The following is an 81,140-nucleotide window of genomic DNA, read 5'->3' as shown; positions in this document are numbered from 1 at the left end:
GTTTCGGGCCGCACGCCCAGCCCGATCAGGTGGTGCGCCAGCCGGTTCGCCCGGGCATTCAGTTCGGCGTAGCTGAGCGCCACGTCGCCGAACGCCAGCGCCTGCGTTTCCGGGTGCAGCGCCGCCTGCCGCTCGAACAGCCGCTGCACCGGCTCGGCGTCCGGGTAGCGCCGCTCGTTTACGCCCCATTGCTCAAGCCGGGCCTGCTCGGCCCCGTTCAGCAGCGCGACCTCGCCCACGGTTCGCCCGCCGCCCTCCAGCAGGGCGGCGAGGACCGCCAGGTAGTCGCCGGCCAGGCGCTCGATGCTGGCGGCTTCGAACAATTCCGCCGCATACGTGAAGCGCAGGTCGAGCTGTCCGTCGGCCTGCTCGGTCGAGTCCAGGGTCAATTCGAATTGCGCGGCCTGGTCCGGCAGCGGGTAATGCCGCACCTCCAGACCGGGCAATTGCGCGAGGGCGCGGTAATCCGCGCGCAGGTGGTTGAACATCACCTGGAACAGCGGACTGTGGCTGAGGCTGCGTTCGGGATGCAGCGCGTCGACCAGCTGCTCGAACGGCAAGTCCTGGTGCGACTGGGCGCCCAGCGCCGCCTCGCGCGCCTGCGCCAGCACCTGCGCCAACGGGGTGCGTCCGTTCATGTTGTTGCGCAAAACCTGGGTGTTGACGAAGAAGCCGATCAAGCCTTCGGTTTCGACCCGGTGGCGGTTGGCGACGGGAACGCCGACGCGGATGTCCTCCTGCCCGGTATAGCGGTGCAGCAGCACCTGGAAGCCGGCCAGCAGCAGCATGAAGAGCGTCGCGCCCTCGGCTTGCGCGCGCTGGCGCAAGCCCTCCAGCGCGTGCGCCGGCAACGCGACGCTGTGGCGCGCGGCCCGGTAGCCGGCCACGGCGTGGCGCGCATGGTCGGCCGGCAGCGCCAGCACCGGCTGCGCGCCGCCAAGCTGCTGCAGCCAGTAAGCTAGCTGCCGCGCGCGCTCGCCGCCGGCCAGCCAGCCCTGCTGCCACGCGGCGTAGTCGACGTACTGCACCGGCAGCCCGGCCAAGACCGGCGCCGCGCCCGCCAGGTGGGCGCGGTAGTGCGCACCCAGCTCTTCGAGCAAGACCTGCATCGACACGCCGTCGGAGACGATGTGGTGCATCACGACGACGAGGATGTTGTCCTCGTCGCCGAGGCGGATCAGGGCCACGCGCAGCAGCGGCGCCCGGCTCAGGTCGAACGGCTGGGCGTTGACGCTGTCGGCCAGCCGCGCCGCGCGGGCTTCGCGTTCGCCGGCCGGGACTGCGCGCAGGTCGCTCACCGACAAATCGAAGTGGCCGGCCGGCTCGATCAACTGCTCGGCCAGGCCGTCGGCGCCGGCCCGGAACACCGTGCGCAGGGATTCGTGGCGCGCCACCAGGCCATCGAAGCCGGCCCGCAGCGCGTCGATGTCCAAGGCCCCGGTATAGCGCAGCGCGCCACCGATGTGGTAGGCCGTGCCGGTCGGGTCGAGCTGCCACAGGAACCACTGGCGCTGCTGGGCGTGCGACAGCGCCAGCGGCAGGCGCCGCCGCGCCGGCTCCAGCGTCGCCATCGCCGATTTCGGCGCGCGCGCGCCGCTCGCCAGCAATTGCCCGATGGCCTCCGCCATCGCGGCCAGTTGCGGCTGCTCGAACACGGTGCGCACCGCGAAATCGACATCCCAGCGCTCGCGCACGCGGGCCGCCAGTTGCACCGCCGCCAGCGAGCTGCCGCCGCTGGCAAGGAAGTGGGCGTCGCGCGCAAACACGGCATCGGCGCCGCGCTTCAGCACCTCGCGCCAGAGGCCGGACAGGGCCAGCTGCGTCGCGTCGAGGGCGGGCGCGTCGGCCGCCTCGGCGGCGCCGCCGCGCACGAATTTGCCGTGTTCATAGACGGCGTAGGCGTCCAGCGTGTGTTCAAGCCAGCCCTTGCGGCAGGCCCCGCGCTGCAGTTTGCCGCTGGAAGTCTTGGGCAGCGCGCCCGGATTCAGCAACACCAGCACCGACGCCGGCTCGCGGCACACGGCCGCCACCACCAGGCTCAGGGCGTCCACCAGGGCCGCCACGGGCACCAGTTTTTGCAGGCCGCGCGACACCTCGACGGCCACGCCGACGCCCTCGCCGCCGTCGGGCATGGGCACCGCAAATGCGGCAACGCGGCCCTTGCGGGCGGCCGCCACCTCGGCCTCGATGGCACGCTCGATGTCTTGCGGATAAATATTCTGGCCGCGCAGGATGATCAAGTCCTTGATGCGGCCCGTGATGAACAGCTGCTCGTCCTGCATGAAGCCGAGGTCGCCGGTGCGCAACCAGCGCTGGCCGCGACGCGTGACGAAGGTGTCGGCGCTGTCCCGCTCGCGGCGCCAGTAACCATGCGCGATGCTGGCGCCGCTGGCCCAGATTTCGCCGACCCGGCCGGCGCCGGCCGCTTCCAGCGTGACGGGGTCAACAATCTCCACCCGGTGCTCCGCGACCGTGCTGCCGCAGGCGACCAGGACGGTGCCGCCGGCCGCCGGCTGCGGCCGCCCCTGCGCCAGGCTGTCGGCGGAAAACGCGCACGCGCTCAGGCCGGCCGTGCGGCGCCCGCCGGTGAGCAGCAGGGTGGCTTCGGCCAGCCCGTAGCAGGGATAGACGGCGGCGGCGGCGAAACCGGCCGGCCCGACATGCGCGATGAAGTCGCGCAAGGTGTCGTGCCGCACCGGCTCGGCGCCGGAGAACGCCAGCCGCCAGCTGGACAGATCCAGCCGCGCGAGCTGGTTCTCGCGGACCCGCTCCAGGCACAGGCGGAAGGCGAAGTCCGGGCCGCCGCTGACGCTGCCGCGCAAGCGCGAAATCGCCTCCAGCCAGCGCGCCGGCCGTTCGAGGAAGAACTTGGGCGTCATCAAACCCACCGGCACGCCGCGGTGGATGGGCTGCAACAGCCCGCCGATCAAGCCCATGTCGTGGTACAGCGGCAGCCAGGACACGAAGATGTCGGCCGCGCCCACGGACATGCTGCGCTCGATGGCGCGCTCGTTGGCCATCAGGTTGCCGTGCGTGACGATCACGCCCTTGGGGGTCGAGGTGGAACCCGAGGTGTATTGAAGAAAGGCGATATCGTCGGCCTGCGGCGCATGGCTGCGCCACGCCTGCGCGCCATCCGGGTCGACGGCGTCGGCGGCGATGGCGGTGACGCCGGCGAACGCGTCGATGCCGCAGCCGACCATGTCGAGGATGCTCGCGGTGGTCAGGATGCAACTGGCCTGGGCATCGGTGGCGATGCCGACCAGGCGGGCCAGATGCTGCTGCCGCGCCGATTCGGGCGGAAACACGGGCACCGCGACCAGGCCCGCGTACAGGCAGGCGAAGAAGCTGACGACGTAATGGTCGTCGTTGTCGAGCAGCAGCAGGACGCGCTCGCCGAGGCTGAACTGCGCCTGCAGGCGGGCGGCCAGGGCGCGGATGCGCCGCTCCAGCAGCGCATACGAGATCGCGGTGTCGACCACCGCGCCCTCGCGCTCGGCGACCACGATCAAGGCGGTATCGTCGGGGCGCTCAGCGGCGAGCTGGCGCAGGTGAACGACAAAATTATCGGGGAAGTTGCGCAAAGGCGGATTGCTAGTCATCGTGCGTCCTGGTGGATATCGGTCTGTTGCGGAACTTGCCGCGCGGCGGCGGCATAGGCGATGCCGCCCCCGGCTGCATCAACGCCGCGACGTTCTAATTCAGTACATTGGGGGCGCTGCCCGCCGGCGGCGTCAGGAGCGCGCGGCGGCGGCCTGCTCGTCCATCCAGGTGCGCAGGGACAGGGGACGCATATCGCCGCCCCACGCCTGCTCGACGTATTGCAGCACGGTTTTCTTGTCGCCCCTCACGCCGTCGACGGCGCGCCAGCCGCCGGGAACGGCCTTCCAGTGGGGCCAGATGGAATACTCTTCCTCATGATTGACGAGGACGATGAAGGTTTCGTCTTCGCGGTCAAAGCAGCTTGTGGACATGCGGTTTTCCTCATCAGATTGGATGGCGGCGCCGCGCGTCCCGACATGGGCCGCCGCCTGCGCCGCTCGCTATCTATGACGCATGAGCCGGAGATAAATTTAGCGGAAGCTCCGCCCGCGCCCGGCGGCGCCGCTGTTGCGAGGTCATCAACGTGTCATATTGAATTGTTACATTCTGGGTTTTTCTCACCAAGCCCGGACCACCCACATGACACGCAGACACCTTTCCGCCGCTGGCCTCAGCGTCGCACTCACCCTGATGCTGACCGCCTGCGGCAGCGACGCCAAGAAAGAAACCGAACCGGTGCTCGTCGAATCGCCGAAGAACGTCATCTTCTTCCTCGGCGACGGCATGGGGATGACGACGATGACGGCGGCGCGCATCTACGCCGTCGGCGAGGACGGTGAGCTGACCATGGACACGCTGCCGGAAACAGCCTTCGTCAAGACCTTCTCGAACGACGCCCAGGTGACCGACAGCGCGCCGTCGATGTCGGCCTATATGACGGGCGTCAAAATGAACAATGAAGTGCTGTCGATGTCCCAGGACACGCAGGCGATCGACCCGATCGCCGACGCCAATGGCAACAAGCTGGGCAACAACTGCGGCCCCAAGAACGGCACGCCCGCCACGACGCTGCTGGAAATGGCCAAGGCCAAGGGCCTCTCGGCCGGCGTCGTCACGACCACCCGCATCACCCACGCGACCCCGGCGGCGACCTACGCCCACATCTGCCACCGCGACCTGGAAAACGACATCGCCGCGGCGATGGTGCCGGACGGAAAAGGCTACAACAGCGCGCTGGGCGCGACCGGCCTGGACGTCGTGCTGGGCGGCGGCAAGCAATTCTTCACGCTGCCGAAAGACGGCGGCAAACGCGCCGACGGCCGCGACCTGATCGCCGAAATGAAAGCCAAGAACTACACCGTGGCCGGCAACGCCAGCGAATTCAACGCCGTCGACGCCAGCAAGACCGAGCGCCTGTTCGGCCTGTTCACGTCCAGCCACATGAGCTACGACCTGGACCGCGACCCGGCCAAGGAACCTAGCCTGGCCGACATGACGACCAAGGCCATGGACGTGCTGGCGAAGAACAAGAAGGGCTACTTCCTGATGGTCGAAGGCGGCCGCATCGACCACGCCCTGCATGAAACCACCGCCAAGAAGGCGCTGCACGACACCGTCGCCTTCGACAACGCCATCAAGGCCGCCATCGCCAAGGCCAAGCTCAGCGATCCGGACCTGAAAAACACGCTGATCGTGGTCACCGCCGACCACGACCACACCCTGGTGCTGAACGGCTACGCCAAGCGCACCGGCAAGACCACGGCCGCCAACCCCGGCGTGCTGGGCCTGGTGAAAAACTACGTCTCCGGCGCCACGGAAAAAGACCTCGACGGCGCGCCGTACTCGATCATCGGCTTCGGCAACGGCGAAAACCGCACCCAGGCCAGCCGCTCGACCATGGTCAGCCTGGACGAAACGACGACCAGCGCCAACACCTACCACCAGGAAGCCGCGATCCGCGTCTCGGCCGGCAATGAAACCCACGGCGGCACCGACGTCTTCCTCGGCGCCATCGGCAAGGGTTCCGACACCTTCCTCGGCACCATCGACAACACCAAAGTGTTCGGCCTGGTCAAGAACGCCGCCGGCCTGTAATTCTCAAGAACTGGATACCCACAGATGAAACCTACCCTGAAACAACCACTGCTGGCCCTCGCCCTGGCCGCGCTGTTTGCCAACACCGCCTCCGCCGCCGACGCCAAGAACATCATCTTCTTCCTCGGCGACGGCATGGGTCCGTCCACCGTGACGGCCGCGCGCATCTACAAGTACGGCGAAGACGGCAGCCTGGCCATGGACAGGCTGGAGCGCACCGCGCGCATCAAGACCTACTCGAACGACGCCCAGACCACCGACAGCGCACCGTCGATGGCCGCCTACATGACCGGCGTCAAGATGAACAATGAAGTCATCTCGATGTCGGCCAACACCGTCGCCACCGAACCGGGCAAGGACGCCAACGGCAACCTGGGCGTCAACAACTGCGCCGCCAACAACGGCACGGCCGCCCAGACCATCCTGGAACTGGCGAAAGCCAACGGCAAGGCGGTCGGCTCGATCACCACCACCGAACTGACCCACGCGACCCCGGCCGCGACCTTCTCGCACATCTGCAACCGCAACGCCCAATACGCGATCGCCGCGCAAACCGTGCCGGGCGGCGACAGCTACAACGCCGCGCTGAAGGACGGCGTCGACGTGCTGATGGGCGGCGGCCGCAACCACTTCACCCCTTACGTCGCCGTCACCAACAAGGCCGGCCGCGCCGACGGCCGCAACCTGCTGACCGAACTGGCCGCCAAAGGCTACACCGTCGCCGCCACCAAGGCGGAAATGGTCGCCGCGCCGAACAACAAGAAATTCATCGGCCTGTACAGCAGCAAGAGCCACCTGGAGTACGAACTGGACCGCACCGCCACGCCGCCGAAAGGCGAGGGCGCGAACCAGCCCAGCCTGGCCGAAATGACGGTCAAGGCCATGGACATCCTGGCGCAAAACGACAAGGGTTACTTCTTGATGGTCGAAGGCGGCCGCATCGACCATGCCCTGCACGGCACCAACGCCAAGCGCGCGCTGAGCGACACCATCGCCTTCGACGACGCCATCAAGGCCGCGCTGGACAAGGCCAGGCTGACCGACCCGACGCTGGCCAACACGCTGATCGTCGTCACCGCCGACCACGACCACACGCTGGCGTTCAACGGCTACGGCAAGCGCGGCAGCCCCATCCTCGACATCAACCGCAACTACAAGGACGGCAAGCCTAGCCTGGACGCCGACGGCAACACCTACACGACCCTGGTGTTCGGCAACGGCCCGAACCGCCCGAATCTGCGCACCAGCGTCGACAGCGCCACCGCGCTGGGCGACGCCTACCAGCAGGAAACCGGCGTGCGCCTGGCCAGCGAAACCCACGGCGGCGGCGACGTCAAGTTGCTCGCCACCGGCGCCGGCGCCAAGAACTTCAAAGGCACGCTGGACAACACCAAGGTATTCAGCCTGCTGAAATCGGCCTTCGGCTTCTAAGCAATAGCCGGAGTCGGGCCCGCGCGGCCCGGCTCCGGTTCGACCAGAGAGTAAGCATGAAATCCCCCATTCTGTTCCTCGCCGCCGGCCTGCTGTGCGCCCTCGCGCAAGCGGCCGCGCCGGCCCCCGACCTCGACCTCGGCATCCAGTACTACAGCCGCGTGCTGACGCCGGAAGGCGTGACGCGCGAAAGCCGCTACGAGGAAAAAATGCTGCGCCGCCCGGGCCACGTCTGGGTCGAGCGCGTGCTGCCGAAAACCGCGGCCGCGCCGGAGGCGCCGGCCAAGCACAAGGTTGCCTTCAAACCGGCCCAGCACGAACACAAGGAATTCAACCATGTCGTGATTCCCCGCCACCTCGTGCTGGAGCAAAACAAGCTGCGCGTCGAATACGTCGACGCCCACGCCAGGCAGGTCATCGCCATCCCCGCCACCGAATACGAGAACGTCAATTTCGACGGCTCCTGGGACAACAGCTTCTACCTGCTGAACCCCAAGCTGCTGGCCGCCATGCCGCTGTCTAAGCAAGTGTCCAGCGTGCCCGGCGCGCGCTGGCGCGAAGTCGAGAAGAACGGCGTGTTCCAGCGCGTGCTGTGGGACGAGCAAAAGCAGATCGCCCTGGTCATCGAGAGCGGCGACAAGGCCGGCACCTTCTACCGCCGCGTCGACGCCAAGCCGCAGGCCAGCCTGAGCCGCGAACTGCCGTGGCTGGGCCTGCGCGGCTACGGCCAGAAGGAATACGCCGACTTCCTCGACTAAGCCCCGCTTGACCCTGGCCGGCGCCGCCACTACCATGCAGTGACACTGACCAGGGGAGCGACGGCGATGGACCAGCAATTCGAAGAGGGCTTGCGCATGCGCAAGCAGGTGATGGGCGCAGACTTCGTCGACAAGGCCTTCGCCAACGTCGACGCGTTCACGGCGCCGCTGCAGGACTTCGTCACGCGCAACGCCTGGGGCACCGTCTGGTGCCGCGACGGCCTCGACCTGAAAACCCGCAGCCTGCTGACGCTGTCGATGCTGACCGCGCTCGGGCGCGCGCAGGAACTCCGCGGCCACGTGCGCGGCGCCGTCAACAACGGCGCCAGCATGCGCGAGATACAGGAAGTGCTGCTGCACGCCAGCGTCTATTGCGGCATGCCGCTGGCCATCGACGCCTTCCGCTCGGCGCAGGAAGTGCTGGCGGAGATGGGGATGATTGCGCCGGCATAGCCGCTGCGGGCGGGCGCGGAAATCCGCGCGGCATAAAAAAAACGGAGACGGCACCTTGATGCCGTCTCCGTTTTTTTTGGGGCCGCGCCGCGGCTTACTCCACTGCGGCCGCCTTCTTCGCCGGGGCTTTTTTCACGGCGGCTTTTTTTGCCGGCGCTTTCTTGGCCGGCGCCTTGGCCGGCGCCTTGGCGGCGGCTTTCTTCGCCGTCGCCTTCAGCGGCGCCGCCTCCGCGCCCTCCGCGTCGGCATCGGCGACCGCGGCGGCCTTGCCCTTGGCCGGCACCTTGGCCTTGCGCTCCTCGAACTCGAAGCTGATCTTGCCGTCCTTGCCCTTGACCAGGAAGGCCTTGAACGGGCGGCGCGTGCGCTGCGAGATGAAGCCGGGCAGCAGATCGGTCTTGCCGGCGACCAGCAGCTTGACCATTTGCTCAGGCAGTATTTCCTGCTGCAAGATGATGCGGCCGCTGCGGAAGTCGCAGGTCTTCGGCTTGGCGACGCTGTGCTCGCACACATAGGCCAGGCCCATTTCATAGACGCCGGCGGCGCATTTCGGGCACGGCCCCAGCGCCGTCTGGCCGCTGAAGTCGACGCCCTCGCCGTCCTCGCTCTCGTCGTTCTGGCCGAAATCGAACTCCAGCTTGAAGTTGCTGATGTCCTCGTCGCGCACGATGCGCAGGATGGCCGCGAACGGCCGCCCCATCTTCGAGCGGAAGCCTTGCAGCGGCCCGATGGTGCGCTGGATCAGCAATTCCTCGACCTCGGCGATTTCGAACTGGCGGCTGCCCGGCGTCTTGCTCATCGAGAATTCGCACTTGGTGCAGGCGAAGCGGCGGTAGTTTTCCTTGACCACGCTGCCGCAGTTCGGGCACGGCGCCGCCATCGTCGCGTAGTCGCCGGGGATCGTGTCGTTGTCGTATTCCTTGGCGCGCTTGACGATGATTTGCGTCATCTGGGCGATTTCGCGCATGAACTCGTCGCGCGAGATGCGGCCCTTTTCCATCTGCGACAGCTTGTATTCCCACTCGCCCGTCAATTCCGGCGCCGTCAATTCGTTGACGCCGAGGCCGCGCAGCAAAGTCATCAGTTGCGACGCCTTCGCCGTCGGCATCAATTCGCGGCCTTCGCGTATCAGGTAGCGCTCCGTCAGCAAGCCCTCGATGGTCGCCGCGCGCGTCGCCGGCGTGCCCAGGCCCTTGCCGGCCATGGCGTCGCGCAACTCGTCGTCGTCGATCAGCTTGCCGGCCCCCTCCATCGCCGACAGCAGCGTCGCCTCCGTGTAGCGCGCCGGCGGCTTCGTGACGAGGCCGTTGGCCGTGACTTTCTCGGTGTGGACTTTTTCGCCCTTGGCCACCGGCACCAGATTGCCGTTGCCGTTGTTTTCCTTGTCTTCGTCCGTCGACGCTTCCTTGCCGTAGATCGCCAGCCAGCCGGGATTCGTCATGACCTTGCCCTCGGTCTTGAACTGGTGGCCGGACACTTCCGTGTAGCGGGTCGTGACCTGGAACTCGGCCGGCGGGAAGAACACGGCCATGAAGCGGCGCGTCACCAGGTCGTACAGTTTCTGTTCCGGCTCGGACAGGTTCTTCGGCGCGATCGTCGTCGGAATGATGGCGAAGTGGTCGGAAATCTTCGTGTTGTCGAAGATGCGCTTGTTCGGCTTGACCCAGCCCTTGTCGAGAATCTGCTTGGCGAACTGGTGGTAGTTATTGCTCTGCATGACGGTGTCGAGCGCCTGCTTGACGGTCGGAATGTAGTCTTCCGGCAGGTGGCGCGAATCGGTACGCGGGTAGGTCAGCACCTTGTGCTTTTCATACAGGGCCTGGGCCAGGCCCAGCGTGTTCTTGGCCGAGAAGCCGAAGCGCGAGTTGGCCTCGCGCTGCAGGCTGGTCAGGTCGAACAGGGCCGGCGCCATCGAGGTCGTCGGTTTCGACTCCTCGGTGACATTGCCCTGGCGGCCGCGGCAGGCCGTCGCGATGGAGTCGGCGGCGGCGCGGCTCCACAGGCGCTCGGCGCGCTTCTCCGGGTCCGTCTCGTCCTTCTTGAAGCCCGTGTCGAGCCAGCGGCCCTCGTAGATGCCGGCCGCGCAGACGAACTCGGCGCGCACTTCCCAGAAGTCGCGCGGCACGAATTTCTTGATCTTGTCTTCGCGCTCGACGACGATGGACAGGGTCGGGGTCTGCACCCGGCCCACGGTGGTCAGGTAGAAGCCGCCCTCTTTCGAGTTGAAGGCCGTCATGGCCCGCGTGCCATTGATGCCGATCAACCAATCCGCTTCCGAGCGGCAGCGCGCGGCGTCGGCCAGCGGCAGCATCTCCTCGTCGCTGCGCAACTGCGTGAAGCCGTCGCGGATCGCGCCCGGCGTCATCGACTGCAGCCACAGGCGCTTGACCGGCTGCTTGGCTTTGGCGTTTTGCGCGATCAGGCGGAAAATCAGCTCGCCTTCGCGCCCGGCATCGCAGGCATTGATGAGAGTCGTCACATCTTTGCGCTTGATCAACTTGTTTAATACTTTGAGGCGCGCTTCGGTCTTGGCGATCGGGTTCAGGGCGAAGTACGGCGGGATCATCGGCAGGTGGGCGAAGCTCCATTTGCCGCGCTTGACGTCGTGCTCTTCCGGCACGGCGATCTCCAGCAGGTGGCCGACGGCCGACGACAGCACGTATTCGTCCGATTCAAAGTACTCATCGTGCTTGGTGAAGCCGCCAAGCGTCTTCGCGATGTCGTTCGCGACAGAAGGCTTCTCGGCGATGATGAGGGTTTTGGTCATATTTTTGGTCTCGAAAAATGCTCTAGGATTAGTTCAGCAAGCGCATCATACAGTGCATCGCGGGGCGGGATCGCTTTTGCACGCCCGACGCCGTCGTCTAATAGTCTTATCAAGCGGCTAATGATAAGCGGGTAGCCGCGAAATCCGCAAGCTCCAGGCCGGGCATAGCGGCCCGGACGGCGGCGGATGTTGCGGGAATCGTGACAGTTTGATGGCGTCCGTGCCGGTACGCCGGCGGGAACTAGTGCAGCAAACGGGGCACCTGCTCGTCGTCGCCGAACAGGTCGTCGAACATCAGCGCGTCCGGCTCCTTGCCCTGGCTCCACAGCAGCATCAGCACGATCACCTTCAGCTTGCCCTGCGACACGGGCGACTCGTCCAGCGCCAGCGCCCGCTCGACGACGATTTCGCGCTGCAGCGGGCTGAGCACCTTGGCGCTTTCGAGGAACTGGATGAAGCCGATGGCGGCCGTGCCCAGCGTCTCGCGCTCCTCGTCCACATAGAAGCGCGTGCCGGTCGACTCGGCCGTCAGCGTCTGCGGCGCGACGGCCATCGCCGCCAGGTCGTTGAGCCACACCAGCGCCTCGGAAATCTCCTCGTCGTCGAAACCGACGGCCGACAGCTTCTTCGCCAACGCGACCGGCTCGGGGCAGGCGTCGGGACGGTAATAAGTCTCGTAGAGATAAACAAGGATGTCGAACATGGCGCTACTCTATCAGCTAAGCTCCTTGCGGCACAAGAGCCGGCGCCGGCGGGTCCTGCGTCGGGCGCGCGAACCTGACCATGCACGACAACTTCTGCCGTATCCACAAATCTCTGCGCGTCACGCCTGCGATGGAAGCTGGGATCGCCGATCACGTATGGGAGCTGGAAGAGGTTTTGCAGATGGTTGAAGCGAACAGCAAAGCGCGACACTAGACCAAGTAATCAGTCCCAGGAAGGTAAAATGTGCCGTCGCTCTTATAGTGCGAATATATGTCCAAGAGGTCTATGTGATTGCCCCTGTTTTTCCATTGAAAATGCAAAACCCAATCGGATGTCTTAAATTTTGGATGATTGGAGACGTAAGTCGGCAAGCCGATATGGTAATGCCAAAGATCGTTTTGACGTGCAAAATTATAGGCTGCCGCATCGGCATTTCCAGCCCATGACGGAGATATCTTCCCGATGTACTTGGAGAAGTCAGAAAGTCCATGGGCCATAAAAGTGGCAGCAAAATCAAGAATCTTGTCTTGCTGCTCAATCGGAAAATTGACGAATTCTAGGGCAAATCGTTTCTTGAATGCATATGTGAACTGCGAATGCATATGTGAACTGCATTACGCTTTTGCATGCGCAATGATGAAGGCCCGCATCTCATCTTTCGTCAATCCACTTGGCATCTGAACACTTGGCGTCTCAAGTACATCCTGCATTCGCCTAACTTTGATCTTGGTGTGCACACTCCCACCCACTGACGAGGAATCCTTCGATTCGTACTTTTCGTCAACACCTTTGTCAACACCTTTAAATGTGTATGTCGTGTTGTCCATGACCGCTCCTTGACGTTTTGCGCATCTATTGGCAAAGGATAGCGCGCCTAAATTTTTCGTCCTTGACTTTACTATAGCAAGGAACGACGCCTGCCGCATATGTATTCCTTATCGGCAAGTCTGTGCGCATCCTTAGCGCCATTAAAAATATTGCACCCCTGACGCAGCCAAACTAAACCACTACCCGCCGGCGCCTAGCGGGTGACGCGTTGGAAGAGCCCGCCGGGCAGGCGCTCGACCAGGCCGGCCAGCTCCAACTCCAGCAACTGCCCGGCGACGGCGCCGACGGCCTGGCCGGCGCGCCCGGCCAGCGTGGCGACATCGGCCGGGTCGTGGCCCAGCGCCGCCAGCAGATCGGGGTGCGGCTGCGGGCCGGCCGGCGCACCCGCGCGCGGCGGCGGCGCCGGCAGTTGCAGCTCCTCCAGCACGTCGGCGGCCGTCTCCACCAGTTTCGCGCCCTGCTTGATGAGCTGATGGCAGCCCTTCGCCAGCGCCGAGTGGATCGAGCCGGGAATGGCGAACACGTCGCGCCCCTGCTCGCCCGCCAGCCGGGCCGTGATCAGCGAGCCGGAGCGGGCCGCCGCCTCGACCACCAGCACGCCGCGCGCCAGGCCGCTGATCAGGCGGTTGCGGCGCGGGAAATTCTCCGCCGCCGCGGCCAGGCCCAGCGGATATTCGCTGACGATGCAGCCGCGCGCGCCGATGCGCCGCGCCAGCGCCGCGTTGGCGGGCGGGTAGACCAGGTCGGCGCCGGTGCCGATGACGGCGACGGTCGAGCCCGCCCCGCGCAAGCCGCCCTCGTGGGCGGCCGTGTCGATGCCCAGCGCCAGCCCGGAAACGATGGTCACGCCCGCCTCGCTGAGCGCCTGGGCGAACCGGCCGGCGTTGGCCACGCCCTGGGCGCTGGCGCTGCGGCTGCCGACGACGGCCAGCGCCGGGCCCGCCAGCAACTCGCACCGCCCCTGCACATACAACAGCGGCGGCGGGTCGGCGATGGCCAGCAGCGTCTGCGGGTAGGCGGTGTCGGCCAGGGTCAGGATATGGTTGCCGGGCCGCTCCAGCCAGGCCAGCGTGGCATCGCGCTGCGCCGCCAGCGCGCCCGGCGGCGTCGCCAGCAAGGCGCCGGCGCGCAGCGCGCCGACCAGCGCTTTCAGCTCGGCATGCGCGGCGCGGAAGATATTGCCAGGCAAGCCGAAGTGCGCCAGCAGCGCGCGCACCGACACCGGCCCCACGCCGGGCGCCTGCAGCAGGCGCAGCCAGTGCAGCAAGTCGTCGTCGCCATCGGCGGGTTGCGGGTCCGTGGCCTGCACGGCGGGCTTACTCCGGGTTCGTGGCGACGTCGCCCACCTGCACCGGCTCCGTGACCTGCATGATCAAGCCATACGCAATATGCTTGAACACGCGGAAGATAAACAGGCTGCCATACTGTTCGTCGGGCAGCTTGACCTGCGGTTTACCGATGCCGAACCAGCCTTTCGCGGCCGTCGCGTCGGTCACCGTCCTGCCGTCATGGTACAGCTGCAGCACGGAACCGATGTCGAGCCCGTCAAGTGCGCCGCGATTCACGCTGACGATCTGGTTCTGCCCGGCGTAGCTGACGCCGCCGTAGATGGACATCACGCGCGCGTCAACCTGCCGCGACGGTGTGTGCGGCGCATAGCTGCGCATCGGCACGGGCGGCGCCGGCAGCAGGCGGTCGCCAACGCCCATTTCCTGTTTCGTGCTGGCAATGACGAAGGTGTGTATGTCGTTAGCCGCCCCGGCTTCCGCCTTGGCGTTCGCCTTGGCTTCCGCCTTGGCGGCGCTGCGCAGCGTCATCGTGCCTAGATAAAACGCCTCATGCCCGATGACGGCCTGGCTGAGCGGGTCTTTCAACGGTTTGCCGGGACGAAACACCTGGAAGGCGCTGCCGCCCTCCAGCTCGCCGCGCACATAGGCTTTGTCACCCTTGCCCAGAAACAGGTGGTTTTCCTGGGTGGCGACGATGCGCGGCGCCGTGGCCAGCTGGTCCGCCTCGACGATCAGGGGCTGGCTCAGGAAGGGTTCGATGGCGCCCGGCGGGATGGCCGGCAGCGCGTCCTTGTCGAGCGCTTCGATGCGCAGCCGCGGCGACAGGCGCGCGTCGGCGGCATCGCCGGCGCCGTCGGCCGCGCCGGGGCCGCCGCCCAGGCGCAAACGCCCGGCGGCGCGGTCCAGGTAGACGATCTGGCCCGGATAAATCCAGTGCGGGTCGCGGATCTCGTCGCGGTTCAAGCCCCAGACCTGGCCCCAGCACCACGGATGTTCGAGGAAGCGGCCGGCGATGCCCCACAGGGTGTCGCCCTTGACGACGGCGTGCTGGTCCGGCGCGTTCGGCAAAAATTCGCAAGTGGCCGCGGCCGCGCCGCCGGCCGTGCCGCCGGCAAACAGCGCGGCGCACACCAGGCGGACCCCGACTGTGCTAAAATTTTCCATTAATATGTCCGTAAAGTGCGGCATTGACGGAAAGCCGGAGCGTCTCCGGGCCGGGGCGGCATGCGGGCCGAAGGCCGCAGGCAGCCGTATGGCACGCTCCCCTATCGACGATAAGGCTTGCCGAACTGAATCAAATTCTGCCCATAAACGCTTGAACTAGCAAGAGAAACCGCGCTGCGGCCCCCTTCCCGGCTGTTGCGTTTTGGTCCGCAGAAGATGCCGCCGCCCGACGCCGCCGACCGCTCCCGCCAGCGTCCGCACTGTCCTATACTGCATTTGTGTAGCCACTAACCAGCCGAACTCGTATGTCCATACTCAATATTCTCCGCTATCCCGATCCGCGCCTGCACACGGTCGCCAAACCCGTCACCGTCTTCGACGCCCGCCTGGAGCGCCTGGTCGCCGACATGGCCGAAACCATGTACGACGCCCCCGGCGTCGGCCTGGCCGCGTCGCAGGTCGACGTGCACCAGCAACTGGTGATCATCGACGTCACCGACACCAAGGACGCGCTGCAAGTGTTCATCAACCCGGAAATCATCTGGGCCAGTCCCGAAATGCAAGTCTACGACGAAGGCTGCCTGTCCGTGCCCGGCATCTACGACGGCGTCGAACGCCACGCCGAAGTGAAGGTGCGCGCGCTCGACCTGAAGGGCCAGCCCTTCGAGGTCAGCGCCGACGGCTTGCTGGCCGTCTGCATCCAGCACGAGATGGACCATTTGCTGGGCAAGGTGTTTGTCGAGTACCTGTCGCCGCTCAAGCGCAACCGCATCAAAGCCAAGATGGTCAAGGAAATCCGCGGCCTGGAGCGCGAAGCCTCGCTGCGCGCCCAGGGCCGGCGTTTCTGAGCCGTTCGCACCACGTCATGTGGCGCCCGCGCGCCGCCAGCCAAGGAATACTATGAAAGTGATTTTCGCAGGCACGCCCGAATTCGCCGCCGTCGCCCTCCAGTCCCTGATCGAGGCCGGCTTCGACATTCCGCTGGTGCTGACCCAGCCCGACCGGCCGGCCGGGCGCGGCATGCAATTGCACGCCTCGGCCGTCAAGCAACTGGCCCAGCGCCACGGCATCGAGGTGCTGCAGCCGCTGTCGCTGCGCCAGGACAGCAAGGACCCGCAGCGCGCCGCCGAGGCCGGCGACGCCCACGCGCGCCTGCTGGCGACCGACTACGACGTCATGGTCGTGGCCGCCTACGGCCTGATCCTGCCGCGCGCCACGCTCGACATCCGCCCCTGCATCAACATCCACGGCTCGCTGCTGCCGCGCTGGCGCGGCGCCGCGCCCATCCACCGCGCCATCGAGGCGGGCGACGACGAAACCGGCATCACCATCATGCGCATGGAAGAGGGCCTCGACACGGGGCCGATGCTGGCCGTCGAGCGCCTCAACATCGCCGCCGGCGACAGCACCGGCACGCTGCACGACAAGCTGGCCGCGCTGGGCGGGCGCATGATCGTCGCCGCGCTGCGCAAGATGGAACAGGGCGCGCTGGAAGCCGTGCCGCAGCCGGAGGCCGGCGTCACCTACGCCGCCAAGATCAGCAAGGACGAGGCGGCGCTCGACTTCAGCCTGCCGGCGCTGGAGCTGGGCCTGAAGATCCGCGCCTTCAACCCCTTCCCCGGCGCCACCGCCCAGCTCGACGGCGCCACCGTCAAGCTGTGGGCGGCCGAGGCGCTGGAGGCCGACAGCGCCGCCGCGCCCGGCCAGGTGCTGGCGGCGGACGCCCAGCACGGCATCGTCGTCGCCTGCGGCGCCGGCGCGCTGCGTCTGATCGAATTGCAAAAGCCGGGCGGCAAGCGCCTGCCGGCGGCCGAGTTCATCAAGGGCTGCACCATCGACGGCGCCCGCTTCAGCTAAGCGCACGCACCAGCTCGCCGACGTTCAGCGTGCGCGAGGAACTGGCGCGCGGCGGGCGGGCGCCGGCGCTGCCCGGCTACGCGCGCGCTGTACACCAGGCCATCAAGCAAAAATTTGACCCGCCTCGCCCGAAGGGCTGCTGCCAGACCTGTAAATTCCCGTTTCAAAGAACAACTTCGGGGTCGTATCCAGCAGCAAACAGCCATCTTCGATATAGAGGACGCGATCAGCCGCCTCGATCGAACTCAATCTGTGCGCAACGACGATCCTGGTCAACTTCAAGGTGCGCAAGCCGGCATTGATTGCCGCCTCGGTATTGACATCAAGATTGCTGGTGGCCTCATCCAATATCAATATTTTCGGTTTTTTATACAGCGCGCGCGCCAGCAAAACACGCTGTTTTTGTCCAGCGGACAGCGCTGAACCCATGTCGCCGACCAAGGTGTTCAAGCCCATCTGGAATTTGCCTATGTCGTCCTTCAGCATTGCCATGTTGATGCAATAATCCAGATGGTCCTGGTCAATCTCATTGTCCCAAAAAGTGATATTGTCGGCCAGCGAGCCGGCAAACAAGACATCGTCTTGCATCACCGTGCCGGTCACGCCGCGTACAAGGTTGGGCCCGTTCATGCCGAGATCTTTATTTCCCAGTAAAATTTCGCCATGGGTAGGTTTAAGCGATCCCAGTATCAAATTCAGCAAGGTCGTCTTGCCGCTTCCAGTTTTCCCCACGATGGCAACGCATTCCCCGGGTTGTATCGCGCACGAAATCCGCTTGATGATCGCCGCCTCTCCCTGGGCGTATCGGAAGGTAAGGCCTTTCAACTCAAGACTGCCATCCAATTTCTCCAGCTCGCGCTCGTCCAACACGATGTTCTCGTCGGGACTGGTTTGAATGATGTCGCCGAGACGCTCCGCCTGCACCCGAAGCATCTTCATCGAGAAATAATTATCAATCAAGCTGCCGACCCGGCCATCGAAGCGGGATCGATACGAGTTGAACGCCATCAACATGCCGACAGTGAGCGCACTCTCCATGACCATATTTGCGCCAACCCATATGATGACAATGCCTTCGAGTGAGAACAGCAATCCATTCCATTGCTGATATAGCAATTGTAATTTCTGCGTCTTTAATCCAGCGTTAACTTGGTCAACCACGAGCGACTGCCAGGCGGAGACTCGGATGTTTTGTTTCCCGAAAAGCTGCAAGGCTTTTATTCCGCGTATGCTTTCAAGAAAATGCGACTGGGTTTTCGCGCCCCGGACAATTGTTTCGCTGGTCGATTCGCGCAAAGGGCGATACCACAGCAGCCGGCCAAGACCATAGAGCAGCATGGTTGAAACAGAGATCAAGCCCAGCTCCACGCTGTACAGGAACATCATGATCAGGGTGATGAACGTCATCACCCCATCAATCACCCCGCCCAAAAATGAGCTGGTCACGGTTTGAAGAATGGAGTCAACCGATCCGAAACGCGACACCACGTCGCCCAGCTGGCGCCGCTCGAAGTAGGAGATTGGCAGCGACATCAGGTGGCGGAAAACATTGCTGCGCCACTGCACGGACATCGACGTCCCGAAATACATCATAATCCATGAGCGAAACGCGCCTATACCTTGCTGCAACAAGATCAAAAATATGAAGCCGATCGCCAGCGTATTCAACAGGTTTTTGTCATTCGCAACAATTACGTTATCCAGAACCCATTGCATGAACAAGGGACTGAGCAGGGCGAAAACCTCCAAACTCAATGCCAGCCCGATGATCTGCGCAAAAGTGCCGTTAACACCATGAAATTTCCCGGTGAGCTCTCGTATTTTTATCGGCGCTTCCGGCGGCGTTTTTTTAAATTCAATGTCCGGCCAAACTTCAAGCGCAACGCCAGTGAAAGAATTCGATAATTCAGAAACCGCCACCTTTCTTTCGCCATGGCCCGGGTCGACGATTGTCACGGTTTTCCTGCCAACCGCCTTCAACACCACAAAATGATTGAACTCCCAATGCAAAATGCATGGCAACTTCAACTCACGGAGCTCCTCGACCTCCACCCGCACAGCCCGATTCGACATATGCAAGCGTCCACACACCTCGATAATCTGGCGCAACGTCATTCCCTTTAACGACAGGGGGAATTTTCTCCGCAAATCTGTTAAATTCTCATTTGCGCCATAGTATCCGGATATCATGGCGACGCATGACAAGCCACATTCCGTCAATTCCGTCTGCAGCACCACCGGCACATTTTTGGAGAAACCAAAATTTATGCCTTCGAAAAATTTACTATTCATATATCGCCCGACGTTTCAATACCGCTTGAAATTCTTTTACTTCAGGAATGAACTGAGGCGCCCGTTTGCACTGAGGATCGGATCGAACAGCCATTGATAGATTTTTTTTGTCTCCAAATCCAGCTCTGCAACGACAATAATTCCAGGCTTGAGCTCGTATGGCTTTCCGTACGCCTGAACTTGCTGGGAATTCAATGAAACCGTAACCCGGTAATACGATTCCGCCGGCATCTGGTTGTTTTTCCGCGGAATGCCACCCGACCCCACTCCCAGTTCTTGAGACGGAATGGCAACCTGCGATATGGAGATCACCTTGCCCTTGTGCAGTCCGAATTTTTGATACATATACGCTTCATACTGCATATTGACGACGGTGTCCTTTTGTATGAAACCAATCGCGCCACGCGGCACGTACAGCTCCGCGAGCAGTCTTCCATTGGCCGGAAGAATAGTTACAAGCGGGCGGCTGGGGTCTATGGACTGGCCGATCTCGATTTGCACGCCTGTAATCACCCCCTGCACCGGTGCCTTCAATATGAACTCGCGCTTCGAATCGAGTTCTATCGCCTCTTGCCGGGCCGTCAACAGACTGCGCTGGGCCTGTTCCTGTTGGCTCCTGAAGCGCATGGTCGCCGATGCAATTTCGCCGTCGGTGCCCGATATCTCGGTCAGGATAGACTCGCGCTCGCGCTCCAGCGAAGCCAGCCGGTTCTTTTGCTCGATGAGCGCGGACTCCTTGTCATTCAGGTGGTCCTTGGTTACATAGCCTTTTGCCAGCAAGCCGCCATAACGGCTGTAGAGATTTGTGGCGATTTCAATTTGCTTCTGTTGCATCTGTATTTGCCCATGGATCACGTCCAGCTGCCCTTGAAGAAATTTAATCTTCTTGTTTCTGGTCAGCCTCTCGTTTTTTTCCAGTTCGCGAATATTTGATATTTCATACTGCGATGAAGTGATACGCGATTGCGCGTGCTCAAGCAGCGTCCGCTCCACATCCGCGGTTTGCGCCGTGTGCCGATTTCCGACTATCGTATACAACACCTGCCCTTCGCGGACTATGTCCCCGTCGGAAAAGTGCTTATGCATGACCACGCCTGCCGTCTGGCTATACAGTTTCACTATGCCGCCTTCAGGAATCAGGCTGCCGCTGACAGTCGTTCGGTTGGTGAATTCGCCGAAAATTGCGCCAACGATGATCGCAAGAGAAACGCAAACCGCAAAAAAGGTAAAAATGGGAAGTGATATCGGCCTGATGAAGACAACACTTCCCTCAAGCTTCCCTTTTTTGTACTTAAGCGCCTCGTTACGAAAAATAGGGATAGGTTCCAAAGTTGCCTTCCTGAAAATTGGACCGGTTTTTAAAAAAATATTGTGATGTTACTTTTTTTCCGAGTGGGCGCGCCACTCTCTCTCCAGCAAATGCGTTTCCATACCAGCCAAAAAAACGAACAATCCGGCCTTATAAAGAAGATCCTTTTCCAGGAAAAACCCACATACAAACAATAGCAACCCAAGTGTTGTCACGATTTTCCAAAGTCTGTCGGTTTTCACTCCCAACGTCCGCAGCTGATAGGGAAAATTCTTCAGCAGCGCCCCGTGGACTATCCATGCGCTCATACCGAAGAATATAAACATAAACAACGTCTCTATTCCCAGGACGGTCATTCTATTTTGTGCCGGGATAAGCATCAGCCCCAGCAGAATAAAAATCAATCCAAGATAAAAAATTGCCCGGGCCTTGTAGATTTTCATGGTGTTTTTCCGGTTTGATATGGCATGTTTTGCAGCTTTTAATCGCCGTCCGCCGGATCGTTCCCGGTGGGCTGGCTATTGACCATGGCGGTACAGCCAAAACTGACCAAAGTGCTCGTCAGGCTTCCAATCATCGGATTGAGGGTAAATGAAGTCACCGCCAATCCAAATCCGGCGCCGATCACCGCACATGCCATCCACACCCCGCTATTCCAGCTGAATGTACGTCCGCCGTCGAACGTGAAGCGGATGGTGGTGCTGTTGTTCGCCTCCAGTTGCAGGGTAACCGACGCGCCCGCTGGTAGCGTATACGTATTGGTTTCATTCGCCCCGGAAACCAGGTCTATCTCGTGTTGCGCTAGTGGTCTCATTGTTAGCCTATCATTTAACAGGTTTTATGTTTTTGCATATATTATCAAAGTCGATTTTCTGCTTTAACAAACTCATTTTTTCCATTTTTGATTTGAAAGTTTTTATGTTTTCTTCATTCAACATCTCCTTTTTAAGTACTTCTACTACCTCTTCGGTTAAAAAACTGCCCGCACCAAGGCGGCCACATGTCGACCTGAACATGTCGATTTTCGGCAGGATTTCGGCGCAAATCCAGGACATGTAGTCGTGGATTTTCGACGTGTGTATGCCTGCGGCTATATGCAATGTTTCCTCGCCATCGATGGGCGTGACGTCATGCCACCAGCCGCGCGGTATATACAATATGTCGCCCGCCTGCAGGCAGATGTCGATCACCGGCTCGCCAAGGTTCTCTTTGTCCTCTTTTCCGCTTCCTTGAAAGATGAGCGGATTGCTGTGGGTCGGCGGGTAAACGCGCCAACGTTTCTTCCCCGCCAACTGCAGCGCAAACACACAATGGGTATCCCAGTGCCTGCCGAAGGAGCCATTGCCGCCGAAGGCAACATAGGCATTACCGAAGCATTGCTCGCCGAGATACTGGGAAAGCTCGAAGCAAAGTTTGTTAACAACGGGGATGTTTTGATCGATGCGATCGATGACCAGTGTCGCGCCTTCGGTCAGCATCGCATTCATTTTTTCGCTTCTAAAGCGCGACGAGACGGAATTTCCATCCTGATAGTTCTCTATGTATTCTGGCTTCGGCACAAGGCCGTCCTTGAATAGCCGGATCCTGTTACTGAAAAGGTCAATCGCAAACAATGTGTCCGCCAGCTCCGAAAACGGCAAGAGGTCCGGCCTGAACGCACCTGCCTGAAGGAAGGGTTTGATCTCGAAATAGTGTTCCCGGAACGACTGCTGGTTTAACTCGAAATCGATGAAAGGTAAGGAGGTGCTCATGTGTATGTCCGATAGATGAAAGAGCCACAACTGTTAAAGCTGTCCAGTGGCAGCGCGGGCGAAATTCTCCATCGCCCCCGATTACTTGTGAAAATTACACTATAACCGATCGATTATATATGTCTTTTTTACAATAATTCTCACGGAAAATCACTTGCCCCTTGGTTTCGTCCATGACAAGGACGTCGAGGAAGCAGCTGGTCTTGCCCGCGCTCCTCGACGTGTTTCTGTCCCCGCCCCCTCCTTTCGGCATATGTTCGTTGCGCCGTCGCGCCGCGATAATGAGACTGGCCAATTTTCGTCCCATTCATTCGTCATGCTCAAAGCACCAGAACTGCTCCTCCCCGCCGGCTCGCTGGCCAAAATGCACGCCGCCTTCGATTTCGGCGCCGACACCGTGTATGCGGGCCAGCCGCGCTACAGCCTGCGCGTGCGCAACAACGACTTCTCCACCCACGCGATGCTCGCGACGGGCATCGAGCAAGCCCACGCCCGCGGCAAGAAATTTTTCGTCGCCAGCAACATCTTCGCCCACAACGCCAAGCTCAAGACCTATATGGCCGACATGGCCCCCGTCATCGCCATGCGTCCGGACGCGCTGATCATGGCCGACCCCGGCCTGATCATGCTGGTGCGCGACAAATGGCCGGACATCCCCGTCCACCTGTCCGTGCAGGCCAACGCCGTCAACTGGGCCGACGTCAAGTTCTGGCACCGCATGGGCTTGACGCGGGTGATCCTGTCGCGCGAGCTGTCGCTCAATGAAATCGAGGAAATCCGCCAGCGCTGCCCGGAAATGGAGCTGGAAGTGTTCGTCCACGGCGCCCTGTGCATCGCCTACTCGGGGCGCTGCCTGCTGTCGGGCTACTTCAGCCACCGCGACTCGAACCAGGGCGCCTGCACCAATTCCTGCCGCTGGGACTACAAGGTGGAAAACGCCGCCGAGGACGCCAGCGGCGACCTGGCCCGCATCGCCCCCGAGTCGATCGGCTTCAACTATCGCCAAGCCATGGAACAGGCCGAGCAGCAGCCCTTCTCGGCGCTGGGCGACATGCCGCGCCACCCGCTGGCCGAGCGCCCCTACCTGATAGAGGAATCCGAGCGCCCCGGCCAGATGATGCCCATCCTCGAAGACGAGCACGGCACCTACATCATGAACTCGAAAGACTTGCGCGCCGTCGAACACGTCGAGCGCCTCGTCAAGATCGGCGTCGACTCGCTGAAGATCGAGGGCCGCACGAAGTCGCTGTACTACGCCGCGCGCACGGCCCAGGTGTACCGCCGCGCCATCGACGACGCCGTCGCCGGCCGCTCCTTCGACATCGAGCTGCTGGGCCAGCTGCACGGCCTGGCCAACCGCGGCTACACGGACGGCTTCTACCAGCGCCACCACACCCAGGACCACCAGAACTACATGCAGGGCGCCTCCGAGGCCCACCGCAGCCAGTACGTCGGCGATGTGCGCTCGATCGAGAACGGCTGGGCCACGGTCGAGGTGAAGAACCGCTTCAGCGTCGGCGACCGCCTGGAAATCATCCACCCGTCCGGCAACCGCGTCGTCGCGCTGGAACAGATGCGCGCGGCCGACGACGGCGCCGTGACGGTGGCGCCGGGCAGCGGCCACATCGTCCGCATCCCCCTCGACGCCGGCCTCGACGGCGCGCTGCTGGCGCGCTTCCTGTAAACGCAACAACGGCCAAGCGACGCAAGCCGCTTGGCCGTTGTTGACTTCAGTGGCCGGGTACGGCCTTATTTGTTCGGAAAGCTCACCAGACGCGCTTTCAAGTTAGTCGCCAGGCTGACGTCGAACTTGCCGCCGGCAGGCAAGGCCCGCACATCGAGCGACGCGGCGCCGCCCGTCAGCGCGGACGCCAACACGGTTTTCACGCCATTCGGGGCAATGTACAGCACCGACGCATAAGGTTCCGCACTGGCGTTCCATTGCAATTCCAGCTTGCCGTTCTTCAGCTTCCAGTCGACGCCGGTGCTGCTCGCGGTGGCCGCCGCGCTCGCCACGTTGGCGGCAACGCTGCGCTGCGCCAGCTGCGGCACGCTGCGCCCGCCCGCCAAGACCTCGACACTGGCGATTTCGCCGGGATTGGCCAGGCTGACGCGGAAGTGGCGGCTTCCCTCTTGCCCGTCGCCGATGGCGGCGGCATCGAACGGCAGGTCGAAGGTTTCGCCCGCGACGGTGTGCACGCGCAAGGTATGTTCATGGTAATTACCCGTCACTTCCGGGGTCAGGCGCGTGGCGGTCGCCAGCGCCGGACGCAGGCGCACGCCGTTTGCCGTGATCTGACCCGAAATCGTCAGATAGCCATCGGCCGCCGGCGCCACGCTCGCCGCACGCAGCGTCGCCACCGAGGTATTGCGCGATTCCGCAAATTGCTGCGCCCGTTTATAGCTGTAGTCAGAGAACCAGGCTCCCTTGCAATAGCTCATCACGTCTTTCATCGGCACTGCCACGTTGTTCTCGACATACGAAGGCGCGCTCAATTGGCCGATCGCCTCGTTCTCGCCCTGGTTATACAAAGGCTGCGGTCCCAGGTTGCCGTCCGTGTAAGGATAGTCGACGACAGCGCCGGCCACGTTACCGCACGGCACATGGCTCAGCGAGTGGTTGTGTCCCACTTCATGCACCAGCGTCGTCAACCAGGCCGGCCACTGCGTGTTAAACGGATCATACGATTCGGCGAAATTCAAGTTGGTGGCGATACCCATCGCCGTGAGATTCAGATTGCCGCGCCCGGTTTTGCCGATGTAGCCAAGACCGACGACAAAGCCAGGGCCGCCATTCGACGATCTGGCAGCCGTGGGGCTGAGGGCATAGTAATAGGCACTCGGGTCTTCTTGCAGGCGCAGCGCCTCGACCGCGTCCAGCGTCGTTTCCCACCACGAGTAATCCGAACTGGAACCGGTCAGTACCGGGAAAGCGAATTTACGCACTTCCACGGTAATATCCTTCGCCGCATAGGGGTAAGTACGCACCAGGGCGTCCTTGACCATCTTCACATCCGGCGCAACTGTAATCTGCCCGGCGGTAATCATGGGAACCAGGACAATCCTGATCTTGCCGGTGACGCTGAACAGGGGCTCGGCTTTCTGGTACAAGCCACCGGCGCCGGCCGTCACGAACACCTGCAGCTTCGGCTTCACCCAAGCGGCCGGCAACACGGCGTTAAACGTGGTGTTGATATCCTCGGCGGTATTGGCGACAGGAATGTTGGCTGGGCCTTGCATTTTCAGGCTGCCCAGATAACTGCCGTCGCCGGCATAGGCAACCAGCTTGACGTCCGGACTGGCGAGGCCAGGGGCGGCGGCCAGCACAGGGGCGCGCACCAGGACCGGCTTGCCGGGCGTCAGGGACATTGCCGCGGCGTTGTAGACCTGGGCCAGATCGATGGCGCCGACGGTGAAATTCTGCGCGCTGACAACGGCGCCGGCGGCCACCGCAGGCTCGTAAGCCGATGCCAGGACCACGCCGCCGCTGCTACCGGCAGGAACGGTGAGTTGCAGTTTGGTGTCGGACTGGCTGTCAATGGTCGCGCTCGCGGCGCCGACCTTGGCCGTCGTTACGGCGCCCAGGTCTTTGCCCAGCACCAATACGCTCAACTTTCCGCCCTCCTCCTTGCTCGTGACCGAGGCAATCGTCATCGGCTTGCCCACGGTATACACGGCGGTGGTGACGACCCGGTTGTTGGTGCCCGTGAAGCTCAGCGGGCCGCTCGCCGCGTCCGCAGGCACGAGGAAGGTCGCGCTCGTATCGGTGTGGGCCGGGTCCAACTGGGCCAGCGTGCCATTGCTGAAACGCACTTCCGTCACGGTTTTCAAACCAGTGCCAGTCACCGTTACCGTCGAGCCGGGAATGCCCGCGGCCGGCGCGAAACCGCTGATCGACAATTGCAAGACCGCACCGGTGGTTTTATGCTCATCGCCACCGCCGCCTCCGCCACCGCAGCCAGCCAGGCCAAACAACACGCAAACTAAGGCAATACTATTTTTCACTAGCAAACTCCTGTTTCAAGCGGCACAAGGCGACTCGACGAATGTTAAAAAATTCAATTAAGTCAATTTTCCTTATTGATCTATCTAACATTATTACGCAAATAATTCCACATGGCAATTTGTATTTTACTTAACTAACATACTGCGGATAATCGCCGCGCCAGTCCGTGCATATGCAAACAAACTGTTTGGGGAGATTTTGGAGAATGATGCGGGCGGATAGCTGGAATACGGCGGCAAAGGCGCCCCTGGCGCGGCCATCGAACGCCCGGCGCGCGGCCGCGGCCCCCGTTCCGGGGAGGCGCATGCAGGCGGCGGTAAATTAAAAATATATACGGCCTGAATATCGCCCTTAATTACCGGCGCCGCTATGTTTATTTAAAATAAGCATAAAGTCTGCCCCGCGCATTAAATAGGGCAAGCATCGTTTATATCGCGGCGCCGGCTCCGCACCGGGGCCGGCCGGCGCGCAAAAAGTGTCGCGGCGCCGCCCGCCGCCCGGAACCAGGCGGGCCCGATGCCGTATAATTTTAGACCCGGCTCAGCACGGCCCCGCCAGCGCCGCCGCCCCGCCCGCCCAGTCTATTGAAAGCATGAAATGAACGATACCGTGACCTCCGCCATGTCTCAGACCGAAACCCAGTTGCGCGACATCCTGTCGCGCCGGATCATGATCCTCGACGGCGCGATGGGCACGATCATCCAGCAGTACAAACTCGACGAGGTGGCCTACCGGGGCGGCCCGAACGGCCGCTTCATCGACTTCGCCGCGCCCGCCGACAGCGGCGCCCGCGAGCTCTTCGTCAAAGGCAACAACGAGTTGCTGACGCTGACCCAGCCGCACATCATCCAGGAAATCCACGAGCGCTACCTGGCGGCCGGCGCCGACCTGATCGAAACCAACACCTTCGGCGCCACCACCATCGCCCAGGACGACTATCACATGGCCCACCTGGCCTACGAGATGAACGTGGCCGCCGCCAAACTGGCGCGCGCCGCCTGCGACAAGTATTCCAGCGCCGACAAGCCGCGCTTCGTCGCCGGCGCGCTGGGGCCGACGCCGAAAACGGCCTCGATCTCGCCGGACGTCAACGACCCGGCCGCGCGCAACGTCACCTTCGACCAGCTCGTCGCCGCCTACCTGGAGCAGACCCGCGGCCTGGTCGAGGGCGGCGCCGACGTGCTGCTGGTGGAAACCATCTTCGACACGCTGAACTGCAAGGCGGCGCTGTTCGCCATCGACCTGTACTTCGACGCGCACCCGCAGCAGGTGCGCCTGCCGATCATGATCTCCGGCACCGTCACGGACGCCTCCGGCCGCATCCTCTCGGGCCAGACCGTGCCGGCCTTCTGGAACTCGGTGCGCCACGCCAAGCCGCTGACCATCGGCCTGAACTGCGCGCTGGGCGCGGCCCTGATGCGCCCCTACGCCGAGGAGCTGGCGAAGATCGCCGACACCTTCGTCTGCATCTACCCGAACGCCGGCCTGCCCAACCCGATGAGCGACACCGGCTTCGACGAGCTGCCGGCCGACACCTCGGCGCTGCTGCGCGAATTCGCCGACAGCGGCTTCATCAACATCGCCGGCGGCTGCTGCGGCACCACGCCCGACCACATCGCCGCCATCGCCGCCATGCTGGCGACGACGCCGCCGCGCGCCGTGCCGGCCGCCTCGCACGATCTGCGCCTGTCCGGCCTGGAGCCGTTCACCATCAACGACGACTCGCTGTTCGTCAACGTCGGCGAGCGCACCAACGTCACCGGCTCGAAAGCCTTCGCCCGCATGATCCTCAACGAGCAGTACGACGAGGCGCTCAGCGTGGCCCGCCAGCAGGTCGAGAACGGCGCCCAGGTCATCGACATCAATATGGACGAGGCCATGCTCGACTCGCTGGCGGCGATGACGCGCTTCCTCAACCTGATCGCCTCCGAGCCGGACATTTCGCGCGTGCCCATCATGATCGACTCGTCGAAATGGTCGGTCATCGAGGCCGGCCTGAAGTGCGTGCAGGGCAAGGCCGTGGTGAACTCAATCTCGATGAAGGAGGGCGAGGAGGAGTTCCTGCGCCAGGCCAAGCTGTGCCGCCGCTACGGCGCCGCCGTCATCGTCATGGCCTTCGACGAGCGGGGCCAGGCCGACACCTTCGAGCGCAAGACCGAAATCTGCGCGCGCGCCTACCAGCTGCTGACGCAAGCCATCGGCTTTCCGCCGGAAGACATCATCTTCGACCCGAACATCTTCGCCATCGCCACCGGCATCGAAGAACACAACAACTACGCGGTCGACTTCATCAACGCCACGCGCTGGATCAAGGAGCATCTGCCGCACGCGAAAATCTCCGGCGGCGTCTCCAACGTCAGCTTCAGCTTCCGCGGCAACGACCCGGCCCGCGAAGCCATCCACACGGTCTTCCTGTACCACGCGATCAAGGCCGGCATGACGATGGGCATCGTCAACGCCGGCATGATGGGCGTCTACGACGACCTCGACGCCGAGCTGCGCGAGCGCGTCGAGGACGTCGTGCTGAACCGCCGCGACGACGCCACTGAGCGCATGATCGAAATCGCCGGCACGCTGAAGGCCGGCGGCAAGGCCGAGACGGCCAACCTGGTCTGGCGCGAGGGCAGCGTGCAGCAGCGCCTGTCGCACGCGCTGGTGCACGGCATCACCCAGTGGATCGTCGAGGACACCGAGGAGGCCCGCCAGGAATTGCTGGGCAACGGCGGCCGCCCCATCCACGTCATCGAAGGCCCGCTGATGGACGGCATGAACGTCGTCGGCGACCTGTTCGGCCAGGGCAAGATGTTCCTGCCGCAAGTGGTCAAGTCGGCGCGCGTGATGAAGCAGGCCGTCGCCCACCTGATCCCCTACATCGAGGAAGAGAAGAAGCTGGAAGAGCAGCGCACCGGCATCGTCGCCAAACCGAAGGGCAAGATCGTCATCGCCACCGTCAAGGGCGACGTCCACGACATCGGCAAAAACATCGTCTCGGTGGTCTTGCAGTGCAATAACTTCGAGGTCGTCAACATGGGCGTCATGGTGCCCTGCTCGGAAATCCTGGCCCGCGCCAAGATCGAGAACGCCGACATCATCGGCCTGTCCGGCCTGATCACGCCCTCGCTGGAGGAAATGGCCCACGTCGCCAAGGAAATGCAGCGCGACCCGCACTTCCGCATGCTGAAGATCCCCCTGCTGATCGGCGGCGCCACCACCAGCCGCGCCCACACGGCCGTGAAGATCGCCCACAACTACGAGGGCCCGGTGGTGTACGTGCCGGACGCCTCGCGCTCGGTGTCGGTGGCGCAGTCGCTGCTGACGCCCGAGGCGCGCGACAAATACATCGAGGACATCGAGGTCGACTACGCGCGCATCCGCGAGCAGCACGCCAACAAGAAGGCGCTGCCGATGCTGTCGCTGGCGGCGGCGCGCGCCAACAAGATGCGCCTGACCTTCGACGGCGCGCACGCGCCCGTGAAGCCGAAGTTCATCGGCCGGCGCGTGTTCAAGAACGTCGATCTGGCGGCCATCGCCCAGTATATCGACTGGGGGCCGTTCTTCCAGACCTGGGACCTGGCCGGGCCGTATCCGGCCATCCTGACGGACGAGGTGGTGGGCGAGGCCGCCACCAAGGTGTTCGAGGAGGGCCAGGCGCTGCTGAAGAAGCTCATCGACGGACGCTGGCTGACGGCCAACGGCGTGATCGCCCTGCTGCCGGCGAATAGCGTCAACGACGACGACATCGAGGTCTACAGCGACGACAGCCGCAGCAGCGTCGCCTTCACCTATTACGGCCTGCGCCAGCAGGGCGTCAAGCCCATCATCGAAGACGCCGCCGGCAACAAGGTGCAGCGGCCGAACCAGTGCCTGGCCGACTTCATCGCGCCCAAGCTGAGCGGCGGCCAGCCGTCCGGCCTGAAGGATTACATCGGCATGTTCGCCGTCACCTCCGGCCTGGGCATCGAGAAGTACGAGAAGCGCTTCGAGGACGCCCACGACGACTATTCGTCGATCATGCTGAAGTCGCTGGCCGACCGCCTCGCCGAAGCCTTCGCCGAATACCTGCACGAGCGCGTGCGCAAGGACCTGTGGGGCTACGCGAGCGACGAGGCGCTCAGCAACGAGGCGATGATCGCCGAGTCCTACCGCGGCATCCGCCCGGCGCCCGGCTATCCGGCCTGCCCGGAGCACACGGTCAAGGCCGACATGTTCAAGGTCTTGCAGGCCGAGGAGATCGGCATGCAACTGACCGAATCGTTCGCCATGTTCCCCGGCGCGGCCGTGTCCGGCTTCTACTTCGCCCATCCGGAGTCGAAGTATTTCGTCGTCGGCAAAATCGGCGACGACCAGTTGGCCGACATGGTCAAGCGCCGCGGCGTCAGCAAGGAAGAGCTGGAAAGCTGGCTGGCGCCCAACCTGTCGTAAGTGCCGGCGGCGCAAGCGCGAGGCGCAAGCGCGGGACGCAAGCGCGGGAACGCAAGCGCCGCGTCCGCCCGCCGGCTTGCCGCGCAACACAATGAACTTTTACCCTCCCCCGCGCACTAAGTCTGTACGCAGGCGGCAGATGCGGCCGGCCTAGTCAGCTTGCCGCTCGCCGCGGGCACGTCCATTCTTGTGACAAGCAAAGGAGGTATTTATGGCAACCAATAACTCGGTAAGGCGCTGGCAAGACCAACTGATTCTGGTACTCGGCTTGTGGTTGATCGTCTCACCATGGGCGTTTGCTTATCCGCAAGGATCGGCGCAAATGATGAACGCCATCATTTCCGGCGTCATCATCGCCGCGCTGGCCGCCTTTGAACTGTACAAAACCTATTTCTGGGCCGTCGTCGTCAACCTGCTGGTCGGCGTATGGGTGGCCGTGTCGCCCTGGGTGTTGCGTGTGGCGGACAGGAACACGGTGATGTGGAACGAACTCATCGTCGGCATCGCCGTCGTTGTACTGGCGCTGTGGGAATGGCGCACCGATCCGGAGCTGCACAAGCACTGGCCGGGCGCCGGCGCGGCGACCTGATCGCCCGAGGGGCATCGCCCAAAACAAAACGGCGCCGCATGTCAGCGACGCCGTTGGCGTGTCCAGCGCGAAAAACGCCGCGCTTACAGGGCGTAGCGCACCACGTTGTCGCTCCACTCGAAGGCCGCCATTTCCAGCTCGACCAGATCGTCCGTCGACATGGCCAGTTCGCGCAGCGTCGGCACGATCTGGTCTTCCATGTCTTCGATGCGCTCTATGCATTCGGCCAGTTTCAGCAGGTCGCCATAGAAGCCGGTGCGGTGCAGCAGCGCCTCGCCCACTTCGTCGATGACGTGGATCTGCTTGAGGATCTCATCCATCGACACGCCGAACAGCGTGTCCATCAGCGACATGATGCCGACCGTGAAGGCGACGTCGGCCGCGTGGGCCTGGCTCGGGCGCAATTTGGTCGCCAGCAATTCCAGCAGACGGCCGCGCGTCGTCGCCAGCATCAGCAGCGGCGTCATGCTGTGGCCGCGCTTGCTTGGCTCCGCGTACAGCATGATTTGCAGCCAGCGCTGCAACTGGCGCCGGCCCAGCACGGACACGGCCTGGCTCAGCGAGTCGATGCGCTGGCGCGCGCCGACGGCCGGGGTGTTGACCAGACGCAGCAGGTTCAGGGCCAGCGACACGTCGCGCTTGATGGCGCGCTCGATTTCCATATTGTCGGCGTCGGAGGTGACCAGGGTCATCAGCTCCATCACGGCCAGTTGCGACGGCGACAGCTTCTTGCCCGTCATGATGGCCGGCTTGGCGAAATAATAGCCCTGGAAGTAGTCGAAACCCAGGTCCAGGCCCGTCTTGAATTCCTCGCGCGTCTCGACCTTTTCCGCCACCAGCTTCTTGTGCTCGCGCTTGAAGCGCGGCGCCAGCGTCGACAGCACGGCCAGGTCGACCGTGCTCATGTCCATCTTCACGTACTCGACCAGCGGAATCAATTGCTGCACCTGGCTGGAGTCGGCGACGACGTTTTCCAGCGCGAAGGTGAAGCCGTGGCCGACCAGCTCGGTGATGCGCTTGTGGATCTGCGGCGTCACCTGCATCGACTCGACGATTTCCAGCACCACTTTCTCGCGCGGCAGGAACACGAAGATGTCGCTCATGATCACGTCGGCGTCGACGTTGACGAAGCCGAGGGCGTCGCCGATCACTTTCTCCATGCCCAGTTGCGAAGCGTGGGCGATCACGGAAGCCGTCGCGGACAGGTCGCTGCTGATGTTCGCCGGCCCTACCGGGGCGTTCCGAAATAGCAACTCATAGCCGAACAGCGCCTGGTTCCGATCCAAGATCGGCTGGCGCCCCAGATAAAACTCGCGCACGCGCAGAGGTTTCGGGGCGATATCGGTGCTAGAAATGTCGATCATCAAATCTTTATCATTCACGTCGAGTGACACGCTGCGGCGGGGGTAGCGACTGCGCCGCGCATGTCGAGGTTCAATATTGACAATACTTTACCGTAATATGTATGCCATACGGGTATTTTGGCAGCAAAATTTACACTTGTCTTGGACAAATTACACCGATTCGCCCTCCACGGGCCATCCATCGACAAATAATTTCAATTCCCCCGGCGCAAACCCCGTCCAAGCCTCATTCGTCGTCAGCGGCTCGGTGACAATCACGGCCACCCGGTCCTGCGGCGTCGTCAGCGTCGAAAAATCCACGGTGACGTCGTCGTCGGACAGTTTAGCCGTTACAAAAGGATGCTGTCGCACAACATAAAACAAGTTCGTCGAGCAGTGGGCAAACAACTCCGTCCCGCTCGACAGCAGCATATTGAAGGTGCCGTGGGCGGCGACGCCGCGCACCAGTTCGGCCAGCGCGGCGCGCAGGGCCGGCAGCGCCGGCGCGACGGCGCCGAAGCGCTCGCGCAACTGTTGCAGCAGATAGCAGAAAGCCCGTTCGCTGTCGGTATTGCCGACGGGCCGGTACGGGCCGTCCAGCACAGGGTGGAAATCCTTCAGATCGCCATTGTGGGCGAACACCCAGTAGCGCCCCCACAATTCGCGCACGAAGGGGTGGCAATTCTCCAGCGCCACCTGGCCCTGGGTGGCCTTGCGGATGTGGGCGATGACGTTTTTCGACTTGATGGGATAGCGCTTGATCAGCTCGGCGACGGGCGAGGCGACGGCCGCCTGATGGTCGACGAAATGGCGCACACCGGCGCCCTCGAAAAAGGCGATGCCCCAGCCGTCGTGGTGGGTGTCGGTGTGGCCGCCGCGCATGGCGAAGCCGGTAAAGCTAAAGACAATGTCGGTGGGGACATTGCAGTTCATTCCGAGAAGTTGGCACATGGTTGGGTCGCGGCTCTGCTGTAAGAGGCAAACCTTACCACGGCTGGGCGCCGCGGCAGCGGCCGGACCCGGCTTTTCGGCAAATGATAGCGCGAGCGGCTAGTGCAACAGCACGGGCTGGCTCATCAGCGAGTCATAGCCGCCAAGAAACTCATCGATTTCCTCCACGCTGGGCGCGCGCGCGATCAGCAGGTTGACGTCGCGGCGGAACGACTGCGCCAACGCGCCGGCAATGAAAATCTCGCGCCGGCCCCCTTTGTCGACGATTTCATAGCCGCCGAAGCGCAGGGCCTCCAGGTCGCGGTCGGCGCCGAATTCGACGACGCTGTATTGCTCGCTGTTGTAGATCAAGTTCATAGGGCTTCCCTCGCTAGGTCGAAGTGGCGGTGCACACTTCCTTTTCCCCATCGAGGTGGGGTTGGCGCCAGGGTTTTCAAGCAAACGGTTTGTAACGGAATGTAGCACTACCGGCATGCCGGGCAGTTACGCCAGCGGAGGGTGCTAGCCTTGCGCGGCAAGGTCCAGGTTGATGTCGGCGCCCAGCGCCAGCAGCGCGTCATAGGGCGGGCCGGCCAGCCACAGGCGCAAGCGGCCGGCGTGGCTGGCGTCGGCCAGGCTGATGAACAACTGCGCGGGCGGACGCCGCAGCAGGCGGTTCAGTGTCACGCGCAACACCAGGTTGCCGGCGCAGCACAGGCAGCCGGGGGCGATGCGCAGCACCCGGGGCGCGTCCGGCCCCTCGCCGGCCAGCGTCGACATGCCGTCGGGCAATCCCTCCAGGATGGCGGCGCCGTCCGCCGAGGCGCCAGCCAAGGCGGCGGCGATGGCCGCCTCGCGCGCGCCGGCGCGGCCGCCGACCACCAGCACGGTGGCGGTCTTGCCGGCGCCGGCAACGCTCATACGCCTTTTTTGGCCAGCTTGCCGGGCTCGACGCCCAGTTGCTTGAGCTTGCGGTACAGATGGGTGCGTTCCAGCCCCGTCTTTTCCGCCACCCGCGTCATGCTGCCGCCCTCGCGGCCCAGGTGGTACTCGAAATACATGCGCTCGAAGGCGTCGCGCGCCTCGCGCAGCGGCAGGTCGAAGGACAGGCTGAAGGTGTGGCCGTCGGCGGCCGGCTGGGCCGCCGCGCCGGCCCGCGCCGCGTGCAGGGGCGCGGCCGCGCCGAACGGCGCCGCGGCGGCGCCGTCGTCGAGCAGGGGCTGCGGCTGCGGCCGCGGCGCCGGCGCCGGCGCGCGCACGCTTTCCTGCGCCCGCGTCAAGCCCTGCTGCACCGCCTTCAGCAGCTTTTGCAGGGCGATCGGCTTCTCCAGGAAGTTCATCGCGCCGATCCGCGTCGCCTCGACGGCCGTGTCGATCGTCGCGTGGCCCGACATCATGATCACCGGCATCGTCAACAGGCCGTCGCGCTGCCACTCCTTGAGCAGCGTGACGCCGTCCGTGTCCGGCATCCAAATGTCGAGCAGGACCAGGTCCGGCGCGCCGGCGGCGCGCGCTTCACGGGCTTGCTGGGCATTTTCGGCCAACTGGATTGCGTGTCCCTCGTCTCCAAGAATTTCCGAGAGCAGCTCGCGGATCCCCATTTCATCATCAACTACGAGAATGTTTGCCATCTATCCTTGCCTTCCTCATTTCGCCGGTTCATTGCGCATGCGATGCGCCTTCGTGACAGCTATGATTTTATTAGTGTTTTAAGCGTTAAGCCAGATTAACCGGAGCTAACTTTAACAGCAAAATGACGACTGACGCGCCGTTTCCGTCGACCCGGTTCTCGATATCGATCCTGCCACCATGTTCGTCGATGATTTTCTTGACCATGGCCAGTCCCAATCCAGTACCGCGCGCCTTCGAGGTGACATACGGCTCGAAGGCGCGCGCAAGAATTTTCGGCGCAAAACCGGGGCCATTGTCGCTGATCGCCAGGCGCACGGCGACGTTGACGCCGCCGTCGGCGCTGCGGTAGTGGATGGCCTCGGTGCGCACGTCGATGCGCGGGTGCGGCGCCCCCGGCGCCACCTCGCTCATCGCGTCCTGCGCGTTTTGCAGCAAGTTGTGGATCACCTGGCGCAGCTGGGTGGTGTCGCCCATCACCAGCGGCAGCGCCGGCGCCAGTTGCGGGTGGATGATGTCGCCGTCGTCGCCGCCCAGGTAGAGGTGCAGTATCTCTTCGATCAACTCGTTCAGGCTGAGCGGCGTCAGCACCGCCGGCGGCGTGCGCGCGTAGTCGCGGAAGTCGTCGACCATGCGCTTCATCGCCGCCACCTGGTTGACGATGGTCGTCGTGCTGCGGTTGAGCAGCTCGACGTCGGCCGGCGCCAGCTTCGCCTCCAGCTTCATCTGCAGGCGCTCGGCCGACAGCTGGATCGGCGTCAGGGGGTTCTTGATCTCGTGCGCCAGCCGGCGCGCCACCTCGCCCCAGGCGATCGAGCGCTGCGCCGAGATGACGTCGGAAATATCGTCGAAGACGACGATGTAGCCGCTGCCCGTCTCCAGCGGCAGGCGCGAGCCGCGCGCCAGCAGCGTGATGTCGTGCTCGTCGCCCTCGCGGCGCGGCAGCTCGATCTGCTGCTGCCAGTGCAGGCGCTGCAGATTGCGCCCGGCGGCCGACTGCGCGCTCTGCGCCGAGAACGCGGCGATGATGGCGCCGCCGAAATCCTGCATGCCGTCGATGCGCACCAGCGGCTGGCCGGCCATCGCCACGCCGGCGTGCTGCAGGATGCGCTCGGCCGAGGCGTTGCAGGTGACGAGGCGGAAATCGCCGTCGAGCACCATCACGCCGGCCGACATGTTCGCCAGCACCGACTCCAGGTGGGCCTTGGCGTTCTGCAGGGCGGCGCGGTTGCTCTCGACGGCGTTGCGCGCCTCGAACAACTGCCGCGTCATCGTGTTGAACGATTGCGTCAGCGTGCCCAGCTCGTCGTTGCTGGCGACGATGGGGCGCGGCGACAGGTCGCCGTCGGCGACGGCGCGGGTGCCCTCGGCCAGCACCAGCAGCGGCTGCGCCAGGTTGCCGGCGATCAGGAAGGCGCTGGCGATGGCGCCGAAAATGGCCAGCAGCAGCGTCAGGGTCAGCGTCTCGATGTACATCTTGCGCAAGCCGGAGCGGGCCACGAAGCGCCCGCTGTACTCGCTGAAGGCGGCCCGCAGCACCTCGCCGTTGGTGCCCAGGCTCACCGGCACCGACTGCAGCACCTGCAGGAAGCGCGGCGCCGCCCCGGCGATGGGCACCAGCACGCGCAGGCGCAGGCCGGTGCCGGCGTCCTGGGGGGCGCGCTGGGCGCCGTCCTTGTTGTCGCTGTGCAGCTCGATGCCGCCCTCGGGGGCGCCGTAGCCCTCCGGCGCCGCCGCCTGCAGCAGCATCGCCGGCGACGGCAGCTCGGCCTCCAGGCGCGTGCTCGGCACGGCGCTGGCGCTGCCGGCCAGGCGGCCGTCGGCGCGCACGATCAGGGCGTTCTGCATGCCGCGCTCGCGCAGCAGCTGCGCCAGCGTGGCGGCGTTGTCCTCGGCCGGCTCGCCGGCCAGCTGCTGGGCCGTGTGCCGCGCGCGCGCCTTCAGCTCGACCACGGCCTCGTCCAGGCTGGCCTGCGCCAGATTCACGCCGGCCTGCAGGCCGGCCTCGATCTTGACGTTGAACCAGGAGTCGATCGAATGCGAGACGAACTGCACCGACACGAGGAAGATGACGAGGCCGGGCAAGATGCCGATGCCGGCGAACAGCAGCACCAGGCGGGCCATCAGCTTCGAGCCGAACTTGCCGCTCTTGTAGCGCGCGTACAGGCGCGCCAGCGACACGCCGACCAGCAGCAGCAGCGACACGGCCGCCACCGCGTTCAGGCCCAGCAGCCAGGAATAGTAGCGGTCGAAGAAACCCGAGTTGTCGGACGCCGACGCCAGCAGGAACAGCAGAATGCTCACCACGCCGCCGCCCACCACCAAAGCATACCGCAAGGCCTGGGTCACCTACTCCGCCTTATAGAGGAAGGTTTTTTTGTTCGAGCTCAGGCGCCAGTCGCTATTGTTGAAGGCGTTCACCTGGATCGGCTTGGGCAGGAAATCGCGGTCCATGCCCATGCGCAGCGTGACGTTGTACGTCTCGCCCGGCTTGAGGGCGCCGCGCGGCGCCACCAGCCAGCGGCTCGGCCGGCGGATCAGGAACAGCGCGTCGTCCAGCGTGGAGAAGCTCTGCTGCACATTGCCCGTGACGGTCACGTGGTACTGGCGCGTCAGCACATTGTAGGAAATCCGGCTGGTCTGCTTGGCGACGATGGCCTTCTCGTCGAACCAGTACCAGCGCGGCCGGGTCAGCTCGATCTCCGTCGTGAAGAACAGCGGCACGCCGCTCTGGATCGCGTCCTCCAGGCCGTGGTTCAGCTCGAAGGCGTAGCTGGCGGCCAGCTTGTAGCCCTCGTCGACGGCCTCGATGTAGGTGCGGGTGATCTCCACGCCGTCGGCGGCGCGCGCCGGCGGCAGCGCGCACGCGAGCGCCAGCAGCAGCTGCCAGGCGAGGAGGCGGAAAAAGCGTGTTGTCACAAGTGGGCCGGTGCTCAATAATTCCGTCGGAAAGTAACAGGCGAAACGCTTACGCGGCATTTTTCTGGAACAACGCGTAAAACAAACCGTCGTGATCCTGTTCCGCCGCGCCGGTCGGCAGCAGCTGGCCCGGGGCTGGCAAGCGCGTCGCGTTGTGGCGCACCGCAAACGCCGCCGCCTGGGCTTCGGACTCTTGCGGCCACAAAGAACATGTCACGAACAGCAATTTACCATCGGGGCGCACCATCTGCCAAAGATTGTCGAGAATTTTGGCCGAAAGTGTTGCAAGTTGGAGCGCGTCGCCCTTGCGGCGCAGCCAGCGGATGTCCGGATGGCGCCGCACGATGCCCGAGGCCGTGCACGGCACGTCGGCCAGCACGCGGTCGAACTGGCGGCCGTCCCACCAGGCGGCCGACTGCGCGTCCTGGGCCTGCAGGGTGGCCGACAGGCCCAGCCGTTCGAGGTTCTCGGCGATGCGCGGCAGGCGCTTGGCGTCGGCGTCGATGGCCGTCAGCTCGACGTCGGCCAGCTCCAGGATGTGGCAAGTCTTGCCGCCCGGCGCGGCGCAGGCGTCCAGCACGCGCATGCCGTCGCGCACATCGAGCAAGCCCGCGGCCAGCTGGGCGCCGGCGTCCTGCACCGACACGACGCCGGCGGCGAAGCCGGGAATCGCCTGCACGCCGATCGGCTGGGCCAGGCGCACGGCGCTGGGGCCGACCTGGGCGGCGGCGATGCCGGCGCCGGCCAGCTGGGCCAGATAGTCCGCCACCGTGCTCTTGCGCGCGTTCACGCGCAGGGTCAGCGGCGGCGCCGCGTTGCCGGCGGTGAGGATGGCCTGCCAGTCGCGCGGATAGGCGGCGCGCGCGGCGTCTATCCACCACTGCGGATAATTCCACTGCGCCACCGGCTGCTGCAGCGCGCTCGCCAGCAGCGCCTTGCGCTCGCGCAGGAAGCGCCGCAGCACGGCGTTGACCATGCCCTTCGCGTGCGCCATGTCCGGGTGCGAGGTGGCCACCGTGACGGCCTGGTCGACGACGGTGAACTCCTCGTAAGGCTGCTCGCCCGGCTCGGCCGCCATCAGGGCCAGCGCGCAGCACAACAGCGCGGCCAGCATGGGCGGCTCCGGCGCCTTCGACGTCATCAAGCCGATCAGCGTCTCGCTGCGGCCCAGCTGGCGCATGGCGCGGTAGGAAATATCCTGGATCGCCCCGCGCGCCTGCGGCGCCGCGTGATTTTGCGCAAACACCCGCGTCAGCGCCTGCGGCAGCGCCGTGCCGGTGCGCACCTGGGCCACCGCGTTGGCGGCGCCGAGCAGGCAGAACGCCAGCGAATCGGCGCGCAAATCCGGCTGAAAGCCCGGCTGCAGCACCGGCTTCACATCCGGGTGATAGCTGGGGCGCAGCTTCGGCGCCTCGGCCGCCGTCGGGGCGGGCTTCGACACAATCTTCAATTTCAGCAAGGGGCGCTTATTCATCATCCATCCGGTCACAGTGTGCACACGCGGCGAACGCGGTCGCGCGCGATAAAGGGTCGATTGTAGCGGTAGTCGGCCCGCTTCGCCTAAGCGAATGCGGCGTGCGCGCCAAAAGCGTGGCAAAAACCGCCATAATTCACCGGCAACAACATGACGCCGTAACAACATTGGGGTCAGGTCTAGACATGGCGGTTTTCCAGGCGCAAGCGCGGGCGAAAACCGCCATGTCTAGACCTGACCCCATTCTTGGGTTCGGGAAAGCGGCGGCGCCCGCGCGGGCGTATTGCTGGCGCCGGCAAACCAGTATAATTAAGGCAGTTTGGCCGGCGCTGGCGCCGGCTTTTTGGCCTTTCGATGTCTATTTAGCGCGGCCCCGCCGCCACCACGCTCATGCTCGCTCAACAAAAACAAGAAGTCATTGCCCTGTTCCAGGCCGCTCTCGCCCCCATTCTGGCCGCCACGTCGCTGGTGCCGAATGTGGTGCTGGAGCGACCGCGCGATCCTTCGCACGGCGATGTCGCCTGCAATATCGCGATGCAGCTGGCCAAGCAATTGAAATTGAATCCGCGCGAGCTGGCCCAGAGCGTCGTGGCCGCGCTGCTGGCCGATCCGGCCAGCAAGCAGTTGCTGGCCTCGGCCGATATCGCCGGCCCCGGCTTCATCAATCTGCGCTTGACGGACGCCGCCAAGCAGGCCGTCGTCACGGCCGTGCTGGATCAGGGCGCCGCCTTCGGCCGCAGCGACGCCGGCGCCGGCAAGCGCGTCGTCATCGAGTTCGTCTCGGCCAACCCGACCGGCCCCCTGCACGTGGGCCACGGCCGCCAGGGCGCCCTGGGCGACGCGCTGGCCTCGCTGTTCGACGCGCAGGGCTATGCCGTCACGCGCGAGTATTACTATAACGACGCCGGCGTGCAGATCGAGACGCTGGCCAATTCCGTGCAGGCGCGCCTGCGCGGCTTCAAGCCGGGCGACGCCGCCTGGCCGGAGTCGGCCTACAACGGCGACTATATCGCCGAGATCGCCACCGATTTCCTGGCCGGCAAAACCGTCTCGGCCAGCGACGGCGCCCCCGTCACGGCCAGCGGCAATATCGACGACCTCGATTCGATCCGCGCCTTCGCCGTCGTGTATCTGCGCCACGAGCAGGACATCGACTTGCAAGCCTTCGGCGTGAAGTTCGACAATTACTTTCTGGAGTCCTCGCTGTACGGCGACGGCAAGGTCGACGCCGCCGTCGCCGCGCTGATCAAGGCCGGCAAAACCTACGAGCAGGAGGGCGCGCTGTGGCTGCGCACCACCGACTACGGCGACGACAAGGACCGCGTGATGCGCAAGAGCGACGGCACCTTCACGTATTTCGTGCCGGACGTCGCTTACCACATCGTCAAGTGGCAGCGCGGTTTCGACCAGGCCATCAACATCCAGGGCAGCGACCACCACGGCACCATCGCCCGCGTGCGCGGCGGCCTGCAGGCCGTCGACCTGGGCATCCCGCAGGGCTACCCGGACTATGTGCTGCACAAGATGGTCACCGTGATGAAGGGCGGCGAGGAGGTCAAGATCTCCAAGCGCGCCGGCTCCTATGTCACGGTGCGCGACCTGATCGAATGGTCGGGCGCCGGCGACACCGCCAAGGGCCGCGACGCCGTGCGCTTCTTCCTGATCTCGCGCAAGGCCGACACCGAGTTCGTCTTCGACGTCGACGTCGCGCTGAAGACCTCGGACGAGAATCCGGTGTATTACGTGCAGTACGCCCACGCCCGCATCTGCCGCATGCTGGAACAGTGGGGCGGCGACGCGGCCACGCTGGGCGGCGTCGACCTGGCGCCGCTGACGGCGCCGTCGGAGGCGACGCTGCTGGCCACGCTGGCCGCCTATCCGGAGGTGCTGGCGCGCGCCCAGGCCGAGCTGGGCCCGCACCAGATCGCCTTCTACCTGCGCGAGCTGGCCGCCAATCTGCACAGCTTCTATTTCGCCGAGCGCGTGCTGGTCGACGACGACGCGCTCAAGCTGGCGCGCCTGGCGCTGATGGTGGCGACCCGCCAGGTGCTGCGCAACGGCCTGGCCCTGATCGGCGTATCCGCGCCAAACAAAATGTAATTGCGAAGGTCTAATTGCCCATGAACGTAGCTTCCCGCCTTACCCTCCCGCGCCGCCAGCGGGGCAACACCCTGGTCGGCATCATCATCGGCCTGGTGATCGGCCTCGTCATCGCGGTGATCGTCGCGCTGGCGATCACCAAAGGCGCGACGCCGTTCACCGACAAGGGCAAGGCGGGCAAGGCGGCCGAGCCGACGGCCGGCCAGGCCGCCGATCCGAACAAGCCGATGTACGGCAACAAGGATGCGGCGAAAGAGGCGGCCAAGGATTTCGCCAAGGAGCCGAAGGACGCGGCGCCGGCGAAGGAGCCGCTGCCGCCGGTGGCGAAAGAGCCGACGCCGCCGAAGGAGCCGACGCCGGCGCCGGTGAAGGAGACCAAGCCGCAGGCCGCCGATCCGCTGCAGGCCGTCATCGCCGGCTTCAAGCCGGACGGGGCGCCGGCCGCCGACAAGGGCAAGCCGGCCGCGGCCGACGACAAGTGGGTGTATTACCTGCAGGTCGGCGCCTTCCGCGAAACGGCCGACGCCGAAAGCGCCCGCGCCAAGCTGGCGCTGCTGGGCTTCGAGGCCGCCATCACCGACCGCAGCACCGACACCGGCGTGCTGCACCGCGTGCGCATGGGGCCGTACAACCAGGTCGAGGCGATGAACCGGGTCCGCACCAAGCTGTCCGAAAGCGGCGTCGACGTCGCCGTCGTCCGCAACCAGAAATAATCGCCGAGGAGCCGTATGCGTCTGCTGAAAACCATCTTGCTTGCCGCCGCCCTGTGCGGCGCCACGGCGGCCGCGCTGGCCTCGCCTGCCGAGCCGAAGAACGGCGTCGAGTATCGGACGCTGCCGGAACCTCAGCCGGCCGCGCCGGGCAAAAAAGTCGAGGTGATCGAGTTCTTCGCGTATTACTGCCCGCACTGCAACGCGCTGGAGCCGGAACTGGCCGCCTGGGTGAAGAAACAGGGCGACAACATCGTCCTCAAGCGCATCCACGTGCCGCGCGACGAGAGCGTGGCGCCGCAGCAGCGCCTGTTCTTCACGCTGGAGGCGATGGGACTGGCCGAGCAATACCACAGCAAGGTCTTCCACGCCATGCACGTCGAGCGCAACCGCCTGAACCGCGACGAGGCCGTCTTCGACTTCATCGCCAAGCAGGGCATAGACCGCGCCAAGTTCATCGACACCTACCGCTCCTTCGGCGTGGCCGCGCGCGTGCGCCGCGCCGACAGCATGCTGGGCACCTACCGCATCGACTCCTGGCCGACCTTCGCCATCGACGGCCGTTTCGTCACCTCGCCGTCGATGGCCAACGAAGGCACGAAATCGGCGCAGAACGAGGCCCAGCTGAACGCCCAGGCGCTGACGGTGATGGACTTCCTCGTCGCGAAAGCGAAAGCGGAAAAGAAATAAGCATGCGCCTCCCGGCTTTGCGCGACCGCCGCGCCCGCGCCGCATGAAGCGGGTCTTCATCACCGGCGCCTCCAGCGGCCTGGGCGCCGCGCTGGCGCTGCGCTACGCCAGCCAGGGCGCCACACTCGGCCTGCTGGCGCGCCGCGGCGACGCCCTGGCAGCGCTGATTGCCACGCTGCCCAATCCGCATTTGCACCGCGCCTACCCGGCCGACGTCACCGACCACGCCGCGCTGCGGCGCGCGGCGGCCGACTTCATCGGCCACGCCGGCGGCGTCGACGCCGTCATCGCCAGCGCCGGCGTGTCCTTCGGCACGCTCACCGAGCACCCGGAAGACCTGGCCGCGTTCGAGGCCATCATGGCCATCAACGTCACCGCCACCGTGGCCACCTTCGCCCCCTTCATCGCGACGATGAAGGCGCAGGCGACGCCGGCGCGCCTGGTCGGCATCGGCAGCGTCGCCGGCATCCGCGGCCTGCCCGGCGCCGAAGCCTACAGCGCCTCGAAGGCGGCCGTGATGAGCTACTGCGAGTCGCTGCGGCTGGAGCTCAAGCCGCACGGCATCCGCGTCGTGACCATCACGCCCGGCTATATCGACACGCCGATGACGGCAAAGAACGCCTACCCGATGCCCTTCCTGATGCCGGCCGAAAAATTCGCCGCCAAGGCCGCCGCCGCCATCGCCGCCGGCGCCAGCTACCGCGTGATCCCCTGGCAGATGGGCGTCGTGGCGAAGCTGCTGCGCCTGCTGCCGAACCCGCTCTACGACCTGGCCTTCGCGAAGGCGCCGCACAAGGCGCGCCGCGTCCCATGAGCGCCGCCCTGAACAGCGCCGCCATCCTGGCCCGCTGCGCCGCCAGCGCCGCCCACGTGGCGATCGAGGTGGTCGCCGAAACCGGCTCGACCAACGCCGACCTGCTGGCGCGCGCCGCCACCCTGCCCGGCCCGCTGCTGCGCATCGCGCTGCAGCAGACGGCCGGGCGCGGCCGCGCCGGCCGGCCCTGGCTCAGCGCCTCCGGCGCCACGCTGATGTTTTCGCTGGCCTGGCCGTTCAAGGGGCCGTTGCAGCAACTGGTCGGCCTGCCGCTGGCCGTCGGCGTCGCGCTGGCCGAAACGCTGGCCGCGCTGAGCGTGCCCGTGCAATTGAAATGGCCGAACGACTTGATCAAGGACGGCAGCAAGCTGGCCGGCATCCTCGTCGAAACCCAGGCCGGCGCCGACGGCCGCATCTGGGCCGTGAGCGGCGTCGGGCTCAATCTGCTGATGCCGGACGCGCTGGAGCACGCCATCGGCCGCAGCGTCGCCGCCGTGCCGTGGCTGGCGCAGATGGACCGCAACGCGTTGATGGCGCAATTGCTGAGCCGCCTGGCGGCCGCGCTGGCCGAATTCGACGACACCGGCTTCGCCGCCTTCAGCGCGCGCTGGAACCGCCTGCACGCCCACCAGGGCCAGGAAGTCAATATACTCGACGCCGGCCAGGTCGTGCAGCGGGGCGTGGCCGCCGGCGTCGACGACAGCGGCCGCCTGCTGCTCGACACGGCCCGGGGCCGGGTCGAGATCCTCTCCGGCGACGTGTCGCTGCGCCCGGCGCAGGAATAAGGCCATGATGCTATTGATCGACGCTGGCAACAGCAGAATCAAGTGGGCGCTGGCCGCCCCCGGCGCCGCGCCGGGCGCGTGGCTGGCCTCGGGCGCCGTCGCCCACGCCGGGCTGGCCGGACTGGCGCAGGCGTGGCAACAGGCGCTGGCCGGGCGGCCGCTGCGCGGCGCCCTTGTCGCCAACGTCGCCGGCGCCGCGCTGGGCGCCGCGCTGGAGCAGGCGCTGGCGACGGCGCTGCCGCCGCCAGCGCTGCGCTGGTTCGCCTCGCTGCCGCAACTGGCCGGCCTGCGCAACGGCTACCGCAACCCGGCGCAATTGGGCTGCGACCGGTTCGCCGCCGCCATCGGCGCGCGCGCGCTGGCGCCGGGGCAGGCGCTGATCGTCGCCAACTGCGGCACCGCCACCACCGTCGACGCCATCACGGCCGACGGCCGCTTCATCGGCGGCATGATCCTGCCGGGGCTGGCCCTGATGGCCGGCGCGCTGGCGCGCAACACCGCGCAACTGCCGCACATCGGCCACGATGCCGCGCCGCCGCCCCTCTTCGCCGACAACACCGACGACGCCATCCTCAGCGGCTGCCTGGCGGCCCAGGCCGGCGCCATCGGGCGCGCCTGCGCCGCCCACGGCGCCGCGGCATGCATCGTCTCGGGCGGCGCCGCGCCCGCCATCGCGGCGGCGCTGCCGCTGCCGCACCGGCTCGTCGAGAATATCGTGCTGATCGGCCTGCAGGTGGCCGCCGGCGGGGAGGCGCCATGTTGAAACTGCTGTTTTGGCTGTTACTGGCGGTAAACGCGGCGCTGTTCGCGCTGGGACAGGGTTACCTCGGCTATTTCCAGGCCGACGCGCACGAGCCGCAGCGCCTGAAGAACCAGCTCAACAGCGAGAAGCTGCGCCTGATCTCGGCGGCGGACGCGGCCCGCGCCGTGCCGGCGCCGGCGCCGCCGGAACTGTTCGCCTGCACCGAAGTGGGCAATTTCCTCATGGCCGACGCGCGCCGTTTCGAGGCCGCCGTCGACGTGCTGGCGCTGGGCGAACGCCAGTCGCGCCGCAACGTGGCCGGCCAGGAAATCTCCAGTTACATCGTGTATATTCCGCCGCAGGGCAGCAAGGAGGGGGCCGACAAGAAAGCCGGCGAACTCAAGCAGCTAGGCGTGAGCAATTACTTCATCATGTCGGACAACACGCCGATGCGCTGGGCCATTTCGCTGGGCGTGTTCAAACTGGAGGCGGGCGCGCAAAACCTGCTGGCCAGCCTCAACAAACAAGGCGTGCACAGCGCCCGCGTCGCGCCGCGCTACAGCGGCAGCAAACAACTGGCCTTCCAGTTCCGCGACCTGGACCGCGCCGGCAAGACCCGCCTCGCACAGATCGCGGCCGGCTTCCCCGAGCAGGAGATGCACAGCTGTAAGTGAGCCGCGCCGCAGTCGACAGGCTGCTAGCGCTGCACGACGATAGGCTTCACGCCGAAGGCCCCCAGCAGCGATTCCGCCGCCTGGATCGCGTCCTGGCGGCTGGCGAAGGGGCCGCCGAACAGCCGATGTATGGTCCCCGCCTGCACCACTTCCAGCGTGCCCAGCGTGCCGGCGTAGGGTGCCAGCCTTTGCCGCGCCGCCTCGGCGTTTTCGGGCCGCGCAAACGCGCCCATCTGCAGATAGAAGCCATTTTTGGCGGCCGCCGCCGCGGGCGTCGCCGCCGGCGCCGATACCGGCAACAGCGACTGCGTCACCTCGGGCATGTCGACGGCGCCGGTCGTCACCTCCGCGGCCGCCGGTTCGGCGGCCAGCGGCGCCGCCGCCGTCGCTTGGCGCCCGGCCAGGCGGATGCGTTCGATCTCCGGCGGCAGCAGCAATTCGATATCGAGTTCGTGGCTGCCCTTGCCCAGCAAGCCCAGCTTCAGCGCCGCCGTGTAGGACACGTCGATGACGCGGTTGGCGTGGAAGGGGCCGCGGTCGTTGACGCGCACAATGACTTGCTTGCCGCTGACGATGCTGGTCAGGCGCACGAAGGAGGGAATCGGCAAGGTCGGATGCGCGGCCGTCATCTTGTACATATCGTACAACTCGCCCGAGGAGGTGCGCTGGCCGTGGAATTTCTTGCCGTACCAGCTGCCGATGCCGCGCTGGCTGAACGGCCGCTGGCCGCTGATCGGCGTGTAAGTCTTACCGAACACCACATACGGCCGGTTCGCGCGCGGCAGCGGCGCCTCGACGCGCACCTCGGCGTCGGGGACTTCCTCCAGATTGGGCGGCGGGTTCTCGCCCGGCCCGTCGTCCTTGTAGTAGGCGCCGCGGCCGGAGCCGGCCGCCGGCAACGCCGGCTGCTTCTGCTCCGTGCGCGCCGGCGTTTTCGCGCCGGCGGCGGGGGCCGGCGCCGTGCCGGACTGCTGCGGCAACGTGCCGCAGCCGGCCAGCGCCAGCATCAGCAGCGCCGCCAGGGCGGAAGCGGCGCGCGCCGGGGCCGGGCTGCGGCGCATCATGTCTGCACCAGTTTGCGGTGGCGTTGTATGCTCATTAATATCCCTGCATTAAGGCCCAGCGTCAACAAGGCGGTGCCGCCATAGCTCATGAACGGCAAGGGCACGCCGACCACCGGCAGGACGCCGCTGACCATGCCCATGTTGACGAAGGCGTAGGTGAAATACACCATGGTGATCGCGCCTGCCAGCAGGCGCGAGAAAACGTTCGCCGCGTTCGCCGCGATCATCAGGCCGCGGCCGATCAGCAGCAGATACAGCAGCAGCAGCACGAGGTTGCCGATCAGGCCGAACTCCTCGGAGAAGACGGCGAAAATGAAGTCGGTGGTGCGCTCCGGGATGAATTCCAGGTGCGCCTGGGTGCCGTTGCTCCAGCCCTTGCCGGCGATGCCGCCGGAACCGACGGCGATGGTCGACTGGATGATGTGAAAACCCTTGCCCAGCGGGTCTTGCAGCGGGTCGATGAAGGTCATCACGCGCTGGCGCTGGAAGTCGTGCAGCATCGGCCAGATCACCGGCAGGCTGGCCAGGAAGGTCACTGCCATGCCGAGCAACATTTTCCACGACAGGCCGGCCAGGAAGATCACGTAGAAGCCGGCGGCGCCGACCAGCATCGACGTGCCCAGGTCGGGCTGGCGGGCGATCAGGCCGATCGGCACCGCCAGCAGCACGCCGGCGACGAGGAAGGATTGCCAGCGCAGCGAGCCGGCGTTGTGCTGGAAATACCAGGCCAGCATCATCGGCATGGCGATCTTCATGAATTCGGAGGGCTGAATGTCTATGCCGACGTGCAACCAGCGGCGCGCGCCCAGCTTGACCGTGCCGAACAGCGCCACCGCCACCAGCAGCGTCACCGCCACCGCGTACACGGGCGCGGCCACGCGCATCATCATTTGCGGGCTGACGTTGGCGGCGATCCACATGACGAAGAAGGACATGCAGATGTTGCGCAGCTGGTCCTCCATCTTGCCGGGGATGCCGATGCTGGCCGACGCCAGCGTCACCAGGCCGGTGCCCATCAGCAGCAGCAGGATCAGCGTCAGCGACGGGTCGAACACCGCCAGGTAGGGACGCACGCGGCGCCACAGGGAGCGCCTCTCGTTTATACGCATCAGCGTTTCCTTATGGTTTGGTGGCGGGCGCGCGGCCCGGCGGGCCGGCCGGCAGCGGCGCGGCGGGCGCCGCCGGCGCCGGTCCGGGGTTGGGCTGCTGCGGCTGCGGCGCCGGCGGCGCCGGCCTCGGCCCGGCGGCGTTGACGGCCTGCTCCTCTTCGATCTCCTCCACGGCCTGCAGCGCCTCGGCGTCCTCTTTCGGCACCTTGGTGGTTTCCTTCTCGTTCGGCCGCTTGCCCAGCAGATAGAAATCGAGCGCCTTGCGCGCGATCGGCGCGGCGACGCCGGCGCCGAAGCCGCCGTTCTCGACGACGATGGCGAGGGCGATGCGCGGCTTGTCGGCCGGCGCGAACGCGGTGAACAGCGCGTTGTCGCGCAGGCGCTCGGCGATCAGCTTGGCGTTGTACTTCTCGTTTTTCTTGATCGCGATCACCTGCGCGGTGCCGGTCTTGCCGCCCACCGTATAGCCGACGCCGGCGAACACCTTGGCGGCCGTGCCGCCGGCCTCGCTGGTGACGCCGACCATGGCGCGTTTGATGATGTCGATGTTTTCCTGCTTCAGCGCGATGCGGTAACTCTCCTTCGGCACCGTCAGCGTGCGTCCCCGCGTCGCGCCGTCCTCGACGATCTTGACCAGGTGCGGCTTCATGACGACGCCGTCGTTGGCCAGGTTCGCCGTCGCGTGGGCGATCTGCAGCGGCGTGTAGGAGTTGTAGCCGGAACCGTTGCTGACGGAAATCGTGTCGCCACCCACCCACTTGCGCTGCTGCGCCGTCTTGAAGCGCTTGGTCTTCCACGCCGTCGACGGCAGCACGCCGACGCGCTCGTTTTCCAGGTCGATGCCGGTCAGCTGGCCGAAGCCGAAGGGCTTCATGAAGTCATGGATCATGTCGATGCCCATGTCGCGGCCCAGCTGGTAATAGTAGGTGTTGCAGGACACCACGATGGACTTGTGCAGGTCGACCATGCCATGCCCGCCGACCTTGTCGTCGCGGAATTTATGGTCGCCCAAAATCATGTAGCCGGGGTCCGAAATGGCCTGGCTGGGCGTGCGCTTGCCCAGCTCCAGCGCGGCCAGCGCCATGAAGGGTTTGAACGTCGAGCCGGGCGCATAGGTGCCCGACAGCGGCCGGTTCACCATCGGCCGGTCCAGCGAGGTGTTGAGTTCGGTCCAGCTCTGCTGGTCGATGCCGTCGACGAACAGGTTCGGGTCGTAGCCGGGCCGCGACACATAGGCGAGGATGTCGCCGCTGGCCGGCTCGATCGCCACCATCGCGCCGCGCCATTCGCCGAACGCCTCCTCGACGACCTTCTGCAGCTCGATGTCGATCGACAGGATCAGGTTGTTGCCGGGCACGGCCGCCTTGCGCGACAGCGTGCGCATGGCCCGCCCGCGCGCCGACACTTCGACCTCTTCATAGCCTGTGGTGCCGTGCAACTGTTTTTCGTAACTCTTTTCCAGCCCTTCCTTGCCGATGTAATCGGTGCCGCGGTAGTTCGCCGCGTCGTCGGACTCGTCCATCGCCTTCGACTCGCTGCGGTTGATGCGGCCGATGAAACCGATCACGTGCGAAGCCACCTCGCCCATCGGATACTGGCGGAACAGGCGCGCCTGCACCTCGACGCCGGGGAAGCGGAAGCGCTGTGCCGTGAAGCGCGCCACTTCCTCGTCGCTGAGGCGGCTGCGCAGCGGCACGCTGGCGAAGTTCTTCGACTCCTCCAGCAGCTTCTTGAAACGGCGCCGGTCCTTGATCTCGATGGCGACCAGCTTGGCCAGCTCGTCGACCACCTCGTCGAGCGGCGCCGTCAGCTTCGACGGCGTGATTTCCAGCGTATAGGCCGAGTAATTGCGCGCCAGCACGACGCCGTTGCGGTCCAGGATCAGGCCGCGGTTCGGCACGATGGGCACCAGCGCGATGCGGTTGTCCTCGGCCTGGGCCGCGAAATCGTTGTGCTTGACCACCTGCAGCCAGATGAAGCGCGCCAGCAAGCCGGCAAAGCAGAGGAACACCAGCGCCACCAGCGCCGTCAGGCGCAGGCGGAAGAAATGCAACTCGCGTTCGGTGTTCTTGATCTCGGTCATCGGTTCGGGTCGTGTGCGGTTCGGAGCGGAGGCGGCTGGCGCCTCAGATCGGACGGGTGTGGTCGCGGTCCACCGCGCGGCGCTGCGGCGCCAGCAGCATCCACGTCACGCACGGCCACAGCGCCACCGAGACGGGGCTTTCAATGAAATACGTCCAGCCGGGCAGATTGCCGTTGACCAGGAAACGCACCAGCAACTGGATGGACTGCGTCAGCAGCAGCAGCGGCAGCACGTGCAGAGCCTGGGTCATCAGCGGGAACCACAGCACGCGGCGGTGCATCATGATGGCGAAATAGGACAGCAGCGTGTAAGCCAGGGCGTTCTCGCCGAGCCGGCTGGCGTCGTGCACGTCCATCAGCAGGCCCATGAAAAACGCCACGCCGATGCCGACCTTGCGCGGCTGGTGGATGCCCCAGAACACCAGCACCAGCGCGACGAAATCGGGCACGCCCGTCAGGCCGCCCCAGGGCAGCAGGTTCAGCAAAAACGCGCATAGCAGGCTGAAGCCGATGAAAATCGGGCTCACCGGCAACAGGATGTAATGGGGGCGTGTCATCGGTTTTCTTCCTTCGGCTTGACGGCGGCAAGGGGCGCGGGCGGCCTGGGCGCCGGCGCGTTGGCCGCGGCGGGCGGCTTGGCGGCGGGCGCGGCGGCCGACGGCGGCGCGGCGGCGGGGATGGCGGCGCCGGGAACGGCGGGCGCGGCCGTGGCCGGGTCCTTGATCGGCGCCATCTTGCCGTGCTTCTTGCTGGTCTTCAATTCCTCCTCGGGCGGCCGCGGCGGAACATTCGGCGTTGCCATCAGCACCAGCAACTGGGTGTTGCGGCCGATGCCGGCCAGCGGCTGGCAGATGACGCGGCCGAACACGCCGTTGGCATTGCTTTCGACCAGCGTCACGCGCGCCACGGCCAGGCCGGCCGGGTACACCCCGTCCAGGCCCGAGGTGACGACGACGTCGCCGACGACGATGTCGGCGTTGGTCGTGGTGAAGCGCAACTCAAGCTGGCCGGACTGGCCGCCGCCGTAGGCGACGGAGCGCAGGCCGCTGCGCAGGATCTGCACGGGGATCGCCTGCGCCTTGTCGGTCAGCAGCGTCACCTCCGACGTGAACGGAAACACCCGCGTCACCTGGCCGACCACGCCGAGGTTGTCGATGACGGGGAAGCCCAGCGCGACGCCCTGCTGGATGCCGCGGTCGAGAATGATCTTGCGCGAATACACGTCGCGGGCGTCGTAGAGGATTTCCGCCATCAGCGACTTCACGGGGATGTGCTCGCGCGCCTCCATCAGCTTGCGCAGATGGTTGTTTTCGGAAATGTGCATTTGCGCCTGCTGCATGGTCTGCGCGGCGACGATCTGCTGGCGCTTCAATTCGCGCACTTCCTTCTCCAGCGCCGACAGCGAGGAAAAATAGTCGCCGACGCCATAGGCGAGCTCGCGCGGCGCCAGCGCGGCCATCTGCACCGGGTACAGGACCGTGCCGATGGTCTGGCGCAGCACCGTCAGCGCGTGCATCTGCGAATCGGCCAGCAGCAGGCCGATCGAGATGCCGGCGCACACCATCATCTTGACCCTGGCGGAGGCGCCTTGCTTGAACAGGGGCGGAGGGCTGTATTCCATGACTTCCAATAATCCGGCGCACAAACGCCAACGCGGGAACGCTCGACAAACATGTCAGCCTAAACTGCGAAGGGCCGGAACGCTGCGTTCCGGCCCACCGTGTGGATTACTCGTAGGAGAAGATCGACCCGAGCTTGTCCATGCGCTCCAGGGCCATGCCCGAGCCGCGCACCACGCAGGTCAGCGGGTCTTCGGCGACCAGCACCGGCAGCCCCGTTTCCTCCATCAGCAGGCGGTCCAGGTCGCGCAGCAGCGCGCCGCCGCCGGTCAGCATCATGCCCTTCTCGGCGATGTCGGCGCCCAGTTCCGGCGGCGTCTGCTCCAGCGCGTTCTTGACGGCCGAGACGATGTTGTTGAGCGGGTCCGTCAGCGCTTCCAGGATCTCGTTGCTGGAAATGGTGAACGAGCGCGGGATGCCCTCCGACAGATTGCGCCCCTTCACTTCCATTTCCTTCACTTCCGAGCCGGGGAAGGCCGAACCGATGGCTTTCTTGATGGCTTCGGCCGTTTGCTCGCCGATCAGCATGCCGTAGTTGCGGCGGATGTAATTGACGATGGCCTCGTCGAACTTGTCGCCGCCGACCCGCACGGAACCCTTGTAGACCATGCCGCCCAGGGAGATGATGCCGACCTCGGTGGTGCCGCCGCCGATGTCGACGACCATCGAGCCGGTCGCCTCCGACACCGGCAGGCCGGCGCCGATGGCCGCCGCCATCGGCTCCTCGATCAGGTAGACCTGCGAGGCGCCGGCGCCCAGCGCCGATTCGCGGATGGCGCGGCGCTCGACCTGGGTCGAGCCGCACGGCACGCAAATGATGATGCGCGGCGAGGGGCGGAAGAATTTCGAGTCGTGCACCATGCGGATGAATTGCTTGAGCATTTGCTCGGTGACGGTGAAGTCGGCGATGACGCCGTCCTTCATCGGCCGGATCGCCTCGATATTGCCGGGCACCTTGCCGAGCATCTGCTTGGCTTCCTTGCCGACGGCCTGGATGGTCTTCTTGCCGTTCGGGCCGCCTTCCTGGCGGATAGCCACGACCGACGGCTCGTCGAGGACGATGCCGAGGCCGCGCACATAAATCAGGGTGTTGGCCGTGCCCAAGTCAATGGCCAGATCGGTGGAGATGTACCTGCGTAAAAAACCAAACATGAGTGTCCTGTAGCGCATCGAGCTGCGCAAAAGCTGTTGTAGGGGGTATCGACGCGGGCGCCTTCGGTACTGCCTGCGGCGCTGGCGCAGTCTTTTCTATGCTGCTGCAGCGGTGAATCGGCGCCGGCAACGCATTAACCCGCCATTCTACCTTATAATTTGATTGCGATTTGCTCAAAAAACAGTGAAAAGTGTGCCCCCGCGAAAGGTGAGTTGCGCGGCATTCGCGCGCTTTTGTGAGCAAAAGAGCAGTAAATACCCGCGTTTTGTCATTACGCCAACTTTATAATCCGCGCGGCCCGTCCGCGCCATTCGCCATGTCCCTGACCCTATCCGACGTAAAACGCATCGCCCACCTGGCGCAACTGGAAATGAAAGACGAGCAAGCAGCCACCGCGCTGGAGCAATTGAACGGCATTTTCGCGCTGGCCGAGCAAATGCAAGCCGTCGACACCGACGGCGTCGCGCCGCTGAGCCACCCGCTGGCCGCGCACATGAACAGCATCGCGCTGCGCCTGCGCGACGACGCCGCCACGGAGCCGAACCGCCGCGACGTCTACCAGGCCGTCGCGCCGAAAACCGAAGACGGCCTGTACCTGGTGCCGCGCGTGGTCGAGTAAGTCCGCCTCAGCCCGCCGCCCCACCCCGCCGAACCGACTTGAATTGAACGCCATGCATACAAAAACCATCAAAGAGCTGTCGACGCTGTTGCACAGCAAAGCGATTTCCGCCACCGAACTGGCGACCCACTTCCTCGACCGCATCGAGGGCAGCGAACTGAACGCCTTCCTGCACGTGGACCGCGCCCTGACGCTGGCCCAGGCCGCCGCCGCCGACGCCCGCCTGGCCGCCGGCACGGCCGGCGCGCTGACCGGCGTGCCCATCGCCCACAAAGACATCTTCGTCACGCGCGACTGGCGCTCGACGGCCGGCTCCAAGATGCTGGGCAACTACACCAGCCCCTTCGACGCCACCGTCGTCGAGAAATGCCTGGCCGCCGGCATGGTCACGCTGGGCAAGCTGAACTGCGACGAATTCGCCATGGGCTCGGCCAATGAAAACTCGGCCTTCGGCGCCGTCAAGAACCCCTGGGACGCCAAGGCCGTGCCGGGCGGCTCCTCGGGCGGCTCGGCCGCCGCCATCGCCGCGCGCCTGGCGCCGGCCGCCACCGCCACCGACACCGGCGGCTCGATCCGCCAGCCGGCCGCGTTTTGCGGCGTCACCGGCATCAAGCCCACCTACGGCCGCGTCTCCCGCTTCGGCATGATCGCCTTCGCCTCCTCGCTCGACCAGGGCGGCCCGATGGCGAAAACGGCCGAAGACTGCGCCCTGCTGCTGACGGCGATGGCCGGCTTCGACGAGCGCGACTCGACCAGCCTGACGCCGGAGCAAGGCGGCGTCGCCGAAGACTTCACGCGCGAGCTGGAGCAGCCCCTGACGGGCCTGCGCATCGGCGTGCCGCGCGAATACTTCGGCGCGGGCCTGGCGGCCGACGTGGAACTGGCCGTGCGCGCGGCGCTGGCCCAATATGTCAGCCTGGGCGCGACCCTGGTCGACATTTCGCTGCCGAACACGGCCCTGTCGATTCCCGCCTACTACATCATCGCCCCGGCGGAAGCGTCGTCGAACCTGTCGCGCTTCGACGGCGTGCGCTACGGCCACCGCGCCGCCGAGTACACCGACCTGCAGGACATGTACAAGAAAACCCGCGCCGAAGGCTTCGGCCCCGAGGTGCAGCGCCGCATCATGGTCGGCACCTACGTGCTGTGCCACGGCTACTACGACGCCTACTATCTGAAGGCGCAGAAGATCCGCCGCCTGATCGCGCAAGACTTCGAAGCCGTGCTGAACGGCCCGAACGCCGTCTGCGACGTCATCATGGGGCCGGTCGCGCCCAGCGTCGCCTGGGACCTGGGCGACAAGACCGACGACCCGGTGGCCAATTACCTGGCCGACATCTTCACGCTGTCGACCAGCCTGGCCGGCCTGCCCGGCATGTCTATCCCCTGCGGCTTCGGCCAGGGCGAGAAGAACGCCACGCGCCCGGTCGGGCTGCAAATCATCGGCAACTACTTCGCCGAAGCGAAGCTGCTGGGCATCGCCCACCAGTACCAGCAGGTGACCGACTGGCACTTGCGCGCACCGGCCGGCATTTAAACGAATTCGGCCCGCGCGGCGGGCCAACAGGAAAGCGAGAACACTATGCAATGGGAAGTCGTCATCGGTCTTGAGAACCACGTACAACTCACGACCCAGTCCAAGATCTTCAGCGGCGCGCCGATCCAGTTCGGCGCCGAAGCGAACACCCAGACCAGCCCGGTCGACCTGGCCTTGCCGGGCGTGCTGCCGGTCATGAACAAGACCGCCGTCGAGCGGGCCATCCGCTTCGGCCTGGCCGTCGGCGCGACGATCGCGCCGACCTCCATCTTCGCGCGCAAGAACTACTTCTATCCGGATTCGCCGAAGGGCTACCAGATCAGCCAGTTCGAAGACCCCGTCGTGCAAGGCGGCAGCCTCACCTTCGGCTACGAGAAGAACGGCGAATTCGTCACGAAAACCGTGAACCTGACGCGCGCCCACCTGGAAGAAGACGCCGGCAAATCGCTGCACGAGGACTACCACGGCATGACCGGCATCGACCTGAACCGCGCCGGCACGCCGCTGCTGGAAATCGTCAGCGAACCGGAAATGCGCAGCGCCGCCGAAGCCGTGGCCTACGCCAAGGCCCTGCACTCGCTGGTGATGTGGTTGGGCGTGTGCGACGGCAACATGCAGGAAGGCTCCTTCCGCTGCGACGTCAACGTCTCCGTGCGCCCCGTCGGCCAGAAGGAATTCGGCACGCGCTGCGAAATCAAGAACCTGAACTCCTTCCGCTTCATCGAGGAAGCCGTGAACTACGAGGTGCGGCGCCAGATCGAGCTGATCGAAGAAGGCGGCAAGGTTGTGCAGGCGACCCGCCTGTACGATCCGGACAAGAAGGAAACCCGCCTGATGCGCAGCAAGGAAGACGCGCAGGACTACCGCTACTTCCCGGACCCGGACTTGCCGCCGCTGGTCATTTCCGAGGCGTGGATCGCCCGCGTCAAGGCCGACATGCCGGAACTGCCGGAGACGATGCGCGCGCGCTTCGCCGCCGAATACGGCCTGTCCGACTACGACGGCCTGATCCTGACACAGTCCCAGGCGATGGCGGCCTACTTCGAAGCGGTGGTCGCCAAGGCCGGCAAGGCGCAGGCGAAGACGGCGGCGAACTGGCTGATGGGCGACGTGGCGTCGACGCTGAACCGGGAAAACGTCGACATCCAGGACGCGCCCGTGTCGGCTAAGCAACTGGCCGTGCTGCTCGAGCGCATCGCCGACGGCACCATCTCCAACAAGCTGGCCAAGGAGGTATTCGCCGGCATGTGGGAAGCCAAGTCCGCCGACGACATGCTGGCCGACCTGGTCATCGACGCCAAGGGCTTGAAGCAAATCTCCGACAGCGGCGCGCTGGAAGCGATCGTCGACGAAGTGCTGGCGGCCAACGCCAAGTCGGTCGAACAATACCGCGCCGGCAAGGAAGCGGCCATCAACGCGCTGATCGGCCAAGCCATGAAAGCGTCGAAAGGCAAGGCCAACCCGGCCCAGTTGACCGAACTGCTGAAGCAAAAACTGGCGGGCTAAACCCGCGCGGCCTGACCCGTTCCCCGGGTCGGGCCGCCTGGCCGGCAACACCCACGCACACGGGAACTCCATGCAAAAAATCAAGACTGGCCTGCTTGGCTACGGCTTTGCCGGCTCGACCTTCCACGCCCCCGTATTGACGGCCGTCGACGCACTGGAATTGCACGCGGTGGCGTCGAGCCAGCCGGCGCTGGTCCGGCGCGACTGGCCGGCGGCGACGGTCTACGGGGAGGCCGCGCAACTGTTCGCCGACCCGGCCATCGAACTGGTGGTCATCGCGGCGCCGAACGAGGCCCACTTCGGCCTGGCCCACGCCGCCCTGCTGGCGGGCAAGCACGTCGTGGTCGACAAACCGTTCACGCTCACCAGCACCGAGGCCGAGACGCTGATCGCCTGCGCCAAGGCGCAGCGGCGGGTGTTGAGCGTGTACCACAACCGCCGCTGGGACGCCGACTTCCTGACGTTGAAGGCGCTGCTGGCGCAGGGGACGCTGGGGCGCGTGAGCAGCTTCGCATCGCATTTCGACCGTTTCCGCCCCGAGATCAAGCAACGCTGGCGCGAGTCGGCCGCGCCCGGCGGCGGCCTGTTGTACGACCTCGGCCCGCACATGCTGGACCAGGCGCTGCAACTGTTCGGCGCGCCGCAGCGCCTGTTCGCCGACCTCGCCCGGCAGCGCGACGGCGCCGTCGCCGTCGACTACTTCCACCTCGTGCTGTACTACGAACAGTTGCGCGTCGTCTTGCAGGCCGGTTGCCTGGTGCAGGCGCCGACGGCGCGCTTCGCCGTGCACGGCGAGCGGGGCAGTTTCGTCAAATTCGGCCTGGACCGGCAGGAAGACGCCTTGAAGGCCGGCGGCCGGCCGGGCCAGCCCGGCTGGGGCCACGACCCGGTCCACGGCGCCCTGCATCTGGCCGGCGCGGCCGACGAGGCATGCCGGCATCTGCCGATGCTCGACGGCGGCTACCAGCGCTACTACGCAGGCATGGCCGACGCCATCCGCAACGGCGCGCCGGCGCCGGTGGCGGCCGAGGACGGGCTGGCGACGATACGCCTGATCGAAGCGGCGCTGCGCAGCGCCGAAGAGGGCCGCGTCATCGCCGTATAGGCGCGGGTTTGCTAGGCGGCGACGTAGCGCCCGTTCTTGTGGTTGGTGGCCAGCGACAAGTTCAGCACCACGGCGCCGAGCACGGAAATGGCAATCAGCATCGGCTCGACGACGAAGGCCGAGCCCAGCACAATGGCGCAGTCCAAGGCCATCTGCACCGTGCCGGCGCGCCAGCCGCGGGTTTCCTGCAAATACAGCGCCAGCACGCCGAAACCGCCCAGGCTGGCCTTGTGGCGGAACAGGATCAGCATGCCGACGCCCATCAGCATGCCGCCGACGACGCCCGCGACGACCGGATGCAACCATTCGAAGCGCAGCAGCGACGGCGAATACTCGGTGAAGAAGGCCACCAGCGCCAGCGAAATCAGGCTCTTGACGGTAAACGCCAGGCCCATGCGCTTGAGCGCAAAGATATAAAACGGCACATTGATCCCCACCAGCAGCAAACCGAAATTGATGCCGCTCGCATAATGGGACAGAAACGCGACGCCGGTCACGCCGCCGGTCAATAAGCCGGCCTTTTTGTACATGGCAATGCCGAGCGCCACCACCAGGGTGCCGGTCAGCAGGGCCTGGACATCGTCAAACAGGGTATGGCCCGCCTCCGTCTTGGCGGGCGGGACGGTGGTGCTCTGGTCTTCTGGGGATGGCATTGCGGTTCTTCAATCATTGCGGGGGAAGGTAGCGATTATACGCACCCGCCCCGCCCCCGGCCCTCCGCCAAACGACCTAGGGAAGCGCTGATTTATTCATGAGGGCGGACTTGACCGCGAAAATAGGTGTCCTGCGGCGTTGCAAAATCTTGCAATAGTTCGCTATTGCTGCGATTTCGCGCCTTGCAGGCCACCTTTTTCGCTGGCCAATTCCAACCCTCAGAATAAATCAGCGCTTCCCTAGCTTGCCGTGGCCTGGCCCACGGGATGGGATGGCGACTGCGGCTGCGACTGCGACTCCAGGCGGGCCTCCAGCCAGCCCAGAATCAGGCCAAATATCTTGTCGCGGTTGAGCTCATTGAAGTTTTCGTGATAATTATCCGGATAAAAGTGGTAATCCAGCAGCGCCGGGGCAATCGACTTCAGCATCGCCTCCGCCGCGCGGGAATCGGCCAGCTTGTCGTCGCCGGCGACGACGCCGAACACGGGGAAGCGCCATGCCGGCAAGATGCCGGGCAAACCGGCCTGGGCCGACGTCAGCGCCGCGGCGAAACGCACGGTGACCTCGGTGGCGCGGATATTGTCTTTTTCATCGGCGACATGGCGTGCCGTGATGGCGCGGTCGTGCGTCAGCATGTCCGTCAGCGAACCGAGCGGCACCTTCATCGTCGGAAACACGCGGGCCAGGAAATCGGATAACAACAGCAGCACCTTCGGCACCTTGATCGCGTTCACATAATACGGCGACGACAGGATAAAGCCGTGGATGCCGCGTTCGCCGGCAAACCGCCCCAAACCCAGATGGGTGGCGATCAGCGCGCCCATCGAATGGCCCATCACGAAAATCGGCAGGCCCGGATAACTGCGTTTGACCCACTGCAGAAACAACTCCGCGTCGTCGAGGAAGCTGTCGAAGCCGGGAATGTCGACGCGTTTCTTGCCGTCGTGTCCGCACATATCGAAACTGACCGTGGCGATGCCATGGGCGCGGAAATACAGGCCCGGCGTCATATAGTCGCCGGCGTGGGCCATGCCGCCGTGAATCGCCAGGATCACGGCGCGCGGCCGCTCGGGTTGCCAAATGTGGATAGCCCGTTCCACTTGATCGCTGCACATGAGGCTGGCAAGCGCGTCTTCGGAAAATCTCATTGCCTCACTCCGAATGATGTTTTATAGACCCCAGGCGCGAAGCCGGGGGGATGCGCTGCAATGAACACGACACCACCACTATAGCGCAGCGCGCCGGCCGACAAAGCGGCCGCTGGCGCAAAAAAAAACACGGCGCTGCGCGAGCAGCCCCGGCGCCGGCGTTCGCAATGGCAAATTTACATTCTTATAAAAAACACCAGCTTATCCCAAGTTACGGCCCTTGTGCGCAACAAACAAAAAAATCGGGGCTTAGATGCCGTAACGGCCGCGGTAGGCCGCCACCGCGTCTTTGTATTGCAGCAATTCAGGATCGGCGCCGGCGCCGCCCAGGTAGGTGAACAGGTCGTCCAGGTTGCCGATGGAGATGACGGGGATGTTATAAGCCTTGCTGACCTCCTGCACCGCCGAGCTAGGCGACAGCTCGCCGTCCTTGCCCGAGCGCTCCATGCGGTCCAGCGCGATCAGCACGGCGCAGGGCTCGGCGCCGGCGGCGCGTATCATGTCGACCGATTCGCGCACCGAGGTGCCGGCCGAGATGACGTCGTCGATGATGACGACCTTGCCCTGCAGCTTGGCGCCGACGATGGTGCCGCCCTCGCCGTGGTCCTTGGCTTCCTTGCGGTTGAAGGCGAACGAGGTGTTGCGGCCCTTGCCGGCCAGCGCGACGGCGGTGGCCGAGGCCAGCGTGATGCCTTTGTAGGCCGGCCCGAACAGCATGTCGAATTCGACGCCGGAGTCGAGCAGGGTCTGGGCGTAGAATTGCGCCAGTTGCGCCAGCGTGGCGCCGTCATGGAACAGGCCGGCGTTGAAGAAGTACGGCGATTGGCGGCCTGCCTTCGTCGTGAAGTCGCCGAAGCGCAACACGCCCGTCGACACTGAAAACGCGATAAACTGTTGACGTAAATTGTTCACGATGACCCCATTTATTTAAAGTGCCTGTATTTTAATCTGCGCGCCCCGGCGCGACAATCAATCCTGCCGGCCCGGACCGCCCTGGCCGCCCTATTTTCCCGATACCTATGCCAAAAATCATCTCCGCCAACTTGAACGGCATCCGCTCCGCATCCAAAAAGGGCTTCTTCACGTGGATGGCGGCGCAGTCGGCCGACTTCATCTGCGTCCAGGAGTTGAAGGCGCAATTGCCCGACATGACGCCCGAGTTCCTCAACCCCGGCAACTACCACGGCCATTTCCACTATGCCGAAAAGAAGGGGTATTCCGGCACCGGCGTGTATAGCAAGGTGGCGCCCGACGCCGTCCACATCGGCTTCGGCAGCCCGGAGTTCGACGCGGAAGGCCGCTATGTGCGCTGTGATTTCGGCAATTTGTCTGTCATTTCCGTATATTGCCCGTCCGGCTCGTCCTCGCCGGAGCGCCAGGAAGCCAAATTCCGTTTCATGGATCTGTTTTTGCCGCATCTGCTGCAGTTGAAGGCCGAGGGCCGCGAAATCGTCATCTGCGGCGACTGGAACATCGCCCACCATGAAATCGACTTGAAGAACTGGAAGGGCAACAAGAAAAATTCCGGCTTCCTGCCGGAAGAGCGCGCCTGGATGACGCGCGTGTTCGACGAAGCCGGCTACGTCGACGTGCACCGCGGCCTCGACAAGCGCGAGGAGCAATACACATGGTGGAGCAACCGCGGCCAGGCCTGGGCCAAGAACGTCGGATGGCGCATCGACTACCACGTCGCCACGCCCGGCATCGCGGCGCAGGCGAAGACCGTGGCGATCTACAAGGATGAACGCTTTTCGGACCACGCGCCGCTGACGATCGATTATTCGATCTGAGCGTCGCGCACCGGCGCGCCGGCCGCCTGGCGCGGCGCGCCGCGCCGCCGTTCTACCTACTTATCTTCCTCCATACCGCGCGGCATGCCGGAAATGCCTTTTGTCGTGGCGTTGCCGCTAATGGAAGGCGGCGTCGGATTCAGGCAATTGGCATTGCCCGCCGGCGTATAGCGGCCATATGCCAGACTGGCCGTATAGTGCACGCCGGGCGATCCCGTAAATCCGTTATACGGCGAAATATGCACGGCATACCACCCTTGTATGCCTGCCGGAACAACCACCAGCGGACGCAAACTGCCTGGCCGGTCGTCATTGCGCCACACCGTGCCGTTAGGCGAAACGACGACGATTTCCATATCGGCGTTTTGCGCCAGGACATCCAGGCGCGTGCAATATGCTCCGCCGGCGAGCACTTGGATGATAAACGGTTCGACAGCGCCGCCGGGAACCGTCGAGCTTGTTGTCACATTCGCCTGAATAGTCGTCGAGGCGCAGTTAATCCAGCCGCACGCGCTCGGCGTCGCCGTCAGCAGCGAGCCGGCCAAGGCTGAACCCGCCGGAAACAGGCACACGCCAAGCGCGGCCAACACCAATCCCGTCAATTGCTTTTTCATGATAACTCCCTGAATTTAGCTTATACAATATTCTCCGTTAAAACAACATATCGTCGACATCGCCTGACAACCCTGGGCGCCAGTTAATCATTTCCACGCAAAATTAATATCGAAAGGAATATATTAATTGGTGGACATTCAGAATTGGCGGGATTTGCAATATTGGCCGGCTGTGACCTGCTTCGAGCGAATCTGTCACAGTAAGAATAGCGATTAGATTCAGGAGAACGGTTGAGCTTACGCAGTACTGGATTGAATAGCGGATTTGATTTCGCATTAACAGAATGCCGGCGATTAAAATATTTTCCGCTATAAATTGATAGGGAAATGGCCGGAAATAAAAAGATGGGAAACAGCAATTGCGGCCGGGCGCGCCGGCGACGGGCGCCGCCCTTACAGCGTCCGGCGGCTCTCGAACCGGCGCGGCTCGCCCGTCAACGGATCGCTGAAGGCGATCGCCCGCGCCAGCAGTTGCAGGGGCTGCGACACGTCGTCCGCCTTGCACGGCAGCGCCACCGGATAGAACGCGTCGTTGATGATCGGCACGCCCAGCGCGGCCATGTGCACGCGCAACTGGTGCTTGCGGCCCGTGTGCGGCGACAGCCGGTACAGCGTGGCGTCGGCGCGGTGTTCGATGACGTCGACGATGGTTTCCGAATTCGCTTCGCCGGCCACTTCGCGCATGCAAAAAAACGGTTCGCCCTCGACCATGCGGCTGCGGTAGACGAAGGGGAATGCGCGGCCGGCCAGCGGCGCGGCCAGCGCCTCGTACACCTTGCTCACCTCGCGCCTCTGGAACAGCGACTGGTAGGCGCCGCGGCTCGATTGTTGGCTGGAAAAGATGACGACGCCGGCCGTCTCCCGGTCCAGCCGGTGGATCGGGCTCAGGTCGTCCAGCCCCAGCTTTTTCTTCAGCCGCACCAGCAGCGTTTCCTGCAAAAAGCGCCCGCTCGGTATCATCGGCAGGAAATGCGGCTTGTCGACGACCACCAGGTGCTCGTCCTGGAACAGCACCTGCTCCTCGAAGGGAATCGGGGTTTCGCGCGCGAGTTCGCGGTAATAGAAGATGCGCATGCCGCGGCGGAACTGGCTGCCCGCGCGCAACGCGATGCCGTCGGCGGTGACCACCTCGCCGCGCGCCAGCCGGTCGGCCCAGTCGGCCGCGCTCACCAGGGGGAAGCGCTCGACGAGAAAGCTGAAGATGTCCGGCCAACTGCCCTCGGGCAACCACAGAAAGCTCGGCGCGACGCCGTCGCGCACCGGCAGCGGCGCCTGCCGCGCCTCCTTGTTCGGCATCACGCGCACCACGCCCTCAATTGCCGGCCATCGCGCTGCTGCGGTAAGGCGGCAGTTGCGCCGCGCTCACGCCCTTGCTGCGCGCGTACACGGGCAAGACCTCGCCCATGTGCTTGTTCATTTCGTCGATGCGGTCGGCGCCCGACGGGTGGGTCGACAGGAAGGCCGGCGGCGCGCTTTTGTTCAGCGCGCCCATCTTCTGCCACAGCACGACGCCGGCGCGCGGGTCGAAGCCGGCGCGCGCCGCCAGGTCCAGCCCGACCAGGTCGGCTTCGCGCTCGTCGCCGCGCGAATAGTGCAGGCTCAGGCCCTTGGCCGCCATGTCGGCGACGGTGCCGGTGATGCGCGGATCGACGCCGAACAGGGCCGCCGCGCCGGCGCCCAGCAGCTTGGTGCCGAGCGCCGTGACGTTCGATTTGGCGGCCTGCTCGCGGCCGTGCTCGCGCAGCGCGTGGGCGATTTCATGCCCCATCACCACGGCCACTTCGTCGTCCGTCAACTTCAGCGTCGTCAGGATGCCGCTGAAAAAGGCGATGCGCCCGCCCGGCATGCAGAAGGCGTTGACCTGGGAGGAGTTGAGCAGGTTCACCTCCCATTGCCACTGGGCGGCGTCGGCGTTCCAGCGCGAGGCGTAGGGGATCAGGCGCCGGGCGATGCCGCGCAGGCGCAGCACCTGCGGGTGCGAGGCCGGCACCAGCGCGCCCTTTTGCCGCGCCTCGCCCAGCAGCGCGGCGTACTGGCTCTGCGCCTGCTGGTCCACCTGCTGTCGGTCCTGCAGGTTGCGCCACTTCGACAGCGGCTTGACGGCGATGCCGTCCGCCTCGGTTTGCGGCTGCGGCTGCTGGGCCGGGGCCAGCCCGGCGCAGGCGGAAAGGCTCAACAGAGCGACGATGCGGGTGAATGTGTTCATGGCTTGGCATTCCAGGGAGCGATTTTCGGCAGCATCATCATGGCAGGAAAAGCCAGGACGAAGCACACGATAAAGAAGGTGAACCAGCCGGTTTCGGCAACGATGTAGCCCACCGACGAATTGATGAAGGTGCGCGGCACCGCCGCCAGGCTGCTGAACAGCGCGTACTGGGTGGCCGTGTAGCGCGGATCGGACGAGCGCGACAGGAAGGCGACGAAGGCGGCCGCGCCCAGGCCCAGGCTGGCGAAGGACTCGAAACCGATCACCGCGCTCAGCAGCGCCGTGTTGGCGCCCGCCTGGGCCAGCCAGGCGAAGCCGAGGATGGCCAGCGCCTGCAGCGCGCCGAACACCCACAGGCCGCGGTTGATGCCCAGCTTGACCATCCAGACGCCGCCGACGATGCCGCCGGCCAGGCTGGCCCAGAAGCCGGTGGTGTTGGCGGCCAGGCCGATCTGCGTCATCGTGAAGCCCAGGTCGAGGTAAAACTTGGTGGCCAGCGCCGTGGCCATGCTGTCGCCGATCTTGTACAGCAGCACGAAGGCCAGCACCCACAGGGCTTGGCGCCAGCCGTCGCGGACGATGAATTCCTGGAACGGCAGAATGATCGCCTCGCGCATGGTCTTCGGCGGCGCGCCGTAGACGGCCGGCTCCTTGATCAGCAGCGTGCAGGCCAGCCCCGGCAGCATGAACGCGGCCGTGATCCAGAACACCGGCTGCCACGGCATGCGGTCGGCCAGGATCAGCGACAGCGCGCCCGGCACCATGCCGGCCACCTTGTAGGCGTTGACGCTGACGGCAGCGCCCAGGCCCTGCTCGTTGTCGGAGAGGATCTCGCGGCGGTAGGCGTCGATGACGATGTCCTGGCTGGCCGACAGGAAGGCCACGCCCGCGGCCGCGGCGGCGATCAGCCCCACCTGCGTCAGCGGGTCCAGCATGCCCATGCTGCCGATGGCCAGGAACAGCGCGGCCTGGGTCAGCGCCATCCAGCCGCGGCGCCGGCCCAGCGGGCCGAAGCTGAAGCGGTCCATCAGCGGGGCCCAGAGGAATTTCCAGATATACGGGAACTGCACCAGCGCGAACAAGCCCAGCGCCTTGACGTTCAGGCCGGACTTGGCCAGCCAGGCCTGCAGCAGGTACAGCAGGATGAACAGCGGCAGGCCCGAGCTGAAACCGAGCACGAGGACGGTCAGCATGCGCCCGTTCAGGTAATCCCGCCAGGCCGCTCCCTTGGCCTGGCGCATCAGTGGCGCGCCTTTTTACGCAGGCGGAACACGGCCAGGCTGCCGCGCAAGCTGGGCAGGAAGGTCACCGGCTTGCCGTCGGCGCCCAGCGCCACGCATTCGAGCACCTCCAGGCCGACCTGGTTGGCCAGCTCCTCGAAGTCGGAGATGGTGGCGCAGCGCAGGTTGGGCGTGTCGTACCATTGATACGGCAGCGATTTCGACACCGGCATGCGGCCGCGCAGCAGCGCCGCGCGGTGCGGCCAGAAGGCGAAATTGGGGAAGGAGACGATGGCCTCGGCGCCAACGCGCACGATGTCGCGCAGCAGCTCCTCGACCTGCTTCATCATCTGCAGCGAGGACAGGCACAGCACCGTGTCGAAGCTGTTGTCGCCGAAAATGGCCAGGCCCTTTTCCATGTCCTGCTGGATCACGTTGACGCCGCGCTGGGTGCTGGCGAGCACCTTGTCGTCGGCGATCTCGATGCCGTAGCCGCTGCAGCCCTTGTCGCTTTGCAGATACTGCAGCATGACGCCGTCGCCGCAGCCGACGTCGAGCACGTGGGCCTGTTGCGGCACCCAGTGGGCGATAAAGGCGAGGTCGGGGCGCAGCGCGCTCAAGTCGTCGAAGTTCATGCGTATTCCTTGCTGCCTTGCTGGGCGCTGATAGTCTGATGCGGCAGGGCCGCGCTTTCCTCCCACACCTGCTCGTAATAGGCGCGCACCATGTTCATATAGCGCGCGTCCTCCAGCAGGAAGGCGTCGTGGCCGTGCGGCGCGTCGATTTCGGCGTAGGTCACCTGGCGCCGGTTGCTCACCAGCGCCTGCACGATTTCGCGGCTGCGCTCGGGCGAGAAGCGCCAGTCGGTCGAGAACGAGGCGAGGAAGAACTTGGCCCGGGTCTGCGCCAGCGCCGCCGCCAGGTCGCCGCCGTGGGCGCGCGCCGGGTCGAAATAGTCGAGCGCCTTGGTGATCAGGAGGTAGGTGTTGGCGTCGAAGTATTCGGAGAACTTGTCGCCCTGGTAGCGCAGATAGGACTCGATCTCGAAGTCGATGCCGAAGCCGAATTTGTAGTCGCCGGTCTGGGCCGCGTCGCGCAACTTGCGGCCGAACTTCTCGGCCATGTCGTCGTTCGACAGATAGGTGATGTGGCCGACCATGCGCGCCACCCGCAGGCCGTTCTTCGGCACCACGCCGTGGGCGTAGAAGTCGCCGCCGCGGTAGTCCGGGTCCGACAGGATGGCCTGGCGGGCGACGTCGTTGAAGGCGATGTTCTGCGCCGACAGCTTGGCCGTCGAGGCGATCACCACGCAGTGGCGCAGGCGCTCGGGGAACATGATGCTCCAGGCCAGCGCCTGCATGCCGCCCAGCGAGCCGCCCATCACGGCGGCGAACTGGACTATGCCGAGGGCGTCGGCCAGGCGCGCCTGCGCCACCACCCAGTCTTCCACCGTCACCACCGGGAAGGCGGCGCCGTAGGGTTTGCCGGTGGCCGGGTTGTGGTGCATCGGCCCGGTCGAGCCGAAGCAGGAGCCGAGGTTGTTGACGCCGATGACGAAGAACTTGTCGGTGTCGAGCGGCTTGCCGGGGCCGACCATATTGTCCCACCAGCCGACGTTTTTCGGCTGATCGGCGTAGACGCCGGCCACATGGTGCGAGGCGTTGAGCGCGTGGCACACCAGCACGGCGTTCGACTTGGCGGCATTCAGCGTGCCGTAGGTTTCGAACATCAACATGTAGTCGTGCAGCGTGGCGCCGCTTTGCAAGAGTAGTGCCTGCGCAAAATGCATGGTCTGCGGCGTGACGATTCCGATGGATGACATGTGGTTTGTATGCGTAAAAAAAGCAGTAAAAGAAGGCGCGGAACACAGCGGCGGAGCCCGGGGCCGGGCTCCGCGTGACAATCTTACATCACCTGCAACTGCGCAACGGCCTCGGCAATGACATTTGGCTCCATCGAGCGCAAAATTTTCCGCGTTTGCGGGGCAATCAGGCCCAGGTCGCTGTTGAGGATCTCCTGCTTGACGGCCAGCAGCTGGGCCGGATGCATGGAGAATTCCCGCAAGCCCATGCCCAGCAGCAGGCGCGTCAGCTTGACGTCGCCCGCCATCTCGCCGCAGACGGCGACGTCGATGCCGGCCTTGTGCCCCGCCGTGATGGTCATCGCGATCAGTTGCAGCACGGCCGGATGCAGCGGGTTGTACAGGTGCGCCACCTCGTAGTCGACGCGGTCGATGGCCAGCGTGTACTGGATCAGGTCGTTGGTGCCGATCGACAGGAAGTCCATGCGCTTGACGAACATCGGCAGGGCCAGCGCGGCCGCCGGGATCTCGATCATCGCGCCCACCTCGACCGCCTGGTCGTAGGCGATGCCGGCGTCGCGCAGCTCGGCCTTGGCCTGGGCGATCATCGCCAGCGACTGGTCGATCTCGAAGGCGTGCGCCAGCATCGGGATCAGGATGCGCACCTTGCCGAAGGCCGAGGCGCGCAGGATCGCCCGCAACTGGGTCAGGAAGATCTGCGGCTCGGCCAGGCAATAGCGGATCGCCCGCAGGCCCAGCGCCGGGTTCAGCGCCGTGTGGTCGGACTGGTCGAGCGGCTTGTCGGCGCCGATGTCGAGCGTGCGTATCGTCACCGGCCGCCCCTTCATCGACACCACCGTCCGGCGGTAAGCCTCGAACTGCTCGTCCTCGGACGGGATCTTGTGGCCGCGCCCCATGAACAGGAATTCCGAGCGGAACAGGCCGATGCCGCTGGCGCCGGCCTCCATGGCGAACGCGCAGTCGTCCGGCAATTCGATGTTGGCCAGCAGCGTGATCGGCGTGCCGCACTTGGTCACGGCCGGGGTTTTCTTCAGCTTGTTGAGCTTCTTGCGGGCGCGCTGCATCGCGCCCTGGCGCTCGCGGTACTGCTCCAGCACCAGCACGCTGGGATTGGCGATGACGACGCCGGCGTCGCCGTCGATGATCAGCCAGTCGTCCTGCTCGATCAGGGTCGAGGCCTGCGACATGCCGACGGCGGCCGGAATGTCGAGGCTGCGCGCGACGATGGCCGTGTGCGAGTTCTGGCCGCCCACGTCGGTGACGAAACCGATGAAGGAGCGGTCGCGGAACTGCAGCATGTCGGCCGGCGAGATGTCGTGGGCCACGACGATCATCTGCGCCAGCAGCTGGTCGCCGCCGCCGCTCTTCGACAGCAGCGGCTCGCTGCCCAGCAGCACCTTGAGGACGCGCTCGGCAACCTGCTCGATGTCGGCCTTGCGCTCGCGCAGGTAGGGGTCTTCGATTTCGTCGAACTGGGCCGACAGCTCGTCGATCTGGGTCAGCAGCGCCCATTCGGCGTTGTAGTGGCGCGAGCGGATGATGTCCAGCGGCGCCTCGGAAATCAGCGGATCGGACAGGATCAGCGCATGCACGTCGATGAAGGCGCCCAGCTCGGTGGGCGCGTCCTTCGGCAACTCGTTCCACAGCGTCTGCAATTCCTTGTGCACGGCCGCCAGCGCGTGCTGCAGGCGCTGCACCTCCGCCTCCAGGTGCTCCTCGGCGATCAGGTAATGCTTGACGTCGAGCGCGGCCGGCGCCAGCAGGTGGGCGCGGCCGATGGCGATGCCGCGCGAGACGGGAATGCCGTGCAGCGTGAAGGAAGCCATCGCGGGACCTGTCGGGATGCGGGTATGGCTGCGTTCGGACAGCATTACTCGCCTTCGCCAAACCTGTCATTGATCAGCGCGGTCAGGGCGGCGATGCAATCGCCCTCGTCCGCGCCCTCCGCCTCCAGCGTCACCTTGGCGCCTTTGCCGGCGGCCAGCATCATCACGCCCATGATGGACTTGGCGTTGATGCGGCGCGCGTTGCGGCTGAGCCAGACGTCGCTCTGGAACTTGGCGGCGAGCTGGGTGAACTTGGCCGATGCGCGCGCGTGCAGACCCAGCTTGTTGATGATTTCGAGTTCTTGTTGAATCATTTTTATATTGTCTCAATCGCAGTAATAAGGCGCTACGTCACACCGCCGCCGTCTCCGGCGGCGGCCACTGTCATGCTCTAATTCTCGCCGACGCGGATGCGGTTGTCGACCCGCACCGCGCCGCTTTGCGCGCCCGCCAGCGCCATCTCGACGACGACGTCGAGGCTGTCGCGGCGGTAGGTGATCGCGCGCAGCAGCATCGGCAGGCTGATGCCGGCGATGACCTCGACCCGGCCCTCGTCATGCAGCTTGTTGCAGCAATTGGCCGGCGTGCCGCCCTTCACGTCGGTGATCACCAGCACGCCGGAGCCGTCGTTCAGGCGCGCGATGGCTTGCAGCGCCAGCGCCTGCACCTCGGCCAGGTCCTGGTCGGCGGCCACGTCGATCGCCTCCAGGCGCTCGGTCGGGCCGCGGAACACGTGGGCGCAGGCGGCCACGAAGGCCTGGCCCAGCGGCGCGTGCGTCAGCAACAGTATGCCGACCATATCAAGCCGCCACGCCCTGCTCGACGGCGTCGATGAACATCGCCGCGACGTCGAAACCGGTTTGCTGCATGATCTCCTGGAAGCAGGTCGGGCTGGTGACGTTGACTTCGGTGAGGAAGTCGCCGATCACGTCCAATCCTACCAGCATCAGGCCGCGCGCGGCCAGAATCGGCCCCAGCGACTCGGCGATCTCGCGGTCGCGCGCCGTCAGCGGCTGGGCCACGCCGGTGCCGCCGGCGGCCAGGTTGCCGCGCACCTCGCCGGCCTGCGGAATGCGCGCCAGCGCGAACGGCACCGGCTTGCCGCCGATGACGAGGATGCGCTTGTCGCCCTTGTCGATGGCGGGGATGAAGCGCTGCGCCATGATGGTGCGGGCGCCGTTGTCGCTCAGCGTCTCGATGATCGCGCCCAGGTTCAGCCCGTCGGACTTGACGCGGAAGATGCCGGCGCCGCCCATGCCGTCGAGCGGCTTGAAGATGACGTCCTGATGGCGCGCGTGGAAGGCGCGCAGGCGCGCCTCGCTGGACGTCACCAGGGTCGGCGCGGTGAAATGGGAAAACTGCGCGATGGCCAGCTTCTCGTTGTTGTCGCGGATCGCCGACGGCTTGTTCAGCACGCGCACGCCCTGCTTCTCGGCCAGCTCCAGCAGATAGGTGCCGTAGACGTACTCCATGTCGAAGGGCGGGTCTTTTCGCTCGATGACGGCGTCGAAATCGCCCAGCGGCGTCTCGTGGCGCGGCGCGGCGCGGAACCAGTCGTGGGCGTCGCCGGTCAAGGTGATGCGGGCCGCGCTGGCGCTGACCACGCCCTCGTCGAGCGCCATGTCCTTTTGCTCGAAGGCGTAAAGTTCGTGGCCGCGGCGGGCCGCCTCGACCATCATCGCATAGGTCGTGTCTTTGTAAATCTTGAAGCTTGCCAGCGGATCGGCAAGGAAGGCGATTTTCATGGTCGAGTCCAAATGAGGTAATGCTTGATTCTAGCCGAGATTGCCGGACGGAGTGGCGCGGCGCCGGGCCGGGGGGCCGGCGCCGCGCCGCCGCCTCAGTACACCTCCGGATTCGGGTCCGTGCGCTCCATCTCCAGCGAGGCGGCCAGCAGCGCCAGCCGCGCCACGACGCCATACACGTAGAAGCGGTTCGGCGCGGCGGTGCCCGGCTTGGCCTTCAAGTCCGGCACGGCGTGCTGCTGGGCGAAGGCCAGGGGCACGAACTGCGAACCGGGCGCGTTCAGGTTCTGGTCGACGCCGCGCTCGGCGTGCACGCGGTAGAAGCCGCCGACGACATAGCGGTCTATCATGTAGACGACCGGCTCGGCCACCGCCTCCTTGATGCTCTCGAAGGTCGGCACGCCCTCCTGGATGATGACGTCGGTGACGACCTTGCCGTCCTTGATGACGGACATCTTGTTGCGCTGCTTGCGCGTCAGGTCGCGCACCTCGCTGGCATCCTTGACCGTCATGATGCCCATGCCGTAGGTGCCGGCGTCCGGCTTGACGATGACGAAGGGCTTTTCCTTGATGCCGTATTCCTTGTACTTCTTGCGTATCTTCGCCAGCAGCACGTCGACATTGGCGGCCAGGCAATCCTCGCCCTCGCCCTCCTGGAAATTGATGTCGCTGCATTTGCTGTGGAAGGGGTTCAGCATCCACGGGTCGACGTCGATCATCTTGCCGAATTTCTTCGCCACCTCGTCATAGGCGGCGAAATGGTTGCTCTTGCGCCGCAGCGCCCAGCCGGCGTGCAGCGGCGGCAACAGGCTTTGCTCGTGGATGTTTTGCAAAATGTCCGGGATGCCGGCCGACAAGTCGTTGTTCAGCAAGATCGTGCACGGGTCGAAATCCTTCAAGCCCAGGCGCCGGCCGTTGTTCAGGCGCACCAGCGGCTCGACCACCAGCATATTGCCGTCCGGCAGGGCCAGCGGCGTCGGCTGGGTGATTTCCGGGTCCAGCGTGCCCAGGCGCACATGCAGCCCCGTCTGGCGGAAGATTTGCATCAGGCGGGCGACGTTTTGCAGATAATAGGGATTGCGCGTGTGGCTCTCCGGAATCATCAACAGGTTGCGGGCGTCCGGGCAATATTTGTCGATCGCGGCCATCGCGGCCTGCACCGACAGCGGCAGCATTTCCGTGGCCAGGTTGTTGAAGCCGCCGGGGAACAGATTCGTGTCGACCGGCGCCAGCTTGTAGCCGGCGTTGCGCAAGTCTACGGAGCAATAAAACGGCGGCGTGTGCTCTTGCCACTCCATGCGGAACCAGCGCTCAATGGCTGGCGTGGCGGCCAGGATTTTCTTTTCGAGGTCGAGCAGCGGTCCGGTCAGGGCCGTGACGAGGTGGGGAACCATGGTTACATCCTTAAATTATGTGCCGGAATCGAAGCCGTAGGCACATAGAACTGTCTATATTACCGTGCAAGTACCCCAAATCGGGGCAAAACCCTTGTTTTAAAGTCCTCCAATGCAAAAAGGCGCCCGCGTGGGGCGCCCTTCGGGCCGCCCGCGCGCGGCGGGCGGCTGCGGCAGCGATGCTCAGGAATGGTAGGCGGATTCGCCGTGGCTGCTGATGTCCAGGCCCTCGCGCTCTTCCTCCTCCGGCACGCGCAGGCCGATGACGACATCCACGAGCTTATAGGCGAGCACCGACACCAGCGCCGACCAGATGATCGTCGTGCCGACGGCCTGCGCCTGTACCCACACCTGGCCGGCGATCGAATAGGCATCGGCCGACATCTTGTTGGCGACATAGTCGAAGATGCCCTGGCCGCCCAGTTGCGGCGCGGCGAACACGCCGGTCAGCAAGGCACCCAGGATGCCGCCCACGCCGTGCACGCCGAACACGTCCAGCGAGTCGTCGGCGCCGATCAGGCGTTTCAAACCATTCACACCCCACAGGCAAATAATACCAGCGAGCAAGCCGATGAACAAAGCGCCCATCGGGCCGACGTAACCGCAGGCCGGCGTGATGGCCACCAGGCCGGCGACGGCACCGGAAGCGCCGCCCAGCATCGACGGCTTGCCCTTGGCGATCCACTCGCCGAACACCCACGACACGGTCGCCGTGGCCGTCGCCAGCAGGGTGTTGATGAAGGCCAGCGCGGCGACGTCGCCCGCTTCCAGCGCCGAGCCGGCGTTGAAGCCGAACCAGCCCACCCACAGCAGCGAGGCGCCGACCATCGTCATCGTCAGCGAGTGCGGCGCCATCGATTCGCGGCCGTAACCGACGCGCTTGCCGATCATGACGGCGCCGACCAGGCCGGCCACGGCGGCGTTGATGTGCACCACGGTGCCGCCGGCGAAGTCGAGCGCGCCTTTTTGCCAGATCCAGCCGGCTTTGGCCGTTTCGGCGGCCAGCGTGGCGGCGTCCTTGATCGCGTCGGGGCCGGTCCAGAACCAGACCATGTGGGCGATCGGCAAGTAGGAGAAGGTGAACCACAGCACGACGAAGGCCAGCACGGCGGTGAACTTGGCGCGCTCGGCGAAGGCGCCGACGATCAAGCCGCAGGTGATGGCGGCGAAGGTGCCCTGGAAGGCGACAAACACGAATTCGGGAAGCACCACGCCCTTGCTGAAGGTGGCGGCGGTGGCGAAGCTGGCCTTGGCCGGATCCCAGATGCCGTTCAGGAACAGGCGGTCGAACTTGCCATAGACAGCGCTGCCCTCGGTGAACGCCAGCGAGTAACCGTACAGGCACCAGAGGACGATAATGACGGCGAAGATCATGAACACTTGCAACAGGATCGACAACATGTTTTTCGAGCGCACCAGGCCGCCGTAGAACAGCGCCAGGCCGGGGATCGTCATCAGGATGACCAGCAGCGTGGCCACCATCATCCAGGCCGTGTCGCCCTTGTTCGGCGCCGGCGCGGCGGCGGGCGCGGCGGGCGCGGCGGCGGCGGGCGCGGCCGCCGCGGGCGCGACGACAACGACGGGGGCCGGCGCGACCACGGTGGCGGCGGGCGCAGCGGGAGCGGCGCCCTCATCGGCGGCAAAACCCGGCGTGGCGACACTGCAAGCGAACAAAACGAGCAGTCCGAGCAAACACTTTGTTATATTTTTATTCATCTATATTCCCCTTGCCTCAGAGTGCTTCGTTACCGGTTTCGCCGGTGCGGATACGTATGACTTGTTCCAGGTTGTAAACGAAGACTTTGCCGTCGCCGATCTTGCCGGTGCGCGCCGCGCCCTCGATCGCCTCGATCGCCTGGTCGACGATGGCATCGTCCACGGCCACCTCGATCTTGGTCTTCGGCAAAAAGTCGACGACGTATTCGGCGCCGCGGTACAGCTCGGTGTGGCCTTTTTGCCGGCCGAAACCCTTCACTTCCGTGACGGTGATGCCTTGCACATTGATGGCGGACAAGGCTTCGCGCACCTCGTCGAGCTTGAACGGCTTAATAATGGCGGTGATCATTTTCATGCTGGCCTCGCTTAAAAGGTTTTGGAAACGGTCAGGACCAGACCCGTTTTCGCCGTGTTCTTGCCATTCGGCGCCAGCGCCACGATGTCGGCCTTGACCGCGGCCAGCGCGACGGTGACGATGCCGAAATCCTTGCTCACGCCGATTTTGTAGTCGCTATAGCTGAGCGCGCCGTTGTTCTTGACGTTCTGGCGGCCGGCATGCAGATTCAACATATAGCCCTCGTAGACGTCATAGTTGAAGCCGACGTCGAAATAGCCGCTGCGCTTGCTGTCGGCGGCGCCGAACAGATTGCTCGTCGCATGCGAATATTTCACGTACAAGGGACCGTAGCCGAGCTGGCCGTACAACTCGAAGGTGTTGGCGTTCGGACTCAGGCCGTTCGACGGATAGATGTAGTACAGGCCGCCGACGTCGTAGCTGATGGCCTTGGTGATCTCGCCGCGCTTGCCGGCGTAGACGTCGATCTCGACACTGCCTTTGCCGCCCAGATCCTTGGTCCATTTGATCGTCGACGCCCACACGCCGGCATACAGACCGGTTGGATTGTTGACGTAGTCGGCGCCGCCCTGCAAGGCCGGGTCCAAGCGGCTTTGCGACAAACCGCGATACCGGTAATCGCTCGTCAAGGCCAGGTTGTAGCTGACTTCATGCTCCGGTTTCGCGGCGGCCGCCGCCTCCTCCGCCTGGACCGCGCTGCCGTAAGAAGCCAGGGCCAGGGCCAACGCTGCAGCCACAGTCAGGTTCGTGCTCAGGTTTTTCATGGCGATATCCTTTTGATTGAACTTAAATAGCGGTTGGGGTTTAAAATCTGGGTTGAAGCTCAACATGCTGTTGATAACTGATTAGCAGAATGCGTGCCAGCTAGTACCGCCTGCCCCAACATTGGCATGTCAATCCAGATATGCCCCAATTTCGGCAGCCGCGGCGAATTCGGACGGGCGAAGAGTTATTAATTTGCTCAGACTCGCACCATATTAACGCCAGCAGGCGCACTGCAATGGTGCAATGCGTTGGCCTGTGCCACAAAGGATACACATGGATATGAACAATTTTTTCACCGACTTACAGAGCAAGATCAACCAAGCGATAGAAAATTCCCCGGCCAAGGATATCGAGAAGAACGTCAAGTCGATGATGACCCAGGGTTTCTCCAAGCTCGACCTGGTCACCCGCGAGGAATTCGACATACAGGCGCAGGTGCTGGCCAAGACCCGCAGCAAGCTCGACGCGCTGGAAGCGCGCGTGGCGGAACTGGAAGCGCGCCTCAATCCCGCCCAGCCATCATAATTCCGGCGCCGGGCGCGCCAGCATCCGTCCGGCAAAGCGGAAGCGCAGCGGCCGTTTGCGGCCGAAGGGATGGACTTCGATGAGCAAGGCGCGGCGCGTCCAGCCGGCACCGGCAAAGGCGCGCAGCGATGGCGCATTGGAATGCCACACGCGCGCGTAAGCACGCTGGAATCCGCGCCGCATCACGTCGGCGCAGGAGGCCGCGATCAGGGTGGCGGCCACCTTCTTGCCGCGCATATCGGGCGAACAAATGATCTGCACCAGCTTTGCCTCGGCATTTTTTAATGGCCAGAAATTACGCGTCGCGTAGCGCGCGCCATGCCAGTAAAAACACAGGCCGACGATGCGCTCCCCGCACAGGCAGGCATAGGCCAGTGCGCCGTCCCCCGCATAAGCAGCCTGTTCCCGCATCAGCGCGTCTGGACAGCGGCGAATGGCGGCTTGATCGACCAGCGCGACACGGTAATGCTGCGCTTGCGGCGGCCGCGCCGCAGCGCCGTCGTCCTGTCCGCGTGACAAGACGTAATAGGCGGAATACTCTCCCAACATGGCGCGCGCGATGATTTTCAACCATGCTTTCAAAGGGGCGCTCCCTTAGCGGACGAAGCGGAGCACGCGCTTGACGCGGGCCTTCAGGCCCAGCCGCGCCATTGCCGCGCCCAGCCAGCTCGACAGGCGGTTCATCATGCGGTGACAGTGAATCACGGCGCAGTTGCGCAGCGAACGCTTGACCAGGAACACCTTGCCGCACAGCCGCCGGTCGGTGGCGAACAGCCGCTTGTGCTCGGACTGGCCCTCGGTAAAATCGAAATAGCGGAAGCGCGCCTCGCCAAACAACTGCTCGATTGCCAGCCACTGCAGCACCGTGCCGACCGAGAGGTGTATATAGGCGGGATCGTAGCCGACATACGCATAGCTGAGCACCTCGTCCTCCACCGGGCAAAACAAGTACGCGACCGGCCGCTCGCCGCTATACAACAGGTATGCCCGCAAGCGGTCCTGGCCCGCCAGCACCAGCGCCTGCTGCCGGAACTTGTCCGAATCGGGCAAGCCGGCATCCAGCAGGCGCTCCTGGTAAGTGGTTTTCGACAGGGTTCCGGCCAGCCGGAAGAAGCGCGCCAGCTCGTCCGGTGTGCGGAAAGTCTGCCACGCAATCGCGCCGCCGCAATGCTCGGCATACTTGCGTACCTTGCGCAGGATGGTCGCGCGCGTTTTGGCGGAGAACTTGCCCTGGTAGCGCTCGAAGCCGATGCCCAGGTCGATATAGCAGTGTTCGTATTGTTGCGGAACATAGCAAAGGTAATTCCCGGCGCGGCGCACCGGCGGCGATGGTTCGGCCAGCGGCAAGGCGTGAATCACAAATCCCTGGCTCCCCGCGAGCAGCTCGCCGACCGGCGGCATCGGCACCCGCACCGGCGCCGTGTCGTCGAGCAATCGCTCCGCGCGCACCTGCAGCGGCAGCGAGACGCTGAACAGCGTGAGGTCGCTCAGCTGAAACTTGAACGGCACGGGGAGGAACTGCCAGTGGCTCATCGGTATCTTCTGCGGTAAGCCTGCTGCATCATGCGCAGCCCGGTCCGATAGCGGGGCGAGGCGAGCGGCGCCGGCTGGCGCGCGGCGTTGGCCGGCGCCAAACCATGGAAACCCGTCGCGCGGAAGCTGTCGCGGTTCCGGTCGAGGAACGCGCACAGCTTGCGAAAGCGCTTGACGACGACCGGGTCGGCGCGGTTCATGGCGAGGTTGAGCAGCTCGAATCCGTGCGACAGCAAGACGAAGGCGCTGCGGCGCTGTTCCAGTGCCTGCCACAGCAATCCCTCGATTTCGTCCGACGAGCAGGACGTGAGTTGGGCGTGGCGTAGCGCGCGCGTGCCGTCGTTAAATACCAGCATCGGATATTCGTGCACGCCGTCGCAAGCGGCTGGCTCGGTCATGGGCACGCCCGGCATCACGCCGCTGTCCGGGCCGAGTATGGAAGCGTTGTAACTACTGTCGAACGCAAGGCCGTTGTCCGCCAGTGCCAGCAAGGTATCGCGATTGAAACCGAAATTACCGGCGCGGAAGGCGTTGATCTGTGTGGCGCCGGCATCGCGCAACATGCCGACGCCGGCCTCGATCAATATAGCTTGCTCGGCGCGCGAGAAATAGCGCAAGTGCTGGCGCTTGCCGCACGCCGCCGGCAGCAAGGGCCGGCGCGCCTCATCCACCCATTCCGTATGCAGATGCAACTGCGCTTCCTGTCCCGCGCCCGCCACCATGCCGACGATATCGCTCAGGGCCTGGGCGCCAAAACGGGCCGAGAATAAGGGTTCAATGAAGAAAACACCGGCCAGGTTATGGTCGTTCAAGACTTGCAACTGGTAGGGCAATCCGAATGCCCCAGCAGGCGTCGGCCCAAGAATATATCGGCTATATGCGGCAGGAAATTTTGCGTCAATATTTTTCCAGCCATCGCACCAGATCTCGACGTCGACGGTAAAAAACACATCCAACATGCTGAGCTCCTTGATCGCCGGATGATTGAGCATAAAAATATCCTATGTGATGTCAATCGGCCTCACAAGCGGAACAGTCAGATCTACTGCGCCCCGCCTAAGCGCCGCACCCGGGCACCGCGTCCAGGCGCAACGTCTTGGCGCATCTCAAGGTCGTATTTCAGTAAGCATTTACGATTTCAGCAGCACGCCCCGCCAGGATCGTTATGCCGGCAGACAACAACTGTCTTCGGCGGGCGCCTGACAGCACCGCCTCACTCCACGCAGCAAGGGAACATGATGAGCTTGGCCGTTCTGAAAAGCCGCGCGCTGGCCGGCATGGAGGCACCGGAAGTCAGCGTCGAAGTCCACCTGGCCAACGGCTTGCCGTCCTTCACGATCGTCGGCCTGCCGGACACCGAAGTGAAGGAATCGCGCGACCGCGTCCGCGCGGCACTGCAAAACGCGGGCTTCGACATGCCCGCCAGACGCATCACCGTCAACCTGGCGCCCGCCGACCTGCCCAAGGAATCCGGGCGCTTCGACCTGCCCATCGCCCTGGGCATCCTGGCCGCATCCGGGCAAATCCCCGGCGGCGGCCTGAACCAATACGAATTTGCCGGCGAACTGTCGCTGTCGGGGCAGTTGCGACCGATCCGCGGCGCGCTGGCGATGAGCTTCGCGATGCAGCGCAGCGCCGACGGCAAGCCGCGCGCCTTCATCCTGCCCCTGGCCAACGCCGACGAGGCGGCGCTGGTCGCCGAGGCCGCCATCTTCCCCGCCGCCACGCTGTTACAAGTGTGCGCCCACTTCGCCGCCCTCGACCCTGGCGCCGCCCTGCAACGCCACCGCGCCGCGCTACCCGAGGCGACCTTTTGCTACCCCGACTTCGCCGACGTGAAAGGCCAGCGGCAAGCCAAGCGCGCCCTCGAAGTGGCGGCGGCCGGCGCCCACAGCATCATCCTGATCGGCCCGCCGGGCGCCGGCAAAACCATGCTGGCAGCGCGCTTCGGCGGCCTGTTGCCGCCGATGACGGACGAGGAGGCGCTGGAGTCGGCCGCCGTGCAGTCGCTGACGGGCGGCTTCGCGGCCGCCAACTGGAAGCGCCGGCCGTTTCGCGCGCCCCACCACACCGCCTCTGGCGTCGCCCTGGTCGGCGGCGGCAGCGTGCCGCGTCCGGGCGAGATTTCGCTGGCGCATTGCGGCATCCTGTTCCTCGACGAATTGCCCGAATTCGACCGGCGCGTGCTGGAAGTGTTGCGCCAGCCGCTGGAGTCCGGCCACATCACCGTTTCGCGCGCGGCATGCCAGTCCGACTTCCCCGCCCGCTTCCAGCTGATCGCGGCAATGAACCCCTGCCCCTGCGGCTTCTGGGGGCAAAGCGACACCTGCCGTTGCACGCCGGACGCCGTGCAGCGCTACCAGGGCCGCGTCTCCGGGCCCTTGCTCGACCGCATCGACATGCAGATCGAAGTGGCCGCCATGCCGCCCGCCACGCTGAGCGCGGCGGGCGACGGCGAAAGCTCGGCCACCATCGCCCGACGCGTCGCCCTGGCATTCGAACAGCAACTGGCGCGCCAAGGCAAAGCCAACCAGCACCTGAGCGCGCGGGAAATCGACCAGCATTGCCGCCTAGACAATTCCGGCGAGCAACTGCTGCGCACCGCCATGCTGCGCCTGCGCTGGTCGGCGCGCGCCTACCACCGCGTGCTGAAGGTGGCGCGCACCATCGCCGACCTCGCCGCCGCGCCGTCGATTGCGCAGGCGCACGTCGGCGAGGCGATCCAATACCGCCGCGCACTGCGCGAGCGCTGACGTGTGCGCTCGCGCGATTGCCTCGCATCTGCCCGGCTGCTACCATTTGCCCATGCTAAATAAATCCATCCCCACCATTCTCGGCACGCTAGCCGCCGCCTGCGTCTTCAGTGCCTGCAGCCCAAAATTCGACTGGCGCGACTACCGCAGCCCGGACGCCCCCTACACCGCCCTATTCCCCGGCAAGCCGGCAAGCTTCACCCGCGCGGTCGACCTGGACGGCGTGAAAGTGGACATGACGATGACGGCCGCCGAAATCGACGGCACCATGTTTGCCGTTGGCAGCGCCGAAATGGCCGACGCGGCCAAGGCGCAAGCGGCGCTGCGGGCAATGAAGACGGCGCTCGTCAAAAATATCAGCGGCACCGTGAAAAATGAAAAGGATGCATCGACGGCCACCAGCAACGGCAGCACGTCGAGCCAAAAAGCGTCAATTGAAATTGAAGCGAATGGCACGCAAAACGGCACGCCGATGCTGCTGGTCGGCCGCTTTGTGGCCCAGGACAAGCGCATCTATCAAATCATCGTGCTGGGCAAGGAAAAGCACGTCAACCGCGACAGCATCGACATGTTCATGAGCTCGGTCAAACTGAACTGAGTGAGGGGTGGACGTGATATCGTTTCAATACGAGTAACAGTTTAAGAAAGCAGCCATGTTGATTTCATTTAAATCCAAGTACTCCCCTGACGTACTGATGTATCAGGAACATGCCCAGCCCATCCTGGACCTGCTGCACAAGAGTCCGGCGCGCGGCATCATCACCGCGGCGGAGGTGCCGGAGGCTCTGGCAACGCTGGAACGGGAAGTCATTGAAAGCCGGCTGCGCCAGCAGCAGGAAGCCGAACAGGAAGCCGCAGCGCAGGAAAAAGATGAGAATGACGAGCTCAGGGAACAAATCAAAGCGCGCCGGATAGATTTTGGCACACGCGCCTTTCCGCTAATGGAAATGCTACGCTCGGCCAAAGCCGAGGGCAAAGATATCGTCTGGGGCGTCTAAAGCCCCGAAGCAGCCGGATCCCGGGACTCAGGGGTCTGACCCCGGCCTTGGCCCCCTGCCTTGGCACCCGGCTTTGGACATGGAGCACGCAAAAGCGCCAGACGAAAAAAAGCCCAGCATCTCTGCTGGGCTTTTTTAATATAACTAGCCTGACGATAACCTACTTTCACACTGGTTGCAGCACTATCATCGGCGCAAAGTTGTTTCACGGTCC

General features: G+C 64.8%; 74 protein-coding genes. 26 read left to right on the top strand and 48 right to left on the bottom strand.

The window, feature by feature from the left end; all coding sequences use genetic code 11:
- Together OIK44_RS23990 and OIK44_RS23985 are read right to left on the bottom strand one after the other, a co-directional pair.
- On the bottom strand, positions 1–3,602 hold a 3,602-nt coding region (locus OIK44_RS23990), incomplete at its 3' end, for a condensation domain-containing protein (RefSeq protein ID WP_273674563.1).
- Between the two features lie 132 nt (positions 3,603–3,734).
- A complete protein-coding gene (locus tag OIK44_RS23985) occupies positions 3,735–3,974 on the bottom strand; it encodes an MbtH family protein (RefSeq protein WP_273674562.1) in 240 nt (79 codons plus the stop codon).
- A 208-nt stretch (positions 3,975–4,182) separates the two neighbouring features.
- Between OIK44_RS23985 and OIK44_RS23980 the strand changes: the two genes are divergently transcribed.
- From OIK44_RS23980 to OIK44_RS23965, 4 genes are all read left to right on the top strand, one after another.
- The gene (locus OIK44_RS23980) at positions 4,183–5,637 is read left to right on the top strand and encodes an alkaline phosphatase (RefSeq protein ID WP_273674561.1); all 1,455 of its coding nucleotides are present in this window, start codon (positions 4,183–4,185) and stop codon (positions 5,635–5,637) included.
- A gap of 24 nt (positions 5,638–5,661) precedes the next feature.
- The gene (locus OIK44_RS23975; RefSeq protein ID WP_273674559.1) at positions 5,662–7,068 is read left to right on the top strand and encodes an alkaline phosphatase; all 1,407 of its coding nucleotides are present in this window, start codon (positions 5,662–5,664) and stop codon (positions 7,066–7,068) included.
- 56 nt (positions 7,069–7,124) lie between these two features.
- The gene (locus OIK44_RS23970; protein WP_273674557.1) at positions 7,125–7,826 is read left to right on the top strand and encodes a hypothetical protein; all 702 of its coding nucleotides are present in this window, start codon (positions 7,125–7,127) and stop codon (positions 7,824–7,826) included.
- A 66-nt stretch (positions 7,827–7,892) separates the two neighbouring features.
- Complete coding sequence (locus tag OIK44_RS23965) at positions 7,893–8,279, top strand: carboxymuconolactone decarboxylase family protein (protein WP_273674556.1); 387 nt, start codon at positions 7,893–7,895, stop codon at positions 8,277–8,279.
- 94 nt (positions 8,280–8,373) lie between these two features.
- Here OIK44_RS23965 and OIK44_RS23960 read toward each other — a convergent pair whose 3' ends face one another.
- Together OIK44_RS23960 and OIK44_RS23955 are read right to left on the bottom strand one after the other, a co-directional pair.
- Entirely contained in the window at positions 8,374–11,046 is a 2,673-nt protein-coding gene (locus OIK44_RS23960) for a DNA topoisomerase III (RefSeq protein WP_273674555.1), read from the bottom strand.
- Between the two features lie 241 nt (positions 11,047–11,287).
- Positions 11,288–11,749: a Smg family protein gene (locus tag OIK44_RS23955; RefSeq protein WP_273674554.1), complete on the bottom strand. Its 462-nt coding sequence runs from the start codon at positions 11,747–11,749 to the stop codon at positions 11,288–11,290.
- Between the two features lie 80 nt (positions 11,750–11,829).
- On the opposite strand from OIK44_RS23955, the gene OIK44_RS23950 reads away from it, so the two are divergent.
- Positions 11,830–11,964, top strand: coding sequence for a hypothetical protein (locus tag OIK44_RS23950; protein WP_273674553.1), 135 nt, complete (start codon positions 11,830–11,832; stop codon positions 11,962–11,964).
- Here the strand turns inward: OIK44_RS23950 and OIK44_RS23945 are convergent.
- From OIK44_RS23945 to OIK44_RS23930, 4 genes are all read right to left on the bottom strand, one after another.
- Positions 11,961–12,353 (bottom strand): hypothetical protein, encoded by a 393-nt coding sequence (locus OIK44_RS23945; protein WP_273674551.1) that lies wholly within the window; start codon positions 12,351–12,353, stop codon positions 11,961–11,963. The genes OIK44_RS23950 and OIK44_RS23945 overlap by 4 nt on opposite strands.
- Before the next feature lie 12 nt (positions 12,354–12,365).
- Complete coding sequence (locus OIK44_RS23940) at positions 12,366–12,578, bottom strand: hypothetical protein (protein WP_273674550.1); 213 nt, start codon at positions 12,576–12,578, stop codon at positions 12,366–12,368.
- 194 nt (positions 12,579–12,772) lie between these two features.
- Complete coding sequence (dprA, locus tag OIK44_RS23935) at positions 12,773–13,888, bottom strand: DNA-processing protein DprA (protein ID WP_273674549.1); 1,116 nt, start codon at positions 13,886–13,888, stop codon at positions 12,773–12,775.
- 7 nt (positions 13,889–13,895) lie between these two features.
- Positions 13,896–15,032, bottom strand: coding sequence for a LysM peptidoglycan-binding domain-containing protein (locus OIK44_RS23930; protein WP_273674548.1), 1,137 nt, complete (start codon positions 15,030–15,032; stop codon positions 13,896–13,898).
- Positions 15,033–15,337: 305 nt separating this feature from the next.
- Here OIK44_RS23930 and def point away from each other — a divergent pair, with 305 nt between their 5' ends.
- Both def and fmt read left to right on the top strand, forming a co-directional pair.
- A complete protein-coding gene (gene def, locus OIK44_RS23925; RefSeq protein ID WP_273674546.1) occupies positions 15,338–15,880 on the top strand; it encodes a peptide deformylase in 543 nt (180 codons plus the stop codon).
- Positions 15,881–15,932: 52 nt separating this feature from the next.
- Positions 15,933–16,889 carry a methionyl-tRNA formyltransferase gene (fmt, locus tag OIK44_RS23920; protein WP_273674545.1) on the top strand — a complete coding sequence of 319 codons (957 nt, stop codon included), beginning with the start codon at positions 15,933–15,935 and terminating at the stop codon, positions 16,887–16,889.
- Between the two features lie 102 nt (positions 16,890–16,991).
- Here fmt and OIK44_RS23915 read toward each other — a convergent pair whose 3' ends face one another.
- The 5 genes from OIK44_RS23915 to OIK44_RS23895 are packed head-to-tail and all read right to left on the bottom strand — an operon-like array spanning position 16,992 to position 22,241.
- Entirely contained in the window at positions 16,992–19,181 is a 2,190-nt protein-coding gene (locus OIK44_RS23915; RefSeq protein ID WP_273674543.1) for a peptidase domain-containing ABC transporter, read from the bottom strand.
- A 36-nt stretch (positions 19,182–19,217) separates the two neighbouring features.
- Positions 19,218–20,510 carry an HlyD family secretion protein gene (locus tag OIK44_RS23910; protein ID WP_273674542.1) on the bottom strand — a complete coding sequence of 431 codons (1,293 nt, stop codon included), beginning with the start codon at positions 20,508–20,510 and terminating at the stop codon, positions 19,218–19,220.
- Positions 20,511–20,558: 48 nt separating this feature from the next.
- Complete coding sequence (locus tag OIK44_RS23905; RefSeq protein WP_273674540.1) at positions 20,559–20,933, bottom strand: hypothetical protein; 375 nt, start codon at positions 20,931–20,933, stop codon at positions 20,559–20,561.
- A 38-nt stretch (positions 20,934–20,971) separates the two neighbouring features.
- Positions 20,972–21,304, bottom strand: coding sequence for a hypothetical protein (locus tag OIK44_RS23900; protein ID WP_273674538.1), 333 nt, complete (start codon positions 21,302–21,304; stop codon positions 20,972–20,974).
- Between the two features lie 10 nt (positions 21,305–21,314).
- Positions 21,315–22,241, bottom strand: a complete 927-nt coding sequence (locus OIK44_RS23895) for a cupin domain-containing protein (RefSeq protein ID WP_273674537.1) — start codon at positions 22,239–22,241, stop codon at positions 21,315–21,317.
- A gap of 316 nt (positions 22,242–22,557) precedes the next feature.
- Between OIK44_RS23895 and trhP the strand changes: the two genes are divergently transcribed.
- The gene (trhP, locus tag OIK44_RS23890; protein ID WP_273674535.1) at positions 22,558–23,925 is read left to right on the top strand and encodes a prephenate-dependent tRNA uridine(34) hydroxylase TrhP; all 1,368 of its coding nucleotides are present in this window, start codon (positions 22,558–22,560) and stop codon (positions 23,923–23,925) included.
- A gap of 65 nt (positions 23,926–23,990) precedes the next feature.
- On the opposite strand, the gene OIK44_RS23885 is transcribed toward trhP, so the two are convergent.
- Positions 23,991–26,246 carry an IPT/TIG domain-containing protein gene (locus tag OIK44_RS23885; protein WP_273674533.1) on the bottom strand — a complete coding sequence of 752 codons (2,256 nt, stop codon included), beginning with the start codon at positions 26,244–26,246 and terminating at the stop codon, positions 23,991–23,993.
- Between the two features lie 622 nt (positions 26,247–26,868).
- Between OIK44_RS23885 and metH the strand changes: the two genes are divergently transcribed.
- Positions 26,869–30,669: a methionine synthase gene (gene metH, locus OIK44_RS23880; protein WP_273674531.1), complete on the top strand. Its 3,801-nt coding sequence runs from the start codon at positions 26,869–26,871 to the stop codon at positions 30,667–30,669.
- 211 nt (positions 30,670–30,880) lie between these two features.
- Complete coding sequence (locus tag OIK44_RS23875; protein WP_273674529.1) at positions 30,881–31,258, top strand: SPW repeat protein; 378 nt, start codon at positions 30,881–30,883, stop codon at positions 31,256–31,258.
- A gap of 83 nt (positions 31,259–31,341) precedes the next feature.
- Here the strand turns inward: OIK44_RS23875 and OIK44_RS23870 are convergent, their stop codons facing one another.
- From OIK44_RS23870 to rsmB, 8 genes are all read right to left on the bottom strand, one after another.
- Complete coding sequence (locus OIK44_RS23870; protein WP_273674527.1) at positions 31,342–32,622, bottom strand: EAL and HDOD domain-containing protein; 1,281 nt, start codon at positions 32,620–32,622, stop codon at positions 31,342–31,344.
- Positions 32,623–32,772: 150 nt separating this feature from the next.
- Positions 32,773–33,552: a class II glutamine amidotransferase gene (locus OIK44_RS23865; protein ID WP_273674525.1), complete on the bottom strand. Its 780-nt coding sequence runs from the start codon at positions 33,550–33,552 to the stop codon at positions 32,773–32,775.
- 99 nt (positions 33,553–33,651) lie between these two features.
- Complete coding sequence (locus OIK44_RS23860) at positions 33,652–33,909, bottom strand: BTH_I0359 family protein (protein WP_273674523.1); 258 nt, start codon at positions 33,907–33,909, stop codon at positions 33,652–33,654.
- Between the two features lie 144 nt (positions 33,910–34,053).
- Entirely contained in the window at positions 34,054–34,452 is a 399-nt protein-coding gene (locus tag OIK44_RS23855) for a GTP-binding protein (protein WP_273674521.1), read from the bottom strand.
- Entirely contained in the window at positions 34,449–35,162 is a 714-nt protein-coding gene (locus tag OIK44_RS23850) for a response regulator (RefSeq protein WP_273674519.1), read from the bottom strand. The genes OIK44_RS23855 and OIK44_RS23850 overlap by 4 nt, the downstream gene beginning before the upstream one ends.
- Before the next feature lie 85 nt (positions 35,163–35,247).
- Positions 35,248–37,509, bottom strand: a complete 2,262-nt coding sequence (locus OIK44_RS23845) for a sensor histidine kinase (RefSeq protein ID WP_273674517.1) — start codon at positions 37,507–37,509, stop codon at positions 35,248–35,250.
- Positions 37,510–38,079, bottom strand: coding sequence for a DUF4390 domain-containing protein (locus OIK44_RS23840; RefSeq protein ID WP_273674515.1), 570 nt, complete (start codon positions 38,077–38,079; stop codon positions 37,510–37,512).
- A gap of 49 nt (positions 38,080–38,128) precedes the next feature.
- Positions 38,129–39,553 (bottom strand): 16S rRNA (cytosine(967)-C(5))-methyltransferase RsmB, encoded by a 1,425-nt coding sequence (rsmB, locus tag OIK44_RS23835; protein ID WP_273674513.1) that lies wholly within the window; start codon positions 39,551–39,553, stop codon positions 38,129–38,131.
- Between the two features lie 390 nt (positions 39,554–39,943).
- Here rsmB and argS point away from each other — a divergent pair, with 390 nt between their 5' ends.
- From argS to OIK44_RS23800, 7 genes are read left to right on the top strand one after another with little or no spacing between them, the layout of a single operon-like run.
- Positions 39,944–41,653, top strand: coding sequence for an arginine--tRNA ligase (gene argS / locus OIK44_RS23830; RefSeq protein WP_273674510.1), 1,710 nt, complete (start codon positions 39,944–39,946; stop codon positions 41,651–41,653).
- Positions 41,654–41,673: 20 nt separating this feature from the next.
- Positions 41,674–42,366: an SPOR domain-containing protein gene (locus tag OIK44_RS23825; protein WP_273674508.1), complete on the top strand. Its 693-nt coding sequence runs from the start codon at positions 41,674–41,676 to the stop codon at positions 42,364–42,366.
- A 15-nt stretch (positions 42,367–42,381) separates the two neighbouring features.
- Positions 42,382–43,053 (top strand): thiol:disulfide interchange protein DsbA/DsbL, encoded by a 672-nt coding sequence (locus OIK44_RS23820; protein WP_273674507.1) that lies wholly within the window; start codon positions 42,382–42,384, stop codon positions 43,051–43,053.
- Positions 43,054–43,096: 43 nt separating this feature from the next.
- Positions 43,097–43,867, top strand: a complete 771-nt coding sequence (locus tag OIK44_RS23815) for an SDR family oxidoreductase (RefSeq protein WP_273674506.1) — start codon at positions 43,097–43,099, stop codon at positions 43,865–43,867.
- Positions 43,864–44,652 carry a biotin--[acetyl-CoA-carboxylase] ligase gene (locus OIK44_RS23810; RefSeq protein WP_273674504.1) on the top strand — a complete coding sequence of 263 codons (789 nt, stop codon included), beginning with the start codon at positions 43,864–43,866 and terminating at the stop codon, positions 44,650–44,652. Before OIK44_RS23815 ends, OIK44_RS23810 begins: the two co-directional genes overlap by 4 nt.
- A 4-nt stretch (positions 44,653–44,656) precedes the next feature.
- Entirely contained in the window at positions 44,657–45,415 is a 759-nt protein-coding gene (locus OIK44_RS23805; protein WP_273674503.1) for a type III pantothenate kinase, read from the top strand.
- Positions 45,409–46,068, top strand: a complete 660-nt coding sequence (locus tag OIK44_RS23800; protein WP_273674501.1) for an SPOR domain-containing protein — start codon at positions 45,409–45,411, stop codon at positions 46,066–46,068. Before OIK44_RS23805 ends, OIK44_RS23800 begins: the two co-directional genes overlap by 7 nt.
- 23 nt (positions 46,069–46,091) lie before the next feature.
- Here OIK44_RS23800 and OIK44_RS23795 read toward each other — a convergent pair whose 3' ends face one another.
- The 6 genes from OIK44_RS23795 to OIK44_RS23770 all read right to left on the bottom strand — a co-directional run bounded on the left by OIK44_RS23795 (position 46,092) and on the right by OIK44_RS23770 (position 53,094).
- On the bottom strand, positions 46,092–47,132 hold the full coding sequence (locus OIK44_RS23795) for a septal ring lytic transglycosylase RlpA family protein (protein ID WP_273674499.1): 1,041 nt from the start codon (positions 47,130–47,132) through the stop codon (positions 46,092–46,094).
- On the bottom strand, positions 47,129–48,241 hold the full coding sequence (rodA, locus tag OIK44_RS23790) for a rod shape-determining protein RodA (RefSeq protein ID WP_273674497.1): 1,113 nt from the start codon (positions 48,239–48,241) through the stop codon (positions 47,129–47,131). The genes OIK44_RS23795 and rodA overlap by 4 nt, the downstream gene beginning before the upstream one ends.
- Positions 48,242–48,251: 10 nt before the next feature.
- Complete coding sequence (gene mrdA, locus OIK44_RS23785; protein ID WP_273674495.1) at positions 48,252–50,324, bottom strand: penicillin-binding protein 2; 2,073 nt, start codon at positions 50,322–50,324, stop codon at positions 48,252–48,254.
- A gap of 43 nt (positions 50,325–50,367) precedes the next feature.
- Positions 50,368–50,880, bottom strand: coding sequence for a rod shape-determining protein MreD (mreD, locus tag OIK44_RS23780; RefSeq protein ID WP_273674494.1), 513 nt, complete (start codon positions 50,878–50,880; stop codon positions 50,368–50,370).
- Positions 50,877–51,944: a rod shape-determining protein MreC gene (mreC, locus tag OIK44_RS23775; protein ID WP_273674492.1), complete on the bottom strand. Its 1,068-nt coding sequence runs from the start codon at positions 51,942–51,944 to the stop codon at positions 50,877–50,879. Before mreC ends, mreD begins: the two co-directional genes overlap by 4 nt.
- Before the next feature lie 106 nt (positions 51,945–52,050).
- Entirely contained in the window at positions 52,051–53,094 is a 1,044-nt protein-coding gene (locus tag OIK44_RS23770; protein ID WP_010393186.1) for a rod shape-determining protein, read from the bottom strand.
- Positions 53,095–53,411: 317 nt separating this feature from the next.
- Here OIK44_RS23770 and gatC point away from each other — a divergent pair, with 317 nt between their 5' ends.
- The 4 genes from gatC (at position 53,412) to OIK44_RS23750 (ending at position 57,862) form a co-directional block, all read left to right on the top strand.
- A complete protein-coding gene (gene gatC / locus OIK44_RS23765; protein ID WP_273674482.1) occupies positions 53,412–53,714 on the top strand; it encodes an Asp-tRNA(Asn)/Glu-tRNA(Gln) amidotransferase subunit GatC in 303 nt (100 codons plus the stop codon).
- A 52-nt stretch (positions 53,715–53,766) separates the two neighbouring features.
- Complete coding sequence (gene gatA / locus OIK44_RS23760; protein WP_273674480.1) at positions 53,767–55,251, top strand: Asp-tRNA(Asn)/Glu-tRNA(Gln) amidotransferase subunit GatA; 1,485 nt, start codon at positions 53,767–53,769, stop codon at positions 55,249–55,251.
- A 45-nt stretch (positions 55,252–55,296) separates the two neighbouring features.
- Positions 55,297–56,757, top strand: a complete 1,461-nt coding sequence (gene gatB, locus OIK44_RS23755; RefSeq protein ID WP_273674478.1) for an Asp-tRNA(Asn)/Glu-tRNA(Gln) amidotransferase subunit GatB — start codon at positions 55,297–55,299, stop codon at positions 56,755–56,757.
- Positions 56,758–56,827: 70 nt separating this feature from the next.
- Positions 56,828–57,862: an oxidoreductase gene (locus OIK44_RS23750; protein ID WP_273674477.1), complete on the top strand. Its 1,035-nt coding sequence runs from the start codon at positions 56,828–56,830 to the stop codon at positions 57,860–57,862.
- A gap of 11 nt (positions 57,863–57,873) precedes the next feature.
- Here OIK44_RS23750 and OIK44_RS23745 read toward each other — a convergent pair whose 3' ends face one another.
- From OIK44_RS23745 to pyrE, 3 genes are all read right to left on the bottom strand, one after another.
- Complete coding sequence (locus OIK44_RS23745) at positions 57,874–58,515, bottom strand: YitT family protein (RefSeq protein ID WP_273674476.1); 642 nt, start codon at positions 58,513–58,515, stop codon at positions 57,874–57,876.
- A 240-nt stretch (positions 58,516–58,755) separates the two neighbouring features.
- A complete protein-coding gene (locus OIK44_RS23740; protein WP_273674474.1) occupies positions 58,756–59,664 on the bottom strand; it encodes an alpha/beta fold hydrolase in 909 nt (302 codons plus the stop codon).
- 249 nt (positions 59,665–59,913) lie between these two features.
- Positions 59,914–60,576 (bottom strand): orotate phosphoribosyltransferase, encoded by a 663-nt coding sequence (gene pyrE / locus OIK44_RS23735; protein WP_273674472.1) that lies wholly within the window; start codon positions 60,574–60,576, stop codon positions 59,914–59,916.
- Positions 60,577–60,683: 107 nt separating this feature from the next.
- On the opposite strand from pyrE, the gene OIK44_RS23730 reads away from it, so the two are divergent.
- Entirely contained in the window at positions 60,684–61,454 is a 771-nt protein-coding gene (locus OIK44_RS23730) for an exodeoxyribonuclease III (RefSeq protein ID WP_273674470.1), read from the top strand.
- A 56-nt stretch (positions 61,455–61,510) separates the two neighbouring features.
- On the opposite strand, the gene OIK44_RS23725 is transcribed toward OIK44_RS23730, so the two are convergent.
- From OIK44_RS23725 to OIK44_RS23660, 14 genes are all read right to left on the bottom strand, one after another.
- Positions 61,511–62,068: a hypothetical protein gene (locus OIK44_RS23725; protein ID WP_273674468.1), complete on the bottom strand. Its 558-nt coding sequence runs from the start codon at positions 62,066–62,068 to the stop codon at positions 61,511–61,513.
- Between the two features lie 393 nt (positions 62,069–62,461).
- Entirely contained in the window at positions 62,462–63,364 is a 903-nt protein-coding gene (locus OIK44_RS23720; protein WP_273674566.1) for an RluA family pseudouridine synthase, read from the bottom strand.
- Between the two features lie 16 nt (positions 63,365–63,380).
- A complete protein-coding gene (locus tag OIK44_RS23715) occupies positions 63,381–64,274 on the bottom strand; it encodes a M48 family metallopeptidase (RefSeq protein WP_273674467.1) in 894 nt (297 codons plus the stop codon).
- Complete coding sequence (locus tag OIK44_RS23710) at positions 64,271–65,515, bottom strand: AmpG family muropeptide MFS transporter (protein ID WP_273674466.1); 1,245 nt, start codon at positions 65,513–65,515, stop codon at positions 64,271–64,273. The genes OIK44_RS23715 and OIK44_RS23710 overlap by 4 nt, the downstream gene beginning before the upstream one ends.
- A complete protein-coding gene (gene metW, locus OIK44_RS23705; protein WP_273674465.1) occupies positions 65,515–66,129 on the bottom strand; it encodes a methionine biosynthesis protein MetW in 615 nt (204 codons plus the stop codon). The genes OIK44_RS23710 and metW overlap by 1 nt, the downstream gene beginning before the upstream one ends.
- On the bottom strand, positions 66,126–67,316 hold the full coding sequence (gene metX / locus OIK44_RS23700; protein WP_273674464.1) for a homoserine O-succinyltransferase MetX: 1,191 nt from the start codon (positions 67,314–67,316) through the stop codon (positions 66,126–66,128). Before metX ends, metW begins: the two co-directional genes overlap by 4 nt.
- Before the next feature lie 83 nt (positions 67,317–67,399).
- Positions 67,400–69,142, bottom strand: a complete 1,743-nt coding sequence (gene ptsP / locus OIK44_RS23695) for a phosphoenolpyruvate--protein phosphotransferase (protein ID WP_273674564.1) — start codon at positions 69,140–69,142, stop codon at positions 67,400–67,402.
- A gap of 44 nt (positions 69,143–69,186) precedes the next feature.
- Complete coding sequence (locus OIK44_RS23690; protein ID WP_273674463.1) at positions 69,187–69,456, bottom strand: HPr family phosphocarrier protein; 270 nt, start codon at positions 69,454–69,456, stop codon at positions 69,187–69,189.
- Between the two features lie 77 nt (positions 69,457–69,533).
- Positions 69,534–69,941: a PTS sugar transporter subunit IIA gene (locus OIK44_RS23685; RefSeq protein ID WP_273674462.1), complete on the bottom strand. Its 408-nt coding sequence runs from the start codon at positions 69,939–69,941 to the stop codon at positions 69,534–69,536.
- A 1-nt stretch (position 69,942) separates the two neighbouring features.
- Entirely contained in the window at positions 69,943–70,887 is a 945-nt protein-coding gene (gene gshB / locus OIK44_RS23680) for a glutathione synthase (RefSeq protein ID WP_273674461.1), read from the bottom strand.
- 95 nt (positions 70,888–70,982) lie between these two features.
- On the bottom strand, positions 70,983–72,281 hold the full coding sequence (gshA, locus tag OIK44_RS23675) for a glutamate--cysteine ligase (RefSeq protein ID WP_273674460.1): 1,299 nt from the start codon (positions 72,279–72,281) through the stop codon (positions 70,983–70,985).
- Between the two features lie 183 nt (positions 72,282–72,464).
- Entirely contained in the window at positions 72,465–73,997 is a 1,533-nt protein-coding gene (locus tag OIK44_RS23670; RefSeq protein WP_273674459.1) for an ammonium transporter, read from the bottom strand.
- A 16-nt stretch (positions 73,998–74,013) separates the two neighbouring features.
- The gene (locus OIK44_RS23665; protein WP_273674457.1) at positions 74,014–74,352 is read right to left on the bottom strand and encodes a P-II family nitrogen regulator; all 339 of its coding nucleotides are present in this window, start codon (positions 74,350–74,352) and stop codon (positions 74,014–74,016) included.
- Between the two features lie 11 nt (positions 74,353–74,363).
- The gene (locus tag OIK44_RS23660; protein ID WP_273674455.1) at positions 74,364–75,116 is read right to left on the bottom strand and encodes a TorF family putative porin; all 753 of its coding nucleotides are present in this window, start codon (positions 75,114–75,116) and stop codon (positions 74,364–74,366) included.
- Positions 75,117–75,390: 274 nt separating this feature from the next.
- On the opposite strand from OIK44_RS23660, the gene OIK44_RS23655 reads away from it, so the two are divergent.
- Positions 75,391–75,642, top strand: coding sequence for an accessory factor UbiK family protein (locus OIK44_RS23655; protein WP_273674454.1), 252 nt, complete (start codon positions 75,391–75,393; stop codon positions 75,640–75,642).
- Here the strand turns inward: OIK44_RS23655 and OIK44_RS23650 are convergent.
- The 3 genes from OIK44_RS23650 to OIK44_RS23640 are packed head-to-tail and all read right to left on the bottom strand — an operon-like array spanning position 75,637 to position 78,167.
- Positions 75,637–76,224 carry a GNAT family N-acetyltransferase gene (locus OIK44_RS23650; RefSeq protein ID WP_273674452.1) on the bottom strand — a complete coding sequence of 196 codons (588 nt, stop codon included), beginning with the start codon at positions 76,222–76,224 and terminating at the stop codon, positions 75,637–75,639. The genes OIK44_RS23655 and OIK44_RS23650 overlap by 6 nt on opposite strands.
- Before the next feature lie 12 nt (positions 76,225–76,236).
- A complete protein-coding gene (locus OIK44_RS23645; RefSeq protein ID WP_273674450.1) occupies positions 76,237–77,175 on the bottom strand; it encodes a GNAT family N-acetyltransferase in 939 nt (312 codons plus the stop codon).
- The gene (locus tag OIK44_RS23640; RefSeq protein ID WP_273674449.1) at positions 77,172–78,167 is read right to left on the bottom strand and encodes a polysaccharide deacetylase family protein; all 996 of its coding nucleotides are present in this window, start codon (positions 78,165–78,167) and stop codon (positions 77,172–77,174) included. Before OIK44_RS23640 ends, OIK44_RS23645 begins: the two co-directional genes overlap by 4 nt.
- Positions 78,168–78,413: 246 nt before the next feature.
- Here OIK44_RS23640 and OIK44_RS23635 point away from each other — a divergent pair, with 246 nt between their 5' ends.
- Genes OIK44_RS23635 through OIK44_RS23625 form a run of 3 tightly spaced genes read left to right on the top strand, consistent with a single transcriptional unit; the run spans position 78,414 to position 80,926 of the window.
- Positions 78,414–79,928, top strand: coding sequence for a YifB family Mg chelatase-like AAA ATPase (locus OIK44_RS23635; RefSeq protein ID WP_273674447.1), 1,515 nt, complete (start codon positions 78,414–78,416; stop codon positions 79,926–79,928).
- Between the two features lie 52 nt (positions 79,929–79,980).
- Entirely contained in the window at positions 79,981–80,526 is a 546-nt protein-coding gene (locus tag OIK44_RS23630) for a hypothetical protein (RefSeq protein ID WP_273674446.1), read from the top strand.
- Positions 80,527–80,581: 55 nt separating this feature from the next.
- Positions 80,582–80,926 carry a DUF1840 domain-containing protein gene (locus OIK44_RS23625; RefSeq protein ID WP_273674445.1) on the top strand — a complete coding sequence of 115 codons (345 nt, stop codon included), beginning with the start codon at positions 80,582–80,584 and terminating at the stop codon, positions 80,924–80,926.
- Positions 80,927–81,140: the final 214 nt, after the last annotated feature.

This window comes from Janthinobacterium fluminis (assembly GCF_028595325.1).
GTDB lineage: Bacteria > Pseudomonadota > Gammaproteobacteria > Burkholderiales > Burkholderiaceae_D > Janthinobacterium > Janthinobacterium fluminis.
This window is presented reverse-complemented; position numbering and strand designations above follow the sequence as displayed.

What these genes read in the sequence shown, in the direction of transcription:
- OIK44_RS23985 (WP_273674562.1), bottom strand. Translation starts at nt 3,974, where the DNA reads ATGTCCACAAGCTGCTTTGACCGCGAAGACGAAACCTTCATCGTCCTC.
- OIK44_RS23980 (WP_273674561.1), top strand. Translation starts at nt 4,183, where the DNA reads ATGACACGCAGACACCTTTCCGCCGCTGGCCTCAGCGTCGCACTCACC.
- OIK44_RS23975 (WP_273674559.1), top strand. Translation starts at nt 5,662, where the DNA reads ATGAAACCTACCCTGAAACAACCACTGCTGGCCCTCGCCCTGGCCGCG.
- OIK44_RS23970 (WP_273674557.1), top strand. Translation starts at nt 7,125, where the DNA reads ATGAAATCCCCCATTCTGTTCCTCGCCGCCGGCCTGCTGTGCGCCCTC.
- OIK44_RS23965 (WP_273674556.1), top strand. Translation starts at nt 7,893, where the DNA reads ATGGACCAGCAATTCGAAGAGGGCTTGCGCATGCGCAAGCAGGTGATG.
- OIK44_RS23960 (WP_273674555.1), bottom strand. Translation starts at nt 11,046, where the DNA reads ATGACCAAAACCCTCATCATCGCCGAGAAGCCTTCTGTCGCGAACGAC.
- OIK44_RS23955 (WP_273674554.1), bottom strand. Translation starts at nt 11,749, where the DNA reads ATGTTCGACATCCTTGTTTATCTCTACGAGACTTATTACCGTCCCGAC.
- OIK44_RS23950 (WP_273674553.1), top strand. Translation starts at nt 11,830, where the DNA reads ATGCACGACAACTTCTGCCGTATCCACAAATCTCTGCGCGTCACGCCT.
- OIK44_RS23945 (WP_273674551.1), bottom strand. Translation starts at nt 12,353, where the DNA reads ATGCATTCGCAGTTCACATATGCATTCAAGAAACGATTTGCCCTAGAA.
- OIK44_RS23940 (WP_273674550.1), bottom strand. Translation starts at nt 12,578, where the DNA reads ATGGACAACACGACATACACATTTAAAGGTGTTGACAAAGGTGTTGAC.
- OIK44_RS23930 (WP_273674548.1), bottom strand. Translation starts at nt 15,032, where the DNA reads ATGGAAAATTTTAGCACAGTCGGGGTCCGCCTGGTGTGCGCCGCGCTG.
- def (WP_273674546.1), top strand. Translation starts at nt 15,338, where the DNA reads ATGTCCATACTCAATATTCTCCGCTATCCCGATCCGCGCCTGCACACG.
- fmt (WP_273674545.1), top strand. Translation starts at nt 15,933, where the DNA reads ATGAAAGTGATTTTCGCAGGCACGCCCGAATTCGCCGCCGTCGCCCTC.
- OIK44_RS23915 (WP_273674543.1), bottom strand. Translation starts at nt 19,181, where the DNA reads ATGAATAGTAAATTTTTCGAAGGCATAAATTTTGGTTTCTCCAAAAAT.
- OIK44_RS23905 (WP_273674540.1), bottom strand. Translation starts at nt 20,933, where the DNA reads ATGAAAATCTACAAGGCCCGGGCAATTTTTTATCTTGGATTGATTTTT.
- OIK44_RS23900 (WP_273674538.1), bottom strand. Translation starts at nt 21,304, where the DNA reads ATGAGACCACTAGCGCAACACGAGATAGACCTGGTTTCCGGGGCGAAT.
- OIK44_RS23895 (WP_273674537.1), bottom strand. Translation starts at nt 22,241, where the DNA reads ATGAGCACCTCCTTACCTTTCATCGATTTCGAGTTAAACCAGCAGTCG.
- trhP (WP_273674535.1), top strand. Translation starts at nt 22,558, where the DNA reads ATGCTCAAAGCACCAGAACTGCTCCTCCCCGCCGGCTCGCTGGCCAAA.
- metH (WP_273674531.1), top strand. Translation starts at nt 26,869, where the DNA reads ATGTCTCAGACCGAAACCCAGTTGCGCGACATCCTGTCGCGCCGGATC.
- OIK44_RS23875 (WP_273674529.1), top strand. Translation starts at nt 30,881, where the DNA reads ATGGCAACCAATAACTCGGTAAGGCGCTGGCAAGACCAACTGATTCTG.
- OIK44_RS23870 (WP_273674527.1), bottom strand. Translation starts at nt 32,622, where the DNA reads ATGATCGACATTTCTAGCACCGATATCGCCCCGAAACCTCTGCGCGTG.
- OIK44_RS23865 (WP_273674525.1), bottom strand. Translation starts at nt 33,552, where the DNA reads ATGTGCCAACTTCTCGGAATGAACTGCAATGTCCCCACCGACATTGTC.
- OIK44_RS23860 (WP_273674523.1), bottom strand. Translation starts at nt 33,909, where the DNA reads ATGAACTTGATCTACAACAGCGAGCAATACAGCGTCGTCGAATTCGGC.
- OIK44_RS23855 (WP_273674521.1), bottom strand. Translation starts at nt 34,452, where the DNA reads ATGAGCGTTGCCGGCGCCGGCAAGACCGCCACCGTGCTGGTGGTCGGC.
- OIK44_RS23850 (WP_273674519.1), bottom strand. Translation starts at nt 35,162, where the DNA reads ATGGCAAACATTCTCGTAGTTGATGATGAAATGGGGATCCGCGAGCTG.
- rsmB (WP_273674513.1), bottom strand. Translation starts at nt 39,553, where the DNA reads ATGAATAAGCGCCCCTTGCTGAAATTGAAGATTGTGTCGAAGCCCGCC.
- argS (WP_273674510.1), top strand. Translation starts at nt 39,944, where the DNA reads ATGCTCGCTCAACAAAAACAAGAAGTCATTGCCCTGTTCCAGGCCGCT.
- OIK44_RS23825 (WP_273674508.1), top strand. Translation starts at nt 41,674, where the DNA reads ATGAACGTAGCTTCCCGCCTTACCCTCCCGCGCCGCCAGCGGGGCAAC.
- OIK44_RS23820 (WP_273674507.1), top strand. Translation starts at nt 42,382, where the DNA reads ATGCGTCTGCTGAAAACCATCTTGCTTGCCGCCGCCCTGTGCGGCGCC.
- OIK44_RS23815 (WP_273674506.1), top strand. Translation starts at nt 43,097, where the DNA reads ATGAAGCGGGTCTTCATCACCGGCGCCTCCAGCGGCCTGGGCGCCGCG.
- OIK44_RS23810 (WP_273674504.1), top strand. Translation starts at nt 43,864, where the DNA reads ATGAGCGCCGCCCTGAACAGCGCCGCCATCCTGGCCCGCTGCGCCGCC.
- OIK44_RS23805 (WP_273674503.1), top strand. Translation starts at nt 44,657, where the DNA reads ATGATGCTATTGATCGACGCTGGCAACAGCAGAATCAAGTGGGCGCTG.
- OIK44_RS23800 (WP_273674501.1), top strand. Translation starts at nt 45,409, where the DNA reads ATGTTGAAACTGCTGTTTTGGCTGTTACTGGCGGTAAACGCGGCGCTG.
- OIK44_RS23795 (WP_273674499.1), bottom strand. Translation starts at nt 47,132, where the DNA reads ATGATGCGCCGCAGCCCGGCCCCGGCGCGCGCCGCTTCCGCCCTGGCG.
- rodA (WP_273674497.1), bottom strand. Translation starts at nt 48,241, where the DNA reads ATGCGTATAAACGAGAGGCGCTCCCTGTGGCGCCGCGTGCGTCCCTAC.
- mrdA (WP_273674495.1), bottom strand. Translation starts at nt 50,324, where the DNA reads ATGACCGAGATCAAGAACACCGAACGCGAGTTGCATTTCTTCCGCCTG.
- mreD (WP_273674494.1), bottom strand. Translation starts at nt 50,880, where the DNA reads ATGACACGCCCCCATTACATCCTGTTGCCGGTGAGCCCGATTTTCATC.
- mreC (WP_273674492.1), bottom strand. Translation starts at nt 51,944, where the DNA reads ATGGAATACAGCCCTCCGCCCCTGTTCAAGCAAGGCGCCTCCGCCAGG.
- OIK44_RS23770 (WP_010393186.1), bottom strand. Translation starts at nt 53,094, where the DNA reads ATGTTTGGTTTTTTACGCAGGTACATCTCCACCGATCTGGCCATTGAC.
- gatC (WP_273674482.1), top strand. Translation starts at nt 53,412, where the DNA reads ATGTCCCTGACCCTATCCGACGTAAAACGCATCGCCCACCTGGCGCAA.
- gatA (WP_273674480.1), top strand. Translation starts at nt 53,767, where the DNA reads ATGCATACAAAAACCATCAAAGAGCTGTCGACGCTGTTGCACAGCAAA.
- gatB (WP_273674478.1), top strand. Translation starts at nt 55,297, where the DNA reads ATGCAATGGGAAGTCGTCATCGGTCTTGAGAACCACGTACAACTCACG.
- OIK44_RS23750 (WP_273674477.1), top strand. Translation starts at nt 56,828, where the DNA reads ATGCAAAAAATCAAGACTGGCCTGCTTGGCTACGGCTTTGCCGGCTCG.
- OIK44_RS23745 (WP_273674476.1), bottom strand. Translation starts at nt 58,515, where the DNA reads ATGCCATCCCCAGAAGACCAGAGCACCACCGTCCCGCCCGCCAAGACG.
- OIK44_RS23740 (WP_273674474.1), bottom strand. Translation starts at nt 59,664, where the DNA reads ATGAGATTTTCCGAAGACGCGCTTGCCAGCCTCATGTGCAGCGATCAA.
- OIK44_RS23730 (WP_273674470.1), top strand. Translation starts at nt 60,684, where the DNA reads ATGCCAAAAATCATCTCCGCCAACTTGAACGGCATCCGCTCCGCATCC.
- OIK44_RS23725 (WP_273674468.1), bottom strand. Translation starts at nt 62,068, where the DNA reads ATGAAAAAGCAATTGACGGGATTGGTGTTGGCCGCGCTTGGCGTGTGC.
- OIK44_RS23720 (WP_273674566.1), bottom strand. Translation starts at nt 63,364, where the DNA reads ATGCCGAACAAGGAGGCGCGGCAGGCGCCGCTGCCGGTGCGCGACGGC.
- OIK44_RS23715 (WP_273674467.1), bottom strand. Translation starts at nt 64,274, where the DNA reads ATGAACACATTCACCCGCATCGTCGCTCTGTTGAGCCTTTCCGCCTGC.
- OIK44_RS23710 (WP_273674466.1), bottom strand. Translation starts at nt 65,515, where the DNA reads ATGCGCCAGGCCAAGGGAGCGGCCTGGCGGGATTACCTGAACGGGCGC.
- metW (WP_273674465.1), bottom strand. Translation starts at nt 66,129, where the DNA reads ATGAACTTCGACGACTTGAGCGCGCTGCGCCCCGACCTCGCCTTTATC.
- metX (WP_273674464.1), bottom strand. Translation starts at nt 67,316, where the DNA reads ATGTCATCCATCGGAATCGTCACGCCGCAGACCATGCATTTTGCGCAG.
- ptsP (WP_273674564.1), bottom strand. Translation starts at nt 69,142, where the DNA reads ATGGCTTCCTTCACGCTGCACGGCATTCCCGTCTCGCGCGGCATCGCC.
- OIK44_RS23690 (WP_273674463.1), bottom strand. Translation starts at nt 69,456, where the DNA reads ATGATTCAACAAGAACTCGAAATCATCAACAAGCTGGGTCTGCACGCG.
- OIK44_RS23685 (WP_273674462.1), bottom strand. Translation starts at nt 69,941, where the DNA reads ATGGTCGGCATACTGTTGCTGACGCACGCGCCGCTGGGCCAGGCCTTC.
- gshB (WP_273674461.1), bottom strand. Translation starts at nt 70,887, where the DNA reads ATGAAAATCGCCTTCCTTGCCGATCCGCTGGCAAGCTTCAAGATTTAC.
- gshA (WP_273674460.1), bottom strand. Translation starts at nt 72,281, where the DNA reads ATGGTTCCCCACCTCGTCACGGCCCTGACCGGACCGCTGCTCGACCTC.
- OIK44_RS23670 (WP_273674459.1), bottom strand. Translation starts at nt 73,997, where the DNA reads ATGAATAAAAATATAACAAAGTGTTTGCTCGGACTGCTCGTTTTGTTC.
- OIK44_RS23665 (WP_273674457.1), bottom strand. Translation starts at nt 74,352, where the DNA reads ATGAAAATGATCACCGCCATTATTAAGCCGTTCAAGCTCGACGAGGTG.
- OIK44_RS23660 (WP_273674455.1), bottom strand. Translation starts at nt 75,116, where the DNA reads ATGAAAAACCTGAGCACGAACCTGACTGTGGCTGCAGCGTTGGCCCTG.
- OIK44_RS23655 (WP_273674454.1), top strand. Translation starts at nt 75,391, where the DNA reads ATGGATATGAACAATTTTTTCACCGACTTACAGAGCAAGATCAACCAA.
- OIK44_RS23645 (WP_273674450.1), bottom strand. Translation starts at nt 77,175, where the DNA reads ATGAGCCACTGGCAGTTCCTCCCCGTGCCGTTCAAGTTTCAGCTGAGC.
- OIK44_RS23640 (WP_273674449.1), bottom strand. Translation starts at nt 78,167, where the DNA reads ATGCTCAATCATCCGGCGATCAAGGAGCTCAGCATGTTGGATGTGTTT.
- OIK44_RS23635 (WP_273674447.1), top strand. Translation starts at nt 78,414, where the DNA reads ATGAGCTTGGCCGTTCTGAAAAGCCGCGCGCTGGCCGGCATGGAGGCA.
- OIK44_RS23630 (WP_273674446.1), top strand. Translation starts at nt 79,981, where the DNA reads ATGCTAAATAAATCCATCCCCACCATTCTCGGCACGCTAGCCGCCGCC.
- OIK44_RS23625 (WP_273674445.1), top strand. Translation starts at nt 80,582, where the DNA reads ATGTTGATTTCATTTAAATCCAAGTACTCCCCTGACGTACTGATGTAT.